This is a genomic window from Corynebacterium sp. NML 150383, from assembly GCF_002285085.1.
GTDB lineage: Bacteria > Actinomycetota > Actinomycetes > Mycobacteriales > Mycobacteriaceae > Corynebacterium > Corynebacterium gottingense.
Window position 1 is genome coordinate 1 of sequence record NZ_NSGK01000012.1, and the last position, 81,971, is coordinate 81,971.

Sequence of the window (81,971 nt, forward strand, 5' to 3'; positions counted from 1 at the left end):
CGCGTGGCAGGCCGAGTCCGGTGAGGTCCTCGAGGGTCATGCCAGCGGCCGCCGCGACAAGTTGCATGCCGCGGCGGTCGATGGATACGAGGTCTGCCAGTGCGTTCATGGCAGCCACGTTACCGGCCCTGAGCTGGGGAAACAATGGGTTGTGAGGATTCACCCATTTTCGGCCCGGGAGGGAACCGCGGGCCGGTTTGGTGCGTCTAAATAGGGTTGGGGGTTTGCGTGGCGTCGATAAGCGAGCTGCTAGCGCGCTGCCTCGATCTCGATGGCCTGGGCGACGGCCTGCACGACGGCGCCGACCTTGACGCCCTCCCAGATCTGCTCCTTGGTCAGGCCCTCCTCGCGCAGCGTGTTCGCGTGGGCGACGCTGCAGTGCTCGCAGCCGTTGATCGCGGAAACGGTGAGGGACCACAGCTCGAAGTCGGCCTTCTCCACGCCCGGCTTGGAGATGATGTTCATGCGGAGACCGAACTTGACCTGCGCGTAGTCGTCGCCAAGCCAGCCCTTGGCGCGGTAGCCGACGTTGTTCATCGCCATCACGGTGGCGGCGCCGAACGCAGCGTTGAGGGCCTCCTCGGAGAGGTGCTCCTTCGCCTCGTCGGTAATTTCGGAGATGACGGTCGCGTTGCGGGTCGCGGCGGCAGCGGCGACGAGCGCGCCCCACAGCTGCTGCTCGCTCAGCTCGGTCGAGCGGGTCAGCGAACCGAGGTTCAGCTTCTGGTCCTTGGCGTACTCCGGCAGAGCGCCGCGCAGGTTATCAATAGACATTGGGTGTCCTTTCGTGTGATTGGTGGTAAGTAGACAAGCGCCCCGCCACTCCAGCGGTGCGGAGCGCGGGGCGGCTTCGGGCGAAGAATCGCGCTACTTCAGGGCGTCCTGAACCACGGCCATCTTGTCGATGTTCTTGGTCGGATCGTTCTTCTGCCAGTCGCAGGCGCAAACCTCCTCGGACTGCAGTGCGTCGAGGACGCGCAGGACCTCGTCGACGTTGCGGCCGACGGCGTCCGGGGTGACGGACACGAACTGGACGATGCCGTCCGGGTCGATGATGAAGGTCGCGCGGTCGCACACGCCGTCAGCGTTCTCGACGCCAAGAGCGCGGATCAGGTCGTGGCGGACGTCGGCGAACATCGGGAACGGGATGTCCAGCAGGTCCTCGTGCGTTGCGCGCCAGTTGAAGTGGGAGAACTCGTTGTCCGTGGAGCCGCCGAGCACCTGGGTGTCGCGGTCCTCGAACTCCTCGTTGAGCTTGCCAAAGGCGGCAATCTCGGTCGGGCATACGAAGGTGAAGTCTTTGGGGTAGAAGAAGACGATCTTCCACTTGCCCTCGTACTTGTCCAGGGAGACCTGCTCGAAGTAGTCGTCCGGGGAGGACGCGTCGGCTTCCTTGAGGTTGCCGCCCTTGAGCGCGGTCAGGTTGAACTCCGGGAAACGCTCCCCAACAGTCATGATCGGCATAGTGATTCCTCCATATAACTAGGGTGAATATGCGTACTGTGACGCAGTGAGTCACGAACACGTTCTCACGTCTTCTGCCACCCGAGTATGCCACAGCCCACCCGGAAGCTCAACAACAAAACCTATAAAGGTGCGGTATGGTGATAGGCATGAGCAATAAGGAATATAAACCGACGCTCGCGCAGCTGCGCACCTTTGTCACGATCGCGGAGCACAAGCACTTCGGCACCGCCGCGGCCAAGCTCGGTATCTCGCAGCCGTCGTTGTCGCAGGCCCTCGTCGCGCTCGAGGGCGGGCTGGGTATCCAGCTCATCGAGCGTTCGACGCGCAAGGTCATCGTCACCGCCGCCGGCGAGGAGCTTCTCCCCTACGCCACAACGACCCTCGAGGCCGCCGATTCCTTCGTCGCCCACGCGCAGGGCGCCCACGGCGTGCTCAACGGCCCGTTGACCATCGGGATGATCCCCACGGTCGCCCCGTACCTTCTGGCGGATCTCCTGCCGCGCCTGCGGTCCGAGTACGAGAACCTGCAGCCGCGCATCGTGGAGGAACAGACCGAGCGTTTGCTCGAGCAGCTTCGCGACGGCCGCATCGACCTCGCCATCCTCGCCCTCCCCACCGAGACTCCCACGCTCACCGAACTGCCACTCTACGACGAGGAATTCGTCGCCGTCACCCACGAGGATGACGCGCTCGCGGGGCGTCGCGACCTGCCGCTCGCCGCCCTCGAGGAGCTCGACCTGCTGTTGCTTGACGACGGCCACTGCCTCCGCGAACAAATCGTCGACCTGTGCAAGCTGGCGAATGTGTCTCACCCCGCCGCCAACCAGTCGGTGACGCGGGCAGCGTCGCTCACCACGATCATGCAGCTCGTCGGAGCTGGTTTCGGCGCAACGCTGGTGCCCAAGTCCGCCGTCGCGAGCGAGTGCACCCGCCCCGGTATCGGGCTGGCGACCTTCGCCACCGGCGTTGGGGCGCAGCGCACCATAGGGCTTGCGTACCGGGCGTCGTCAAGCCGCGCTGAAGAGTTCGAGGCCCTGGGCGAGTTAGTGAAAGCCGCGTACGCGGAGGCCGACGCGCGCGGAGATGCAGCGCTCGAGCCATGAGCTACTAAGCTGTTCCAGCAGTGATGAAAAAGGATCCAGACAATACGGACGCGCCGAGCCCACTGAGCCCACTGAGCAAGGACGAGCTGTACCGCCAGCTCGACTCGGTGCCGATCAACCAGGAGCGTCGGTTTCGGCGGCGGCTTTCCAAGGCCAAGGCGCCGCAGGCGCTCGCCGCGATCGGGGCAGACATTGCGGAGGCGGCGCGTGGCGTCGAGAAGCGAAATGCCCTCGTGCCCGCCATCGAGTACCCCGAGCAGCTGCCCGTTTCCGCGCGGCGCGACGACATCATGGAGCTGATCCGCGACAACCAGGTCGTGATCATCGCTGGCGAGACGGGCTCGGGCAAGACCACGCAGATCCCGAAAATGCTGCTGGAGATGGGGCGCGGGCGACGCGGGCTGATCGGACACACGCAGCCGCGCAGGATCGCGGCGCGCACGGTGGCCGAGCGCATCGCCGACGAGCTGGGGCAAACGATTGGCCAAACCGTCGGCTACGCCATCCGCTTCGACGACAAGGTGTCGGACTCTACCGCCGTGAAGCTGATGACGGACGGCATCCTCCTCGCGGAGATGCAGCGCGACCGTTTTCTCAACGCCTACGACACGATCATCATCGATGAGGCCCACGAGCGCAGCCTGAACATCGATTTCCTCCTCGGCTACCTCAAGCGGCTCCTGCCGAAGCGGCCGGATCTCAAAGTCATTGTCACCTCGGCGACGATCGACCCGGAGCGCTTCGCCGCGCACTTCGCGGCCGCAGACGGCACGCCCGCGCCAATCATCGAGGTCTCGGGCCGCACCTACCCGGTGGAGATCCGTTACCGGCCGCTCGTCGAGCAAGTGGAGACGAAGTCGGGCACGAAAGACGTGGACATCGACATGATTGACGGCGTCGTCGATGCCTGCAAGGAGCTCATGGGCGAGGGCAAGGGCGACATCCTCTGCTTCTTCTCATCAGAGCGCGACATCCGCGACTGCATGGAGGCGCTGGAGAAGCAGCACTGGCGCGGCGTGGAGGTCGTGCCGCTGTTCGGGCGCCTCTCCAACGCGGAGCAACACCGCGTGTTTTCCCCGCACTCCGGCCGCCGCATCGTGCTGGCCACCAACATCGCGGAGACCTCGCTGACCGTGCCGGGGATCCACTACGTGGTGGATACCGGGCTGGCCCGTATCTCTCGCTACTCCACCCGCACGAAGGTACAGCGCCTGCCCATCGAGGAGGTTTCGCAGGCCAGCGCGAACCAGCGATCGGGCCGCTCCGGACGTACCGCCGACGGCATTGCCATCCGCCTGTACTCGGAGGAAAACTTCGAGGCGCGGCCCGAGTTCACCGACCCGGAAATCCTGCGCACCAACCTGGCCAGCGTCATCCTGCAAATGATTTCGCTGCGCCTCGGCGACATTTCCGAGTTCCCGTTTATCCAGCCGCCGGACCACAAGGCAGTGCGCGACGGTCTCCTGCTCCTCCACGAGCTGGGTGCGATCACCGACAAGGAGCGCGGCGGCGCACCCGTCTTGACGGACATCGGCCGCGACCTCGCGCGCATCCCCGTCGACCCGCGCATGGCGCGCATGCTCGTCGAGGCCAACACCCTCGGCGTACTCGATCGCGTCACCGTGATCGTCGCCGGCATGACCATCCAGGACGTGCGCGAACGCCCCCTGGAGTACCAAGCACAGGCTGATCAGGCGCACGCACGCTTCAAGGACAAGACGTCCGACTTCCTCTCCGTGCTCAAGCTCTGGGACTACATCAACGAGTCCCGCGACGAGCTGTCGGGCAACGCGTTCCGCAAACGGATGAAGCGCGAGTTCCTGCACTACATGCGCATCCGCGAGTGGTACGACCTGGTGCGGCAGCTGCGGGATGTGGAAAAGCAGTTGGGGTGGATTGTGCGGGCGTCGCAAAGCACTCAAGCCGACGGCGAAGCAGACGCCGACGCCGTGCACAAATCGCTGCTCACTGGCCTGCTGTCAAACATTGGCGCGCGCGACGGCAACTCGAAGGAGTTCCAGGGCGCGCGCGGCACCCGCTTCCTCGTCTTCCCCGGCTCGAGCCTGAGCAAGAAGCCGCCGGAGTTCCTCATGGCCGCGGAACTGGTGGAGACCTCGCGGCTGTGGGCCCGCGACGTGGCCAAGATCGAGCCGCAGTGGGTGGAACGCGCCGCGAACGACCTGCTCAAGCACAGCTATTCCGAACCGGTGTGGTCGCGCAAGCGCTCCGCGGCGATGGTGCACCAGAAATCCATGCTTTACGGCGTCACTATTGTGCGCGACCGGCTCGTGCCGTACCACAAGGTGGATCCGGAGGCAGCGCGCAGCATGTTCATCCGACACGCGCTGCTGGAGGGCGATTGGAACCGCCACCACACGTTCATCGAGCACAATGACGCCCTGCTCGCGGAGGCCTCCGAGGTGGAGGAAAAGGTCCGACGCCGCGGCCTCGTGGTCGACGAGGACACACTGTTCGAGTTCTACGACGCCAAGCTGCCCGCCGACGTGACCACCGCGCGGCACTTCGACTCCTGGTGGAAGAAGCAGCGCCGCACAGACAAGCACTTCCTCGACTTCGACCCGGAAACGCTGCTTGACGACACCGGCACCGACACCTCAGCCACCGCCTTCCCCGAGACCTGGCGACAGGGATCGATCAACTACGACCTGCGCTACAAATTCGAGCCCGGCGATCCGTTCGACGGCGTCACGGTCGAGGTCCCGGTCCCGCTGCTCGCAGGCCTGAGCCCGGATGGCTTTGACTGGCTTGTACCGGGCCTGCGCGAGGAGCTCATTACCGAGCTCATCCGCTCGCTCCCCAAGGCCATTCGCACCACCGTCGTCCCCGCGCCTGACTTCGCGCAGCGCGCCCTGCCCCTCCTCGAGAACGGGCAGCCGCTTGTCGACGCCCTCGCGTCCGCCCTCCAGTCACTGGGGGCCTCCGGGGTCAACGGGTCAGACTTCTCACCGACTCGGCTCCCAGCGCACCTGACCATGACGTACGCCGCGATTGACAAGCGCGGGAAGGTTGTCGACCACGACAAGGACCTTGCCGCGCTGAAGAAGCGGCAGGCGGGCAAGATCCGCTCGTCTGTGTCGAAGGCGAGCCGGGCGGCGGAGTCCAAGGCCGTGGCGAAGTGGACGGCGGACTCCCTGGGCGAGGTGCCGGCGACGGTGCAAACCACCATTGATGGCAATAGCGTCGACGCGTTCCCCGCGCTGGAGGCTACCCGCGACGGCGTGCGCGTCACGGTCTTCCCAACGAAGGCTGCCGCGGACGCGTCGATGGTCACCGCGACCCTCACGTTGCTGATCCGCGAGATTTCGGTGTCTGCGCAGCAGATGACCAAGGGGTTGCCGCTGCGCCAGAAAGTGGCGGTGGACCAGTACCCGCACGGTGGCGCGAAGGGGCTCGTGGAGGATGCGCGGGTGGCAGCGATTCGCGACCTGATGATGCAGCACGGCGGCCCCGTGCGTACTCCGGAGGAGTTTTCGGCGCTCGTGGCCAAGGTGTCGCCAGAAGTTCCTGGCGCGGTGCGGCGCATGGTGGTGGGCATCGCCCCTGGGCTCGTCGCGTACGCGAACATGGCGCAGGAGCTGTCGCAATGGGAAGGTCCCGCGATTGATGACATGCGTTCGCAGCTCGAGTTTTACCTCCCCCGCAACGCGTTGACCAGACACGGACTGACCCACCTCCAGCACATGCCGCGCTACATCGAGGCTATCCGGATTCGCCTTGAGGACATGCGCGTGGATCCCGACCGCGATGCGGACCGGCAGGCAATTGTCGACGGCGCGAAGTCGTACCTCGGTGCCAAGCTCGCCAAGCTCCCCGCCGGGCGGGAAAAGACTCGCGCCTACAAGGATGTGTTGTGGAGGATTGAGGAACTGCGCGTGAGTGTCTTCGCGCAGCGCCTTGGCACGCCGAAGCCGGTCAGCGCGCGGCGCATTGAGAAGATGGTAGACAAGCTGACCTAGCGGCGTGAGCTACAGACTCAACCGGCTCAGAAGTCCTCTTTGTCGCGCCGCCGCATCAGACGAATCTCTGATTCGAAGTCGTCGGCGCTCTCGAACGACTTGTACACGGACGCGAAGCGCAGGTAGGCGACCTCGTCAAGCGCGCGGAGCGGTTCGAGCACCGCGAGGCCGATTTCGTGCGCGGGGATCTGTGAGCTGCCGTGGGAGCGCACGATCTCCTCGACCTGTTGCGCGAGTCGTTTGAGCGCGTCGTCCGACACGTCGCGCCCCTGGCAGGCACGCCGCACGCCGACGATGAGCTTGTCACGGTCAAACGGCTCGCTGATCCCGTTGCGCTTCACCACCGTCAGCACTGCCTTTTCCACGGTGGTGAATCGCCCCCCACATTCGGTGCACTCACGACGCCGGCGGATTGCTGATCCTCCTTCAATGATGCGGGAGTCCATCACGCGCGAATGATCGTTGTGGCAAAACGGACAGTACATTGCAGGCTCCCGCTCCTCGCTGTTCTGGGTACGCCCCGGGGACGTGCGCCCGGGCTTGCCTCCTCAATGTACCGTCCCCCGCGCCGCTTCCCTAGCGGGCGCCAGCGACGTATTGGGCGGAGACTTGGTGGCTCATCGACGCGGTGTCGTCCGAGAACGCACCGCCCACGATCGACCCGATCACCAGCGCGGCGCTCAAGCCCAGTCCCACGAGCACGCTCTCGCGCTTTTCGCGGTGGGATTCGAACCGATCGTCGGCTCGGTCTGGCCACTGCGCCGGATCACCCCTCCCCACATCAACGGCCATTATCGAATTACTGATCGTTCGAACATGCTCAGCCCCACACCGCCGAACACCGCGGGTTTCAATGTCCCACTCGTCAGCACGAGCCGGCATGGAAGCCACCTCGAAGCGAGTAGTAGAAGCACCGTAAGTACCATTTTGCATCATCGTCATGAGTTCATTCCTTTCACGTTCACCGCAATCTTACGAACCGAACCAACACTGTCGAACGGAATACCGTTCAGGCGTTCGATGTCGGTTGCATGTTCGATTTATAGCAGGCACGTCAAAGCTTGTCTAGCGGGCGGGGTGAGAACTCGAACATGTTTGCCCGATCTGGTAGGTTGTGCAGTGCGTAGTTAGCGCGAATAAACTCACACACAGTCACCATCAAAGGAGCACCTCATGGCCCGCAAAAAGGCTGATGCCAAGGATTTGGACATCTCGACGCTGTCTGATCGTCAGCGGCGAATTTTGGAAGTAATTCGGGACGCCGTCGTCCTTCGCGGCTACCCGCCAAGCATTCGCGAGATTGGCGACGCAGCTGGGTTGCAGTCCACCTCGTCCGTCGCCTACCAGCTCAAGGAGCTTGAAAAGAAGGGCTTCCTGCGCCGCGACCCGAACAAGCCTCGCGCGGTCGACTTGCGCCATCTCCCCGACGCACCCGGCAAGAAGCCGAAGCCGAGCACGGACACAAACGTGCCGGAGGATGCGTCGACTCCGCGCTACATCCCAGTGGTCGGCCAGATTGCCGCCGGGTCGCCGATCCTCGCAGAGGAGAACGTGACGAGCTACTACCCGATGCCGGAGGATCTTCTCGGCGACGGCGACCTGTTCATGTTGCAGGTCGTCGGCGAGTCGATGCGCGATGCCGGCATCCTCCCCGGCGACTGGGTCGTCGTTCGCTCCCAGCCCGTGGCAGAGGAGGGAGAGTTCGTCGCAGCCCTGCTCGACGGCGAGGCGACGGTGAAGGAGTTCCACAAGGATTCCAGCGGCGTGTGGCTCCTCCCCCACAACGATGCCTACTCGCCTATTGACGGCACCAATGCGGAAATCATGGGTCGCGTCGTCTCCGTGTTCCGCACCATGTAGCACCTCCACCCTGAACACACGCCCGCAGCGATCCCTCGCGCGGGCGTTTTGCTTGTTTGTAGCTCACCTCCGCTTATCACCTTCAACCACTGTGACGATTTCCGGATATGTGGCGGGTGCTGCCCCCGCTTCGGGGGAGTCGGGCACAACAACAACCAATCGGGCACCAATCAATGCGACAATGACAGGTATACGTTTTCCCGTCTTACATCCCGACATACTGAAGGAGCGCCGTGTACGCAGAAGAACGCCGGCGACAAATTGCCTCCCTCACTGCGGTTGAAGGTCGAGTCAATGTCACTGAGCTGGCCGAAAAGTTTGGAGTCACCGCGGAGACGATCCGTCGCGACCTGGCTGTGCTCAATGATGAGGGCATTGTCCACCGCGTGCACGGTGGCGCCGTAGCGAGCCAATCCTTTCTCACCACCGAGTTTCCGCTTGAAGCCCGCTATCGCGCCGCGTCCACGGCCAAGATGGCGATCGCCCGTGCAGCGCTCCAATTCCTCCCGGACCGGCCGGACCGATCTCTCTTCCTCGACTCTGGCACAACCATCAATGGTCTGGCCGAGATTATTGCCAAGCACCCCTCGGCCAAAGATTGGCACATCGTGACCAACTCGCTGCCCACCTCCCTCGACCTGGCAAGCGCGGGTTTGGAAAATGTGCAGCTACTGGGTGGAACCGTTCGTGCGATCACCCAAGCGGTCGTCGGAGACATCGCGCTTCGCTCCATCGCCATTCTGCGCGCCGACGTCGCCTTCATTGGCACCAACGCATTGACCATTGATCACGGGCTCTCCACGGCCGACCCCCAAGAGGCCGCGATCAAGAAGGCGATGGTCACAAACGCGCACAAGGTGGTGGCGATGTGCGACTCGACCAAGCTCGGAAACGACTACCTGGTGAGCTTCGCCCGCCTGAGCGAAGTCGATGTGCTGGTGACCGACTCGGAGGCGCCAAAGTCCTTCATCGATGAACTCGTCGCACACGGCGTCGACGTCATTACCGCGTCCGAGTAAGCCCGTTTTCCCCCTCACTCGTGTGAGATCGCTTCCGAATAGTTGAAAAATCACACCTATTCGGACATACTTGGGGCGTTGCGCTTAGTGCCCGGCATCGCCAACAGACTCGCTGCGTAGGGGCGCTCTCGTGCCTCACCCCACTACATCAACAGTAGGGAGCGAATCCATGATCATCACGTTAACGCCGAACCCGAGCATCGACGCCACACTCAACGTCGATGCCGTGGCGCGCGGCGAAGTGGTCCGCGCCACCGATGCCAGACGCGAAGCCGGGGGTAAAGGCATCAACGTCGCCAACGCTGTCGCGCTGGCTGGCAAGGACACCCTCGCGATCGCGCCGTGTGGACCACACGACCCATTCATCAGCGCTGTCGAGCGCGCGCGCATCCCGTTCGCACCAGTGCCCATCCAGGGCAACGTGCGCACGAACACGGCGCTCACCGAGCCGGACGGCACCACCACCAAGATCAACGAGCGTGGTGCCGAGTTGTCGGGCGAGGAGCAGCGTGGCGTCGAAAAGCAACTGCTCAACCACGCACGAAACGCCGACGCTGCAGTGCTGGCTGGTTCGCTGCCGCCTGGTGCGGCGCCGGACTGGTACGCCGAGCTTGTCGCTTCCCTGCGCAAGGCTTCGCCGGATCTTGTCATTGCTGTGGACACGTCGGATGCGCCGCTGCAGGCGCTCGGGCGCAAGCTCGACGGTGCGGCACCGACCATCATGAAACCGAATTCTTTCGAGCTGGCCCAGCTCACCGGCGCGGACGGGCACGAGCTCGAGGCCGCCGCCGAGCGCGGCGAGTATGACGCCATCATCGCCGCAGCGCGCGCCCTAGTGAATCGTGGCGTGCAGGAGGTGCTGGTCACGCTCGGCGGCGCCGGCGCGTGCCTGGTCACGGCCAACGGCGCGTGGGCGGCCTCCGCTCCTCCGATCACCGTGCGCTCCACCGTCGGCGCGGGCGACAGCTCGCTCGCCGGCTACGTGATGGCGCGAGTCGAGGGCCTCGAGCCCGCGGATTGCCTCCGCCGGGCCGTGGCCTACGGCTCGGCCGCTGCCTCGATGCCGGGCACGGGGATTCCTTCCCCGTCCGACCTGGACGTCGAGCGCACCAAAGTCTTCAGTCTTTCCAACTAATTCAATACCCATATCCTTCGCTACAGAGTAGGAACTCCTATGAACTCCCCACTCATCACACCTGACCTGGTCAGGCTGGACGTGGACTTCGGCTCCTCGCCCGCGGACGTCATCCAACACCTTGCCGGGCTCATAGAAGCCACCGGGCGCGCGACCGACGCAGGCCCCATCGCTGAAGCGGCGACTGCCCGCGAAGCGAAGGCCGGCACCGGTGTCAACGGCCGTGTGGCCATCCCGCACTGCCGCGTCGCTACGGTCAACGAGCCCACCCTTGCCTTCGCGCGCCTGTCCAATCCGGTTGATTTCTCCGGCCCCGACGGCGATGCCGAGCTGGTCTTCCTCATCGGCGCCCCCGAGGGCGGCGGCAAGGAACACCTGAAAATCCTGTCCAAGCTGGCCCGCGCGCTGGTCCGCGGTGACTTTGTGGAGAAGCTTCGCAACGCCAGCACCGAGCAGGAGCTTGTCGACGCCGTGCTGGAGGTCGTCAACGCCGAACCGAAAAAGAAGAAGCCGAAACCGGCCACGACCGATGGCGCCGCAGCCGCCGGCAGCACGGCCGTCACCGCGGGCGCTGCAGGTACCGCGGGCACTTCCGGCGCGAAGCAGGACGTCATCCGCATCGCTGCGGTCACCTCGTGTGCGACCGGCATTGCCCACACCTACATGGCAGCTGACGCGCTCACCCAGGCAGCCGAAAAGCGCGATAACGTCGAGCTCATTGTGGAGCCGCAGGGGTCGTCCGGCGGCGACCCGCTCGAGCAGTCCTTCATTGATAGCGCCGACGCAGTCATCTTCGCCCACGACGTGGCCGTGCGAAACAAGGGCCGCTTTGCCGGCAAGCCGGTCGTGGATTCCCCGGTCAAGCGCGGTGTGAACGAACCGGACGCGATGATCGACGAGGCCATCGCCGCGGCGAAGGACCCGAAGGCCCCTCGCGTCGCGGCCGCCTCCGAGTCTGCGGGCGAGGACTCCGCAACCGGTTCCTCCGGCGAAAGCTGGCCAAAGCGCCTGCAGCAGGCGATCATGACCGGCGTGTCCTACATGGTGCCGTTCGTCGCCGCGGGCGGTCTCCTGCTCGCGCTCGGCTTCCTGCTCGGCGGCTACGACATGGCCAACGGCTGGCAGGCGCTGGTCACCCAGTTCACGCCGTGGGATCTGCCGGGCCACGAGGTGACGGTTGACGGTGTCACGGCAACCTTTGAGCGCTCCGGGTGGGCGCTCTACCTCGGCGCCGTCCTCTTTGCCACGGGCCAGATGGGCATGCAGTTCGTCGTGCCGGCCCTCTCCGGCTACATCGGCTACGGCTTGGCAGGGCGCCCCGGTATCGCACCGGGCTTCATCGGCGGCGCCATCTCCGTCATGGTTGGTGCCGGATTCATCGGCGGCCTGGTCACCGGCCTGCTCGCCGGCGTGATCGCGTACTGGATCCAGACCTGGAAGGTGCCGCGCTGGCTCGGCTCGCTCATGCCGGTTGTGATCATCCCGCTGCTGACCTCCCTGATCGTCGGCCTGCTGATGTTCCTCCTGCTGGGCCGCCCGCTCGAGGCGCTCATGCTGGGGCTGACCGACTGGCTGTCGTCCATGACGGGGTCGTCGGCAATACTGCTTGGCATCATCATCGGCCTGATGATGTGCTTTGACCTTGGTGGCCCGGTGAACAAGGCGGCGTACCTGTTCGGTACCGCGGGCCTGTCCGCTGGCACGGACGCCAGCTTCGAGATCATGGCGACCGTCATGATCGCCGGTATGGTACCGCCGATCGCGCTGTCCATCGCGACCTTCCTGCGCAAGGAGCTGTTCACCCCGGCCGAGCAGGAGAACGGCAAGTCCGCGTGGCTCCTGGGCCTGTCCTTCGTCTCGGAGGGAGCGATCCCGTTCGCAGCAGCAGACCCGTTCCGCGTCATCCCCGCGATGATGCTGGGTGGCGCTACCGCGGGCGCGGTATCCATGGGCCTGGGCGTGGGATGCCAGGCGCCGCACGGCGGCGTGTTTGTCATCTTCGCCTACGACCCGTGGTGGGGCATGGTTATCGCGCTGGCCGCGGGCGTACTCGTGGCCGCGTTAGCCGTGATCGCCATCAAGCGCTTCTGGCCCAACAAGGAAATCCAGAAGGCCGCCGCTGACAAGGCTGCGCAGGAAAACACCGCTTCGGCGGGCGTGCAGCAGGTAGCGGCATAACCAACCGGGTGCCTACACTGGTACCCAGTAAATCAGCACTCAACCAAAGTATTTCGAAAGGACCTCATTATGGCTTCCAAGACCGTCAAGGTTGGCTCCACCGTCGGACTGCACGCACGCCCGGCAACGATCATCTCCGACGCCGCAGGCGAGTTTGATGACGAGATCATCCTGACCCTCGTCGGTGGCGACGAGGACGACGAGACCGACGCCGCGTCCTCCCTCATGATCATGGCGATGGGCGCGGAGCACGGCGACGAGGTCACCATCACCTCCGACAACGCCGACGCCGTTGAGAAGATCGCCGCGCTGATCGAGCAGAACCTCGACGAGGAGTAGCCTCCCCGCGATCGCACAACTTAAGGCCCCTGGCACCTTCCCAGTGAAGGTCCAGGGGCTCTTTCGTACTTATCGACGCCCCCGTTATCCCCTCCTTACCGGTACTGGCCCTCCCCGACCGAGTTGTACAGCCACCGCATGAGTGGGTAGCCGACGATGATGCCCACGGACCCGATGGCGATCCCCTCAAGCGTCACGGAGCCGACGGTGAAGGACAGGTTGCCAATGCCCACGATCAGCGCGACCGCGGCGGCAGTGAGATTGACCGGGTTGGTGAAGTCCACGTTGTTGTCCTGCCAGATGCGCACGCCCAGCATGCCGATGAGCCCATACAGGACCAGACACGCGCCGCCGAGAACGCCGACGGGAATCGTGAAGATGATGGCGCCGAACTTGGGCACGAACGCCAGCGCGATGGCAAAGCACGCTGCCACCCAGTACGCCGCCGTGGAGTACACCTTCGTCGCCGCCATCACGCCGATGTTTTCGGCGTACGTGGTCGTTCCGGAGCCGCCGAAACCGCCGGCGAGGGTGGTGGCAATGCCGTCGCCGATAAGTGCCCTGCCCTGCAGGTCATCCAGGTCTCGGTGGGTCATCTCGGAGACCGCCTTGACGTGCCCGACGTTTTCGGCGATAAGCACCACCAGCACGGGCAGCGTGACCAGGATGGCAGAAAGGTGGAATTCCGGCGAGTGGAACTGCGGCAGGCCGATAAGGGGCGCGGCGTCGATGGTGTCCAGGGCGTCGTCGGCAAGCCCGCCCGTGGCTGCGGCGTAGGCCCAGCCCACGATCACGCCGATCAGGATGCTCAGGCGCGAGATCATCCCGCGGGTCGCCACGGTGATCAGCACGATCGCCGCGAGGGTCACGCCAGCGACGGCCGGCTGTGCTTGGACGTTGCTCACCGCGGTCGGCGCGAGGTTGAAGCCGATGAGGGCGACGATAGCGCCGGTGACGGTGGGCGGCATGACCGCGTCGATCACGCGCTTGCCGGCCACGTGCACGACCGCGCCGACGGCGATGAGGAGCAAGCCTGTCACCAGCACCCCGCCCAGCTGCGCGCCGATGCCGTACTGCTGGGAGGCGGACAGCGGCGCGATGAAGGCGAACGAGGAGCCGAGGTAGCTCGGCAGCCTGTTCTGGGTGATCAGCAGGAAGAGGATCGTGCCCAAACCTGAAAAGAGCAGTGTCGTGTTGACGGGGAACCCGGTCAGGGTCGGCACGAGCAGGGTCGCGCCGAACATGGCCACGACGTGTTGCATGCCGATGCCGATGGTGCGCGGCCAGCTCAGCCGTTCGTCGGGTGCGACGACGGCACCGGGTTTCACGGTGCCGCCGTCGCCGTGCAGGGACCAACCATACGAAGTATTCACGCCTGGCAGTCTAGGCAGGTGTACCTAGCTGGTCCCAATCGTTTACGCAGGCACTCGCCCGCTTACGCGACTACGAATTCCGCGTACTGGTCGGCGAGCACCTGGGGCAGGCGGACGTCGATACGCGTGCCCTGCTCTTCGTACTCCTCGCGGCGCACCGTGCCCTCCTCGTGGACGTGCGAGACGACGTCGCCGCGGGTGTACGGGACGAGCATCTCCACGTGGGCGTCGAGGGTGTTGAGGAACAACTCGACTTTGCCTTCCAGCTCGGGGATGCCCTCGCCGGTAAGGGCGGAGACGAAGACAACATCGTGGCCGGAGGAATCGAAGGCGTGGCGCAGCTCTGCAAGCACAAGCGGATCAGCCTCGTCGATCTTGTTCACCACGACGATCTCCGGCGGGATTTCCTCGCCGGATTCGCGCGTAATCTCTGCCAGGACCTCGTTGACCGCCTTGATCTGCTTCAGCGGGAACGGGTCCGAGCCGTCCACCACGTGCAGCAAGAGATCCGCGTTCGTGACCTCTTCCAGCGTGGACTTGAACGCCTCGACCAGTTGCGTGGGCAGGTGGCGCACGAAACCGACGGTATCGGTGAGGACAACATTGCGGCCGTCCGCCAGCTGGGCACGCCGCGTCGAGGGGTCCAGGGTGGCAAACAGCGCGTCCTCCACCAGCACGCCCGCGTCCGTCATCGCGTTAATCAGCGAGGACTTGCCCGCGTTGGTGTAGCCAGCGATGGCAATCTTGGGCGTGGTGGAACGCTGGCGCCGCGCGCGTTTCACCTCGCGCGCCGTCTTCATCCCCTTCAGCTCGTGGCGCAGGCGCGCCATGTCCGCGCGTAGGCGGCGACGGTCTGCCTCAATACGAGTCTCACCAGGGCCGCGGAGGCCCACGCCCCCGTTGGAGCCGGCGCGACCGCCCGCCTGGCGGGACAGGTTGCCGCCCCAACCACGGGTGCGCGAGAACAGGTATTCCATCTGCGCCAGCGAGACCTGTGCCTTACCCTCTCGGCTCTTCGCGTGCTGGGCGAAGATGTCCAGGATGAGCATGGTGCGGTCGATGACCTTGGTCTTCAGCGCCTCCTCCAGCGCCACGATCTGCGAGGGCGAGAGCTCACCGTCAAAAACCACCGTGTCCGCGCCGGATGCCTGCACGATCTCGCGCAGCTCCCCGACCTTGCCGGCACCGATGTAGGTGCCCGGGTCGGGCTTGTCGCGCTTTTGGTAGATCATCTCCACGACTTCCGCGCCCGCCGTCTCCGACAGCGCAGCGAGCTCACGCATGTTCGCTTCCATCTCCGCAGTCGTGCCCTCGAGCCACGCGCCAACGAGGATCACTCGCTCAAGGCGCAGCTTGCGGTACTCAACTTCGTAGTCGTCTTCGAGCTCGTCAGTACGAATCTCGGTGTGCTGTGTCACCCTGCGGAACGAGTTACGCTCCTCCAAGTCGAGCGCGCCAGTCGTCGGGGCGTCAGCCCCGGGCTGCGGCGAGTTGTGCCGGAACGCCCGCTCGAGCAGCGCATCACGCGCCGCATCCTGGTCGCTCTGGTCGTCCTGTGCTCCCTGAGCACCCTGGGTGTAGAACGTTGAGGTCATTCAGTCCTTCTGGTCAGAACTTCCGGGCCACGTGGGTTCGCGCGCCCAGCGCATTCCGAAGAATGCTTACGTTGTAGTTTACGTGTTTCTTCCAACACCGTGTGCATGCGGATCATTCCGTGCGCACAGTGCTTTGCGACGCCACCGCGACCCCGCAGTTCTCACCCCGGTGCATTCGCCGACTAGGCTGTGCTCCATGAGCGAAACTCTGAGTACCCGAGCCCAAGCGGCCACCGCGAGCAACGGCGCCCACCAGGACCTTGCTGCGATCGGCCTCGGTTTTTCCAAGTGGCAGGAAGCAGTCGAGCAGGCAATCGCCACCAACCGCCTCGAAGTCACGGGCGAGGTCCGTGGCGGGCAGCTGATTCAGTACGGCGACCCGTCGGGCGCGCAGCTCAACATCCTGGCTGTTGAGCCGTTTGCCACCTTCGCTGGCTTTGCGTCGCAAACGCGCACGTTTGCGCACATCACCCCGCTCAATGACGTCGTCGCACTGGCCGACGTTGTTGATCCGCACGGTAACACCATTTCCTCCGTTACCGTGAATCTGGCGCAGGGCCCGCTAATCGTCGACGAGCCGACGCTCCAGTGGCAGGAGCTGGGCATCACCGCACTGATGTTGGACCAGCAGCGTTTCGATTCCACCGACGCGTACCTGGCGGCCAACCCGGGTGCAGTCCTCGGCGCCGTGACCTCCCCTGGTGCGGAAGCCGTGGGCAACGGCGCGGCCACCACCCCCGACGCAGCGGCGCAGCTTTCCGCACGCGTCCTCGACGCGGAATACCGCACCTCCGAGCTGACCGGCCAGCGCTTCATTCACGCGTCCGTGGATGGCGCCTTCCCCTTCGACGTGTGCCTGCCGGACGGCGAGCTCCCGCAACGCGACTCCGTCATCGCCGGTACCGCGGTGCTCGCCGGCTCCATCCCCGCTCCGAGCGGCGGCGGGTGTGGCGGCTGTGGCGGTTCCTGTGGCTGCGGTGGGCACTAGGGATACAGACGCTCGGCTCCGGTGACCCCGTTGACCCCGTTGACATGGTCCCCACACGCCGATCGAGGAGGTGACCGCACGTGGATCCATCACGAAAAGACTTACTCCGCGCCTTGTGGGGCGCTCTGTTGTTCGCAGTGGCGGTCCTGCTGGTGATCTTCCTCCGGCTCCCAGGGCTCATGCTCACGCTGCTCCTCATCCCGCTCGCGCTCGCGATACACCGCCGGTACGACACGAATCCGGAGATCGCGTCGCTGAAGGCGTCGCTGCGCATCGCGCGCGACGACATGGAGGAGATCCTCCAAAGCTACGACGATCTCAAGTACGGCACGTCCACGCAGTCCGTCGCAGATCGCACGCTGCACTACCCGGCGCTAGCCAACGGCGACGTCTCGCAGCACGCCATCAGCGAGTTCCTGCTGCGCACCTCCTCGGCGCGCCGCTTCATCGCGCGCATTGACGGCTACCTGGAATCCCCGGACATTGACCGCTTCCAGCTAGAAAAGCTCATTGGCATTGCCGACGAGCGCGCGCTCGAGCTTTCCGAAGCGTGGGACGACGCCCGGCGCGTCGCGCGCCAAATCGGGCCCGCGTAGCGCTGCGAGCGCAACCACCTACAGCAACTGCTGCAGCTGCGACGGCAGTGTGATACCCAGCCGAGGCGCGACTGCGACTGCGCCGCCGACGAGGAACCCCAGCGCGGCGAGCACCCCAAGTGCGATGGCAACTGCCTTTCCCGCCGAGCTGGCCTGCTCCGTGTTTTCTGCTCTCGCCGGGACCGCTGGGGGCGCCGCGGTGTCGGCCAGGGGCTCACCTGCGGGTGCAGGGCCGTCGCCGTGACGCGTGCCGACGCCTCCTTGCTGGTTCACGTCCGCTTCCGTGGGGAAGCTGACCGTTACGTTGCCGCCCTGCGCGCACGCCTTGTCTGCCTGCTTCGTCGCGGCGACGTTTGCGCGCTCGTAGGCGATGGCTGCGGGGAGGTCGACGACGCGCGGTGCTTCCTCGTTAAACCTCCTGATCTGGTCCTGCGTCAGGTCCAGCTGTTCATTGGCGGAGAAAACCTTGCCCGGGTTCTGGGCGAACTCATCCCATCCTTCGTAGCCCATTTCGGCCCACGCTGCGTTTGCGGTCTCTCCCGGGAAGAGCTCAAACTCCCAGGAATTCGCCCTCCCGGACTCCACACGTTGCAGGTACGCGTCGGTTCGGGCTTGCGCTGCGACGATGTCCGTGATTGTTCCGGCCGTATCGGGGCCGTATGCGTCCTCGAGCGACGCAACTTCGCGTTCGTATGCTGCTTCGACGTCTGGGGCGACGTCGGTAAAGTTTTCGTAGCTGATCAAGGTCTCTACCACGGACTCGTTTGCTGCTAACGCATCGAGGCGCTTGAGTTGTTCGGGTGTGAGCGTGGTTTTACTCGCAACGATGAAGAGCCGCTCCAACGCCACGGTGTCATACAGCGCGTACGCCTTGGCCTCGTCTTCGGTGAGGCTGACAAAGCAAGACTGCGCGCCCAGCAGCCCTGAGTCCTCCAGCGGGCCGACATCGGCGGCGTTCGCGGGTGGCGCCACTGCGGCCACTGCAACCACTGCGGCCATCGGGGCCGCCGCGCTGGCGAGCCGCCGGGAACTGGGTCGCTTGGTGTCCCGGTGATCGTCGTGAAGCGGACGGGCGAACGAGGCTGCGAGGTGCATTGCGGCTACTTTCAAGGAGCATCTACTGCGCGCCGGAGGGAGAATGGGCGTCCGCAGCAGGACAGGGAAGGATGACATCTCCATGCGCCACGATACGCGAGGGGCCCGTCATGCGCGCGGTTTGCTCCGAATTTACTGAGTCTTCGCTGATTGCAACTTCCACCGCACCGCCGGGGACGCGCACAGTGACGGTCCCAGCCGCCTCGCCTGCGGCACGCAGCGCGGCGGCCGCGGCGGCGACGGTGCCAGTCCCGCAGGAGCGGGTCTCTCCTACGCCACGCTCCCAGACGCGCATGGAACACTGCCCGTCGCGCGCCTCGGTGAGGAGCTCCACGTTGACGCCCTCCGGGAACACGGCAGCGTCAAACTCGGGGGCGGACAGTTCCATGGCTGCGAGTTCCTCAGGGGTCATGCCGGGTACGACCGCAGCGAGGTGCGGGTTTCCCACATCGACGGCGACGCCTTCGAAGGTGCGCGATCCGATGGTCGCCCACGAGTCAGCCCCAGCGCGCACGGTGCCCATGCCCACGGCAACGACGGCGTCGCGCTCGTCGAAGCGCTCGACGTGGATCCGCTTCACTCCTGCGCGGGTGTGCACGTCAAAGTCGTCGGCGGGTTCGAGGCCCTCGGCCTTGAGCACGTGGGCGAATGCGCGGATGCCGTTGCCGCACATCTCGGCGATCGAGCCGTCGGCGTTGCGGTAGTCCATGAACCAGGTGCCGTCGATACGCACGACGCGCAGCAGGCCGTCGCCGCCGATCCCGGCACGTCGGTTGCACAGCCAGGCAACCTGCTCGGGGGCGAGGTCGAGCTGATCGTCGACGTCAATGAGTACGACAAAGTCATTCTCTGTCGCGTGGGCTTTGATGAACTGTTGCGGCTGGGTCATGGTTGCGAGTCTAGACGCAGCGCGGCCAGCGCCTGTTCGAGCGTCTCTCCCGACGCGGCGTCGAGCCACGCGATGCGGTGGTCCCGGTTGAACCACGAGCGCTGGCGGCGCACGTAGCGGCGCGTGCCGGTCACCGTGCACTCGACGGCCTCGTCGTGGGAAAGCTTGCCTGCCATCATGTCAAGGACCTGGGCGTAGCCGATGGCGCGCCCGGCGGTGGAGTCGCGGACGAGCCCGTCACCGATGAGCGATTCGACCTCGTCGATGAGGCCGCGCTCGAACATGAGGTGCGCGCGTTGTTCCACGCGTGGGTTGAGCCACTCGGCGTTCGTGCGCAGCCCCACGATGCGTGTCCCCCAGCGCGGCGGCGCGTCCTTTGGCGGCTGGGACGCCTGGAAGGGCTTCCCGGTCAGCTCGATGACCTCGAGCGCGCGCACCGTGCGTCGCGGGTCCTTGTCCTCGATGACGCGGGCGGCTTCGGGGTCGATCGCGGCGAGCTCGTCGTGCAGCGCGTCGGTGCCGATGGCGAGCCTGCGGTCCTCGTACTTTTGGCGAACTGCGGGGTCGGTGGGCGGGAACGTCCAGGCGTCGATAAGCGACTGCACGTACAGCATCGAACCACCGACGAGGACGGGGACCTTGCCGCGCGCCATGATCTCCTCAACGGTGGCGACGGCGAGTGCCTGATACTCGGCCACGGACGCGGACTTGGTGACGGGCCAGATGTCCAGCAAGTGGTGCGGGATGCCGCCGCGCTCGTCGGGGGCGAGCTTGGCGGTGCCGATGTCCATACCCCGGTAGAGCTGCATGGAGTCGACGTTGACCACCTCCCCGCCGACGTGCGAGGCGAGCGCGATGCCCAGGTCGGACTTTCCGGACGCCGTGGGGCCAACGACAGCGATCGGGCTGACCGAGCTCTCGGGTGCGTGAGTCATGCCACCTCCCACAGCGCAACGTAGCGGCCGACGCCAAGCGACGCGTCCGAATCAACCAACTGGCTGCTCACCCGGTTGAGCCGGGCGAGTTCGAACCACAGCTCCGGCTCGAGCACGCCAAGCTCCTCCAAGTTCTCGGGCAGCGCGACATCCTCGCCGTCGGCGAAACGCCCCATTGCGCGGTGCAGTTCCGGGGCACCCTGCATGAGCGCGAGCGGCGCGCGCTCGGTCAGGCCCGCCGACCCGTCCGCCACGACGATGGTGAGCACGCCTGGGTCAGGTGCTCCCACGTGGCTGCGCACCTCACGCACGCGGGTGCTCCGGCCGGCCAGCGAGGGTTGCGCGAGCGCGTAGCGGGCGACGAGCTCCGGCAGGTAGTTTCCCTCGCCGACGCTGACCTGTGGTGCGCCCCACGCGGCGAAGGAGCCAGTGTGGGCGGTGTAGTGCTTCTGGTTGCGCAGGCAGACAATGTCAATGGTCGCCGCTGTTTCTCGGGCACCTGAGGCGCCGAGGGCGTCTACCGCCTGCCCAACCGCCGTGCCGATCGCGCCGAGCACCCGCCGGGAGGGTTCGTGGGCCCCGGCGAGGGAGTCAACCAGGGCCGGCGACCCCGGCATGATGAGGACCTGTGCGCTGTGTTTCACCCGCACCACTCTAGTTGGCGCGCTCGGCGCGCAACCGGGTGGGAGGTCCGCTCCCGGAGCAAGGTTTGGCCGCGCAGCTGCCGGTACCCCTGTAAAGTTTGAGGAAGCACTCGCCACGCAGCGCCCTACAACGGACGCCGCGTGGCACTGGCAGCCGCGTCGCGCGGCACTTTGAACGTAGGGAAAGGACCTGCAATGACCACCTCGGACCAGACACCGAAGCCAGCTCCGAAGCCCGGGGCGACCCCCGCTCCGAAGCCGGGCGTGAAACCATCACCGGCCGCGATGCCGAACCGCTCGCCCAAGCCCGGTCCCGTGCCTGGTTCCGCAAACCCGCAGGCTGCCACCCCGTCCCCCGTCCCGCCGAAGACGCCTGCGGTGCCCACCGCTGACCCCTCCAAGTTTGGTCGCATCGATGAGCACGGCGCGGTCTTTGTCACGCGCGGTGGCACGGAGCGCCAGATCGGCTCCTGGCAGGCAGGGACGCCGGAGGAAGGCCTGGCGCACTACGGCCAGCGCTTCGACGACCTGGTCACCGAGGTCGAGCTGATCGAATCCCGCCTGGCAGCCCACCCGGACGACGCCGCGCAGCTTCGCCAGCGGGCCGAGGCACTGAAGTCGACGCTGGACGAGCAGGCGGTCATCGGCGACCTGGACGCCCTGGACGCGCGCCTGGACGCGGTCATCGCGGCATCGGACGTCGCCGGCCAACAGGCCCAAGAGGCGAAGGCGCAGCGCCGCGCCGACGCCATCGCCAGGAAGGAAGCGCTCGCCGCGGAGGCGGAGGAGCTCGCCGAAAACTCCAATGAGTGGAAGGCCGCGGGCGATCGCATCCGCGCCATCCTCGAAGAGTGGCGCACCATTCGCGGCATCGACCACAAGACGGACGACCAGCTGTGGAAGCGCTACTCGCGCGCCCGCGACGCGTTCAACCGTCGCCGCGGCTCCCACTTCGCCGAGCTGGACCGCAACCGCGCCGCCGCCAAGCGCGCCAAGGAGGAGCTGGTCGTGCGCGCCGAGGCCCTGCAGGACTCCACCGATTGGAACGAGACCGCGCGCGCGTACCGCGACCTCATGAAGGAGTGGAAGGCGGCCGGACGCGCCCCGCGCGACGCCGACGACAAGCTGTGGGCCAAGTTCCGGGCGGCACAAGACAAGTTCTTCGGCGCCCGCGACGCCGTCAACGCCGAACGTGACCGCGAGTTTGCAGCGAACGCGCAGGCCAAGGACGCGCTGATCGCAGAGTACGAGCCGCTCATTGACCCGTCGAAGGGCCTCGGCGGCGCAAAGGCGAAGCTACGCGAGCTGCAGGACAAGTGGGATGAGATTGGCTACGTCCCCCGCGGAAAGGTCCGCGAGTACGAGGACAAGATCAGCGCGCTTGAGCAGCGCGTCGCAGATGCGGAGGAATCCCGCTGGCGCAAAACCGACCCGGCAGCGCAGGCCAAGGCAAACCAGTTCCAGGTCAAGGCAGATGACCTGACCAAGCAGGCTGAGGCTGCAGAACAACAGGGCAACGCGAAAAAGGCAACAGAGCTGCGCGAGCAGGCCGCCCAATGGCAGGAGTTCGCCGACGTGGCGTCCAAGGCGGTTAACGACAACTAGGACAACTAGTGCTCACCCCGCAACTCTTCGCGCCCCGGCCCGACTCCTCCGCACCACACGCTGCCGCAGACGACGCAGCACACGATGCGGCGGCCGCCGTCGTCGGGGCGTACGCCTTTTCCGCCACCCTTGCCATCCAGGACATCACTGGCATGGCCACCTCAGGCGTCACCGCGTCACACATAGCGAAACGCCTGGAGCCGTCAGCTGAGTCGACTGCGTACCTCTTCGCGCTCACGGATGCGCGCGCACCGCGCCCCGTCACCGACCTCGGATACCCCGAGTTGTTCGCAGCCGACCTCGAGCACGTCCAGGCGTGGGTCTTCGTCTCCCTGCCGCTCCTCGAGGACCTCACCGTCATCGAGGCAAACATCACCCTCGACGCCGCGATCGCACCCCTACCAGGAGAACCCGTCCCGGACGAACCTTGGCGTGCCGCACTCTCGCTTGTCGACGCCCTGTCGACCCAACTCGAGCGCCCCACTAGACACATCTGGGTGACCCACGCGCCGGGCGAATTTACCCCTCCGACCGCCGAGGAGTTCGGCTACGCGCCCGCGTTCCGCGAGGATCAGGCGACGTTTCCGGTCGAGCACATCTCGGCACTCCCCGCTCCGGCCGGTGACATCCAGGTCGTGGAGGGCCCCGGCTTCCGCACGAACCGCACCGGCGCGCCGGGCGAGGCGCAGCAATTCGGCCGGTTGCTTACCGCAGCCTCACGCGACTACCCGCGCGGCGACCTGCGCCTGGACACCATCGAGTGGGACCTCCAGCGCATCACAGACGCGGGCGCCAGGCTGACCGACCGCGGCGGTTTGCAGCTCACCGGGATCGTCCGTGTCGCGGGCGAGATCGCCGGTCTGTGCGAGGTTGTCCGCTACCTTTCTGATGACCCGAAGGTCTGTGAGCTTGGGCTCGTCTACGTGCTGCCCGAGCATCGCGGTCGCTGCCTCGGCGCGGGGCTCATTCGCGCCACGCTCGAGCACGCGCGGGATGTGTGGGAGGACCTGGCGACCGCTTACTGCTCGTACCCCGCCGGTTCCGCAGCTGCGGGATCCATCATGCGGGCGCTCTCCGCGGAGCCTGCCTCCGCCACGACAGCTTGGCAGAAGCTCGAGGAGACGGATTAGCTGCGCGGCCGGTAGAGTGCGTTCGCGGCGGACGACGTTGCCGCCGAGCCGACCAGCACCAGAATGGTGTAGAGAATGCCGGTGATGCCCAGCATCTGCAACAGCCACCCGAAGAAGAGGGCACCGACGACGGCGCCGCCGATCGAAACAACCCAACGCATACACAAGTCCTTCCATGTGGGGAACAGGTAAAGTCTGGCCCTCCACCATACCGATTCTCCGCTCCGCGCGGGTCGGCCCCGGTCAGTCCACCTAGTCCGAGGGGTGCTGGCGGTGGCGTTCGGCGGCCCGGGCGCGGCGATCGTCGATAAGCAGCGGGTTCTCGGCGTATCCCTGGGCCTGGCGGGTGGCTTCCTGCTGGGCCTTGGCCACGTCGTCGGTGTCGTCGAGTAGCGCGCGGCGCTCACCGGCCGCCCGCTGGGCTGCGTCGCGGCGGGTGATCACCGGGATGAAGGCGAACGTGGCCACTGCAACCGCGAGGATGGCCAGGTAGCTGCCCGGGCCGTGGTGAAATCCCTGGTCAAACGCATCGCTAGTGCGGCGGAGCCACAGCGCGAGCACAGACGCAAACAGTGCGACCGTCGTGAGCATCCACGCAGGCGCAGCGAAGACGAAGCGGCGGGTAGCCAGCGCCACCGTCGTGAGCACGCCCAGCCCGGCCAGCGACAGCCACAGGAACACGGTCTCCGTGAGCTTCGCCTGAACGCTTTCCGACGCCCCCGTAACCCCCACGAACTGCCAGCCGCTCACCCCGCCCGCAAACGGGAGGAAGAGTGCAATGAGGTACACCACGACGCAGCCGGCAAGCACCCAGAACCCCGCGTTGACCGGGATGGTCGCGCCCGCCGCCTTCTCGGCGCGTGCGGCCTGCTTGGCATCGCCGCCCTTGTAGGTGTGGGCGGCCGCGCTCTGCTCGGCGAGCCGATTGTCCTCGGGGTGTGGTGCCTGCGCCATGGTGGCCTCCAATGAGTGTGCGTGGAAGTGGTTCGGGCAGTGAGTCTAGTTGCAGCCGCACGCGCCGCCCGCTGCGGCGGTGCCGGTTGCGGGGTCCGCGTTAGTGGCGGGGCGGCCGATCGTCGGCAAGCCCAGGCCCACCCCGACCGGCGCCGTGGTGGGCACCTCACCTGCGGCCGAGTTATCGCCCGCCTTGGTGCGGCGGTGCGAGCGCACACCCGAATCCGCGATGAGGAAGTGGGGCTTGGAGTCAGTCACGGTCACGTGGACGATGTCTCCCGGGCGGATCTCGCCGTCGATGTTGCCCTCGGGTGTGAAGTGCACGAGTCGGCCGTCACGGGCGCGGCCGGACACGCGGTGGGTCCGGTCGTTCTTGCGGCCCCCGTCGGCCTGGACGAGCAGCTCCTGGTCGGTGCCCACCAGCTTCGCGTTCTCCTCCTCGCTAATACGCTCCTGCAGGGCGACGAGGCGCTCGAACCGGTCCTGCACGACCTCCTTCGGCACCTGGTCCTCCATCTCGGCGGCCGGGGTCCCGGGGCGCGGCGAGTACTGGAAGGTAAACGCCGAGCTGAAGCGCGCCTGCTCCACCACGTCGAGGGTGCCTTGGAAGTCCTCTTCGGTCTCGCCGGGGAAGCCGACGATGATGTCGGTGGTGATCGCCGCGTGCGGGAGCTTTTCACGCACCTCGTCGAGAATTCCGAGGAACTTCTTGGTGCGGTAGGAGCGGCGCATGTCCTTGAGCACCTTGTCCGAGCCGGACTGCAGCGGCATGTGCAGCTGCGGGCACACGTTCGGCGTCTCCGCCATCGCGTCGATGACATCAGAGGTGAACTCGGCCGGGTGCGGAGAGGTGAAGCGCACGCGCTCGAGCCCCTCGATGTCGCCGCAGGCGCGCAGGAGCTTGGAGAACGCGGAGCGGTCGCGCTCCAGGTCCTGGTCGACAAAGTTCACGCCGTACGCATTCACGTTCTGGCCCAGGAGCGTAATTTCGGACACCCCCTGGTCCACCAGCGCCTGGACCTCTGCCAGGATGTCGCCGGGTCGGCGGTCCGCTTCCTTGCCGCGCAGGCTCGGCACGATACAGAAGGTGCACGTGTTGTTGCAGCCGACGGACACGGACACCCAGCCCGCGTACGAGGACTCGCGCTTCGCCGGCAGTACCGACGGGAAGACCTCGAGGGACTCGACGATCTCCACCTGCGCCTCGTCTTCCACACGAGCGCGGTCCAGCAGCGCGGGCAGCGCCGACAGGTTGTGGGTGCCAAACACGGCATCGACCCAGGGGGCCTTTTCCAGGACCGTGTCCCGATCCTTTTGCGCCAGGCAGCCACCGACAGCGATCTGCATGCCGGGGTGCGCTTCCTTGGTCTTCTTCAACTGGCCGAGCGTGCCGTAGAGGCGCTTGTCCGCGTTTTCGCGCACCGCGCACGTGTTGAAGACCACGAGGTCGGCTTCGGTCTCCTGCTCCGCGGCGACGTACCCGGCGCGTTCAAGCATGCCGGAAAGCCGCTCCGAGTCATGCACATTCATCTGGCAGCCGAAGGTGCGCACCTCGTAGGTGCGACCGGCTCCACCGCTGGTCACTTCTTGCCCCTGAAGATTCTGTTGCTGCGTCACGGTTGCACAGTGTATCGCCGCCAACGCCCGCAGCATAACCGGGAATTCCGCCGCCCACGCCGCTCGAGTTACCCACAGTTTGGGGGAGGTTTACACAAAGTTTCACAAAAGCATGTCACAGATCACTTGAATCAGCTAAATGTTATATGCATGACACAGGCTGCTGAACCCATGATTCTCATGGAGGGCGTGCAGAAGTATTTCGGTGACTTCCACGCCCTGACTGACATCAATCTCACCGTTCCCAGAGGCGAGGTTGTCGTTGTGCTTGGCCCATCCGGGTCCGGCAAGTCAACCCTGTGTCGCACGATCAACCGCCTCGAAACCATCGAGGAAGGCTCGATCCACATCGACGGCAAGCTCCTTCCTGAGGAAGGGAAAGACCTTGCCAAGCTGCGCGCCGACGTGGGCATGGTGTTCCAACAGTTCAACCTGTTCCCGCACCTGACCATCCGTGACAACGTCACGCTCGGCCCCATCAAGGTGCGCAAGCACAGCAAATCGGACGCAGTCAACCGCGCGAACGAGCTGCTCGACCGGGTTGGCATTGGCAACCAGTCAGGCAAGTACCCGGCGCAGCTTTCCGGCGGTCAGCAGCAGCGCGTCGCTATCGCGCGTGCCCTGGCCATGGACCCGAAGGTCATGCTTTTCGACGAACCCACGTCCGCCCTCGACCCCGAGATGGTGGGAGAAGTCCTGGACGTCATGAGCGAACTCGCCGCATCCGGCATGACCATGGTCGTAGTCACACACGAAATGGGCTTCGCCCGCAAAGTGGCGGACCGGATCCTCTTCATGGCTGACGGCGAGATTGTGGAGGACTCCGACCCAGAATCCTTCTTTACCAACCCGCAGTCGGATCGTGCCAAGGACTTCCTGGCCAAAATCCTTCCGCATTAACCCCCTACGCCCTTCCCTTCCCTTCCCCTCATCCCAATCCCAAAGGAGACCACTTATGAACCGCATCTTCCGCGCCCTGGCAACCACGTCCATCGCAGCGCTCACCGCCACCATGCTCGTCGCGTGCGGCGGCACCTCGAGCGAGAGCGGCGACGGCCTACTCGCCCAAATTGAGGCGGGCAGCGTCACCCTGGGCACCAAGTATGACCAGCCGGGCCTCGGCCTGCGCGAAGCAGACGGCTCCATGACCGGCCTGGACGTGGAAATCATGACCTACGTGGTCAATTCCATCGCCGATGCGAACGGCTGGGAGCACCCTGAAATCACCTGGCGCGAAACCCCATCAGCGCAGCGCGAAACCCTGATCCAAAACGGCGAGGTCGCCGCCATCGGCGCAACCTACTCCATTAACTCTTCTCGCGCAGAGGCCGTGAGCTTCGGCGGCCCCTACCTGCTCACCCACCAGGGGCTGCTCGTGCGCAGCGAGGGTAATGACATCAACGGCCTGGATGACCTTGACGGCCGCATCCTGTGCTCCGTCACCGGCTCCACCCCGGCGCAGAAGGTCAAGGACGCGCTCCCCGGCGTGCAGCTCCAGGAGTACGACACTTACTCTTCGTGCGTCGAGGCGCTGCGCAACGGCAACGTCGACGCGCTGACCACAGACAACACTATTTTGGGCGGCTACGCGGCCCAGTCCCCGGGTGACTTCAAGGTCGTGGAGCTGAAAAAGGACGGCGAGCAGTTTACCAACGAGCACTACGGCATCGGCGTGACCAAGGACGACACCGAAACCGTCGACGCCATCAATACCGCGCTCAAGGCAATGTACGAGGACGGCTCCTTTGACACGTTCGTCGACGAAAACCTCGAGGGCGGCGTAGGTGTCGAGCAGGACAAGCCGGGCGACCTGTCCTTCCTGGAACAGTAGGCGCTCCCCACGCGCCCGCGCGCACCGCGCCAGCCCCCAATCTACTCACCGCACTGCACCGAGGAGTCAACTATGGACGCCCTATGGGCCGACCTGCTGCCAAAGCTTTGGCCCGCATTCTTCACCACAATCCGGCTCACCGTCTATTCGGCCATCGGCGCGATGCTCTTAGGCACGCTGCTGACGGCAATGCGCGTCTCGCCGGTCGGTGTGTTGCGCGGGCTCGCCACCACCTACATCGAAACGGTGCGAAACACCCCACTCACCCTAGTCGTGCTCTTCTGCTCGTTCGGTCTGTACCAAAACCTCGGGCTTGAACTGGCCAGCAGGGACTCCTCGACGTTCATCGCGGATCAGAACTTCCGCCTCGCGGTGCTCGCCTTCATCCTGTACACCAGCTGTTTCGTTGCCGAGTCGCTCCGAAGCGGCATCAACACCGTCCACTTCGGCCAGGCCGAAGCTGCCCGCTCATTGGGCTTGAGCTTCGGGCAAATTTTCTCGCTCATTATTTTCCCGCAGGCCGTCCGCGCGGCGATCGTGCCACTGGGCAACACTCTGATCGCGCTGACCAAGAATACGACCATCGCGTCAGTCATCGGTGTCGCCGAGGCATCGCTGCTGATGAAGTCCACGATCGAGTTCCATGCCAACGAGCTCTTCGTCGTCTTCGGCGTCTTCGCCGCCGGGTTCCTCATCCTCACCCTGCCGATGGGCCTCGCCCTCGGCTGGCTTTCTGACCGATTGGCGGTGAAGCGCTAATGTCCGTACGCGCAACAGTTCTTTACGACGCCCCCGGCCCCAACGCCGTCAAACGCAACTACATCTACACCGCTGTCACCATCGCGGTCCTCGCTGCGGCCGCGTGGTGGGTGATGAGCACACTCGCCGGCAACGGCCAGCTCGAGGCCGCAAAGTGGACCCCCTTTGTCCAGGCCAACACCTGGACCACCTACATCTTGCCTGGACTCCTCGGCACACTGAAAGCAGCTGCGCTCTCCATCGTCTTCGCCATCGTCTTCGGCGTGATCTTCGGCCTCGGCCGACTCGCCCAAACCAAGGTGGTGCGCTGGTTGTGCGGCGTGATCATTGAGTTCTTCCGCGCCATCCCAGTGCTCATGCTCATGATCTTCCTGTACCAGCTCTTCGCGGTATTCAAGATCGTTCCTCCGAAAGGGCTCGCGTTCTGGGCCGTCGTCATCGCGCTGACGCTCTACAACGGCGCCGTCATCGCCGAGATCCTTCGCGCCGGCATCAAGTCGCTCCCGCGCGGGCAGTCGGAGGCAGCGCAGGCCTTGGGCATGTCGCACTGGCAGACCATGTGGCAGATCCTGCTCCCCCAGTCCGTCGCCGCAATGCTGCCGGCGCTCATCTCTCAGATGGTCATTGCACTGAAGGACTCGGCACTGGGCTACCAGATCGGCTACATCGAAGTTGTCCGTTCGGGCACTCAGGTCGCGTCCGCAAACAAGAACTACATCCCTGCGCTCATCGTCGTGGCCATCATCATGATCGCCATCAACTTCCTGCTCACCCGCTTGGCGTCACGCGTTGAGCACCAGCTTCGCGCAGGTCGCGCGCGCCGCAACCTCTTTGCCAAAGTTCCCGAGCAGCACAACCAGGGCCTGGAAACCAAAGACAACGTCAACGTGGACTGGCACAACCCGAACTACACCAAAATTGCCAACCCTGACGAGTAGGCGTGGGGCATCGCCTCTCGACGCCACGCCCACGTCACTCACTCTCCATCGAGCTCCGCGAGGCGCTGCTCAAGCACCTCGCGGCCCAGGCGCAGCGCCATCCCCTCGGGGAAGCCGCGGCGCGCCATCGCGCCGACGATGCGTCGCAACACCTTGTCGTACTCGGCCCGCCCGTCGGGGCGGTGCCTCACCTGGCGGGCCTTCTTCTCTGCCACCGCCCGCGCGGTGGCCTCCTCGTCTGCTTCACTGAGCTGCGCTAGGGCTTCGGCACGATCGGCCTGAGCCACGCCCTTTTGCTGCAGCTCCCTGTCCAGGAACCGCGATGACTTCCCGCGCCGTTTCGCGCGCTGCCGCACCCACTCGTGGGCGAACGCCGCGTCGTTGAGCAGCCCGGACCCCTCGAATTCATCAAGAACGTCCTCAACGAGCTCTGACTCGAACTCCGCGCGCAGGAGGCGGGAGCGCAGCTCGTCGCGGGAGCGCGCCCGCTGGTCGAGCAGCCCCAGCGCCCGCTTTCGCACTGGGGCCAGGGCCTCCTCCCGAGTGCGGTCGAAGAGCTGGTTGCTCCCCTCGCCGCGTTCGTAGGCCTCGACGGCCTCCTTGAGCCGCTCAAGCTTTTCCGGGTCAGGCTGGGTCGGCCCCCGATCGCGTGGGCCCGCCACTACTTCGCGTCCGCGGCGGACGCACCGGCCGGGGCGCCGTCGCCGACTTCGTCGTCGTCGAAGTCGACGTTGGGGACCATGTCCACGGGATCGTCGCTAAGCTCATCGCCCTCGCTGTTGTTGGACTTGGCGTACGCGCCGACGCCGAGGGCCTGGAAGATCTTGTCCTCGATCTCATTGGCCAGGTCCGGGTTGTCCTTGAGGAAGTTGCGGGCCTTCTCCTTGCCCTGGCCGAGCTGGTCGCCCTCATAGGTAAACCAGGAGCCGGACTTCTTGACGATGCCGTTGTCCACGCCGAGGTCAATGATGGAGGACTCGCGGGAGATGCCCTCGCCGTACATGATGTCGAACTCGGCGATCTTGAACGGCGGCGAGACCTTGTTCTTCACAATCTTCATCTTGGTGCGGTTACCAATGGAATCCTGGCCGTCCTTCAGGGTCTGGATTCGACGCACGTCACAACGCACGGAGGCGTAGAACTTCAGCGCCTTACCGCCGGTGGTAGTCTCCGGCGAGCCGAACATCACACCGATCTTCTCACGCAGCTGGTTGATAAAGATCGCGGTGGTGCCGGAGTTGTACAGCGCACCGGTCATTTTGCGCAGCGCCTGCGACATCAGGCGGGCCTGGAGGCCGACGTGGGAGTCGCCCATCTCGCCCTCGATTTCCGCTTTCGGCGTCAGCGCCGCGACGGAGTCGATCACGATGATGTCGATGGCGCCGGAGCGCACCAGCATGTCCGCAATCTCCAGGGCCTGCTCACCGGTATCCGGTTGGGACACCAGCAGGTTATCGGTGTCCACGCCGAGCTTGCGCGCGTACTCCGGGTCGAGCGCGTGCTCCGCGTCAATGAACGCGGCAATACCGCCGGCGCGCTGGGCGGACGCGATTGCGTGCAGCGCCACCGTCGTCTTACCGGAGGATTCCGGCCCGTAGATCTCTACGACACGGCCGCGGGGCCAGCCTCCGATGCCGAGGGCGACGTCAATCGCAGTATTGCCCGAAGAAATGGACTGGATTGGCGGACGGTTATCGTCTCCAAGACGCATAATCGCGCCCTTGCCAAAGTCCTTCTCAATCCGAGCCATCGCCGCATCGAGCGCGTTTTGACGTTCGTTGCCGCTATTCGCGGCAGCCTTCTTCTTCGCAGCCATGTTGTTCTCCTTTATGTCTTTCGTAGGTTCGCACGCGGCACCGTGGCCGCCCTTTATCTATTAGACGCACGACCATAGGGGTGCGGTTCCCTCTGCCACCAATCTTTTTCTTCTGTGGCGCTGATTGGCACTCTACGGCAGGGCGCGGACACGCAACGACTATACACGCATAGGTGTTCGAGTACACGTCGCGACACACAAGTGGGTCCACCCCTACACAGCGCGCCGCAGACAAAGGGCCGCGCGCTACTTCCCAGGCCGGTCTACACCCAGGCGGCGCTCCTGCGGCACGTCAAAGGAGTCACACAGTCGCTCCCACGCCACCTTCGGATCGACCCCGCTTTCGATCATCTCTGCAGCCGTTTCGCCCTCCACGGAAAGCACCTGGGACTGGATAATCCAACCGGCGCGATCCGAGCCGAATTCGTCTTCCACCAACTGCCGAAATTCCGTCAAACGCATGCCGTCTAACCTACACGCGCACCGCTCCCTCCCCGCATCGCACGAGTTGAACAGCGTTCACTAAGGTTTCACCCATGAGTACACACACCACCCCGGCAGCCACTGCGGGGTCCAAGCCCGGTATCACCGCCGTCGACATTGCCTACATCGCCGTCTTCGCGGCCATCTTCTGGATCCTCGGTTTTGTCTCCATCCCCGTCGGCACCGCAGGCGTGCCAATCGTCTTGCAAAACGCCGCCGCAATCCTCACCGGCCTGGTCCTCGGCGCTCGCCGCGGCACCGCCTCCGTCGTCCTCATCCTGCTCATCGGGCTCGCGTTCCCGGTCCTCGCGGGAGGTCGCACCACCCTCTACGCGCTCGGATCCCCCACCGCAGGCTACCTCGTCGGCTACATCATCTCCGCGGCCGTCGCCGGGTCGATCGCCTACTCCGCGCTCCGCTCGTCCAAAGCCGGACGAGTCATCCTCTTCCTCGTCGCCGGCACCCTCGGTCTCGCCCTGCAGTACCTTTTCGGCGTCTTCGGACTCATGCTCCGCGCCGACCTTTCCTTCGGTGCCGCATGGCTCGCCCAGGTCCCCTTCCTGCCCGCCGACGCCGCGAAGATCGCCGTCATGGTCATCATCGCGCTCGCCGTCCACGCCGCCTTCCCCGACATGCGCCGCCGCTAATGCCCACCATCGAATTCCGCGGCGCCGCCGTCTCCTACGACGGCCGCACAGTGCTCGCGCCCCTCAACCTCACGCTCACGGAACGCCGCATCGGCATCATTGGCTCCAACGGATCCGGCAAATCCACTACCGTCCGCCTCATCAACGGCCTTATCACGCCGTCCGAGGGGCAGGTGCTTTTCGACGCCATGTCGCCCTCCACCGACGGCAAAGCCATTCGCAAACGCGTGGGCTTTGTGTTCTCCGACGCGGAGTCGCAGATCGTCATGCCTCGTGTGCGCGACGACGTCGCGTTTTCCCTTCGCCGCTTCAAACTTCCCCGGCAGGAAGTGCGCGACCGCGTCGACGCAGCGCTCAAACGATTCGGTCTAAGTGACAAGGCTGAGTCGTCCCCGCACACACTTTCCGGCGGCGAAAAACAGCTTCTCGCACTGGCCTCGGTCTTGGTAATCCGCCCGGAGACGATCATCGCCGACGAGCCAACGACCCTCCTGGACCTGCGGAACCGACGCCGCATCATCAGGGAGCTCGACGCGCTGGACCAGCAGCTGATCGTCGTCACCCACGACCTGGACATGCTGCGCGGCTTCGACCGAGTCATCTGCATAAATGACGGCGAGCTGGCGTACGACGGGAACCCCGACGAAGCGATCGCTTTCTACACCGAGCTCATGGAGCAGACATCGTGATCCGTACGCTCCCCCTCGGCGTCTACGTCCCCGGCGACTCGGTGCTGCACCGCGCGCATCCGACGGCGAAGTTCGTCGCACTGCTGGTCTTCATCATCGCCGTCACATTGCTCCCCACGCGCCCGTGGCACGCACTCGCCGCGCTCGGGCTTGTGGTCACCCTCTACGCCGTGGCGGCCATCCCGCCGCGCATTGCAGCGGAGCAGGCGCTGCCAGTGCTCCCCCTGTTGGCGTTCCTCTCCGCGTTTCTCTGGTGGCAGAACGGTCTCGCCTCAGCTGCCGCTACGTTCTTCGGGCTCTTGTCCACAATCGCCGCAGCGAATCTACTCACGCTCACCACCACGGTGGAGGCGCTTTTAGACGCGCTTGATCGCAACCTTGCGCCACTCCAGCGTTTCGGGGTTCCCGTAAACACAATCAGCCTCGCCATCGCCTTGACGATCAGGCTCGTCCCACTCATGCTGGCAACAGCCAATGAGGTCCTGGAAGCGCGCAAGGCGCGTGGGCTCGGGCTCTCCGTCACCGCGTTTGGCATTCCTCTGGTGATTCGTGCCGTCTTGCGAGCGCGCATGATCGGAGAAGCACTGATGGCCCGCGGCGCGGTAGATTAACCGCGCCCGGGCCATCAATGCTGACGTTTGCGCCACGCTCTCGCGCCGACGCCCTCCTTAGTTCTCGCCGCGAAGCTCACGCATGCGCTGCGCGACAGCGTCGTCGCTGACGTTCGCGCCGTTGCCTGCTGCGCCCTGCGCGTTGCCGACCCCACCCTGCGCGTTCTGCTCGATGGCAGGCTTGGAGCCGGAAGACAGTTCGCCGGACATCTCCGCGCGGATCTGCTCGAGGCGGCCGTGACCCGCCATCTGGATGCCGACGCGCTCGACCTCGGCCATACGGCCCTGCACGGAGTTCTCTGCCAGCTCGGCGGAGCCGAGTGCCTTTGCATAGCGGCGCTCGATCTTGTCGCGCACTTGATCCAGGTTCGGGCCGGAGGCGGTGATGGAGTTCATGGACTGCATGGTCTCCGAGACCTTCTCCTGCATCTTCGCCTGCTCCAGCTGGCTGAGCAGCTTGGAGCGCTCTGCCACCTGCTGCTGCAGGTGCGCAGCGTTGCGCTCAACCGCCTGCTTGGCCTGGGTGGCCTGCTGCAGCGCCTGGTCGTGCAGCTGCTTCGTTTCCTCGATGCTCTGCTCCGCGGTGACCAGCTGCGCGGCGAAGGCCTCGGCCGCATTCTCGTACTCCTGGGCCTTCTGGGCGTCTCCACCCTCGCGGGCCTTGTCCGCCAGCTGCAGTGCCTGCTTGGTGTTCGCCTGCAGCTTCTCCACCTCTTCCAGGCGGCGGTTCAGCTGCATCTCGATCTGGCGCTGGTTACCAATCACCGCCGCAGCCTGCTGCGACAGCGCCTGGTGCTGGCGCTGTGCCTCACCGATGGCCTGCTCGATCTGCACCTTCGGATCAGCGTTCTCCTCGATCTTGTTGTCAAAGAGCGCCATGAGGTAGTTCCAGAACTTCGCAAACGGGTTAGCCATAATACTTCAAGAACCTTTCGTTACCTGTCAGTCACACTAATAATCCAACACTCTAGTGTGCTGGGCCGAGTTATGCTTCCGCTGCGGCCGGTGAAGTTGTTGCCAATTCCTCCTGAATGGAGTGCAGCGACATGTTCGCCACGACCTCCATCAGCAGCTCCGCCACCGACGTGTCCAGCGCGGTGCAGATGGCCGCGAGCAGCTCAGAAGAGACCTCCTTGCGGCCGCGCTCCAGCTCCGAGAGGTAGCCAGAGGACACACGCGCCTGCTTTGCCAGCTCGCGCAGCGTCACGCCCTTATCGGCGCGGTAGGCGCGCAGCGACATGCCGAGGGCCTCGCGCAGCAGCGGCTCGCGCTCCTGCACCTCCGGAGCGAGGGTGCGCCCAGCCGCGCCGTCGAGCGCGGCGGGCTGGATCATCGGTGATTCATGTACGAGAGTTGTAGTTGCCATCACGAGTACTAACGGTCCTCCCCTTGTGTTTGTTCCCGGACTTCGTTGTACAGGGCCGACAGCGCCGCGCCCACCGCCGCCTCGCGGATGTCCTGGCGCGATCCCCGCAGCGGCTCGGTGCCACCCGCGGCCAGGGCGAAGCTCCGTCGCGGACCCGCGATGCCGACCCACACCTCGCCAACCGGGTGCCCGTCCTGCGGGTCGGGTCCGGCAACGCCAGTCAGCGCGACGCCGTAGTCCGAACCACAGACTCGGCGCGCGCCTTCGGCCATGGCGCGCGCCGTGACGGGGCTAACGGGGCCGTTCGCTTCCAGCACCGCGTGCGGTACCCCAGCCAGCGACTCCTTCAGGTCCGTCGCGTAGGTGACCAGGCCGCCCCGCAACACTGCGGAAGCGCCCGGCACCTGCGCCACGGTCGCGGCCGCGAGGCCTGCGGTGAGGGATTCACAGAAGGCGAGGGTGGCGGGGGCGTCGATAAGCAATGCGACGAGCTCACGCTCCATTGTTGGCCTTTCGCGCGTCCACGAGGTACTGCACGCCCGTGACCACGGTAACCACGACGGCGATGAGCATGACCGTAAGCGTCGGGATGTCCATCCATCCGGGCAGCGGGCACAGGTACATGCCCACGCCGACGGTCTGCAGCACCGTCTTGAGCTTGCCGCCCTTGGAAGCTGGAACGACGTGGCCCTGGCGTAGCATCCACATGCGCCAGAATGTGATGCCCAGCTCGCGGACGATGATGACCACCGTGATCCAGACGGGCAAGGAGCTGGCGATGTTGAGCGTCACCAGCGCGGTGATCATCAGTGCTTTGTCCGCGATCGGGTCCGCGATCTTGCCAAAGTCGGTGACAATATTGCGCGCGCGGGCGATGTCACCGTCGAGCTTGTCCGTGATCATGAGCGCAACGAACAGGCAAAAGGCCCACCACCAGTGTTGCGTGAGCACAAGCCACGCGAACACGGGGATAAACAGAATTCGCAGCGACGTCAGAGCGTTCGGCAGATTCCAATTGGACTGAGTCTTCACAAAAACCAGCCTACCTACCCATTCGCCGTGGCCTAGACTGCCACCCATGAAGTATTTTGCGTTTACCTATACCTACGGCGAGGACACGGCGCTTGTCGACGCCACCCGCCCCGCCCACCGCGAATTCATCGCCAGCCAGCTGTCGCTGGGACGGATCGTCGGCTCCGGCCCGTACGCGGGCGGCGAGCAGGCACTCATCATCCTGCAGCTGCCGGACACCGCCACGGTCGCGGACGCCGAGGAAATTATGGACGCGGACCCCTACACCGAGAAGTCCGCGCTCGCGTCCCGCGAGGTCCACGAGTGGAACCCGGTGAGCAATATCTTCGCCGAGAAGTAAGCCGGCGTTTCCGCCCGGGACGCCCCTCGTCCCTACTTCTTACCGCCGCGGGCGACGTGCAGGTGATCCGTCTCCCGCGAACCCGTGGCGGTGTGATCTCCCTTGCCGGAGGTAGCCGGATCATCGACCCACTCGACGTGGTGACCGTGCTTGTCCACCTTGCGGCGGTTGCCATGGTCGTCATAGTCGATGTGGTAGCTCATCTCGTTCGGATCCACCTTGCCGGCCTTCACGTCGGCCCGATCCTTGAGGATTGAAGCCACCGCAGTGACCACGAGCACGCCCACAATCACCACCAGCGAGGTGACGGTGCCAACCTCCGGTACTGAGAGGCCCTCGCCCCCGTTAATGAACGGCAAGTTGTTCTCGTGCAGTGCATGCAGGAGCAGCTTTGCACCGATGAAGCCCAGGATGATCGCGAGCCCGTACGGCAGGTACACGAGCTTGTCCAGCAGGCCGTTGAGCAAGAAGTACAGCTGACGCAGGCCCAGCAGCGCGAAGGCGTTCGCGGTGAAGACCAGGAACGACTCCTGAGTGATACCGAAAATAGCCGGAATGGAGTCGAACGCGAACATCACGTCGATAAACCCGATGGACAGCAGCGCCACAAACAGTGGGGTCACTGCCTTCTTCCCCGCCTCAGTCTTCGACACGAGTCGGTCGCCGTGATACGACTTGGTTACCGGAATGACCTTACGCAGCGTCTTCACCACCAACATGTCATTCGGGTCTTCGTCGGGCTGGTCGGTCGCCTCGTCGTAGACGAGTTTGATCGCCGTGTAGATCAGGAAAGCTGCGAACAGGTAGAACACGTCCGACCAGGCCTCGATGATCACCGCACCCAGCAGGATGAACAGGAGGCGGAAGACCAGCGCCATGACGATGCCGATCAGCAGCACCTTTTGCTGGTACGCCCGAGGGATTTTAAACGCGCCCATAATCAAGGCGAACACGAACAGGTTATCCACCGACAGTGAAAGCTCGGTGATGTAGCCCGTGAAGAACTGTACGCCGTGCTCGGCGTCCCAGAGCCACCAAACGATGCCGCCAAAGATTGCGGCCATCGTCATGTAGAAGGCGGCCCAACCTCCGGACTCTTTCATCGTGGGCTCGTGCGCATTTCGCACGTGCGAGACGAAGTCAAAGACGAAGAAGCCGAGAATCACCGCTGAGGTGATGAGCCAGATATACAGGGGCACATGCATAGACATATCCTCCGGTCAGAGTTCGAACAAAGATGACCGGAGGTCTCCCCCACCCAGCGCGGGGCGGCCCAGACCGGGGCAATCGCTTACCGACGCTTCCGTGTTGACGGTCCAGGCGCTTACGGGGTACTCCCCTCCAAGCTCGTCCAACAATACACCACCCTGTGCGCCGCGCGAGTCACGGCTACACCGCGAACGGGTCCTCGTCAGCGTCAAGGTTCAGGCGGAGCTCGATAGCGGAAGCAACCTCGCGCGCCACATCCACTCCACACTCGGCTGCGACGAATGCCGCCGCCATATCCGTCCCGGCCGACACTCCAGAAGACGTCCATCGGTCGCGGTCATGCACCCACCGGGCAGATTTGCGCCAGTCGATTTCGTGCCCGAAGCCAGTGGCCCATGCAAATGCCCGCTTGTTGCTGGTTGCCGCATATCCCTCAAGGAGTCCCGCTGCGGCGAGCAGTGCCGAGCCCGTACACACCGACATGAGGACACTCGCGCCGTTCGCCATCGAGGTGAGATTTCGAAGAAATTCCTCGTCACGGGCAAGCGTTCGCGTCCCGAGCCCTCCGGGGATAAAGAGCACGTCGCCGCTTTTCTGCGCGTAGGAGCCATCGACCTCGAATCGCACGCCCTGGGACGCGCCCACCGGTCTCCCATCTGGTGAGAGTAACTCGGTGTCCCACCCTTCAACCTTGGACAGAATCTCCAACGGCCCGGCCACGTCGAGGAGTTCGAATTCCTCAAACAGGACGATCGAGAATCTCCTCGAGCTACGGTGCGACATCTAGAACGCCCCGCCAGTCGGGTTGTAGGTCGCCTCCACCGTGCGGGTGTCGTCGCCCGATGCGTCTGGGGCGTCGCTTGGCGACGGCGCGTCGTCGTCAAGCGACTGCTCCTTGGGTGCCTCCGCGGGGTCCGCGCCCTTGATCATCCAAATGATGGTCTCCAGCTCCTCGGGCTTGACCAACACTTCGCGGGCCTTCGAGCCCTCGGACGGGCCAACGACGCCGCGGGACTCCATGAGGTCCATGAGGCGGCCCGCCTTGGCAAAGCCGATGCGCAGCTTGCGCTGCAGCATCGACGTCGAGCCGAGCTGGGAGGTGACAACCAGTTCGACGGCCTCGAGCAGGTCGTCGAGGTCCTTTCCAATGTCGTCGTCGATGACCTTCTTCTCTGCCTGCTTCTCCTCGGTGACACCCTCGACGTAGTCGGGCTCGTCCTGGGACTTCGCGGCGTCGACCACTGCCTGAATTTCCTCGTCGGTGACGAAGGCGCCCTGCATGCGTTGCGGCTTGCCGGCACCCTGCGGGATAAACAGGCCGTCGCCCATACCGATGAGTTTCTCGGCGCCGCCCTGGTCCAGGATGACGCGAGAGTCAGTCAACGAGGAGGTGGCGAACGCGAGGCGCGAAGGCACGTTGGTCTTGATCAGGCCGGTGACGACGTCCACGGAGGGGCGCTGCGTCGCGAGCACCAGGTGGATGCCGGCTGCACGCGCCTTCTGCGTGATGCGCACGATCGACTCCTCGATCTCCTTGGGCGCGGTCATCATCAGGTCGGCGAGCTCGTCGACCACGCACACGATGAACGGGTACGGGCGCATCTCGCGCTCCGAGCCGGGCGGTGCCTGGATGTCGCCGCTGCGGACCTTCCGGTTGAAGTCCTTGATGTGGCGCACGCGCGCCTGCTTCATGTCCAGGTAGCGCTGCTCCATCTCCTCCACCAACCACTGGAGGGCGGCCGCCGCCTTCTTCGGCTGCGTAATGATCGGGGTGATCAGGTGCGGGATGCCCTCGTACGGAGTCAGCTCGACCATCTTGGGATCCACGAGGATCAGGCGGACGTCCTCCGGGGTCGCGCGGGTGAGCAGCGACACCAGCATCGAGTTGACGAAGGCGGACTTACCGGAACCGGTCGAGCCGGCCACCAGCAGGTGCGGCATCTTCTGCACCGAGGACGCGATGAAGTCGCCCTCGATGTCCTTGCCCAGGCCGATAAGCATCGGGTCCTCGTCGGTGGCCACCTTCGGCGCGTCGAGCACGTCGCGCAGTCGGACCATCTCGCGGTCGCGGTTCGGCACCTCGATGCCCACGGCGGACTTGCCCGGGATCGGGGTCAGCAGGCGTACGTTGTCCGTCGCCACCGCGTACGCCAGGTTGGACTGCAGGTTGGTAATCTTGGAGACTTTCACGCCTGGGCCGAGCTCGACCTCGTAGCGCGTCACTGTCGGGCCGCGCGAAAATCCGGTGACCTGGGCGTTGACCTTGAACTCCTCGAAGACGTCCGTAATCGCCTCGATCATGCGGTCATTCGCCTCGGTGCGCGTCTTCGGAGCGCTGCCCTGGATAAGCAAGTCCGTCGATGGCAGCGCGTAGTCCGAGTTGCGCTGAATCTTGCGCGCGCGCTGCTGCGCCGGGTCGACGCTCGCTGCCTCCACCTCGGACTTCGGTGTTGAGGCCGGAACCGCGGAGGCGTCGACCCCGGAGCGGGCGACGATCGCCTTGCGCACGGCTTCGCGGGAGCTGCTCACTGCGTCACCGGCTGCCTCAGCGGCGGCACCCGCCACGGAAGCGCCCGCGCCAGCAGCAGCGCCCGCCGCCGCAGTGGAACCTGCGGCCCCTGCAGCCTTCGCCGCGCCTGCGGCCCCGGCTGCAGCGCCCGCAACGCCGCCCGCGGCTTCCGCGGTGCGCTTCAGGACCTTGGTCTCCCCGTCGTCACTGTGCTTGCGTGCGCGGGTAGTGCCGCGCTTCGAAGACGCCGGGGCAGGATCGTCGTGTACCTCGGGCTCGGCAGGAGCATCGAAGGCCTCCGTGACCGGTTCGCCGAAGTCGTCCACCCGCTGTCGGTCGAACGCCTCGGTCGGATCGGAGTGCTGCTCGTCCGTCGGGTAGTTGTCCATCGGGGTGCGGCGGCGCGGGCGGGTTCGGCGCAGACGCTCTCGGCGCGCCTCCTCGCGGTCGGGCCGCTCGGCGCGGTCGGGCCGGGCGGGGCGTTCCCGTCGCTGCGCGGGCCGACGGTTGTAGCGGCGCTCGCGTCCTTCGGCGATGTCGTCCAGGTCCCGTTCGACGTGGCCGTACAAATCGTCGTCCAAGCCGTCAGCGTCCTCATCGTCAACGTCGTCGTCGCTTGGAATTCTGGTGGCGTCGAAAAGCTCGGAAATGCGCGCGACGACGTAGTCGTACGCCTGGCGCACGGTAATACCGGTGGTTTTCAGCGCGCCGTACACGATCACGAGTGCGAGGAGCGGGATCGCAACGTACGAGGAGAAGCCCTTGGCCAAAAGGCCGCCGGTGTATGCGCCGATGACACCTCCGGCGATGCGGCGCGTCTCCCAATCTGCGGGGTTGCCGGCGAAGACGTGGACGAGTCCGAGCATGGCCACCGCGATAATGCCCAGGCCCAGCGAGACCCGGTTGCGGACGTCCCGCGGCGTGCGCACATTGAGCATCAACGCGATGGCGATCCCGACGAGGAGGACCGGCAGGATGAGCGCGCCAGCGCCGATTACCCAGTGGGTCACTGTGGCGATGAGCTCGCCGATCGGACCGGCAATGTCCAACCACACCGATGCACCGATGACCGCAGCAAGGCCGATAAGGAGTAGCCCCCACGCATCCGCGTGCTCAGCAATGCTGTCGCGACCGCGCCGCGGAAGCCCCTTGCCGTCGTCTCCGAGTTCGGCCTGCTCGCCACGATCGTCATAATCGTCGTAGTCGTTGTGGTCGGCGTAGTCGTTATGGTCGTCGCCGCGGCGGGCGGATCGCTTTGCGCTCCTCGTACGGGTGCGTTGTTGCACGTGCTCCTCTTCATCATCAAACGGGTCAAAGCTGTCGTCGAGTTCTTCGTCGGTGGCGTAGCGACCACTGCGACTTCCGCGGCCATCACGGCCACCGCTGACGCGACGGGACAGGCCCCCGAACACGCCCCTCACCCCGCGCGCCGCAGAGCTTGCTGCCGCGCCGATGGAGCGACCGACCACGCTGGTGGCCGAGCCGACGCGCTCGTCGGCAGTTTCCGCGGCCACCATTGATGATGTCGGCGGGTGCGTCAGCGACACGGGGCCATTGCGCCGCGTCGACGACCCGCTCGAGCGGGGACGCGTTGAGCGTGGTGCGGAATTTTTGACAGACATGGCTGTCACTCTAATACCTCGAGTCACATACTTCCCATAGGCAACTCGGGGTGGCGCGGAAAAACCTCGCCACATCGAGGGGAGCCACTCCCCCATTGGCCCCTTAAGAAACCGACTATCCGACGGACATCTCGTAGCCCTCGAGCAGTTCCTCGTTGTCCACCCGCACCTTTGCCACTGCGGCACGGCCGACGACCCACAGCAGTAGCTCGCTCGGGTCACCGAAGACGCGGACGACACGATCGCCCTGGTCCGAGACACCGGACTTGTCGCCCAGCGTGACGGGCGGCAGGTGCTCCGGCGTGAGAATCACCGGGACCGGCGCCTTGCGCAGCGTCACCTTGCCGTAGCTGGTCGCGGACTTGAGCAGGCGCTCCTGCGCGGCGGCGCTGAGCTCCCTCGGTTGCACATCGGTGCCCTGCGCGCGGCGGACGTCCTCGTGGTGGACAAAGTTTTCGCCCGTGTTCAGCGGCGCAAAAAGGGGCGCGGCGAATTTGCTCGGACCGGCGAGCCAATCCTGAATGTTGTCCTCGTACGGACGGTTCCGAGCCTTGTCCATCTCCTTGCCCAGCCTCTTGGCCAACGGCGAGAAGAAGTTGCCAAGCCCCCACGGAAGGCGGTGCTCACGCACGTACAGGTGCGCAGCAAGGTCGCGGGTGGTCCAGCCATCGAGCAGCGTCGGGGCGTCGGGACCCAACTGCAAAAGGAGGGCGCCAAGGTTTTCACGTTCACGAGAAGCTAAAGACATGGTGCCCACCCTAGCGTTCTTTTAGCTCGCAGAACTAGAGAGCCGGTGCTCGAGGCTGGCGAACGTCTGAATGATGGGAGTAAACGGTGCGATCTTGGCGTCAGCGGTAACGAGTTTGCCGCCCGTGGCCCAGCCCAAGTCGGTCACCTGCTGGCCGTCGACGTAGCAGGTACCCACACCACCTTTGAAGTTCATGGAGCACAGCATCTGGTCCGCATCAAAGTCACCGATGACGCGCACTCCCCGGACCTCGCTGTTGCGGAAATTCGGGTCTCCGAACTTGATCACGTCGTACATCCTCCAGGCCGAGCCATACCCCGGCTCGTGCGGCACCTCGGTGCCCTCGGGCAGCGGGTGTCCGCCGGTCCAGTCCGTGTCGACGTCAGCGTCATCGGCGTGGGCAGCGGGCGCGAGCAGAATTGTGGCGGCGATCATTGCGGCGGTGGTCTTTGTGAAGGTCGTCATAGACCATTTTTATACACACCTGTCAGGAACGCCGCAACCCCCTCGGTCCGAACTTGTAGGCCGAGGGGGTTGGCGTCGCTAAGCGAATTGCGGCTACAGCGATTCGCGGGTGAGCTCGATGTCGTCGTCCTCAACCGGCAGGTTATCTGCGGCCATCGGCACAACGGTCGGCAGAATGACCGGCTCGCGCTTGTACTTCTGCTCAATCGCGCGGGAGACCTTGCGACGCAGCTGCTGCACCATGCGGTACGGGTCGTTCTCGCCCTCTGCAGCGAGGTCGCCCATCACGCCCTCGACGCGCTCGACGAGCTTCTTATTGAAGTCGCGGTCGTCGTCGGAGAAACCGGTGGTGGACACGCGCGGGGCCTCCAGCAGCTGACCGGTGCGGTCATCGATCACGCAGGTGATGGACACAACGCCGCCGGATGCGAGCGAGCTGCGGTCTGCCAGCACGTCCGGGTCGACGTCGCCCATGGTCTCGCCGTCAACGTAGAGCTGACCGACCTGGTACTGGCCGACCACCTTGATCTTGCCAGCGTGCATGTCCACCACCACGCCGTTCTGCGCCAGCGCGGTGTGCTCCGGGCGGACACCGGTGGAGATCGCGAGCTCCTTGTTTGCGCGCATGTGGCGCCACTCGCCGTGCACTGGCATCGCGTTCTTCGGCCGCGCCGCATTGTAGAGCTGCAGGAGCTCACCGGCGTAGCCGTGACCGGACGCGTGGACGTGCGCCTCGCTGTTGGTGATCACCTTCGCGCCAATCTGCGCAAGGTTGTTGATCACGGCAAATACGGCTTCCTCGTTGCCCGGGATCAGAGAGGAGGACAGGATGATCGTGTCGCCGTCGCGGACCGTGATCTGGCGGTGCTCGCGGCGCGACATGCGCGACAGCGCAGCCATCGGTTCGCCTTGCGTGCCGGTGGTGATGAGCACCGTCTTGTGCGGCGCCATCTTGGCGGCCTCTTCGATCGGGATGATGGTCCCCTTCGGGGCCTTGAGCAGGCTCATCTTCTCCGCGATCTCCATGTTGCGCAGCATGGAGCGGCCGTTGAACGCGACCTTGCGGTTGTTCGCCACAGCGGCATTGACCGCCATCTGCACGCGCGACACGTTGGACGCGAAGGACGCGATGACCACGCGCTGCTTCGCCTGTGCAACGAGGCGGGTCAGGGTGTCCTCAATGCCGGCCTCCGAAGCGGAGATACCCGGGATCGTTGCGTTGGTGGAGTCGCAGAGGAAGAGGTCCACGCCTTCGTCGCCAAGCCTCGACAGCGCGGGGATGTCGGTGGGCTTGCCGTCGTACGGGGTCTGATCCACCTTGACGTCGCCGGTCATGACGACGTGGCCGGCGCCGGTCTTGATGGACACGCCCAGGCACTCCGGGATGGAGTGGCCGACGTGCCAGAACCGGAGACGGAACTGGCCGAGGGTCACCTCGGAGTCCTTGTTCACCTCGTGCAGCTTCGGGCGCTGGCGGTGCTCCTTCGTCTTCGCGGCGATGAGCGCGTTGGTAAATCGCGAGGAGTAGATCGGGATGTCCGGGCGCAGCTTGAGCAGCCACGGGATGGCCCCGATGTGATCCTCGTGCCCGTGCGTGACCACGAGGCCCTCGACCTTGTCCAGCTTGTTCTCAATGGGGCCGAAGTCCGGCAGGACAAGGTCCACACCCGGTTCGCCGGAATTGGGGAAGAGCACGCCACAGTCCACGATGAGCAGCTTGCCGTTGTACTCAAAGACCGTCATGTTGCGGCCGATCTCAGAAATGCCGCCAAGCGCGTAGATGCGCAGCGTGTCCTTCGCCGGCTTCGGCGGGGCAGGCAGGCGCTTCGTCAGATCCGCGCCCTGCATGGACTTCACCGGGTTGCGGCGGCCACCGCCACCGCCGCCACCGCGGCCGCGACGGCGCCTGCCGCGGCCGTTGCCGCCACGGCCGTTGCCCTGGTTGCCATTGCCGTTGCCATTGCCGCCGTTCTTGGCGTGGCCACCGTTGCGACCACCGCCGTTCTTGCCGTTGCCGCTTCCGTGGTCGGCGTCGTTGTGACCGTCGCCGTGGGACTCGTTGTTGGGGGTCTGCTGGGACGGCGCCTTGAACGCGGGCTGCTGCTCAGCAGGCTCCGGCGGGCCCGCCTTGCGGGTCACCTTGCGGGAGCGATTACGGGGTTCGTTCATACTTAGAGAACTCCAGCCTTTTCCATATCTTCACGGAGCGCCTCAAGCTGCGCCGGGGTTGCTTCAACCACCGGCAGGCGCGGCGCCCCTACGTTGATGCCCTGCAGTCGCAGGGCTGCCTTTGCAAATGTTGCACCGCCGAGCGCTGCTTGCTGTCGAGCAAGCACGGTCAGGGTGTTGGCGTTGATTTCCCGCGCGCGGGCGAGGTCGCCTTCCTCGAAGCTTGTCACCATGTCACGCATTGCCTGCGGAGCCGCGTGCGCCACGACGGAGATCATTCCGGTCGCGCCAACGGACAGCCAGGGCAGGTTGAGCGGGTCGTCCCCGGAGTACCAGGCCAGGCCCGTGCTCTGAATGAGCGGGGCGGCCTCAAAGAAGTTGCCTTTCGCGTCCTTTACCGCCTGCACTGTCTCGAGTTCAGCCAGCTCAGCAATGGTCTCCCCAGCAATGGGGATTCCGGAGCGGCCGGGAATGTCGTACAGGCAGATCGGCAGGTCGGTCGCTTTGGCCACGGCGGTGAAGTGGGCCTTTACGCCTGCTTGGGAGGGCTTGGAGTAGTACGGGGTGACTACCAGCAGTGCGTCCGCCCCGGCATCGCGCGAGGCCTGCGCCAGCGCGATCGAGGTTTTCGTGTTGTTTGTGCCGGCTCCCGCAATCAGCGTTGCGGAGTCACCCACCTCTTCCTTGACCGCCTTGAGCAGGGCCAGCTTTTCCTCCACCGTGGTGGTCGGGGATTCGCCGGTTGTGCCTGCGAGGACAAGCGAGTCGATTCCATGATCTACAAGGTGGGCTGCCAACTTTCGGCCTGCATCGCAGTCAAGTTCTCCGTTGGAATCGAACGGCGTGACCATTGCGACGCAGACGGTGCCAAAGACTTCTGCACCGAGGTTAGCTTTCATAGATGTGCCCATGAGCACACAGACTACCCTCTTCGTCACCGCAAGTGCTTATCGACGCCCTCTGCAACCCCGCCCCTACCGCACGTAGGGGCTGGTGGCCATCCGCGTGCCGTCGGCAAGCTCGCTGATCAAAAAGTCACTGAATAACACTGGTGCCTGGCCGCGCAGCAGCTCCAGGCACTCGACGGCGAGCGTGCGGATCTCCACGTCCGCGTGCTCGGACGCCCGTGAGGCGATGAACCCGCGCCACGCGCGGTAGTTTCCGGTGACGACGAACCTGGTTTCGGTCGCGTTGGGCAGGATCGCGCGCGCGGCTTGGCGGGCCTTCTTCTTGCGCAGCAGCGCGTTCGGTTCCGAGGCCATGTTTTCTTCCAGGGCCTGCAGCAGCTCGTCGTATACAAAGCGTGAGTCGTCCACCGCGCGCAGGAACATGCGCGAAAGTTCCTCGTCGTCCGCGATGATGTCGGGGACGACGACCTCGTTGTCGTCGCTATGCACGAATCGCTGCGACAGCTGGGAGAAGGAAAAGTGCCGGTGGCGGAGCAGCTCGTTGCCCGCCGCGCGTGACAGGCCGCGGATGTACAGGGTCGCGGTGGCGTGTTCGAGCAGCGCGTCGTGCCCGACGTCCAGGATGTGGTGCAGGTAGGCGTCGTTCGCCGCCGTGTGCGGGTTGGGACGGTCAAAGGACTCGTAGCAGGCCCGGCCCGCAAACTCCACGAGCGATTCCGCGTCTGTGGCCGTGGGGTCGGCCTCCCACGCCACGCCCGCGGGGGCGCGGAACTGGGAGGCAGCGATGAGCTGGACATCCAAGTGCGAGGAAACGGCCATGTCGCTACAGCCCCAGGTAGTCGTCCAGACTGATGGTCAGACCGGGACGGTCTGCGACGCCACGCACGCCGGTAAGCACGCCAGGCACGAAGGATTCGCGCCCGTAGGAGTCCTGGCGGATGGTCAGCGACTGATCGGTCGTGCCGAAAATGACTTCCTCGTGCGCGACCATACCCTGCATGCGCACCGCGTGGACCTTCACACCATCGACGTCGGCGCCGCGGGCACCATCGAGCTGCTGCTCTGTGGCGTCCGGCATGGCGCCCAGACCGGCGTCGCGGCGGGCGTCGGCAATGCCCTGCGCCGTCTTCAGCGCAGTGCCGGACGGCGCGTCGAGTTTGTTCGGGTGGTGCAGCTCGACGACCTCGGCCGAATCGAAGAACCGGGCCGCCTGGCGAGCGAACGCCATGGTCAGCACGGCAGAAATTGCAAAGTTGGGCGCAACGAGCACGCCCACCCCGGGGTTGTCGGCGCACCAAGCGCGCACCTGCTCGTACCGGGCGTCATCAAAGCCGGTCGTGCCCACCACGCAGTGGATGCCGTGATTGATGCAGTACTCAAGGTTGTCCATCACGGACGCTGGCGTGGTGAAGTCCACGATGACCTCCGCGCCGCGCTCGGCGAGAACCTCGAGCGAGTCGCCGCTGCCGACCTCTGCAACCAGCTCCAGGTCCTCGGCCTTGTTCACGCCGGCCACCACAGCGGTACCCACGCGCCCCTTCGCTCCGAGCACTCCGACCTTGATCACCTTGTCCGCCATGCTGGCCTCCTCGTTTCCGCTTGCATTGTTCCCTCGCAACTCTAGCCCGCGCGGCCAAGCCCGGGCACACTGGCGGGTATGCGTATTTCAGTCCTTGCTCGCTGTGTTCAGGACCAGCAGCGCGCGCTCGAGTTCTACCGCGACGGCCTGCCCTTTACCCGGTTCAACGTGGATGACGTCAGCGGCGAGCACGAGCGCCTCGCCGCTCAGGGCGTGAAGTTCACCATGCCGCCGACGCCGATGGGCGAGGTCAAAGCCGCAGTGTTCGACGACCAGAACGGCCACTACATCCAGCTCGTCGAGGGCGCGTAGCAATTCGCTTCTCGACGTCCACATCCTCCCCTTCCCCATATACTGGCACCATGCAACAGTCACGTCAGCACCACGCGCCCCATGTCTCCCACGCCGCCGCAGTCGCCAGCGCCGCCCTCGCCTGCACTCTCGCGCTGACCGCCTGCTCGCCGGAGTCATCCGATGAGGCTCCCACCCCCTCGAGCGCAGCCACTCCGACGTCTGCGGCGGAGGTTGCTTCCAGCGAACGCCCGGAGGGGGACGCGGGGGCGTCGGTAAGCGCTGTGCCTGAGACGCAGCCTGAGACGCAGGCTGAGACTCGGGCTGAGGCTCGGGCGCAGAAGCTGTCCGCGGCGAGCGATGGCGGGCAGTTCAGCACGGAGCAAGTCCGGGTCACGCAGCCGCAGCCGGCTGACTTACAACTGCAGGATGTGCGCGCGGGCTCCCACGGCGATATTGACCGCGTCGTCTTTGAGTACGCGGGGACGGGCTTGCCGAGCTACGTGGCGGGGTACGTCGATACGCCGCGGCAACAGGCCTCTGGGAACGTGATGGAGGTGCCGGGCGCGGCGCACCTCGAAGTGAATGTGCAGGGTACGGCCGGGGATATGATGCGCACCGACGCGCCGATCACGGCGATGGGCAGTAAGGGCGTCGCGGCGGGCAACATCGCGGACGTGTACCTCGGCTCGATCTTTGAGGCCGACTCGCAGTTCTTTATCGGGCTGGACGGCCAGCGCGGGTACAAGATCTACACGCTTGAGAACCCGACGCGCGTCGTGGTCGATATTGCCCGGTAAGCGGGGCGGGGGCGCTACAGGAAGAAAATACTGGCAGTTATGTCACCGTTTCCTATCATTCGCCTGCCTACACGCTCGGCACGCGGAACCGTCGCGAGCATTGCCGCGACTTCCCTCCTACTCGCCGGTTGCGCCAACGAGGGTGACAGCGGCTCGGAGACCGTTACCATCCAATCGACGACACAGGTCACGGGGGACTCGGATGCGCAGACCCACGATCCCGACGCGAGTGTGGTGACTACAACCGGCAGGCCCGGCGACAAGGTAGCGCTTGCGCCGCTGACCAAAGCGCTGGTCACTCCGTCAGCGGAGGCATTTCGGGAAGTGGGTACCTGAACCTCGGGCACGCCCGAGGTCCTCCTCCGTGACGTTCGAGCCGCAGAGCACGAGGGGTTCGACCGGCTGGTCTTTGAGTTTTCGGGGAACCCGGAGGTTGTCGAGAGAGCTATGACGTATAAAGATGCCCCGGACCAGCAAGGCACCGGAGACATTGAACCCATCAAGGGCAATGCGTACCTTCCAGTTTTGCTGCGACGGGTGGCAGTAATTGACACACCCGAGGGGCGCCAGTCTGTTGGTCATGGCAGTTTAGGCGTGGCAGCCGGCAACATTCTTAATGCATTCAACTCTGTGGGCACTGAAGGCGATTCGCTCTTCTACGTGGGCCTGGACTCCGAGCGCGACTTCACGTTCCAGATGCTTGAGAACCCACCGCGCATAGTGCTCGACTTTCCCAAGTAGGCGCAACCCCTCTTCATCCGCGGGCACCCTCCATCGGGTGCCCGCTTTTGCATGTGCACTGTTGGTAGTCGGGCGAGGGGAGGTCGCCTGAGTTATCTGCAACACACTTTTTCTTGCGAGAGAGCGCTATTACCCCGTATCGTTCTGTATGATCTAGAACAATTCCATGAATCGATCTTCTCGTTGGCGCATACATCGCCAGCTGTGAAAGGCACCCAACAATGTTTGATCCCTACAGACGCCCCACAGTGGCCGTCATCGGCGCCGGCCCTGCTGGCGCTACCGCTGCCGGAGAATGCGCATTCTCCGGCTTTGACACCACCCTCTTTGACAAGCGCGAAGCAATCGGCGGCCACCTGGCGGCACCCGATGCGGAACCTGTGTCCAAGCGTCTCCACTACCGCACGCCGTACCTCAAGGTGACCAAGGTGGACGGTTCTGCTGCTGCCGCCGCGCGCCACCTCGCCGCGGCAGTGCAGGCGGGCGGCGCGGAATTCCGCCCGCACACCACGGTCACCGGTGCTGCGTTTGATGAAGGCGAAGGCCAGTGGGAGGTGACCTTCATCGATGCACAAGGCGGCGAGCACACTGAGCGCTTTGACATTCTCGTCCGCGCCACCGGCGAGGCATCGCCGTGGATCGCAGTCCCCGGCCGCCCAAACATCTCGGTCGATGACCTCTACCTGCACCACGGCGTGGAAGTTGTCGGTCTGCCGAACGCGCTGTTTGTCGACGGCCCCTACCCCACCGATTCCAGCCTCAAGCGACACCCCTTGGCCGTGCTCGAAGCGCGCGGCGATTACGCCCGCCGCTACGCCCGACAGCTAGAAATCCGCGGGCCCGGTGCGCTGACCGTCAAGCGCGACAAGTGGCTCGTGCAACCTGGCGCTGTTCGCGGCATTCGCTCGAAGCTGTCCGAGTTCGATGCGACCGTCCACGAGTTCAAGCGCGCTTCTCACTATGCCGACGACGCCCGCCGAACCGCCCGAGCCACCGCAGCGGCACACTAACCAAGCCCGAAGGAGACACCATGACTACCGTCCACCCGTCGACGAAGACTGACACGGCTGCCGACGGCTCCGCCGCAGACGCGGGGCTCAGCGCAGCGCAGGAGGCGGCTCAGGGCCACGTCGCCGATCCGCAACCCGGCCTGCCCGAGCTCGGCCCGGATTCCATCCTATGGGACCGTTTTGGCGACTGGCGCTCCGCATTCGTCGCCCTGGCCGCAGGCGTGCTGCAGATCGCGCACCGGGACATCAGCCGTTCCCTGGTCCAGCAATCCAACGTGTTTGATAACGAGGTCGCGCGCCTAGTTCGCTCCGCATTCCCAATCATCCGCGCAGTGTACGAAGGGCCCGAGGTTGGCTCAATGATCCGCGACTTCCACAAGGACATTAAGGGCACCCATCCGGATGGCTCGCGTTACCACTCGCTGAACCCGGAGGTCTACTACTGGGCACACGCGACGTTTGCCGCGATGCCGTACCAGCTGGCCGGCAACTTCATGCCGGACATGAGCAAGGCGGAAAAGGATCAGCTCTTCCAGGAATGCCGCACCTGGTACAGCTTCTACGGAGTCGCCGAACCCGAGAGCGCACCGAAGACGTACGACGAGTACATCGAGTACATGGACCGAATGATCGACGAGCTCGGCCCCAGTGAGACGATCGAGCGCTCCCGCATCATCAATGGTCTGACGCTCGACACACCGGACCCGTCGGTGCCGAAATGGGCGTGGAAGCCGGTTGCCCCCTTCGCCTCCAAGCTCCTCCTCTGGGTGGCTATCGGCATGATCCCCGACAAGCTTCGTGACAAGCTCGGCTGGGAGTGGACCAAGAAAGATGCCCGTCGCCTCAAGCTGCTTTCTACGGGCACACGCGCTGTATTCTCGGTCCTCCCGCGCAAGGCGCGCATGGTACCGATCGCATCCCGCGCGTACGAGAAAGCCGAAGCCGAGGGCGGCTTCCACTACTAACGGCTTCCACCGCGACGAGAGTGCGCCAGGTTTCGTCCCGAGATCCGGCGCTTTCTTTATGCACTGCGCCCGGAGGCGAGCTTTCTCGTTGTGTGTCCGTGTTGTGGCTCAACGTACGGACGAAATTCCGCACGGGCGGAAAGCTCGGCTCCAAAAAGTTCCGCACAGGCGGAAAACCGGGGTTCGAAATATTCCGCACACGCGGGAAAGCCGGCGGACCGAAAATTCCGCACAGGCGGAAAACCGTCCCCAAACCTCCCGTCCTCGTGCACTCCGTGCGATCAAGAATTCCGCACAGGCGGAAAGCTTGGCCTCAAATAATCCGCACACGCGGAAAAGCCGGCCCCAAAAAATTCCGCACAGGCGGAAAGTCCGTCCCTGGTCCTCCCGACCTCGTGTACTCCGTGCGATCAAAAATTCCGCACACGCGGAAAAACCGGGCCCCCAAAAACTCCACACACGCGGAAAAGCTGGGCCCGGTCTTCCCAACCTCGTGTACTCCGTGCGATCAAAAATTCCGCACGGGCGGAATAGCTGGGCCCCAAAAAGTTCCGCACAGGCGGAAAATTCAGAGCCCAGTTAAAACTCTCTGCTCGCCCAATCTACGGAACTGTCAGGCGAACCGACGGCGCGTTAAACCCTTGGCCGTAGAGCGTCACCATTTGCATGGTCACGTTGTTCAGCGAGATCTCATTCATCAACATGTCGGGCACTTCTACATTGGGAACGGGGCGCTTATCGGGTACACCGAGCTGATCGAGGACCGAGTTGATGTCACCGCTGAGATCGACCGTCACTGGGATGGTCGGAAGATCACGCACAGCGGGCGTCGCAGTCAAGCCTGTAGCCACGACTTTCACCGGCCCATTCGTTACTGTCGTATCAACATTTCCCGTGGTCAGGTTCCCGCCGCCCATGCCGGGAATCTTGAGACCCAGGTTGTGCCCAACCAGCCGATCGCCGCTCAGCACCAGCGCTCGTTGCTGCTGTCCTCCCACGTTGACATAGTCCAGCGTCGCGTGCACATTACCGGTCAGCGTGACCTTGTCCGCAGTCACAGTACTCGGCGCCGCGGCCGGGGCCAGCCCAGAGGGAATTGCGCTCGTGCCTATCGACGCCCCCTCGCCCGCCCCCGGAGCCGCTGGGGCCGCAGGGGCCGAACTCTCCGGGGCGGGCTGCGCCGGCGTCGGCAGACCGGGAACGTCGGGGACCGACGGCGCTGGCAACTCCGGAATCTCCGGCAACTGGAGTTCCGGGGCCGGAAGCTTTGGCAGCTCCACCTGCGGGAGCTGCGGCGCTACGGGGGCTGCCGGTTCCTGCGCAGACACGACCCCGGTGTCGCTGAGCAGTAGTGCGAGGACTGCGCTCGCAGCAGCGACGGCCACGACCGAGTTCAGCGTGGAACCTCCACTCCACTTCGAGCTTCCCCCGCGCTGTTCGGTCTCGGATGTCTCGGGATCAGCCTCATCGAAGGCGTCCTCGGCGAACGGATCGAAGTCCTCCGACTGCTCCGGTGCGTCGGCAACCGACGCACGTTTCGCGTGCTTCCCCGTGCGCTTCTTCGCACTCTTCTCGCCCGGCTCCCAGCCCAGCGCAAGGGCGCCGCCAACGATGCCAAACAGCGCGCCGACGACGAAGCCGCCGAGGTTCGAGGTCGGTAGGGAGATCACCGACACGATGATGGCCAGCACACCCAGGTACACCGCGGTGGCAGGCTGCAACCAGCATCCGAGGCCAAACATGAACATCAGCACGCCGATGAGCAGGGTGGACACGCCGGAGACGGTGGAGATCATCACCAGGATGTCGGAGACCTCAACCGTGATGTATGCCGGTGCCGCGATGACGAATCCGGAAATCATCATGAGCAGGCCCGGAATGAACGGGCGGTTCTTCCGCCACTGGTTGAAGCGGTGTGCCAGGCCCGGTGTGTCGTGAGTGGCGGTGTCGTGGTCGTCGATAAGCATGTGCTCCTCGTCGCTACTTGAGGCCGCAGGCATTGTCACTCCCCTTCACCACGGTCACACCAACGCCGGACGCGGAGAGGTACTCGGCGCCGATGGACGTAGTGGTGATGTCGTCGGCACTGAGCGAGACTTTGTTGGAGTGCAGGCCCCAGGTTCCAGGCGCGGCCTGCGCGTTAACCTGCTGGGCGTCGATGCCCACGCTTGCGTCGGTGAGCTGAAGCGCGCCCTTGATGTCGTTGGCACCCACGACGAGGTTGCGGACCTCGACGCTGTTGTCGCCGTTGGCGCGAAGCGCGAGCGTACCCTCGCCGACCATCGGGAGATCCGGCAGCGTGGCAGAAAGGCACAGGTTGGAAGCGTACGCGTGGCCAAACTTCAGGCGGGCGACCGGAATGGTGTCATCTTCCTTCATCGGCTCACTATCCACAAACAGCGAGAAGTCCTCGCCGTCCAGGTGTGTCATGCTGACCTTGAAAAAGGTTCCCGATAGCGCCAGGTTTGCGGTCAGACCTCCCTGCGCGACAGCGACGCCAGTGGCCCCGAACGCCAAGAGACCGGTGGTCAGGGCGACCGCGGTCTTCTTCCAGTTGAATTTCCCCATGGGGGCAACCTTTCATCGTTGTGCAACCGTTTTGACCAATGCACCCTCGGGTGATGCGGGGAAGTGCTGAGGTTGAGCCTGAGACATCCATCAAAACGACACGCTGGTGTATGATTTGCCACACATTAGCACAGCCACGGTGGCCCAGACCAAACCGAATCTCATGACGTCCGCCACATATACCCAAAGTGGAAAATACCGGACAACCCCACAGTCACACCGCGAACCACTACCCGCACATAAGGTAGGTGCCCACACCAGATCCTCGCCGCCACAGCCACAGAACGCCCGCAGAACGCCCACGTTTCAGCCGGCACCTCGATACGGCCAAATCCTTAGGGCCAGAAAATGATGTGACCCCCACCCGGCCAACCGCGCTGCTGTGCTACCGTTCACATATCAACCGAGATGTCTACAAGCACATGAAATGAGGCAACTGATGTCCACGCCAGTTTCCGCCAACTCCTCCAAGGGCGGTAAGCGCGAGCTCCGCCGCTCCCCACTCGGCCCGGACTCGCTCCTGTGGAAGTGGGGTTCTGACCAGCGCATCCAGCTCCTGCGCGGGTACACCGGCGTCATGCAGAACATGCACCCAGCCATCGGCCAGTCGCTGCTGGACCACTCCAAGTTTTTCGACGAGCCGTTCGCCCGTCTGGAGCGCTCCACCCCGCAGATCATCATGTCCATCTACGATGACGGCGACCTGGGCAAGCAGATCCGCGACTACCACACCACCATCAAGGGCACCCTGCGCAACGGCGAGCGCTACCACTCCATGAACCCCGAAACCTTCTGGTGGGCGCACGCTACGTTTGTCTACCGCGTCATCTACGCCCAGGAGCTCTTCGGCACCCCCTTCACCCACGAGGAGAAGGACCAGATCGTTCGCGAGGGCGTGACCTGGTGGGACCACTACGGCATGTCTGAGCGCCCGGTCATCGACAACTACGATGACCTCGTGGCATACATGGACGAGATGGCCGACACCGTCCTCGAGCGCAACGAAACCGTCGACTTCGCTCTGCGCACCGCCCGCGACGAGATGATCGCCCCGCCGGACGGCGTCTCCCCGAAGGTGTGGAAAGTCATTTGGAAGCCGATCATGCGCAGCGTCATCTGGCTCACTTACGGCACCATCCCCGCCAAGGAGCGCGCCATCCTCGAGCTCGACTGGTCCGCAAAGGATCAAAAGCGCTTCGACCGCATTGCCAAGCTGGTGAAGAAGGTCTTTGACATCCTCCCGGAGGACAAGCGCTACATGGAGCCAGGCCGGTCCCAGATGATCAAGCACGGCATGATTTCCGGCGAGTACAAGGAGCCGAAGAACATCCGCCCATACCAGGGCAACGGCGACGAGGACCCGGAAGCAGAGCTCAAGGCCGCAGACGGCATCACCGTGTCCGCACGCAAGCAGCGCAGCGCGCTTGACGACGATGCCGACGCCGTCGCCGCCCGCCGCGCAGCCGGCTGCCCGTTCTAACCAGGAGTGAGCGCAAACTTCATGCCAATTCATCGTTTGAAGGAACAGCCGCTCCCGGAACATTTCCTGGAAATGCTGCTCAACTTGACCACCAACCGCGCGACGGGCTCGCTCGACGCCAGCGAGCGCCAAGATGTCACGTCCCCCTTCGTCGACCAGCCCATCGGCTGGGTCGGAGCCGGCACCGCCGCGGACGTCGATGAGGCGTTCCGCCGCGCCCGCACCGCCCAACGGGAGTGGGCCGCGCGCGACATCGCAGACCGGGTCGCTGTGCTCGAGCGCTTCCACGACCTGGTGTACCGCGAGCGGGAGCTGCTCGCGGACATCGTCCAGCTTGAGACCGGCAAGGACCGTACCGCCGCGTTCGACGAAGTCCTCGACGTCATGAACAACGCCCGCTACTACGCCAACACTGCGGAGCGCCTGCTCACCACGGCGAGCCGGGCGGGCGCGTTCCCCCTGATTACCAAGACGGCCGAGCAGCGCGTGCCCAAAGGCGTCGTCGGCCAAATCAGCCCGTGGAACTACCCGCTCGCGCTCGGCGTCTCAGACGCGGTGGCCGCCCTCATCGCCGGCAACGGCGTCGTGGCAAAGCCGGACTGGCAGACCCCGTTCTCCAACCTCATCTCGCTCCACCTGCTCATCCAGGCGGGCCTGCCGCGCGACCTCTTCCAGATCGTCACCGGCTCCGGCGAGGAGGTCGGCGGCGCGATCGCCGCGCAGTGCGACTACCTCATGTTCACCGGCTCCACCACGACCGGCAAGCTGCTGGGCAGGACGGTCGGCGAGCGGCTCGTCGGGTTCTCGGCAGAGCTCGGGGGCAAGAATCCGATGCTGATAGCCCCGGACGCTGACGTCGATAAGCATATTGACACGATCGCCACCGCCTGCTTCTCCAACTCCGGCCAACTCTGCGTGTCCATCGAGCGCATCTACGTGCCCGACGCGCTCTTCGACCGCTTCATCGCCGCATTCCGGCGCGCTGCGGAGTCCATCACCCTGGGCAAGGGGCTGAACTGGGATTACGAGATGGGCTCGCTCATCAACCAGGCCCAGCTCGACCGCGTGCAAGCATTCGTGGACGATGCGTTGGACAAAGGCGCAACCGTAGTGACCGGTGGCAAGGCGCGCCCGGACATCGGTCCCTTCCACTTCGAACCAACCATCCTCACCGGCCTCGGCGAGGGCACCGACCTGACCACCCAGGAAGTTTTCGGCCCGGTCGTCTACGTCCAGCGCGTGCGCGACATGGACGAGGCCGTCAAGCTGGCCAACGCAACCTCCTACGGCCTGAACGCCTCCGTCTTCGGCGCGCCGAAGACGGCGTGGGCCCTCGCCCAACGCATCGAGTCCGGCAGCGTGACCATCAACGACGGTTACGCCTCCACCTGGGCCTCCATCTCCACCCCGCTCGGCGGTGTGAAAGAATCCGGCCTAGCCCGCCGCCACGGCCCCGAGGGCCTGACCAAGTACACGGAACCGAAGAACATCTCCCAGCAGCGAATCATGCCGATGCGCGGCCCCGCGCAGCTCCCCCGCCGCTACTACGGCACACTGCTCACCACAGCGCTCAACCTGGGCAAGAAGCTACGGTTCCTCCCCTAGCGTTCGCATTCCGCTTATCGACGCAACAACGCCTCCCCACCAGCGCGCAGCCGGTTCGGGGAGGCGTTTGCCGTCGCGGGTTCGACCTACTCCTCGACGGGGACCAGGGAGATCTTGCCGCGGTTGTCAATGTCGCGGATCTCCACCTCAACCTTGTCGCCGACGTTGATCACGTCTTCAACATTCTCAATGCGGGTGTTGCCACCCAGGTTGGAGATGTGGATCAGGCCGTCGGTGCCCGGCAGGATGGACACGAAAGCGCCGAAGGCAACCGTCTTCACCACGGTGCCCAGGTAGCGCTCGCCCACCTTCGGCATCTGCGGGTTCGCAATCGCGTTGATCTTCTCAATCGCGGCGTCGGCAGCCGAGCCCTCGGTCGCAGACACGTAGATGGTGCCGTCGTCCTCGATGGTGATCTCCGCGCCGGTTTCCTCCGTGATGGAGTTGATCGTCTTGCCCTTCGGCCCAATGACCTCGCCGATCTTCTTCACCGGAACGGTCACCGTCGTGATCTTCGGGGCCAGCGGGTTCATCTCGTCGGGGCCCTCGATGACCTCGGACATGGTGTCCAGGATGGTCTCGCGGGCCTCGTAGGCCTGCTCCAGCGCGCCGGCGAGGACGTCAGACGGGATGCCGTCCAGCTTGGTGTCCAGCTGCAGGGCAGTGATGAATTCGCTGGTGCCGGCGACCTTGAAGTCCATGTCGCCGAACGCGTCCTCCGCACCCAGGATGTCCGTCAGGGTGACGTATTCGGTCTCGCCGTCAACCTCGCCGGACACCAGGCCCATGGCGATGCCTGCCACCGGCGCCGCCAGCGGCACGCCCGCGTTGTATAGCGACAGGGTCGACGCGCACACGGAGCCCATCGACGTCGAGCCGTTGGAGCCCAGCGCCTCGGAGACCTGGCGAATCGTGTACGGGAAGTCATCCTTGGACGGGATGACCGGCAGCAGCGCGCGCTCGGCCAGCGCACCGTGGCCGATCTCGCGGCGCTTCGGGGAGCCGACGCGGCCCGTTTCGCCCGTGGAGTACGGCGGGAAGTTGTAGTGGTGGATGTAGCGCTTCGTATCCTCCGGGTGCAGCGAGTCGATGTGCTGCTCCATCTTCAGCATGTCCAGCGTGGTCACGCCGAGGATCTGGGTCTCGCCGCGCTCGAACAGCGCGGAGCCGTGTGCGCGCGGTACCAGCTCGACCTCCACCTCGAGGTCGCGGATGTCGGTGACCCCGCGGCCGTCGATACGGAAGCCCTCGGTGAGGATCTTCTCGCGCACGATCTTCTTCTGCACTGCGTTGTACGCGGCGCGGATCTCCTTGGACATGGCGGTGACCTCGGCGTCATCGTCGTCCACGTCAAACTTGTCCAGGAGCGCCTCCTCGATCTCCTCCATGTACTCGTTGGAGGCGTCCTCGCGCTCGGCCTTGGACTTGATGGTCATGATCTTGGCCAGCTTCTTCGCGGCCTTCTTCTCCACCTGCGCGTAGACCTTGTCGGTGTACGGAGGGAAGAGCGGGAACTCCTTGGTCTCCTTGCCCACTTCCTGAGCCAGGTCGGCCTGCGCCTTCGCCAGCGTCTGAATGTACGGCTTCGCAGCCTCGAGGCCCTCAGCAACCGTGGACTCCTTGGGTGCCGGGTAGCCGTCCTTGACCAGCTGCACGACGTTCACACCGGCGCCGGCCTCCACCATCATGATGGCAACGTCTTCCTCGGTCTTCTTACCGCGCTTGCGCTCCACCATGCGGCCTGCCACGACCATCTCAAACAACGCGCGCTCGTGCTGCGCAGCGTTGGGGAAGGCTACCCACTGTCCCTCCGGGTGCTTATCATCCGCAATCAGCGCCATACGCACACCGCCGACGGCGCCGGAGACCGGCAGTCCGGACAGCTGCGTTGCCGCGGAGGCGCCGTTGATGGCCACCACGTCGTAGTACTCGTCAGGTGCCATGGACATGACAGTGATCACGCACTGCACTTCGTTGCGAAGCCCCTTGGCAAACGTCGGGCGCAACGGGCGGTCGATCAGGCGGCAAGCCAGAATCGCCTGCGTGGTCGGGCGGCCCTCGCGGCGGAAGAACGAGCCCGGGATACGGCCGGCGGCGTACATGCGCTCCTCCACGTCGACCGTCAGGGGGAAGAAGTCGAAGCCCTCGCGCGGCTGGTTCGACGCGGTGGTGGTGGCCAGCATCATCGTGTCATCGTCCAGGTAGGTGGTCACCGACCCGTCCGCCTGGCGGGCGAGCTGACCGGTCTCAAAACGAATGGTGCGGGAGCCAAAGTCGCCATTGTCCAGCGTGGCAACCGCCTCAGTAATCCCGAACTCCTCGTCCACGTGAATGTCGTACGAGTTCTTGGGCGTAAAGGTGCTCAAAAGATCTCTCTCCTCGAGTCTCGTCGTGGCGGTCATCGGTGCCGCCGGTTCGTATGCGTTCATCTACAACGGCAAACATCATACCAGCTCGACCGTGCAAGGCACGCTTCTCTGCACCTCCCCACCGCGCACAAAACCCGCCGCCTCGTCCCGGGAACGTGTCGGCGGACAGCGTCCCGGTTCGAAAGCGGCGGGTTCGTGCATCTCCGCCCGGTAACACCGGGCGGGCTCTCAGTTGCGCTTAGCGGCGCAGGCCCAGGCGAGCGATGAGGTCGCGGTAGCGCTCAACGTTGTTCTCGCGCAGGTACTTCAGCAGACTGCGGCGACGGCCGACCAGCAGCAGCAGACCACGGCGGGAGTGGTGATCGTGCTTGTGATCCTTCAGGTGCTCGGTCAGGTTGTTGATGCGCTCGGTCAGCAGCGCAACCTGCGCCTCCGGGGAACCGGTGTCGGTCTCGTGGACGCCGTACTCCTTGAGGATTTCGGCCTTCTTCTCAGTGGACAGTGCCATGAGTATGCTCCTTATATTTCAGTCCGCATTCTTCAGTGTTCTCGTGCCCTGCGGGACTGCTGCGAACCACAGTCTGTGCCCCGGAACGCTCCGGTGACAGGGCCAGCGGATCATACTACCGGAGCGCTACCGCCCTCCCCAAATCGCGCTACCTGGCGGCCGCGTCACTCCCCGGGGTCCGCTGCGCAAGCCCGGTCAGCCGGCGCATGAACTCGGCGAGGAAGCGCTCGACGTCCACGCCCACCGCCACGTGCCCGGTCTTCGCCGCGTCGTTGAGCCGGGCTTCGTCGCCAATCGTGCGCCCCCGCGTCTCGCCCTCCGTGTCCGTCTTCAGGTTGATGTCCAACGTCTCCACCAGGGTCGGGTCCGCCGCCACCGCCACGGCGAGCGGGTCGTGGAGTCCGCACCCACCCAGGTACGGCGCGGTGGTCTCATAGGCCTTGATGTAGTAGTCCGTCGCGGTGGCCAGGAAGTCGCCACCGGTCGTGCCCAGCGCCTTCCACTCCGCGGTCTCCTTGGATGTCAGCAGCGTTTGCAATGTCACATCCAGGCCAACCATCGTAATGTCCTTCGCGTTGCGGAACACTAGGTCAGCGGCCTCGGGGTCCTGGTTAATGTTGGCCTCGGACCACTGCGTCACGTTGCCGGGCACGGTGAGCGCGCCCCCCATGATCACGATGTGCGCGTTGTCCGCAAACGTCGGGTCCGCCTCCATCGCCGCGGCCACCGTGGTGAGCGGCCCCACAGGCACGATCACCAGCTCGTCGCCGTACTGGCGCACAGACTCCACCATGAACTCCACGGCGGACTGCTCCTCCACCGCACGCGAGGCGTCCGGAATCTGGGCCTCGCCGATACCGTTCTTGCCGTGGATGAACTCGGAGATCTCCATGACCTCGAAGGAATCGCGGGCGCGCGCGTGGTCCGGCCCCGCGTAGACCGGGATGTCGGTGCGGCCGAACAGCTCCAGGATGGCAAGCGAGTTCCTCGTCCCGGTGGGGACCAGCACGTTGCCGTAGGTCCCCGTCACGCCGATGAGGTCCAGGTCCTCGGAGCCGAGTGCGTACGCAATCGCCAGCGCATCGTCGATGCCGGTGTCCACGTCCAGGATGAGCTTGCGTGCCATGGTTGGGGTCCTTTCGCTGGGGAGACTGTCGTGCCCCCGACAATAGCGCGCCCTACTCTGCGGCGAGGATCTCCCGGGTACGGGCGACGTCGCGGGCCATATTCTCCAGCAGCTCGTCCACCGAGTTGAACTTCACCATGTCGCGGACCTTGTCCACAAACTCCACGCGCGCCATCCGTCCGTACAGATCGGCGTCGCGATCCAGAATGTAGGACTCGACGCTGCGGCGGGTATCACCAAAGGTCGGGTTGGTGCCCACCGAAATCGCCGCCGGGTAGCGCACCCCGGGCTCGATGTCGCCGTCGATGGGGGCGTCATCAATGATGGTGACCCAGCCGGCGTAGACACCATCTCCGGGCAGCGCCGACATCTCCTCGACGTACTGATTCGCCGTGGGGTACCCCAGCTCGCGCCCACCCCGGCCCGCGCCGCGCTCGATGATGGAGATCACCGAGAACGGCCGGCCCATGTAGTCCGTGGCCAAGCCGATATTTCCGGCCGTAAGCTCGTCGCGGATGGCGGTCGAGCAGATGCGCACGTCGCCGTCGTTGAGCAACTGCACGATGGTCACCTCGAGGCCGTGGCGCTCGCCCAGCTGCGCCATCGTCTGCGCGGTGCCGGCGGCGTCCTTGCCAAAGGTGAAGTTTTCGCCCACGACCACCTCGAGGGCGCCGAGCCGCCCCTGCAGCACTTCGGTGACGTAGTGCTCAGGACTGTCGCCTGCCAGCTCCTCGCGGAAGTCGATGACCAGGAGGTAGTCCACGCCGAGCTCCGCGATCTGCCGGGCACGCTCCTCAATGGGAAGCAAGGCGACGGGGGCACGATCGGGGGCGAAAATACTCACCGGGTGCGGGTCGAACGTCATCACCACGCACGGCACGCCACGCTCGCGCGCCCTGTCCACGGCGGTGCTGATGAGCAGCTGGTGCCCGCGGTGCACGCCGTCGAACACGCCGATGGTGACCACGCAACCGCCGTCCGCCTTCAGATGTGCTGGGACGCTTCCAAGCCCGTGCAAAATATCCACGCGCAATAGCGTACGGCATACTGGAAAACCATGACCGATCCCCTCGCAACCTCTGGAATCGTCGTGGTAGACAAGCCCGCGGGCATGACAAGCCACGATGTTGTAGCGAAGCTGCGCCGCGCATTTTCCACCCGCAAGGTGGGGCACGCCGGCACGCTCGACCCGATGGCCACCGGCGTGCTTGTCGCCGGGATCGAGCGCGGCACCAAGCTGCTCGCCCACCTCGTCGCGCACGACAAGCGCTACGAGGCCACCATCAGGCTCGGCCAGTCCACCACCACCGATGACGCGGAGGGCGAGCTCACTGCGGAGCATGACGCAGCAGCCATCACCGACGGGCAGATTGCCGCCGAGATCACTGCCCTGACCGGCGACATCATGCAAAAACCCACCGCGGTCTCCGCCATCAAAATCAACGGCAAGCGCGCGCACGAGCTGGTCCGCGAGGGCAAAGACGTGGACATCCCCGCCCGCCCGGTCACCATCTTCGCCTTCGACACCCACGAGGTCAGCAGGCAGGGCTCGCTTATCGACGTCACCGTGACCGTCCACTGCTCCTCCGGCACCTACATCCGCGCTCTCGCCCGCGACCTGGGCGCCGCGCTCGGCGTCGGCGGTCACCTCACGCAACTCCGCCGCACCAGCGTTGGCGCATTTTCGCTTGCCGACGCCACGCCGCTCCCCGTCCTCCAAGACTCCCCCGCCCTTTCGCTCACCCTGGACGAGGCGCTCACTCGCGCCTGGCCGGTGCTCCCGGTCAGCGACGACGAGTACCAGGCACTCGCGCTGGGGAAATGGCTCGAACCGCGCGGGCTGCAGGGCGTGCACGCCGCCCAGGGGCCGGACGGGCGCGTCGTGGCCCTGGTCAAGGAGAAGGGCAAGCGCCTGTCCACGGAGTTCGTGGCTCGCCCGGCAACCCTGGGCTAAATCGCCTACTCCACGAAGACGGAGGCGATGATGTAGCCGTCGCCGACCACCCAGCGCCCCTCAAACAGCGGCGCCGGGGTGGGGCGGGCCAGGATGTAGGACGAAAACGTGCCGTCGGTGCGCAACACGATGTCGGCGTCCTCGAATCCGAGCCAGCGGCGCGTCATGGGAAACCAGCACTTGTACGTCGCCTCTTTGGCGCAGAAGAGGAGCTTGCTGGCCCACTCGAAGCCTTCTTCCTCCAGCTCACGCAGCATCGCCCGCTCGGTGGGCCTGGCGATGCGGGGCACCACCTCGCTCGGCAGCGGGACCGCGGGCTCGGCGTCGAGCCCGATGGACCGCACGTGCCGTGCCGGTGCCGCCACCGCCGCGCGGAAGCCGGTTGTATGCGTGAGCGACCCGGTGTAGCCGTGCGGCCACAGCGGCATCCCGCGCTCGCCGCGCAGAATCACGCCCGCGTCGGTACAGCCCAGCTCCTTGAGCGCCTCGTGGGCGCACCAGCGCGCGTCGCCGAACTCGCCCTTGCGCTTGTCCACGGCGCGGCTAACAAGCTCTCGTTCGCTGGGGTGGAGATCCTCGTAGTGGGTCAGGTCTCTGCGCTCATCCGTACGCAGGTACACAAACCGGGCCTCGGGGGGAAACAATGCCAGGTTCTGCATCTAGACCCCCAGTTCCATGACCGGGTACGGGAACTGCACCCCTGCAGGGTGGCGCTGCCACTCGCGCGGGTACCCGAGCGAGACCTCGATGTGGTCCACGCCGTCCACCTCCACGACGCCGGGCATGTGCAGGTGCCCGTACACCACTGCGCGGGCGTTGTAGCGCTTTGGCCAAGATCGCGTATGCCTCGTCCCGCACCACAGCGCAATCTCGGACCACTGCATCCGCAGCGTCGGCTCCTGCACCAGCGGCCAGTGGTTCACCATGATGGTGGGCCCGCTGATTCGTGAGAGCCGCTTCGTGGTGTACGCAAGACGATCCCAGCACCACGCGCGCACGTCCACAAACGGGGCGATGGCGTACTGGTCCGTCATCACGATGTTCTTTTCCTTCGCCGCCTCGATGGCCTCCTCGACCGTCATTCCGGGGCCACGGAATGAGTAGTCGTACAGCGTGAACAACGGGACGACGGTAACGCCACCGAAGACGGGGAACTGGTCCTCTGGAGTGACCACGCCCAGCTCGCGCATGGACTGCACCAGTGCGGTGTACTTATCGCGGCCGCGGTAGCGGTCCGCGCTGCGGGCGAACAGCTCGTGGTTGCCCGGCACCCAGATCACCGTGTCGAACCTTCCGGCCATCTCCGCCATCACCTGCACGATCAACTCGTGGCGTTCCGCCACGTCTCCGGCCACAATCAGCCAGTCCGACGGGTCCGCGGGCTGGATCTGGGCGATCTTCGGCCCGTTCCGCTTCACCGCTGCGTGCAGGTCGCTCACTGCCCAGAGGGTGGTGGTCATGCGCTCGCCTTTCGGGTCTTGCGCTCTGCTCCTGTCTGTGCCCATTCGTCGCCCCGGAAGCGGATGACCACGCCGACCAGGCGCAGCAGCACCGAGGCGAGGTGCCCGGCCCAGATGCCGACCAGGCCCCACCCGAACGCCACCGACAGCAGCGTGAGCGGGAGGAAGGCGCCAAGTACGGAGGCGATGGTGATGTTGCGAAGGTACGCCGCGTCGCCGGCCCCGAGCAGCACCCCGTCCAGGGCAAAGACGACGCCGCCGGTGACAATCATGGCGATGAGCAACCACCACGGGATGGTGAGGGCGTCGTGGACGGCTGGGTCCTGGGTGAAAATGGACTGCAGGGGGGCGTCGAAAAGCGTGAAGACCAACGCCAAGACCACGCCGAAGCCGACGGAGAACCGGGTGGCCTGCGCGCCGACGGAGCGTGCCTCGGCGACGCGACCCTTGCCCAGCGAAGCCCCGGTGAGCGTTTGCGCGGCGATGGCCATCGAGTCGAGGACGAGCGTGAGGAAGTTCCACAGTTGCAGGAGGATCTGGTGAGCGGCAAGCGTCGCGACGCCAAACCGGCCGGCCACCGCCGCCGCGGCGAGAAACGAGATCTGGAAGGACAGGGAGCGCAGGATCAGGTCGCGCCCCAAGACGAGCTGCTCACGCATCACGCGCCAGCGCGGCCCCCAGCTGCCGGCGTGCTCGCGGAGCAGCATGGTGAGGAAAAGCGCGGCCGTGATCCCCATGCCCAGCAGGTTGGCCATCGCGGAGCCGATCAGGCCGAACTTTCCCACCAAGATGGGCAGCGCGATCGCGCCCGGAATGAGTCCGCACAGTGTGAGAAGGAACGGAAGCCGCGTGTTTTGCACACCGCGCATCCAGCCGTTGCCCGCCATGATGATGAGCGTAAGCGGGATGGCAAACGCGGAGACATGCATCCACCGCGCGGACTCCTGGGCCGTGGCCGCGTCATTGGTGAGCGCCAGCGCGATCGGCTGCGCGAACAACCAGATGATGGTGGCGAGCGCGAAGCCGACGCCGAGCGCCACCCACGTGGCCTGCACGCCTTCCGCCACGGCGGCCTCGCGCTTCCCCGCGCCGAACAGGCGGGAGCTGCGCGCGGTCGTACCGTAGGACAAGAACGTGAGCTGGGTGGTCACCGTGGACTGGATCGTGGTGCCTGCGGCGAGGGCCGCCAGCTCCGCGGTGCCCAGCCGACCGACCACCGCGGTGTCCAGCAGCAGGTAGAGGGGGTTGGCCGCCAGCACACCCAGTGCCGGCAGGGCCAGGGCGAGAATCTTGCCAGGGGTGACCGTCGCGTCGTTGCGTTGCGCCATCACGGCAGCGTGCACTCTCCTTATCGGTTAGCGTTCGGGAAGTTTTGGGCTGCTGGCTCGTGTTGGGAGGCAGCGCGCTCTTCGCGCGTAGGCAGCGCAGCGATCAGGTCCCGCACAACCATGTCCTGCGATCCGTACGCCGTGTACCCCGCGGCCGGGATGTGCCCGCCGCCCCCAAGGGCCTGGGCCAGCTTGGATACGTCGATCACAGTCGAGCGCAGCGACACCGCCCAGTGCTTCGGGCCGTTCTGCTTGAGCACCATACCCACGTCGGAGCCTTCCAGCACGCGGGCGTAATCAATGATGGTTTCCACCGTGGTTTGGCTCATGCGAGCCAGCGCCTCCGCCGGAATGGTGAACACGCTGACAACGAGCCCCTCCTGGCGGAAATTCTGCAAATCCGCCAGCACTCCGCCCATGATCTGCAAGTCGCGGGGGCTTGCTTTGTCGATCAAGTCCATGGTGAGTTGCCGGGTGTCCAGGCCGTATTCCATGAGCTCGGCGGCAAGCGTGTGCATTCGCGGTGTCCCCCAGCGGAAGCTGCCCGTGTCAGTGACCAGCCCGGCGTACAGGCAGTACGCGATCTCAGAATCCAGCTCCACGCCAAGGTGCGTGAACAGCTCGCGGATAATGGTCGTGGTGGACTCAGCATCTGCGATGAGGTTGTGGGCACCGAAACCCGGGTTGGTCTCGTGGTGGTCGATCACCACGACCCGGTCGCGCTCGGTGTCGATCTGCTCGCGCAGCAGGCCGGTGCGGTCCACGGACGCGCAGTCCACGGTGACGATGAGGCCGTCTGCGGGCAGGTGCGACCCGTAGGTGATGTCGTCCACACCAGGCACAGTTCGCAGGTTGCCCGGGTGCGGATAGGTCTGCCCGATGTAGACACGGGCGTCCTTGCCCAGCTTGCGCAGCCCCGCCGCCAGGCCGCACGCGGAGCCGACCGCGTCGGCATCCGGCTTGATGTGCGCCACGACGGAGATGCGCTCCGCGCCGCGCAGCACCTCGGCGACGTGCGCCAGCTGCTCCCCGACTGCCGGGGTGTCCGCGAACAGTCCGCCCATTACTGACCGGACTCTGCGTCGCCGCTGGTCTTGTACGGGTTACCGTCTCCGGCCGGAGTGGCGTTGGCGCGCAGACGCGCGGTCTCCGCGTCGCGGGCGCGCGCCCGGTTCAACAGCTCCTCCATGCGAGCGGAGGCCTCCGGCACGGTGTCGAGCTCGAACGCGAGCGTCGGCGTGAAGCGCACGGCGAGCTGGTCGCCGACCTTCTTGCGCAGCTGGCCGCGGGCGCGGTGGAGTGCCTCCGCCGCCGCGTCGAAGTCCGGCTCCTCGTCGATGTCACGACCGCGCACTGTGTAGTACACAGTCGCGTCGTGCAGGTCACCGGTAACGCGAACGTCGGTGATGGTGACCAGCTCCAGACGCCGATCTTTGACCTCTCGCTCAATCGCAGACGCCACGATCGCGTGAATCTGCTTGGCAAGGCGCTGTGCGCGCGGGTTGTCAGCCATGTCATCATCTCCTTCTTCGCGTAAGCGTCTCTAGTCTAGACGCTCGCATGTGCTTATCGACGCCACGCTGCCCGCACCCCAGCGTCATGCCGGGGCCGGGCAGCGTACTTCCCTCTTTCTGCGCGTTGTGCGCTAGTCGCGGGGCACTTCGACCATCTCGTAGACCTGGATCTGGTCGTCCACCTGGATGTCCGGGTAGGACAGGACCATACCGCATTCGTAGCCCTTGGCCACCTCGGTGACATCGTCCTTCTCGCGACGCAGCGACTCGATCGTTGCATCCGGGGTGATGACGTTGCCGTCGCGCACGAGGCGCAGCTTCGCGCCGCGCTTGACGTGGCCCTCGGTGACCATGCAGCCGGCGATGAGGCCGACGGAGGATGCCTTGAAGATCTGGCGGATCTCCGCGGCACCAACCTCGCGCTCCTCGTAGATCGGCTTGAGCATGCCCTTGAGCGCGGCCTCCACCTGGTCGATGACCTCGTAGATCACCGAGTAGTAGCGGATCTCCACGCCCTCGTTGTTGGCCTCCTCGGTCGCCTTGCCCTCAGCGCGAACGTTGAAGGCGACGATGACCGCGTCGGAAGCGGCAGCCAGGACCACGTTGGTCTGGGTGACGGCACCAACACCGCGGTCGATGATGTTCACCTCGACCTCGTCGTCCACCTCGATCTTGAGCAACGCCTCCTCCAGGGCTTCCACCGAACCGGCGTTGTCGCCCTTGAGGATGAGGTTGAGCTGACTCGTCTCCTTGAGCGCCTGGTCCAGGTTCTCCAGGGAGACGCGCTTCTTCGTGCGCGCCTGCATCGCTGCGCGGTGGCGGGCGTCGCGCTGCGCCGCAATCTGGCGCGCCACGCGGTCGTCCTCCACCACGAGCAGGTTGTCGCCCGGGCCGGGAACGCCGTTGAGACCCTGCACCTGCACCGGACGGGACGGCTCGGCTTCCTGCACGTCGTTACCCCACTCATCGACCATGCGGCGCACGCGGCCGAAGTTGCCGCCGACGACGATGGAGTCGCCGACGCGCAACGTACCGCGCTGCACGATCACGGTGGACACCGGGCCGCGTCCGCGGTCCAGGTGGGACTCGATGGCCACGCCCTGCGCGTCCATGTCCGGGTTGGCGGTCAGCTCCAGCGCAGCGTCGGCGGTGAGCAGGACGGCCTCCAGGAGGTCGTCGATACCCGTGCCCTGCTTCGCAGAGATGTCGATGAACATGGTGTCGCCGCCGTACTCCTCGGGGATGAGGCCGTACTCGGTGAGCTGGCCGCGGATCTTATCCGGCTGTGCCTCCGGCTTATCCACCTTGTTCACGGCAACCACGATGGGCAGGTCCGCCGCCTTGGCGTGGTTGATCGCCTCAACGGTCTGCGGCATGACGCCGTCATCCGCAGCGACGACCAGGATGGCCAAGTCGGTCGACTTCGCACCGCGGGCACGCATGGCGGTAAACGCCTCGTGACCAGGGGTATCCAGGAACGTGATCTTGCGCGGCTCGTCCTCGAGGGTGACCTCGGTCTGGTACGCGCCGATGCCCTGGGTGATGCCGCCTGCCTCGCCGCGGCCCACGTTCGCCTTGCGGATCGAGTCCAGCAAGCGAGTCTTACCGTGGTCGACGTGGCCCATCACGGACACGACCGGAGGACGCTGCTGGAGATCCTCGTCGTCGCCTTCGTCCTCGCCGAACTGCAGGTCGAAGGACTCGAGCAGCTCGCGGTCCTCGTCCTCAGGCGAGACGATCTTCACCTCGTAGTTGATCTCCGCGCCCAGGAGCTGGAGGGTCTCCTCCGGCACCGACTGGGTCGCCGTGACCATCTCACCGAGGTTGAACAGCGCCTGCACGAGTGCCGACGCCTCCGCGTTGATCTTCTCCGCAAAGTCGGACAGGGTTGCGCCCTGGCGCAGGCGCACGGTCTTGCCGTCGCCGTCCGGGAGACGAACGCCACCGATGACGTTCGGCTTGTGCATCTCCTCGTATTCGGCCCTCTTCTGGCCCTTGGACTTGCGACGACGCCCCGGTGCGCCACCCGGACGCCCGAATGCGCCCGCGGTGCCACCGCGACGACCGCCGCGTCCGCGGAAGCCACCGCCGCCGCCACGGTTCGGGCCGCCCGGGCCACCACCGCGTCCGCGACCGCCGCCACCGTTGCCGCGTCCACCGCGGGTACCGGCAGCCTTCGCCGGCATCTGCTTCGGCGACGGAGCTGCAGCCATATCAGCGGGCGACGGACGACGGCCGCCACCAGCACGATTTCCGCCCTGGCGCTGACCGCCCTGGCCCTGGCCACCCTGACCCGGGCGCTGTCCGCCCTGGCCGCGACCACGGCCACCACCTTGGTTGCCCTGGCCCTGGCCGCCACGGCCGCCACCGGGGCGCGGCGCCGGGCGCGGAGCGGAGGTGTTGGACGAGAACGGGTTGTTCGCCACCTTCGGACGACCGCCCGGCTTTGCCACCGGTCGCGGCATCGAGCCCGGCGTCGGCGCAGCGCCCTGGCCCGGCTTCTTCGCCGCAGGCTTCGGTGCGCCCGGCTTCGGGGCGCCAGGCTTGTTCGCCGCAGGCTTCGGTGCACCAGGCTTGGGTGCACCCGGCTTCGGGGCACCGCCCTGCGCAGCCGGAGCGCCCTGGCCCGGCTTCTTCGCCGCAGGCTTCGGCGCGCCCGGCTTCGGGGCACCAGGCTTGTTCGCCGCCGGCTTCGCAGCCCCCGGCTTCGGAGCGCCGCCCTGCGCAGCCGGAGCGCCCTGGCCTGGCTTCTTCGCTGCAGGCTTCGGCGCGCCCGGCTTCGGGGCACCAGGCTTCTTTGCGGCAGGCTTCGCAGCCCCCGGCTTGGGGGCACCGGGCTTCGGAGCGGCCTTCGCACCGCTGTCGCCCTCGGCCTTCCCTCCGGATTCCTTCTCCTGGTAGTAGGCCGTCATCTTCTTCACCACTGGCGACTCAATGGTCGACGAAGCGGTCTTAACAAACTCGCCTTGTTCCTTCAACGTGGCGAGCAGTTCCTTGCTAGTAACGCCAAGCTTCTTGGCAAGCTCGTGTACGCGTAACTTTCCGGGCACGTGTCTCCTTGTTGTTGTGCTAGGAGACGGTGCCCGCCGAACCCGTGGCTCGTGCGGCTACCGACCCCTAGACGTGGTCATTGACTTTCATCGCTGATGCTGCTTCACGGTTGTGTACTCATCAGTGTTCGGTCTTCCTTACTTGCGTTGGGTCGTTCGCCAGATTGGCGAGGTACGTGTGTACATGACCTAGGTCCGCCGGAGCGGACAGACGGAACGCCCTACCGAAGGCACGGCGTTGCTCCGCCAGCTCGACTGCTTCCCGCGTCGGCGTGATCCACGCTCCCCTGCCGGGCAATGACCGGCGCGGGTCGGCGAGGATCCGGCCGGGCGCATCGGGGTCCTGAACGAGTCGCAGTAGCTCGGTGTCGGGCAGCACGTCGCGGGTAGCAATGCAGGTACGAGTACGGATGGGACGCTTGCGCGTAACGCTCATCCACAACCCTTCCTGTTGCTCGACGTACAGTCCTGCCCACACCCAACTACTGCGACCGGGAACGCGACACGTCTCGACGCACGGGAAATAAGCCGCGTCCTAGCCTACGCCATTGCGGCGCTAAACAATACTTACGGCGGTCAGCAGGGTTCCTGCCGGCCCCGGGGCATTGCTTGTCGACGCTCACGCGCTCCCCAGCTACGCCCCCGCTACTCCGCGGCTGCGTCCGTATCGGTGTCCGCGTCGGCGTCGGAGTGGATGTCAATCTTCCACCCCGTGAGTCGCGCTGCCAGACGGGCGTTCTGCCCTTCCTTGCCGATGGCCAGCGACAGCTGGTAGTCCGGCACGGTCACCCGGGCCATCTGCGCGTCGCGGTCCAGGATGTCCACCTTGACCACCTTGGACGGCGCCAGCGAGTTGCCCACGTAGGTGGCCGGGTTCTCGGAGTAGTCGATGATGTCGATCTTCTCCCCGCCCAGCTCCTTCATAATGTTGGACACACGCGCGCCGCGCGGGCCGATGCAGGCACCCTTTGCATTGACGCCCTTGACGGTGGCACGCACCGCGACCTTGGAGCGGTGGCCGGCCTCGCGAGCGATCGCGATGATCTCCACGGAACCGTCCTCAACCTCGGGCACCTCGAGCGCGAACAGGCCGCGCACCAGCTCCGGGTGCGTGCGCGACAGGTTGACCTGCACATTGCGCTCCCCCTTGTTCACGCCCACCACATACGCCTTGACGCGATCGCCGTGGGTGAGGCGCTCGCCCGGGATCTGCTCAGCGGGCAGGAGAATGCCGTCCTGCGGATCCGCCTCGGTGCCCAGCTGGACGATAGTCAGGCCGCGTGCCTCCGCGTTGGCGTCGCGCTGCACCACGCCGGAGACGACGTGGCCCTCGAACTCTGAGTAGGCGGTGTAGACACGCCCTGCCTCCGCTTCGCGCAGGCGACGCTTGATGGCGTCGCGCACCGCGGGAGCGCCGATACGGGAGAAGTTGACCGGCGTGCTGTCGTACTCAGAGACGACCTCGCCGTCCTCGTCCAGCTCGCTGACCATGACGTGCACATCGCCGGTGTCTGGGTCGATGTCCACGCGAGACTTGGTGTTTTCGTCCGGCTTCCCGTCGCGGTAATCCAGGTACGCAAACAAAAGCGCGCTCGCGATGGTGGTGAGCAGGTCGTCGACAGCGATGCCCTGCTTGTCCTCAATCACTTTGAGCGCGTTCAAGTCAATATTCACTTGTTGTTCCTTCCAGGTAAGCCGGGTGAGCCCCGGAGCTTACTCGTCTCCTACTTCTTCGTACGCAGCGTCGACCAGCTCCTGCTCGGCAGCCGGTGGCGCTTTGAACTCAATTTCTACCACTGCCTTCGGCATTTCGGAAACCAGGCGGGTTTCCACGCGCGGCTGCTTGGCGCCGCGCTCGATGAGCACGACACGATCCTCAGCATCGTTGAGCGCACCGATGCGCCACGTTTCCTTCTTTCCGTCGGCGTCCAGCAGGGCGACGGCGCGGCCACGGTTCCGGCGCCAGTGCCGCGGCGCGGTCAGCGGCATGTCCACCCCGGGTGTGGTCACTTCCAGGGTGTAGCCGGCGCCGAAGTTGAGGTCTCCGGCGGACTCGTGGGCGTCGAAAAGCTCGCTGAGCTCGTTGGAGACGACCTCCAGCTCGTCCAAGGTGGGGTGCTCGTCGCCGTCGAGGGCGATGACCACCTGAGATTTCTTGCCGGCGCGCACGGCGCGGATCTGCTCAACGTCCAGGTCGTGATTGCGCGCGATCGGGGCGACAATGTCCTCGAGCTGCTCGGGTGTAGGAAAAGCCATGGCCCCCACCCTATCGTGTACGGTTTTGCGGGTGAAGAAACTCGTCGCCCTCGCAATGTCCGCCCCCGTCGCGCTTTCGCTCGCATCCTGCGACGCACTCGATGTGGTCGGGCCGCGCCCCAACGCCGACCTCGTCGCGCTCGCCCAGCAGGCAATCGCCGATGAGCAGGCGCTTGGCGACGCCCCGCTCGCCCACACTCGCGCCATGCAGGCACAGCAACTGTTCGACGAAGTTGAGCGCCTCTGCGGCACCACCGAGTCCGGCGAGTTGCCGAGCACCTGCAAGGTGGAACGCACGCCCGGCGAGTCGGCGGGCAACCCCGACGAGGTGTCCGCGGCCGAGCACGCGGCGGACGCGCTTACGGAGGCAGCCGCGGACGTGCCGGAGGAATCCGTCGCGCTGGTGACCGCCCAGGCGATCGACTTGCGCGTGGCAGCTGGAACGGAGCCCGCTGCAGACGCAGACAGCGCGGACAGCACAGACTCCGAGATCACCAACGAGGCTGACCTGGACGCGGCCCGCGAGATGCTGCGCCGGGAGTACGCGGCGCAGTACGGCTTTTCCATGGCCACTGCGTACGCAGACGACGCGCTGGACCAGCGCCTCGAGGCGCTGCGCGACGCCTCCGACGAGCGCGTGCGCGCCCTCGTCACCGCGCTCGAGCCCAGCGGCGACGTCCCGGAGGCCGCCCCGGGCTACGCATTCGAGGGCGTCCCGGCGCCTGCCGACGTCGCCTCCGCCGGCGCCTACACGCAGACCCAGCAGCAGGCGCTTGTGGATCAGTGGCGCGCCACCGCCGCCAACGCCGAGAGCCCCCAGTTCCGCCGCCTGGCTATTCAGCTCGCCGCGGAGGCGCAGGAGGCGTAGCCGCAGGCGCGCGGCGCCCGCGGGGCAGCCACGCCCGGAGGGCGCTACTGCGCCAGCTGCTCCGCGACCAGCTCGCGGACCTTCGCCACGATCTCGCCGGCCGGCACCTCGAGGGTTTCGCCGCCGCGGATGCGCAGCTCCACGTTGCCGTCGGCGAACGCGCGGCCCAGGATCACGATGAACGGCATGCCCAGGAGCTCGGCGTCCTTGAACTTCACGCCCGGGGAGACCTTGGGGCGATCGTCGAAAAGCACCTCGAGGCCCGCGTCCGAGAGCTCCGCGGCGATCTGATCGCCGGCCTCGAGCGCGGCCTTATCCTTGTTGGCCACTGCCACGTGTACCTGGTACGGCGCGATCGCGACCGGCCAGACCAAGCCCTTGTCGTCGTGGCGCTGTTCGGCCACGACCGCCATCATGCGGGACACGCCGATGCCGTAGGAGCCCATGGTCGGCACGGCGCGCTTGCCGTTCTCGTCCAGGATCTGGACGTCCATGGCCTCGGTGTACTTGCGGCCCAGCTGGAAGATGTGGCCCAGCTCGATGCCGCGCGCCAGCCGCACGGTGCCGTTGCCCTCCGGCGCCGGGTCGCCCTCGCGGACCTCGGCGGCCTCGACGAAGGCGTCGACGGTGAAGTCGCGGCCGGCGACCAGGCCCACCACGTGCTTCTGCGAGGCGTCCGCGCCGGTGATCCAGCTGGACCCCTCGACCACGCGCGGGTCCGCGAGCACGCGCACCCCGTTGGCCTGCAGCGCGCGCGGGCCGACGTAGCCCTTGACCAGGAAATCGGAGTTCTTGAAGTCTTCGTCGCTGGCCAGCTCGAAGGTAGCCGGCTCGAGGGCTGCCTCCAGGCGCTTCTCGTCCAGTTCGCGGTCACCGGGCAGGAGGACGCCGGTGAGCTGCGGGCCGACCTTGTTGCCGTCCTCGTCCACCGCGCGTGGGTCATCCACCTTGATCATCATGCACTTGAGGGTGTCAGAAGCTTGGGTGGGCGCGCCGTCGATAAGCACCTGCTCCTTGTTGGCCCAGTCGACGAGCGCGTCGATGGTCTCGGCGGCCGGGGTGTCGTACTCCTTCGCCTCCGGCTGGCCCTCGATCGGGGTCGCGGCCGGCGGGACCGTGATGACGGCCTCCACGTTTGCGGCGTAGTCGCCCTCGGAGGAAACGACGAACGTGTCCTCGCCGTTCTCGCTGTACGCGAGGAACTCCTCGGACGCGGAACCGCCCATAGCGCCAGAGGTGGCCTTACAGATTTCGTAGCGGATCCCCACGCGCCCGAAGATGCGCTGGTAGGTCGCGCGGTGCTTCGCGTACGACGCGTCCAGGCCCTCGTCCGACATGTCGAAGGAGTAGCTGTCCTTCATCACGAACTCGCGGCCGCGCAGGATGCCAGCGCGCGGACGCGCCTCATCGCGGTACTTGGTCTGGATCTGGTACAGCGTGACCGGGAAGTCCTTGTAGCTGGAGTACAGGTCCTTGACCGTTTGGGTGAACATCTCCTCGTGCGTGGGTCCGAGCAGCATGTCCGCGCCCTTGCGGTCCTTGAGACGGAACAGGTCGTCGCCGTACTCATCCCAGCGGTTGGTCGCCTCGTACGGCTCCTTCGGCAGCAGCGCGGGGAAAAGCAGCTCCTGGCCGCCCATCGCGTCCATCTCCTCGCGCACAACGCCCTCGATCTTGCGCATCGTGCGCAGACCCAGCGGCAGCCACGAATACACGCCCGGCGCGGCACGGCGGATGTAGCCGGCGCGAACGAGCAGCTTGTGGCTGGGGACTTCGGCGTCGGCGGGGTCTTCGCGCAGGGTGCGCAGGAACAGCTGAGAGAGGCGTGTAATCATGCGCACAATCCTAGCGCTAAGGTTGTGAGCCATGCTTATCGTCCTCCCGCCTTCAGAGACCAAGGCGCCCGGCGGCCAGGATGCGCCGATGAGCGCGTCCTTTCCCGCGCTCGACCCAATCCGCTCTGACCTGATGCGCGACCTTGTGGCGCTCCCGGTCGAAGAGATGATGGCCGAGCTGAAAATCCCCGCGTCGAAGCGCGCGGAGGCGGAGGAAAACCTGGGGTTGGCCCAGGCACCTGTGATGCCTGCCATCTTCCGCTACACGGGCGTGCTTTTCGACGCCCTGTCCGCCCCCACCCTCCCCACCCCCTGCCTGGAGAGCTTGGCGGTGGGCTCCGCGCTCTTTGGCGTCGTGCGCGCTGGCGATATGATCCCCCGTTACCGGCTCTCCGGCGACGCCCGAGTCGGCGGCGCCACGCTGAAGTCGCGCTGGGGCACCGCGATTACCGACGTCCTCGCAGACTTCCCCTTCGTCGTCGACCTGCGCTCCGGCACGTACCAGAAGCTCGGCCCCGTTCCCGGCGCTGCCACAGTGCGCGTCGAATCCGTGCAGCCCGACGGGTCGCGCAAGGTAGTCAGCCACTTCAACAAGCAGTACAAGGGCGAGCTCGCCCGGGCTCTCGCGCTTCACGACACCACCGTCACCTCCCCCGACGACGTCGCCCACGTCGCCCACACCGCCGGCATGAGCGCGGAGGTCCACGGCGCCCAGGTCACGCTGGTTGTGTGACATACATTTCCGCGAGCTCGAGCATGCGGGTGACGGTGGCGAGGAACGCTGAGGCGTTCTCACGCAGCTGCTCGGGGGAGACGCGCACCACCAGGTAGCCGGCGTTCTGGAGGCGTTTCTCGCGCTCGCGCTCCTCGCGGATCGTCGTGTCGGTCGGGGCGAAGGTGGTCCCGTCGTATTTCTGCGCCCCAACGGTCTCGACGACGAGGCGGCCACGCAGCAAGTCCACGAAGTAGATTTTTGGGGAACCGCGATGCGCGCGTTGACCTGCCAACTGCCGAAGCCCGCCTGCACCAGGAGCGCGCGGGCATAGGACTCGTACGGCGACAGCGATTTATCAACCGCGTGCACGATAACGCGGTGCAGCGTCCCGATGCCGCGGAAAGGGCCCAGCCCGGCTACGGCCTCCCCTCGCGGAGCAGCCAGTCCATCGCAACGAGCCCTTCTGCGAAGCCGTGGCGCAGGGCGATCTCGAACACGGTTGTCATCAGGTCCGTCGTGCGGAGACGATCGAAGCTGCGAGGTGCAGCATTTCCTGGCGACCTATCCCGGTACACCACGCCCGACGGCCACTGCTTCCGAGAAGGTGCCTTCCCTCGCTGCGATACCAGCTCTACTTGTTCCGGCGTCGTCGCAATCACCCAGATACCGAGAATGCGCGCCGCCGATCGCCCGGACAACACGGCTTTCGGCACAGTACAACCGACCGCGTAAGCCGCCAGCCATCGTTTTTCGTGATAGCGCAGCTGCTTCCATTCAGCCACATTGATGAAAAAACGCGTTGAGACCTTACGAAACGCAGCCGGGCACCTGCGGTACGCGAGCCAATCTTGTTCGCACTTTCTGTCCATGAGCTTGTTCGCCAGCTCTTGCTTCCTCCCCGAATCCATACTGTTGTTTTTAGCAGACATCGCTTATTTCGTCTATCGGTTTGGGGTTGTGTGTTTCGGTGCGCTGCAAATGGCGCTAGCTCCATCTGGCTGCGCCGCCGACTCGCGACCAGGCGTTTTGGTCGCGGCGTCCTGCAAACGGAGCTAGCGCCATCCGGCTGTACTGACCGGGGACGTTAGTTGACTTGCGTGGCATCGCCCGGGCTCTGTATGCTCAGCCGCATGTACTCAGGAATCGCCTCGATGAAGCTGCGTTCCGTCCGCTGACGGCGGCGGGACCCCTTATGACCTCTCGTCTGCCGTCCTGGCCATCTGCCGGGCGGCCGCTTCGTGGTGCCCGGCTCCATGACGAGCTGAGAGTACGCAATGCCAACCACAGAACCTTTAAAGTCATGTGCCTGGATCGGGACATCCCAAGGGCCCGCTGCACACATCCGCGCTGAATCACTCCACCTGACACTCGGCGACAGGCCGCTGCTGAGGGAGACTGACGTCACCGTCTCCACCGGGTCGCGACTGGCGATCGTCGGCGACAACGGCCGGGGCAAGACCACCTTGCTCCATATACTGGCGGGGATCTTGAAACCAGACTCGGGAGTGGTGACCCGGGTGGGTTCCCTCGTCCTGGTCAAGCAGGACATGGCCACCGAGGGCGATCGCACGGTCGGTGACCTCATTGCCGAGGCGACCACCCAATCCAGAGCCGCACTGCAGGCCCTCGACGTGGCTACCGCGGCGCTGGCCGCGGGCGATGACGCGGCCGACGCCTATTCCGCCGCACTCGAGGCGGCCACGCGACTGGAAGCCTGGGATGCAGACCGCCGTGTTGACATCGCCCTGGCGGGCCTGAACGCCTGTAGCGACCGCGATCGGGTCCTGTCGACCTTGTCGGTCGGCCAGCGGTACCGGGTACGGCTGGCGGTCGCCCTCGGATCGTCCCCTGACCTGTTGCTGCTGGATGAGCCCACCAACCACCTGGACGCTGCAGGGCTGTCCTTCCTGACTGAGCGCCTGCGGGACCACCCCGGTGGCCTGGCCTTAGTCAGCCACGACCGCGCCCTGCTGCGCGATGTGGCGACCAGCTTCCTGGACCTCGACCCGACCCGCGATGGCCTTCCGCGCACCTACGCGGGCGGTTACGAGGGCTGGATCGAAGGGCGGCAACGAGAACGGGCCGCCTGGGAGCAAGACCATGCCGCCCAGGTCGCCCGGCATCAGGAACTGACCCGCGCCGCCGCCGACGCACGCTCCCGCCTGTCGCAAGGCGGTTGGCGACCCGACAAGGGAACGGGCAAGCACCAACGGGCCACGCGCGCTGCCGGGGTGGTCCAGGCTTTCAACCGCCGCATCGTGGACCTGGAGCGTCATCAGATCGACGTGCCAGAGCCACCGCTGCGGTTGGCATGGCCCATATCGACAGCGCGGACCGGTCAGAACATCGTCAACGGCTCCATGCTCACCGTGACTGGCCAGTTGACCACCCCGGTCTCGGTGGACATCAGCGGTGGAGACCGGTTGGTGGTCACCGGGCCGAACGGTGCTGGGAAGTCCACACTGTTGGGGCTTCTCGGTCGGCGACTGGCCCCAAGTACAGGTCAGCTGCGGGTGAACCCGAGGGTGCGCGTCGCCCTGTTGTCTCAAGAGGTCCCTGACTGGGACGACGCCCTCCCCGCACACGTGGTCTACGAGACGTACCTGGCCACGCAGGGCCGCCGATCACAGGCACCCTCCCTCGGCTCACTCGGGCTGCTTGAGCCCGCGGCAACCCGCACACTCGTGGGGCACCTGTCGCAAGGGCAACAACGCCGTCTCCATCTGGCCATGTGCCTGGCGGTGGACCCGGACTTGTTGCTCCTGGACGAGCCCACCAACCATCTGTCATCGAGCCTCGTCGACGACATCACCACCGAGCTCCTGCGTACCTCCTGCGCCACGATCGTCGCCACGCACGACCGGCAGATGCTCAACGACCTCACTGACTGGCCCCACCTCAGCCTTGCCCCAAAGGACCTGCCATGAACCCCCTTCGCCCCTTGTCCGTCCCCGGCTACCGACCGCTGTTTGCAGCGATGGTGCTCACCGTCTTCGCCCAGGGCGCCTGGGCCCTCTACTTAGCCATGCAGACCCTCGACCTGGGCGCCACGGCGGCCACTTTGTCGAGTGTCGTGGCGTGGAGCGGCATCGGCCTGCTCGCAGGATCCTTGCCCGCCGGGGTACTTGCGGATCGCGTCGCCAAGAAGTCCATCATCGTCGGCGTCCTCACTGTCAACCTCGCCGCCTCGACGACGACCTCCACCGCCGCCATCTTCGACGCGGCCACTTTCTGGATGCTGGCAGTGTCCGCGTTCGTCATCGGCGTCTCGACCGCCTTCTTCTTCCCGGCCTACACCGCGCTCGTGCCCGTCCTCGTGGGAAGCGACGACCTGATGGCCGTCAACGGGCTCGAAGGGACCACCCGGCCGCTGGTAGGACAGACCCTCGCCCCCGGCGTCGTCGGTGCCGTCATCGGCGCGAGCGTGCCCGCCGCGGGCGGGTACCTCATCGCCGGCGCGCTCGGACTCGCCCTGATCGCCGCCCTGCGGCTTCCTGCCCCTTGCTCAGCCGAGACCGACGCCGAAGCTCCGGCCACCTCTGCGCTGCGGGATCTGCTCGACGGGTTCGGCTACGTCGCCCGCACGCGCTGGGTTCGCTCCAGCGTGCTGTTGGCGGCCGCCATGGGCCTGGCCGTGACCGGCCCGCTGGATGTTCTCCTGCCCGCGCTCATACGCTCGACCCATGACAACGGTCCGGCTGTGTACGGAGTCGTCCTCGGAGCTCTGGGCGTCGGCGGTCTGGTGGGTTCCCTCGTCGCCGGCTCATGGCCCACCCCCTCACACTTCCTGCCCGTAATGGTCAGCGCATGGGCACTCGGCTGCCTTCCACTGGCCATCCCCGCGCTCACCAACAATCCGTGGATCATCAGCGCCGGACTCGCGGTCTACGGTGCGTCGATCGGAGTCGGGATGGTCATCTGGGGCACGGTCCTGCAGGAACACGTACCGCTGGAGATGCTCGGCCGAGTCGCCAGCCTCGACTTCTTCATCTCCATCGCCTTCATGCCACTGTCCATCGCACTCACCGGACTCCTCAGCCGACACATCGCCGCTGCCAGCTTGTTCATCGCCGCCGGACTCGTGCCGCTCGCCACGACGATCCTCCTTGCAGTCCTGGGGCAACTCCGAACGCCGCGGACGACGCCCGTCGCAGCAGGTGAGGAGTGATGCACGCCAACGCCACCCTGACACCTCGCCATCGGTTCAAGGTGACCCAGCTCGTCGTCGACGACGGTTGGCCCATCAGCGAAGTCGCCGCCCGCTTCCAGGTCTCCTGGCCGACCGTGAAGAGGTGGGTCGACCGCTATCGCGCCGGCGAGTCGATGCAGGATCGCTCGTCCCGACCGAAGACCTCACCGAACAAGACGGACAAGGCGACGACGAAGCGGTGCGTCAGCCTGCGGATACGGCTGCGTGAGGGCCCGTGCAGCTCGCCGCCCGACTCGGCATCGCGCCCTCGACCGTCCACCGCATCTTGGCCGGTGCCCGACTGAACCGGCTCTCCTACGTGGACCGCGAGACTGGCGAACCGATCCGCCGGTACGAACACCCCCACCCCGGCTCCCTGGTCCACGTGAACGTGAAGAAGCTCGGGAACATCCCCGGCGGCGGCGGCTGGCGCTACGTCGGCCGCCGCCAGGGCGACCACAACCGAACGGCGACACCGGGTAAGCCGAAGAGCAAGGGGCACAACCCCAGGCTCGGGTACGCGTTCGTGCACACCGTCATTGACGACCACTCCCGCGTCACGTACACCGAGTTCCACGCCGACGAGACCGCCGTCACCGCGGTCGGGGTCCTGCATCGGGCTGTGGCGTGGTTTGCCGATCGCGGCGTCGCCGTGGAGCGGGTGCTGTCCGACAACGGTGGCGCCTATCGCTCGCACCTATGGCGGGACACCCGCGAGGCCCTCTCGATCACCCCGAAGCGGACGCGCCCGTACCGGCCGCAGACCAACGGCGAGGTAGAGCGCTTCCACCGGACCATGGCCGACGGGTGGGCCTACGCCCGCTGCTACACCAGCGAGCAAGAACGACGCGACGCCCTGCCGGATTGGCTGCACCAGTACAACCAGCACCGCCCGCACACGGCCTGCGACAACCAGCCGCCGTTCTCACGATTGCTCAACGTCCCCGAGCAGTACATCTAGCCGACACACCGAACCGCGACCTGTGGTTTTAGTGTCATGTCTAGGGACTTTTTGGACAAGGAGTCCAGGAAGTTTTTGGACAGGATGTCTAGTAGCTTTTTGGACGCCTGCAGCGGTGGAATAGCCGGATGGCTATTCCACTACACAAGCGCAGAAAG

General features: G+C 65.6%; 78 protein-coding genes and 1 pseudogene. 32 read left to right on the forward strand and 47 right to left on the reverse strand.

Features of this window, described 5'->3' with window-relative positions:
- Positions 1 to 249: 249 nt before the first annotated feature.
- A complete protein-coding gene (locus CKJ85_RS10340) occupies positions 250 to 774 on the reverse strand; it encodes a carboxymuconolactone decarboxylase family protein (protein ID WP_095277227.1) in 525 nt (174 codons plus the stop codon).
- A gap of 93 nt (positions 775 to 867) precedes the next feature.
- Entirely contained in the window at positions 868 to 1,464 is a 597-nt protein-coding gene (locus CKJ85_RS10345; RefSeq protein ID WP_095277230.1) for a peroxiredoxin, read from the reverse strand.
- 149 nt (positions 1,465 to 1,613) lie between these two features.
- Between CKJ85_RS10345 and CKJ85_RS10350 the strand changes: the two genes are divergently transcribed.
- A complete protein-coding gene (locus tag CKJ85_RS10350; RefSeq protein ID WP_095554262.1) occupies positions 1,614 to 2,570 on the forward strand; it encodes a hydrogen peroxide-inducible genes activator in 957 nt (318 codons plus the stop codon).
- Between the two features lie 23 nt (positions 2,571 to 2,593).
- Positions 2,594 to 6,547, forward strand: a complete 3,954-nt coding sequence (gene hrpA / locus CKJ85_RS10355; protein WP_095554263.1) for an ATP-dependent RNA helicase HrpA — start codon at positions 2,594 to 2,596, stop codon at positions 6,545 to 6,547.
- A gap of 26 nt (positions 6,548 to 6,573) precedes the next feature.
- Here hrpA and nrdR read toward each other — a convergent pair whose 3' ends face one another.
- On the reverse strand, positions 6,574 to 7,032 hold the full coding sequence (gene nrdR, locus CKJ85_RS10360; protein WP_095277238.1) for a transcriptional regulator NrdR: 459 nt from the start codon (positions 7,030 to 7,032) through the stop codon (positions 6,574 to 6,576).
- 91 nt (positions 7,033 to 7,123) lie between these two features.
- Complete coding sequence (locus CKJ85_RS11910; RefSeq protein ID WP_133063988.1) at positions 7,124 to 7,339, reverse strand: hypothetical protein; 216 nt, start codon at positions 7,337 to 7,339, stop codon at positions 7,124 to 7,126.
- A gap of 381 nt (positions 7,340 to 7,720) precedes the next feature.
- On the opposite strand from CKJ85_RS11910, the gene lexA reads away from it, so the two are divergent.
- The 5 genes from lexA to CKJ85_RS10390 all read left to right on the forward strand — a co-directional run bounded on the left by lexA (position 7,721) and on the right by CKJ85_RS10390 (position 13,078).
- Positions 7,721 to 8,407 carry a transcriptional repressor LexA gene (gene lexA, locus CKJ85_RS10370; RefSeq protein ID WP_095277243.1) on the forward strand — a complete coding sequence of 229 codons (687 nt, stop codon included), beginning with the start codon at positions 7,721 to 7,723 and terminating at the stop codon, positions 8,405 to 8,407.
- A 233-nt stretch (positions 8,408 to 8,640) separates the two neighbouring features.
- Positions 8,641 to 9,426 (forward strand): DeoR/GlpR family DNA-binding transcription regulator, encoded by a 786-nt coding sequence (locus CKJ85_RS10375; protein ID WP_095277246.1) that lies wholly within the window; start codon positions 8,641 to 8,643, stop codon positions 9,424 to 9,426.
- A gap of 169 nt (positions 9,427 to 9,595) precedes the next feature.
- Positions 9,596 to 10,561 (forward strand): 1-phosphofructokinase family hexose kinase, encoded by a 966-nt coding sequence (locus CKJ85_RS10380; RefSeq protein ID WP_095554265.1) that lies wholly within the window; start codon positions 9,596 to 9,598, stop codon positions 10,559 to 10,561.
- A 39-nt stretch (positions 10,562 to 10,600) separates the two neighbouring features.
- Complete coding sequence (locus tag CKJ85_RS10385) at positions 10,601 to 12,739, forward strand: fructose-specific PTS transporter subunit EIIC (protein WP_095554266.1); 2,139 nt, start codon at positions 10,601 to 10,603, stop codon at positions 12,737 to 12,739.
- A 69-nt stretch (positions 12,740 to 12,808) separates the two neighbouring features.
- Entirely contained in the window at positions 12,809 to 13,078 is a 270-nt protein-coding gene (locus CKJ85_RS10390) for an HPr family phosphocarrier protein (protein WP_095547130.1), read from the forward strand.
- Between the two features lie 95 nt (positions 13,079 to 13,173).
- On the opposite strand, the gene CKJ85_RS10395 is transcribed toward CKJ85_RS10390, so the two are convergent.
- Both CKJ85_RS10395 and hflX read right to left on the reverse strand, forming a co-directional pair.
- Positions 13,174 to 14,451, reverse strand: coding sequence for a uracil-xanthine permease family protein (locus CKJ85_RS10395; protein WP_095554267.1), 1,278 nt, complete (start codon positions 14,449 to 14,451; stop codon positions 13,174 to 13,176).
- 62 nt (positions 14,452 to 14,513) lie between these two features.
- A complete protein-coding gene (gene hflX / locus CKJ85_RS10400) occupies positions 14,514 to 16,046 on the reverse strand; it encodes a GTPase HflX (protein WP_095277259.1) in 1,533 nt (510 codons plus the stop codon).
- 196 nt (positions 16,047 to 16,242) lie between these two features.
- On the opposite strand from hflX, the gene CKJ85_RS10405 reads away from it, so the two are divergent.
- Positions 16,243 to 17,034, forward strand: coding sequence for a hypothetical protein (locus CKJ85_RS10405; RefSeq protein WP_095536698.1), 792 nt, complete (start codon positions 16,243 to 16,245; stop codon positions 17,032 to 17,034).
- Between the two features lie 80 nt (positions 17,035 to 17,114).
- Positions 17,115 to 17,630, forward strand: coding sequence for a hypothetical protein (locus CKJ85_RS10410; RefSeq protein ID WP_095277264.1), 516 nt, complete (start codon positions 17,115 to 17,117; stop codon positions 17,628 to 17,630).
- A gap of 18 nt (positions 17,631 to 17,648) precedes the next feature.
- On the opposite strand, the gene CKJ85_RS10415 is transcribed toward CKJ85_RS10410, so the two are convergent.
- The 4 genes from CKJ85_RS10415 to CKJ85_RS10430 are packed head-to-tail and all read right to left on the reverse strand — an operon-like array spanning position 17,649 to position 21,193.
- Complete coding sequence (locus CKJ85_RS10415; protein WP_095554268.1) at positions 17,649 to 18,725, reverse strand: hypothetical protein; 1,077 nt, start codon at positions 18,723 to 18,725, stop codon at positions 17,649 to 17,651.
- Between the two features lie 22 nt (positions 18,726 to 18,747).
- Positions 18,748 to 19,614: a diaminopimelate epimerase gene (gene dapF / locus CKJ85_RS10420; RefSeq protein ID WP_095554269.1), complete on the reverse strand. Its 867-nt coding sequence runs from the start codon at positions 19,612 to 19,614 to the stop codon at positions 18,748 to 18,750.
- On the reverse strand, positions 19,611 to 20,549 hold the full coding sequence (gene miaA, locus CKJ85_RS10425) for a tRNA (adenosine(37)-N6)-dimethylallyltransferase MiaA (protein WP_095554270.1): 939 nt from the start codon (positions 20,547 to 20,549) through the stop codon (positions 19,611 to 19,613). Before miaA ends, dapF begins: the two co-directional genes overlap by 4 nt.
- Positions 20,546 to 21,193 (reverse strand): hypothetical protein, encoded by a 648-nt coding sequence (locus tag CKJ85_RS10430; RefSeq protein WP_233127042.1) that lies wholly within the window; start codon positions 21,191 to 21,193, stop codon positions 20,546 to 20,548. Before CKJ85_RS10430 ends, miaA begins: the two co-directional genes overlap by 4 nt.
- 195 nt (positions 21,194 to 21,388) lie before the next feature.
- On the opposite strand from CKJ85_RS10430, the gene CKJ85_RS10435 reads away from it, so the two are divergent.
- Both CKJ85_RS10435 and CKJ85_RS10440 read left to right on the forward strand, forming a co-directional pair.
- Positions 21,389 to 22,798, forward strand: coding sequence for a DUF349 domain-containing protein (locus CKJ85_RS10435; RefSeq protein ID WP_198947166.1), 1,410 nt, complete (start codon positions 21,389 to 21,391; stop codon positions 22,796 to 22,798).
- A gap of 8 nt (positions 22,799 to 22,806) precedes the next feature.
- Entirely contained in the window at positions 22,807 to 23,928 is a 1,122-nt protein-coding gene (locus CKJ85_RS10440; RefSeq protein WP_233127043.1) for a GNAT family N-acetyltransferase, read from the forward strand.
- Here the strand turns inward: CKJ85_RS10440 and CKJ85_RS10445 are convergent.
- The 3 genes from CKJ85_RS10445 to miaB form a co-directional block, all read right to left on the reverse strand.
- Positions 23,925 to 24,089: a glycerol dehydrogenase gene (locus CKJ85_RS10445; protein ID WP_095277275.1), complete on the reverse strand. Its 165-nt coding sequence runs from the start codon at positions 24,087 to 24,089 to the stop codon at positions 23,925 to 23,927. The genes CKJ85_RS10440 and CKJ85_RS10445 overlap by 4 nt on opposite strands.
- Before the next feature lie 91 nt (positions 24,090 to 24,180).
- Positions 24,181 to 24,882 (reverse strand): hypothetical protein, encoded by a 702-nt coding sequence (locus tag CKJ85_RS10450; RefSeq protein WP_233127044.1) that lies wholly within the window; start codon positions 24,880 to 24,882, stop codon positions 24,181 to 24,183.
- A 45-nt stretch (positions 24,883 to 24,927) separates the two neighbouring features.
- On the reverse strand, positions 24,928 to 26,535 hold the full coding sequence (gene miaB, locus CKJ85_RS10455) for a tRNA (N6-isopentenyl adenosine(37)-C2)-methylthiotransferase MiaB (RefSeq protein ID WP_095554271.1): 1,608 nt from the start codon (positions 26,533 to 26,535) through the stop codon (positions 24,928 to 24,930).
- Between the two features lie 135 nt (positions 26,536 to 26,670).
- Here miaB and gluA point away from each other — a divergent pair, with 135 nt between their 5' ends.
- The 4 genes from gluA to CKJ85_RS10475 all read left to right on the forward strand — a co-directional run bounded on the left by gluA (position 26,671) and on the right by CKJ85_RS10475 (position 30,027).
- Positions 26,671 to 27,399 carry a glutamate ABC transporter ATP-binding protein GluA gene (gluA, locus tag CKJ85_RS10460; protein WP_165765357.1) on the forward strand — a complete coding sequence of 243 codons (729 nt, stop codon included), beginning with the start codon at positions 26,671 to 26,673 and terminating at the stop codon, positions 27,397 to 27,399.
- A 55-nt stretch (positions 27,400 to 27,454) separates the two neighbouring features.
- Positions 27,455 to 28,330 (forward strand): glutamate ABC transporter substrate-binding protein, encoded by an 876-nt coding sequence (locus CKJ85_RS10465; protein WP_095554273.1) that lies wholly within the window; start codon positions 27,455 to 27,457, stop codon positions 28,328 to 28,330.
- Positions 28,331 to 28,402: 72 nt separating this feature from the next.
- Positions 28,403 to 29,089: a glutamate ABC transporter permease GluC gene (gene gluC, locus CKJ85_RS10470; RefSeq protein ID WP_095554274.1), complete on the forward strand. Its 687-nt coding sequence runs from the start codon at positions 28,403 to 28,405 to the stop codon at positions 29,087 to 29,089.
- Positions 29,089 to 30,027: an amino acid ABC transporter permease gene (locus CKJ85_RS10475; protein ID WP_095554275.1), complete on the forward strand. Its 939-nt coding sequence runs from the start codon at positions 29,089 to 29,091 to the stop codon at positions 30,025 to 30,027. The genes gluC and CKJ85_RS10475 overlap by 1 nt, the downstream gene beginning before the upstream one ends.
- Positions 30,028 to 30,065: 38 nt before the next feature.
- On the opposite strand, the gene recX is transcribed toward CKJ85_RS10475, so the two are convergent.
- The 3 genes from recX to CKJ85_RS10490 form a co-directional block, all read right to left on the reverse strand.
- Positions 30,066 to 30,689 carry a recombination regulator RecX gene (gene recX, locus CKJ85_RS10480; RefSeq protein ID WP_095554276.1) on the reverse strand — a complete coding sequence of 208 codons (624 nt, stop codon included), beginning with the start codon at positions 30,687 to 30,689 and terminating at the stop codon, positions 30,066 to 30,068.
- Positions 30,689 to 31,843, reverse strand: coding sequence for a recombinase RecA (recA, locus tag CKJ85_RS10485; protein WP_095277290.1), 1,155 nt, complete (start codon positions 31,841 to 31,843; stop codon positions 30,689 to 30,691). Before recA ends, recX begins: the two co-directional genes overlap by 1 nt.
- 246 nt (positions 31,844 to 32,089) lie before the next feature.
- Positions 32,090 to 32,305, reverse strand: a complete 216-nt coding sequence (locus tag CKJ85_RS10490; RefSeq protein ID WP_095545843.1) for a DUF3046 domain-containing protein — start codon at positions 32,303 to 32,305, stop codon at positions 32,090 to 32,092.
- Positions 32,306 to 32,379: 74 nt separating this feature from the next.
- Here CKJ85_RS10490 and CKJ85_RS10495 point away from each other — a divergent pair, with 74 nt between their 5' ends.
- From CKJ85_RS10495 to CKJ85_RS10505, 3 genes are read left to right on the forward strand one after another with little or no spacing between them, the layout of a single operon-like run.
- Positions 32,380 to 32,973, forward strand: a complete 594-nt coding sequence (locus CKJ85_RS10495; protein ID WP_095545844.1) for a biotin transporter BioY — start codon at positions 32,380 to 32,382, stop codon at positions 32,971 to 32,973.
- Positions 32,973 to 33,662 carry an energy-coupling factor ABC transporter ATP-binding protein gene (locus CKJ85_RS10500; protein ID WP_095554277.1) on the forward strand — a complete coding sequence of 230 codons (690 nt, stop codon included), beginning with the start codon at positions 32,973 to 32,975 and terminating at the stop codon, positions 33,660 to 33,662. The genes CKJ85_RS10495 and CKJ85_RS10500 overlap by 1 nt, the downstream gene beginning before the upstream one ends.
- Positions 33,659 to 34,273 (forward strand): energy-coupling factor transporter transmembrane protein EcfT, encoded by a 615-nt coding sequence (locus tag CKJ85_RS10505; RefSeq protein ID WP_095554278.1) that lies wholly within the window; start codon positions 33,659 to 33,661, stop codon positions 34,271 to 34,273. The genes CKJ85_RS10500 and CKJ85_RS10505 overlap by 4 nt, the downstream gene beginning before the upstream one ends.
- 57 nt (positions 34,274 to 34,330) lie before the next feature.
- Here CKJ85_RS10505 and CKJ85_RS10510 read toward each other — a convergent pair whose 3' ends face one another.
- The 4 genes from CKJ85_RS10510 to pgsA all read right to left on the reverse strand — a co-directional run bounded on the left by CKJ85_RS10510 (position 34,331) and on the right by pgsA (position 36,671).
- Positions 34,331 to 35,188, reverse strand: coding sequence for a PspA/IM30 family protein (locus CKJ85_RS10510; RefSeq protein WP_095554279.1), 858 nt, complete (start codon positions 35,186 to 35,188; stop codon positions 34,331 to 34,333).
- 70 nt (positions 35,189 to 35,258) lie between these two features.
- Positions 35,259 to 35,639, reverse strand: coding sequence for a helix-turn-helix domain-containing protein (locus CKJ85_RS10515; protein ID WP_095534763.1), 381 nt, complete (start codon positions 35,637 to 35,639; stop codon positions 35,259 to 35,261).
- A gap of 8 nt (positions 35,640 to 35,647) precedes the next feature.
- The gene (locus CKJ85_RS10520; RefSeq protein ID WP_095534764.1) at positions 35,648 to 36,142 is read right to left on the reverse strand and encodes a CinA family protein; all 495 of its coding nucleotides are present in this window, start codon (positions 36,140 to 36,142) and stop codon (positions 35,648 to 35,650) included.
- Complete coding sequence (gene pgsA / locus CKJ85_RS10525) at positions 36,132 to 36,671, reverse strand: CDP-diacylglycerol--glycerol-3-phosphate 3-phosphatidyltransferase (protein WP_233127046.1); 540 nt, start codon at positions 36,669 to 36,671, stop codon at positions 36,132 to 36,134. Before pgsA ends, CKJ85_RS10520 begins: the two co-directional genes overlap by 11 nt.
- A gap of 46 nt (positions 36,672 to 36,717) precedes the next feature.
- Between pgsA and CKJ85_RS10530 the strand changes: the two genes are divergently transcribed.
- The gene (locus CKJ85_RS10530; protein ID WP_095545847.1) at positions 36,718 to 37,011 is read left to right on the forward strand and encodes a YciI family protein; all 294 of its coding nucleotides are present in this window, start codon (positions 36,718 to 36,720) and stop codon (positions 37,009 to 37,011) included.
- A gap of 32 nt (positions 37,012 to 37,043) precedes the next feature.
- Here the strand turns inward: CKJ85_RS10530 and CKJ85_RS10535 are convergent, their stop codons facing one another.
- From CKJ85_RS10535 to dapB, 9 genes are all read right to left on the reverse strand, one after another.
- Entirely contained in the window at positions 37,044 to 38,216 is a 1,173-nt protein-coding gene (locus CKJ85_RS10535) for a TerC family protein (RefSeq protein WP_095554280.1), read from the reverse strand.
- Positions 38,217 to 38,400: 184 nt separating this feature from the next.
- Positions 38,401 to 39,003: a DJ-1/PfpI family protein gene (locus CKJ85_RS10540; protein WP_095554281.1), complete on the reverse strand. Its 603-nt coding sequence runs from the start codon at positions 39,001 to 39,003 to the stop codon at positions 38,401 to 38,403.
- A complete protein-coding gene (locus tag CKJ85_RS10545) occupies positions 39,004 to 42,360 on the reverse strand; it encodes a DNA translocase FtsK (RefSeq protein ID WP_369825040.1) in 3,357 nt (1,118 codons plus the stop codon).
- 106 nt (positions 42,361 to 42,466) lie between these two features.
- Positions 42,467 to 43,099, reverse strand: a complete 633-nt coding sequence (locus tag CKJ85_RS10550) for a TIGR03085 family metal-binding protein (RefSeq protein WP_095536844.1) — start codon at positions 43,097 to 43,099, stop codon at positions 42,467 to 42,469.
- Positions 43,100 to 43,120: 21 nt separating this feature from the next.
- Complete coding sequence (locus tag CKJ85_RS10555) at positions 43,121 to 43,564, reverse strand: hypothetical protein (protein WP_095554283.1); 444 nt, start codon at positions 43,562 to 43,564, stop codon at positions 43,121 to 43,123.
- Positions 43,565 to 43,657: 93 nt separating this feature from the next.
- Entirely contained in the window at positions 43,658 to 45,733 is a 2,076-nt protein-coding gene (locus CKJ85_RS10560; protein WP_095536720.1) for a ribonuclease J, read from the reverse strand.
- Between the two features lie 2 nt (positions 45,734 to 45,735).
- Positions 45,736 to 46,644, reverse strand: coding sequence for a 4-hydroxy-tetrahydrodipicolinate synthase (gene dapA / locus CKJ85_RS10565; protein WP_095554310.1), 909 nt, complete (start codon positions 46,642 to 46,644; stop codon positions 45,736 to 45,738).
- Positions 46,645 to 46,707: 63 nt separating this feature from the next.
- Positions 46,708 to 47,460, reverse strand: a complete 753-nt coding sequence (gene thyX, locus CKJ85_RS10570) for an FAD-dependent thymidylate synthase (RefSeq protein WP_095554284.1) — start codon at positions 47,458 to 47,460, stop codon at positions 46,708 to 46,710.
- 4 nt (positions 47,461 to 47,464) lie between these two features.
- Positions 47,465 to 48,220, reverse strand: coding sequence for a 4-hydroxy-tetrahydrodipicolinate reductase (gene dapB / locus CKJ85_RS10575; protein ID WP_095554285.1), 756 nt, complete (start codon positions 48,218 to 48,220; stop codon positions 47,465 to 47,467).
- A 78-nt stretch (positions 48,221 to 48,298) separates the two neighbouring features.
- On the opposite strand from dapB, the gene CKJ85_RS10580 reads away from it, so the two are divergent.
- The 5 genes from CKJ85_RS10580 to CKJ85_RS10600 all read left to right on the forward strand — a co-directional run bounded on the left by CKJ85_RS10580 (position 48,299) and on the right by CKJ85_RS10600 (position 52,027).
- Positions 48,299 to 48,532, forward strand: coding sequence for a VOC family protein (locus CKJ85_RS10580; RefSeq protein WP_095545856.1), 234 nt, complete (start codon positions 48,299 to 48,301; stop codon positions 48,530 to 48,532).
- 50 nt (positions 48,533 to 48,582) lie between these two features.
- A complete protein-coding gene (locus CKJ85_RS10585) occupies positions 48,583 to 49,311 on the forward strand; it encodes a hypothetical protein (protein WP_095554286.1) in 729 nt (242 codons plus the stop codon).
- A 447-nt stretch (positions 49,312 to 49,758) separates the two neighbouring features.
- Positions 49,759 to 50,052: a hypothetical protein gene (locus tag CKJ85_RS11915; protein ID WP_143340197.1), complete on the forward strand. Its 294-nt coding sequence runs from the start codon at positions 49,759 to 49,761 to the stop codon at positions 50,050 to 50,052.
- Positions 50,053 to 50,273: 221 nt separating this feature from the next.
- A complete protein-coding gene (locus tag CKJ85_RS10595; protein ID WP_095554288.1) occupies positions 50,274 to 51,062 on the forward strand; it encodes an NAD(P)-binding protein in 789 nt (262 codons plus the stop codon).
- A gap of 20 nt (positions 51,063 to 51,082) precedes the next feature.
- The gene (locus tag CKJ85_RS10600) at positions 51,083 to 52,027 is read left to right on the forward strand and encodes an oxygenase MpaB family protein (protein ID WP_095554289.1); all 945 of its coding nucleotides are present in this window, start codon (positions 51,083 to 51,085) and stop codon (positions 52,025 to 52,027) included.
- Positions 52,028 to 52,629: 602 nt separating this feature from the next.
- Here CKJ85_RS10600 and CKJ85_RS12040 read toward each other — a convergent pair.
- Together CKJ85_RS12040 and CKJ85_RS10610 are read right to left on the reverse strand one after the other, a co-directional pair.
- The gene (locus CKJ85_RS12040; RefSeq protein WP_158221644.1) at positions 52,630 to 54,027 is read right to left on the reverse strand and encodes a DUF6114 domain-containing protein; all 1,398 of its coding nucleotides are present in this window, start codon (positions 54,025 to 54,027) and stop codon (positions 52,630 to 52,632) included.
- Complete coding sequence (locus CKJ85_RS10610; protein ID WP_095277348.1) at positions 54,008 to 54,595, reverse strand: DUF6230 family protein; 588 nt, start codon at positions 54,593 to 54,595, stop codon at positions 54,008 to 54,010. The genes CKJ85_RS12040 and CKJ85_RS10610 overlap by 20 nt, the downstream gene beginning before the upstream one ends.
- Before the next feature lie 439 nt (positions 54,596 to 55,034).
- Between CKJ85_RS10610 and CKJ85_RS10615 the strand changes: the two genes are divergently transcribed.
- Both CKJ85_RS10615 and CKJ85_RS10620 read left to right on the forward strand, forming a co-directional pair.
- Positions 55,035 to 56,075, forward strand: a complete 1,041-nt coding sequence (locus CKJ85_RS10615) for an oxygenase MpaB family protein (RefSeq protein WP_233127047.1) — start codon at positions 55,035 to 55,037, stop codon at positions 56,073 to 56,075.
- A gap of 21 nt (positions 56,076 to 56,096) precedes the next feature.
- Positions 56,097 to 57,680 (forward strand): succinic semialdehyde dehydrogenase, encoded by a 1,584-nt coding sequence (locus CKJ85_RS10620; protein ID WP_095554292.1) that lies wholly within the window; start codon positions 56,097 to 56,099, stop codon positions 57,678 to 57,680.
- Positions 57,681 to 57,766: 86 nt separating this feature from the next.
- On the opposite strand, the gene CKJ85_RS10625 is transcribed toward CKJ85_RS10620, so the two are convergent.
- The 4 genes from CKJ85_RS10625 to CKJ85_RS10640 all read right to left on the reverse strand — a co-directional run bounded on the left by CKJ85_RS10625 (position 57,767) and on the right by CKJ85_RS10640 (position 62,710).
- Complete coding sequence (locus CKJ85_RS10625) at positions 57,767 to 60,082, reverse strand: polyribonucleotide nucleotidyltransferase (RefSeq protein ID WP_095554293.1); 2,316 nt, start codon at positions 60,080 to 60,082, stop codon at positions 57,767 to 57,769.
- A 205-nt stretch (positions 60,083 to 60,287) separates the two neighbouring features.
- A complete protein-coding gene (gene rpsO, locus CKJ85_RS10630) occupies positions 60,288 to 60,557 on the reverse strand; it encodes a 30S ribosomal protein S15 (protein WP_095277357.1) in 270 nt (89 codons plus the stop codon).
- 148 nt (positions 60,558 to 60,705) lie between these two features.
- Positions 60,706 to 61,683: a nucleoside hydrolase gene (locus CKJ85_RS10635; RefSeq protein ID WP_095554294.1), complete on the reverse strand. Its 978-nt coding sequence runs from the start codon at positions 61,681 to 61,683 to the stop codon at positions 60,706 to 60,708.
- Between the two features lie 52 nt (positions 61,684 to 61,735).
- Positions 61,736 to 62,710 carry a bifunctional riboflavin kinase/FAD synthetase gene (locus CKJ85_RS10640; protein ID WP_095546386.1) on the reverse strand — a complete coding sequence of 325 codons (975 nt, stop codon included), beginning with the start codon at positions 62,708 to 62,710 and terminating at the stop codon, positions 61,736 to 61,738.
- Between the two features lie 30 nt (positions 62,711 to 62,740).
- On the opposite strand from CKJ85_RS10640, the gene truB reads away from it, so the two are divergent.
- Positions 62,741 to 63,637 (forward strand): tRNA pseudouridine(55) synthase TruB, encoded by an 897-nt coding sequence (gene truB, locus CKJ85_RS10645; RefSeq protein WP_095545864.1) that lies wholly within the window; start codon positions 62,741 to 62,743, stop codon positions 63,635 to 63,637.
- A gap of 5 nt (positions 63,638 to 63,642) precedes the next feature.
- Here truB and CKJ85_RS10650 read toward each other — a convergent pair whose 3' ends face one another.
- The 9 genes from CKJ85_RS10650 to rimP form a co-directional block, all read right to left on the reverse strand.
- On the reverse strand, positions 63,643 to 64,296 hold the full coding sequence (locus tag CKJ85_RS10650) for a 4'-phosphopantetheinyl transferase (protein WP_095554295.1): 654 nt from the start codon (positions 64,294 to 64,296) through the stop codon (positions 63,643 to 63,645).
- Positions 64,297 to 65,097, reverse strand: a complete 801-nt coding sequence (locus tag CKJ85_RS10655; RefSeq protein WP_095554296.1) for a metallophosphoesterase — start codon at positions 65,095 to 65,097, stop codon at positions 64,297 to 64,299. It abuts the gene before it with no gap.
- Entirely contained in the window at positions 65,094 to 66,425 is a 1,332-nt protein-coding gene (locus CKJ85_RS10660; protein ID WP_095545866.1) for an MATE family efflux transporter, read from the reverse strand. Before CKJ85_RS10660 ends, CKJ85_RS10655 begins: the two co-directional genes overlap by 4 nt.
- 20 nt (positions 66,426 to 66,445) lie before the next feature.
- Positions 66,446 to 67,489: a bifunctional oligoribonuclease/PAP phosphatase NrnA gene (locus CKJ85_RS10665; RefSeq protein WP_095554297.1), complete on the reverse strand. Its 1,044-nt coding sequence runs from the start codon at positions 67,487 to 67,489 to the stop codon at positions 66,446 to 66,448.
- Entirely contained in the window at positions 67,489 to 67,938 is a 450-nt protein-coding gene (gene rbfA / locus CKJ85_RS10670) for a 30S ribosome-binding factor RbfA (protein ID WP_095554298.1), read from the reverse strand. Before rbfA ends, CKJ85_RS10665 begins: the two co-directional genes overlap by 1 nt.
- Before the next feature lie 132 nt (positions 67,939 to 68,070).
- Complete coding sequence (infB, locus tag CKJ85_RS10675) at positions 68,071 to 70,989, reverse strand: translation initiation factor IF-2 (protein ID WP_095554299.1); 2,919 nt, start codon at positions 70,987 to 70,989, stop codon at positions 68,071 to 68,073.
- Between the two features lie 121 nt (positions 70,990 to 71,110).
- Positions 71,111 to 71,425: a YlxR family protein gene (locus tag CKJ85_RS10680; RefSeq protein WP_095534785.1), complete on the reverse strand. Its 315-nt coding sequence runs from the start codon at positions 71,423 to 71,425 to the stop codon at positions 71,111 to 71,113.
- A gap of 209 nt (positions 71,426 to 71,634) precedes the next feature.
- The gene (gene nusA, locus CKJ85_RS10685; RefSeq protein ID WP_095554300.1) at positions 71,635 to 72,663 is read right to left on the reverse strand and encodes a transcription termination factor NusA; all 1,029 of its coding nucleotides are present in this window, start codon (positions 72,661 to 72,663) and stop codon (positions 71,635 to 71,637) included.
- Between the two features lie 39 nt (positions 72,664 to 72,702).
- Positions 72,703 to 73,245, reverse strand: a complete 543-nt coding sequence (gene rimP / locus CKJ85_RS10690; protein WP_095554301.1) for a ribosome maturation factor RimP — start codon at positions 73,243 to 73,245, stop codon at positions 72,703 to 72,705.
- A 31-nt stretch (positions 73,246 to 73,276) separates the two neighbouring features.
- Between rimP and CKJ85_RS10695 the strand changes: the two genes are divergently transcribed.
- Positions 73,277 to 74,113 carry a hypothetical protein gene (locus CKJ85_RS10695; protein ID WP_095554302.1) on the forward strand — a complete coding sequence of 279 codons (837 nt, stop codon included), beginning with the start codon at positions 73,277 to 73,279 and terminating at the stop codon, positions 74,111 to 74,113.
- A 44-nt stretch (positions 74,114 to 74,157) separates the two neighbouring features.
- On the opposite strand, the gene CKJ85_RS10700 is transcribed toward CKJ85_RS10695, so the two are convergent.
- Complete coding sequence (locus CKJ85_RS10700) at positions 74,158 to 75,948, reverse strand: proline--tRNA ligase (RefSeq protein WP_095554303.1); 1,791 nt, start codon at positions 75,946 to 75,948, stop codon at positions 74,158 to 74,160.
- 31 nt (positions 75,949 to 75,979) lie between these two features.
- Here CKJ85_RS10700 and CKJ85_RS10705 point away from each other — a divergent pair, with 31 nt between their 5' ends.
- Positions 75,980 to 76,681: a peroxide stress protein YaaA gene (locus tag CKJ85_RS10705; RefSeq protein WP_095554304.1), complete on the forward strand. Its 702-nt coding sequence runs from the start codon at positions 75,980 to 75,982 to the stop codon at positions 76,679 to 76,681.
- Here CKJ85_RS10705 and CKJ85_RS10710 read toward each other — a convergent pair.
- Both CKJ85_RS10710 and CKJ85_RS10715 read right to left on the reverse strand, forming a co-directional pair.
- On the reverse strand, positions 76,665 to 76,910 hold the full coding sequence (locus tag CKJ85_RS10710) for a hypothetical protein (RefSeq protein WP_095554305.1): 246 nt from the start codon (positions 76,908 to 76,910) through the stop codon (positions 76,665 to 76,667). The two genes, CKJ85_RS10705 and CKJ85_RS10710, sit on opposite strands and share 17 nt — an antisense overlap.
- A 169-nt stretch (positions 76,911 to 77,079) precedes the next feature.
- Positions 77,080 to 77,592: a hypothetical protein gene (locus tag CKJ85_RS10715; RefSeq protein WP_095545876.1), complete on the reverse strand. Its 513-nt coding sequence runs from the start codon at positions 77,590 to 77,592 to the stop codon at positions 77,080 to 77,082.
- Positions 77,593 to 77,937: 345 nt separating this feature from the next.
- Between CKJ85_RS10715 and CKJ85_RS10720 the strand changes: the two genes are divergently transcribed.
- The 3 genes and pseudogenes from CKJ85_RS10720 (at position 77,938) to CKJ85_RS10730 (ending at position 81,813) form a co-directional block, all read left to right on the forward strand.
- Positions 77,938 to 79,590, forward strand: coding sequence for an ATP-binding cassette domain-containing protein (locus CKJ85_RS10720; protein WP_095545877.1), 1,653 nt, complete (start codon positions 77,938 to 77,940; stop codon positions 79,588 to 79,590).
- Positions 79,587 to 80,831, forward strand: a complete 1,245-nt coding sequence (locus tag CKJ85_RS10725) for an MFS transporter (RefSeq protein WP_095545878.1) — start codon at positions 79,587 to 79,589, stop codon at positions 80,829 to 80,831. The genes CKJ85_RS10720 and CKJ85_RS10725 overlap by 4 nt, the downstream gene beginning before the upstream one ends.
- A pseudogene (locus CKJ85_RS10730) lies at positions 80,828 to 81,813 on the forward strand (IS481 family transposase). Before CKJ85_RS10725 ends, CKJ85_RS10730 begins: the two are co-directional and overlap by 4 nt.
- Positions 81,814 to 81,971: the final 158 nt, after the last annotated feature.

Bases quoted from the DNA above. Each gene is read 5' to 3' on its own strand.
- CKJ85_RS10340 (WP_095277227.1), bottom strand. From the start codon at position 774: ATGTCTATTGATAACCTGCGCGGCGCTCTGCCGGAGTACGCCAAGGAC.
- CKJ85_RS10345 (WP_095277230.1), bottom strand. From the start codon at position 1,464: ATGCCGATCATGACTGTTGGGGAGCGTTTCCCGGAGTTCAACCTGACC.
- CKJ85_RS10350 (WP_095554262.1), top strand. From the start codon at position 1,614: ATGAGCAATAAGGAATATAAACCGACGCTCGCGCAGCTGCGCACCTTT.
- hrpA (WP_095554263.1), top strand. From the start codon at position 2,594: ATGAAAAAGGATCCAGACAATACGGACGCGCCGAGCCCACTGAGCCCA.
- nrdR (WP_095277238.1), bottom strand. From the start codon at position 7,032: ATGTACTGTCCGTTTTGCCACAACGATCATTCGCGCGTGATGGACTCC.
- CKJ85_RS11910 (WP_133063988.1), bottom strand. From the start codon at position 7,339: ATGGCCGTTGATGTGGGGAGGGGTGATCCGGCGCAGTGGCCAGACCGA.
- lexA (WP_095277243.1), top strand. From the start codon at position 7,721: ATGGCCCGCAAAAAGGCTGATGCCAAGGATTTGGACATCTCGACGCTG.
- CKJ85_RS10380 (WP_095554265.1), top strand. From the start codon at position 9,596: ATGATCATCACGTTAACGCCGAACCCGAGCATCGACGCCACACTCAAC.
- CKJ85_RS10385 (WP_095554266.1), top strand. From the start codon at position 10,601: ATGAACTCCCCACTCATCACACCTGACCTGGTCAGGCTGGACGTGGAC.
- CKJ85_RS10390 (WP_095547130.1), top strand. From the start codon at position 12,809: ATGGCTTCCAAGACCGTCAAGGTTGGCTCCACCGTCGGACTGCACGCA.
- hflX (WP_095277259.1), bottom strand. From the start codon at position 16,046: ATGACCTCAACGTTCTACACCCAGGGTGCTCAGGGAGCACAGGACGAC.
- CKJ85_RS10405 (WP_095536698.1), top strand. From the start codon at position 16,243: ATGAGCGAAACTCTGAGTACCCGAGCCCAAGCGGCCACCGCGAGCAAC.
- CKJ85_RS10415 (WP_095554268.1), bottom strand. From the start codon at position 18,725: ATGCACCTCGCAGCCTCGTTCGCCCGTCCGCTTCACGACGATCACCGG.
- dapF (WP_095554269.1), bottom strand. From the start codon at position 19,614: ATGACCCAGCCGCAACAGTTCATCAAAGCCCACGCGACAGAGAATGAC.
- miaA (WP_095554270.1), bottom strand. From the start codon at position 20,549: ATGACTCACGCACCCGAGAGCTCGGTCAGCCCGATCGCTGTCGTTGGC.
- CKJ85_RS10435 (WP_198947166.1), top strand. From the start codon at position 21,389: ATGACCACCTCGGACCAGACACCGAAGCCAGCTCCGAAGCCCGGGGCG.
- CKJ85_RS10445 (WP_095277275.1), bottom strand. From the start codon at position 24,089: ATGCGTTGGGTTGTTTCGATCGGCGGCGCCGTCGTCGGTGCCCTCTTC.
- CKJ85_RS10450 (WP_233127044.1), bottom strand. From the start codon at position 24,882: ATGGCGCAGGCACCACACCCCGAGGACAATCGGCTCGCCGAGCAGAGC.
- miaB (WP_095554271.1), bottom strand. From the start codon at position 26,535: ATGCTGCGGGCGTTGGCGGCGATACACTGTGCAACCGTGACGCAGCAA.
- gluA (WP_165765357.1), top strand. From the start codon at position 26,671: ATGATTCTCATGGAGGGCGTGCAGAAGTATTTCGGTGACTTCCACGCC.
- CKJ85_RS10465 (WP_095554273.1), top strand. From the start codon at position 27,455: ATGAACCGCATCTTCCGCGCCCTGGCAACCACGTCCATCGCAGCGCTC.
- gluC (WP_095554274.1), top strand. From the start codon at position 28,403: ATGGACGCCCTATGGGCCGACCTGCTGCCAAAGCTTTGGCCCGCATTC.
- CKJ85_RS10475 (WP_095554275.1), top strand. From the start codon at position 29,089: ATGTCCGTACGCGCAACAGTTCTTTACGACGCCCCCGGCCCCAACGCC.
- recA (WP_095277290.1), bottom strand. From the start codon at position 31,843: ATGGCTGCGAAGAAGAAGGCTGCCGCGAATAGCGGCAACGAACGTCAA.
- CKJ85_RS10490 (WP_095545843.1), bottom strand. From the start codon at position 32,305: ATGCGTTTGACGGAATTTCGGCAGTTGGTGGAAGACGAATTCGGCTCG.
- CKJ85_RS10495 (WP_095545844.1), top strand. From the start codon at position 32,380: ATGAGTACACACACCACCCCGGCAGCCACTGCGGGGTCCAAGCCCGGT.
- CKJ85_RS10500 (WP_095554277.1), top strand. From the start codon at position 32,973: ATGCCCACCATCGAATTCCGCGGCGCCGCCGTCTCCTACGACGGCCGC.
- CKJ85_RS10510 (WP_095554279.1), bottom strand. From the start codon at position 35,188: ATGGCTAACCCGTTTGCGAAGTTCTGGAACTACCTCATGGCGCTCTTT.
- CKJ85_RS10515 (WP_095534763.1), bottom strand. From the start codon at position 35,639: ATGGCAACTACAACTCTCGTACATGAATCACCGATGATCCAGCCCGCC.
- CKJ85_RS10520 (WP_095534764.1), bottom strand. From the start codon at position 36,142: ATGGAGCGTGAGCTCGTCGCATTGCTTATCGACGCCCCCGCCACCCTC.
- CKJ85_RS10530 (WP_095545847.1), top strand. From the start codon at position 36,718: ATGAAGTATTTTGCGTTTACCTATACCTACGGCGAGGACACGGCGCTT.
- CKJ85_RS10535 (WP_095554280.1), bottom strand. From the start codon at position 38,216: ATGCATGTGCCCCTGTATATCTGGCTCATCACCTCAGCGGTGATTCTC.
- CKJ85_RS10540 (WP_095554281.1), bottom strand. From the start codon at position 39,003: ATGTCGCACCGTAGCTCGAGGAGATTCTCGATCGTCCTGTTTGAGGAA.
- CKJ85_RS10550 (WP_095536844.1), bottom strand. From the start codon at position 43,099: ATGTCTTTAGCTTCTCGTGAACGTGAAAACCTTGGCGCCCTCCTTTTG.
- CKJ85_RS10555 (WP_095554283.1), bottom strand. From the start codon at position 43,564: ATGACGACCTTCACAAAGACCACCGCCGCAATGATCGCCGCCACAATT.
- CKJ85_RS10560 (WP_095536720.1), bottom strand. From the start codon at position 45,733: ATGAACGAACCCCGTAATCGCTCCCGCAAGGTGACCCGCAAGGCGGGC.
- dapA (WP_095554310.1), bottom strand. From the start codon at position 46,644: ATGGGCACATCTATGAAAGCTAACCTCGGTGCAGAAGTCTTTGGCACC.
- thyX (WP_095554284.1), bottom strand. From the start codon at position 47,460: ATGGCCGTTTCCTCGCACTTGGATGTCCAGCTCATCGCTGCCTCCCAG.
- dapB (WP_095554285.1), bottom strand. From the start codon at position 48,220: ATGGCGGACAAGGTGATCAAGGTCGGAGTGCTCGGAGCGAAGGGGCGC.
- CKJ85_RS10580 (WP_095545856.1), top strand. From the start codon at position 48,299: ATGCGTATTTCAGTCCTTGCTCGCTGTGTTCAGGACCAGCAGCGCGCG.
- CKJ85_RS10585 (WP_095554286.1), top strand. From the start codon at position 48,583: ATGCAACAGTCACGTCAGCACCACGCGCCCCATGTCTCCCACGCCGCC.
- CKJ85_RS11915 (WP_143340197.1), top strand. From the start codon at position 49,759: ATGACGTATAAAGATGCCCCGGACCAGCAAGGCACCGGAGACATTGAA.
- CKJ85_RS10595 (WP_095554288.1), top strand. From the start codon at position 50,274: ATGTTTGATCCCTACAGACGCCCCACAGTGGCCGTCATCGGCGCCGGC.
- CKJ85_RS10600 (WP_095554289.1), top strand. From the start codon at position 51,083: ATGACTACCGTCCACCCGTCGACGAAGACTGACACGGCTGCCGACGGC.
- CKJ85_RS12040 (WP_158221644.1), bottom strand. From the start codon at position 54,027: ATGCCTGCGGCCTCAAGTAGCGACGAGGAGCACATGCTTATCGACGAC.
- CKJ85_RS10610 (WP_095277348.1), bottom strand. From the start codon at position 54,595: ATGGGGAAATTCAACTGGAAGAAGACCGCGGTCGCCCTGACCACCGGT.
- CKJ85_RS10615 (WP_233127047.1), top strand. From the start codon at position 55,035: ATGTCCACGCCAGTTTCCGCCAACTCCTCCAAGGGCGGTAAGCGCGAG.
- CKJ85_RS10620 (WP_095554292.1), top strand. From the start codon at position 56,097: ATGCCAATTCATCGTTTGAAGGAACAGCCGCTCCCGGAACATTTCCTG.
- CKJ85_RS10625 (WP_095554293.1), bottom strand. From the start codon at position 60,082: ATGACCGCCACGACGAGACTCGAGGAGAGAGATCTTTTGAGCACCTTT.
- rpsO (WP_095277357.1), bottom strand. From the start codon at position 60,557: ATGGCACTGTCCACTGAGAAGAAGGCCGAAATCCTCAAGGAGTACGGC.
- CKJ85_RS10635 (WP_095554294.1), bottom strand. From the start codon at position 61,683: ATGGCACGCAAGCTCATCCTGGACGTGGACACCGGCATCGACGATGCG.
- truB (WP_095545864.1), top strand. From the start codon at position 62,741: ATGACCGATCCCCTCGCAACCTCTGGAATCGTCGTGGTAGACAAGCCC.
- CKJ85_RS10650 (WP_095554295.1), bottom strand. From the start codon at position 64,296: ATGCAGAACCTGGCATTGTTTCCCCCCGAGGCCCGGTTTGTGTACCTG.
- CKJ85_RS10655 (WP_095554296.1), bottom strand. From the start codon at position 65,097: ATGACCACCACCCTCTGGGCAGTGAGCGACCTGCACGCAGCGGTGAAG.
- CKJ85_RS10660 (WP_095545866.1), bottom strand. From the start codon at position 66,425: ATGGCGCAACGCAACGACGCGACGGTCACCCCTGGCAAGATTCTCGCC.
- CKJ85_RS10665 (WP_095554297.1), bottom strand. From the start codon at position 67,489: ATGGGCGGACTGTTCGCGGACACCCCGGCAGTCGGGGAGCAGCTGGCG.
- rbfA (WP_095554298.1), bottom strand. From the start codon at position 67,938: ATGGCTGACAACCCGCGCGCACAGCGCCTTGCCAAGCAGATTCACGCG.
- CKJ85_RS10680 (WP_095534785.1), bottom strand. From the start codon at position 71,425: ATGAGCGTTACGCGCAAGCGTCCCATCCGTACTCGTACCTGCATTGCT.
- rimP (WP_095554301.1), bottom strand. From the start codon at position 73,245: ATGGCTTTTCCTACACCCGAGCAGCTCGAGGACATTGTCGCCCCGATC.
- CKJ85_RS10700 (WP_095554303.1), bottom strand. From the start codon at position 75,948: ATGATTACACGCCTCTCTCAGCTGTTCCTGCGCACCCTGCGCGAAGAC.
- CKJ85_RS10705 (WP_095554304.1), top strand. From the start codon at position 75,980: ATGCTTATCGTCCTCCCGCCTTCAGAGACCAAGGCGCCCGGCGGCCAG.
- CKJ85_RS10715 (WP_095545876.1), bottom strand. From the start codon at position 77,592: ATGTCTGCTAAAAACAACAGTATGGATTCGGGGAGGAAGCAAGAGCTG.
- CKJ85_RS10720 (WP_095545877.1), top strand. From the start codon at position 77,938: ATGCCAACCACAGAACCTTTAAAGTCATGTGCCTGGATCGGGACATCC.
- CKJ85_RS10725 (WP_095545878.1), top strand. From the start codon at position 79,587: ATGAACCCCCTTCGCCCCTTGTCCGTCCCCGGCTACCGACCGCTGTTT.